At 36.8% G+C, this 115,343-nt stretch carries 118 protein-coding genes and 1 pseudogene (2 of these 119 running past the window's edge); 33 read left to right on the top strand and 86 right to left on the bottom strand.

The window, feature by feature from the left end; translation table 11 throughout:
* The 7 genes from xerD to ffh all read right to left on the bottom strand — a co-directional run.
* Nucleotides 1-511, bottom strand: partial view of a site-specific tyrosine recombinase XerD gene (gene xerD, locus NSCAC_RS02635; protein WP_232085973.1) — the 5' portion only. 413 nt of this gene lie to the left of the window's left edge; the window shows 511 of its 924 coding nt (coding positions 1-511); its start codon is at nt 509-511; the stop codon falls past the left edge of the window.
* Nucleotides 483-968 carry a methylated-DNA--[protein]-cysteine S-methyltransferase gene (locus tag NSCAC_RS02630; protein WP_197744880.1) on the bottom strand — a complete coding sequence of 162 codons (486 nt, stop codon included), beginning with the start codon at nt 966-968 and terminating at the stop codon, nt 483-485. The genes xerD and NSCAC_RS02630 overlap by 29 nt, the downstream gene beginning before the upstream one ends.
* Before the next feature lie 8 nt (nt 969-976).
* Nucleotides 977-1,342, bottom strand: a complete 366-nt coding sequence (gene rplS / locus NSCAC_RS02625) for a 50S ribosomal protein L19 (RefSeq protein ID WP_197744879.1) — start codon at nt 1,340-1,342, stop codon at nt 977-979.
* Nucleotides 1,335-2,096, bottom strand: coding sequence for a tRNA (guanosine(37)-N1)-methyltransferase TrmD (trmD, locus tag NSCAC_RS02620; protein ID WP_197745275.1), 762 nt, complete (start codon nt 2,094-2,096; stop codon nt 1,335-1,337). The genes rplS and trmD overlap by 8 nt, the downstream gene beginning before the upstream one ends.
* A gap of 31 nt (nt 2,097-2,127) precedes the next feature.
* Nucleotides 2,128-2,640, bottom strand: a complete 513-nt coding sequence (gene rimM / locus NSCAC_RS02615; protein WP_197744878.1) for a ribosome maturation factor RimM — start codon at nt 2,638-2,640, stop codon at nt 2,128-2,130.
* Between the two features lie 30 nt (nt 2,641-2,670).
* On the bottom strand, nt 2,671-2,925 hold the full coding sequence (gene rpsP, locus NSCAC_RS02610) for a 30S ribosomal protein S16 (protein WP_197744877.1): 255 nt from the start codon (nt 2,923-2,925) through the stop codon (nt 2,671-2,673).
* A 75-nt stretch (nt 2,926-3,000) separates the two neighbouring features.
* On the bottom strand, nt 3,001-4,359 hold the full coding sequence (gene ffh, locus NSCAC_RS02605) for a signal recognition particle protein (RefSeq protein WP_197744876.1): 1,359 nt from the start codon (nt 4,357-4,359) through the stop codon (nt 3,001-3,003).
* Between the two features lie 241 nt (nt 4,360-4,600).
* On the opposite strand from ffh, the gene NSCAC_RS02600 reads away from it, so the two are divergent.
* The 3 genes from NSCAC_RS02600 (at nt 4,601) to mutY (ending at nt 10,505) form a co-directional block, all read left to right on the top strand.
* Complete coding sequence (locus NSCAC_RS02600) at nt 4,601-5,383, top strand: cytochrome C assembly family protein (RefSeq protein ID WP_232085972.1); 783 nt, start codon at nt 4,601-4,603, stop codon at nt 5,381-5,383.
* Nucleotides 5,384-5,583: 200 nt separating this feature from the next.
* The gene (locus NSCAC_RS02595; RefSeq protein WP_197744874.1) at nt 5,584-9,381 is read left to right on the top strand and encodes an AsmA family protein; all 3,798 of its coding nucleotides are present in this window, start codon (nt 5,584-5,586) and stop codon (nt 9,379-9,381) included.
* A gap of 68 nt (nt 9,382-9,449) precedes the next feature.
* On the top strand, nt 9,450-10,505 hold the full coding sequence (gene mutY, locus NSCAC_RS02590; protein ID WP_197744873.1) for an A/G-specific adenine glycosylase: 1,056 nt from the start codon (nt 9,450-9,452) through the stop codon (nt 10,503-10,505).
* 1 nt (nt 10,506) lies between these two features.
* On the opposite strand, the gene thiO is transcribed toward mutY, so the two are convergent.
* From thiO to NSCAC_RS02565, 5 genes are all read right to left on the bottom strand, one after another.
* Complete coding sequence (thiO, locus tag NSCAC_RS02585; protein WP_232085971.1) at nt 10,507-11,583, bottom strand: glycine oxidase ThiO; 1,077 nt, start codon at nt 11,581-11,583, stop codon at nt 10,507-10,509.
* Nucleotides 11,584-11,659: 76 nt separating this feature from the next.
* Entirely contained in the window at nt 11,660-12,166 is a 507-nt protein-coding gene (locus tag NSCAC_RS02580; protein ID WP_197744872.1) for a type IV pilus modification PilV family protein, read from the bottom strand.
* Nucleotides 12,167-13,324, bottom strand: coding sequence for a hypothetical protein (locus NSCAC_RS02575; RefSeq protein ID WP_197744871.1), 1,158 nt, complete (start codon nt 13,322-13,324; stop codon nt 12,167-12,169).
* A gap of 23 nt (nt 13,325-13,347) precedes the next feature.
* Entirely contained in the window at nt 13,348-13,992 is a 645-nt protein-coding gene (locus NSCAC_RS02570) for a PilW family protein (RefSeq protein WP_197744870.1), read from the bottom strand.
* On the bottom strand, nt 13,986-14,552 hold the full coding sequence (locus NSCAC_RS02565) for a GspH/FimT family pseudopilin (protein WP_197744869.1): 567 nt from the start codon (nt 14,550-14,552) through the stop codon (nt 13,986-13,988). Before NSCAC_RS02565 ends, NSCAC_RS02570 begins: the two co-directional genes overlap by 7 nt.
* 136 nt (nt 14,553-14,688) lie before the next feature.
* Between NSCAC_RS02565 and NSCAC_RS02560 the strand changes: the two genes are divergently transcribed.
* The gene (locus NSCAC_RS02560; RefSeq protein ID WP_197745273.1) at nt 14,689-15,093 is read left to right on the top strand and encodes a type IV pilin protein; all 405 of its coding nucleotides are present in this window, start codon (nt 14,689-14,691) and stop codon (nt 15,091-15,093) included.
* 54 nt (nt 15,094-15,147) lie between these two features.
* Here NSCAC_RS02560 and lspA read toward each other — a convergent pair whose 3' ends face one another.
* Nucleotides 15,148-15,606 (bottom strand): signal peptidase II, encoded by a 459-nt coding sequence (gene lspA / locus NSCAC_RS02555; protein WP_197744868.1) that lies wholly within the window; start codon nt 15,604-15,606, stop codon nt 15,148-15,150.
* A gap of 16 nt (nt 15,607-15,622) precedes the next feature.
* Entirely contained in the window at nt 15,623-18,451 is a 2,829-nt protein-coding gene (ileS, locus tag NSCAC_RS02550; protein ID WP_197744867.1) for an isoleucine--tRNA ligase, read from the bottom strand.
* Nucleotides 18,452-18,551: 100 nt separating this feature from the next.
* Between ileS and NSCAC_RS02545 the strand changes: the two genes are divergently transcribed.
* Together NSCAC_RS02545 and sfsA are read left to right on the top strand one after the other, a co-directional pair.
* Nucleotides 18,552-19,010 carry a hypothetical protein gene (locus NSCAC_RS02545; protein ID WP_197744866.1) on the top strand — a complete coding sequence of 153 codons (459 nt, stop codon included), beginning with the start codon at nt 18,552-18,554 and terminating at the stop codon, nt 19,008-19,010.
* Between the two features lie 16 nt (nt 19,011-19,026).
* On the top strand, nt 19,027-19,728 hold the full coding sequence (gene sfsA, locus NSCAC_RS02540) for a DNA/RNA nuclease SfsA (RefSeq protein WP_197744865.1): 702 nt from the start codon (nt 19,027-19,029) through the stop codon (nt 19,726-19,728).
* A gap of 1 nt (nt 19,729) precedes the next feature.
* On the opposite strand, the gene NSCAC_RS02535 is transcribed toward sfsA, so the two are convergent.
* From NSCAC_RS02535 to NSCAC_RS02440, 20 genes are all read right to left on the bottom strand, one after another.
* Nucleotides 19,730-20,842 carry a glycosyltransferase family 4 protein gene (locus tag NSCAC_RS02535; RefSeq protein ID WP_197744864.1) on the bottom strand — a complete coding sequence of 371 codons (1,113 nt, stop codon included), beginning with the start codon at nt 20,840-20,842 and terminating at the stop codon, nt 19,730-19,732.
* Nucleotides 20,843-20,870: 28 nt separating this feature from the next.
* A complete protein-coding gene (locus tag NSCAC_RS02530; RefSeq protein WP_197744863.1) occupies nt 20,871-21,629 on the bottom strand; it encodes a glycosyltransferase in 759 nt (252 codons plus the stop codon).
* 6 nt (nt 21,630-21,635) lie between these two features.
* On the bottom strand, nt 21,636-22,568 hold the full coding sequence (locus NSCAC_RS02525; RefSeq protein WP_269474130.1) for a GDP-L-fucose synthase family protein: 933 nt from the start codon (nt 22,566-22,568) through the stop codon (nt 21,636-21,638).
* Nucleotides 22,561-23,406, bottom strand: a complete 846-nt coding sequence (locus NSCAC_RS02520) for a glycosyltransferase family 2 protein (RefSeq protein WP_197744861.1) — start codon at nt 23,404-23,406, stop codon at nt 22,561-22,563. Before NSCAC_RS02520 ends, NSCAC_RS02525 begins: the two co-directional genes overlap by 8 nt.
* 1 nt (nt 23,407) lies before the next feature.
* Nucleotides 23,408-26,503: a sulfotransferase gene (locus NSCAC_RS02515; protein WP_197744860.1), complete on the bottom strand. Its 3,096-nt coding sequence runs from the start codon at nt 26,501-26,503 to the stop codon at nt 23,408-23,410.
* Nucleotides 26,496-27,200, bottom strand: coding sequence for a sulfotransferase family 2 domain-containing protein (locus tag NSCAC_RS02510; protein ID WP_197744859.1), 705 nt, complete (start codon nt 27,198-27,200; stop codon nt 26,496-26,498). Before NSCAC_RS02510 ends, NSCAC_RS02515 begins: the two co-directional genes overlap by 8 nt.
* Complete coding sequence (locus NSCAC_RS02505) at nt 27,200-27,772, bottom strand: sulfotransferase family 2 domain-containing protein (RefSeq protein ID WP_232085970.1); 573 nt, start codon at nt 27,770-27,772, stop codon at nt 27,200-27,202. The genes NSCAC_RS02510 and NSCAC_RS02505 overlap by 1 nt, the downstream gene beginning before the upstream one ends.
* 26 nt (nt 27,773-27,798) lie before the next feature.
* On the bottom strand, nt 27,799-28,428 hold the full coding sequence (locus NSCAC_RS02500) for a sulfotransferase family protein (protein ID WP_197744857.1): 630 nt from the start codon (nt 28,426-28,428) through the stop codon (nt 27,799-27,801).
* Between the two features lie 3 nt (nt 28,429-28,431).
* Nucleotides 28,432-29,646: an ABC transporter ATP-binding protein gene (locus NSCAC_RS02495; protein WP_197744856.1), complete on the bottom strand. Its 1,215-nt coding sequence runs from the start codon at nt 29,644-29,646 to the stop codon at nt 28,432-28,434.
* 11 nt (nt 29,647-29,657) lie between these two features.
* Nucleotides 29,658-30,461, bottom strand: coding sequence for an ABC transporter permease (locus NSCAC_RS02490; RefSeq protein ID WP_197744855.1), 804 nt, complete (start codon nt 30,459-30,461; stop codon nt 29,658-29,660).
* 8 nt (nt 30,462-30,469) lie between these two features.
* A complete protein-coding gene (locus tag NSCAC_RS02485; protein ID WP_197744854.1) occupies nt 30,470-32,020 on the bottom strand; it encodes a fused MFS/spermidine synthase in 1,551 nt (516 codons plus the stop codon).
* A gap of 30 nt (nt 32,021-32,050) precedes the next feature.
* A complete protein-coding gene (locus NSCAC_RS02480; protein ID WP_197744853.1) occupies nt 32,051-32,995 on the bottom strand; it encodes an FAD:protein FMN transferase in 945 nt (314 codons plus the stop codon).
* Between the two features lie 12 nt (nt 32,996-33,007).
* Entirely contained in the window at nt 33,008-35,743 is a 2,736-nt protein-coding gene (locus NSCAC_RS02475; protein ID WP_197744852.1) for a DUF3570 domain-containing protein, read from the bottom strand.
* Complete coding sequence (locus NSCAC_RS02470) at nt 35,730-35,969, bottom strand: DUF4266 domain-containing protein (protein ID WP_197744851.1); 240 nt, start codon at nt 35,967-35,969, stop codon at nt 35,730-35,732. Before NSCAC_RS02470 ends, NSCAC_RS02475 begins: the two co-directional genes overlap by 14 nt.
* Before the next feature lie 46 nt (nt 35,970-36,015).
* Complete coding sequence (locus tag NSCAC_RS02465; protein WP_232085969.1) at nt 36,016-36,519, bottom strand: TlpA family protein disulfide reductase; 504 nt, start codon at nt 36,517-36,519, stop codon at nt 36,016-36,018.
* Between the two features lie 14 nt (nt 36,520-36,533).
* Nucleotides 36,534-36,974, bottom strand: coding sequence for a hypothetical protein (locus NSCAC_RS02460; RefSeq protein ID WP_197744850.1), 441 nt, complete (start codon nt 36,972-36,974; stop codon nt 36,534-36,536).
* Nucleotides 36,975-37,136: 162 nt separating this feature from the next.
* A complete protein-coding gene (locus NSCAC_RS02455) occupies nt 37,137-37,583 on the bottom strand; it encodes a hypothetical protein (RefSeq protein WP_197744849.1) in 447 nt (148 codons plus the stop codon).
* Nucleotides 37,584-37,592: 9 nt separating this feature from the next.
* A complete protein-coding gene (locus NSCAC_RS02450) occupies nt 37,593-38,399 on the bottom strand; it encodes a HEAT repeat domain-containing protein (protein ID WP_197744848.1) in 807 nt (268 codons plus the stop codon).
* Nucleotides 38,400-38,641: 242 nt separating this feature from the next.
* Nucleotides 38,642-39,430 carry a hypothetical protein gene (locus NSCAC_RS02445; protein ID WP_197744847.1) on the bottom strand — a complete coding sequence of 263 codons (789 nt, stop codon included), beginning with the start codon at nt 39,428-39,430 and terminating at the stop codon, nt 38,642-38,644.
* Between the two features lie 193 nt (nt 39,431-39,623).
* Entirely contained in the window at nt 39,624-40,379 is a 756-nt protein-coding gene (locus tag NSCAC_RS02440) for a hypothetical protein (RefSeq protein ID WP_197744846.1), read from the bottom strand.
* Nucleotides 40,380-40,702: 323 nt separating this feature from the next.
* On the opposite strand from NSCAC_RS02440, the pseudogene NSCAC_RS08800 reads away from it, so the two are divergent.
* Together NSCAC_RS08800 and NSCAC_RS02430 are read left to right on the top strand one after the other, a co-directional pair.
* Nucleotides 40,703-40,879, top strand: a pseudogene (locus NSCAC_RS08800) (DUF29 domain-containing protein).
* Between the two features lie 265 nt (nt 40,880-41,144).
* Complete coding sequence (locus NSCAC_RS02430; RefSeq protein ID WP_197744845.1) at nt 41,145-41,828, top strand: BamJ family beta-barrel-assembly machinery protein; 684 nt, start codon at nt 41,145-41,147, stop codon at nt 41,826-41,828.
* A gap of 52 nt (nt 41,829-41,880) precedes the next feature.
* Here NSCAC_RS02430 and NSCAC_RS02425 read toward each other — a convergent pair whose 3' ends face one another.
* Entirely contained in the window at nt 41,881-42,483 is a 603-nt protein-coding gene (locus tag NSCAC_RS02425) for an arylesterase (protein ID WP_232085968.1), read from the bottom strand.
* Nucleotides 42,484-42,496: 13 nt separating this feature from the next.
* Here NSCAC_RS02425 and NSCAC_RS02420 point away from each other — a divergent pair, with 13 nt between their 5' ends.
* Together NSCAC_RS02420 and NSCAC_RS02415 are read left to right on the top strand one after the other, a co-directional pair.
* Entirely contained in the window at nt 42,497-43,201 is a 705-nt protein-coding gene (locus NSCAC_RS02420) for an ABC transporter ATP-binding protein (protein WP_197744843.1), read from the top strand.
* Nucleotides 43,202-43,213: 12 nt separating this feature from the next.
* Nucleotides 43,214-45,703, top strand: a complete 2,490-nt coding sequence (locus NSCAC_RS02415; protein ID WP_197744842.1) for an ABC transporter permease — start codon at nt 43,214-43,216, stop codon at nt 45,701-45,703.
* Between the two features lie 298 nt (nt 45,704-46,001).
* Here NSCAC_RS02415 and NSCAC_RS02410 read toward each other — a convergent pair whose 3' ends face one another.
* From NSCAC_RS02410 to NSCAC_RS02395, 4 genes are all read right to left on the bottom strand, one after another.
* Nucleotides 46,002-46,604, bottom strand: a complete 603-nt coding sequence (locus tag NSCAC_RS02410; RefSeq protein ID WP_197744841.1) for a hypothetical protein — start codon at nt 46,602-46,604, stop codon at nt 46,002-46,004.
* A 148-nt stretch (nt 46,605-46,752) separates the two neighbouring features.
* Entirely contained in the window at nt 46,753-48,870 is a 2,118-nt protein-coding gene (locus NSCAC_RS02405; protein ID WP_197744840.1) for a TonB-dependent receptor, read from the bottom strand.
* Between the two features lie 73 nt (nt 48,871-48,943).
* Nucleotides 48,944-50,140, bottom strand: a complete 1,197-nt coding sequence (locus NSCAC_RS02400; RefSeq protein WP_197744839.1) for a hypothetical protein — start codon at nt 50,138-50,140, stop codon at nt 48,944-48,946.
* Nucleotides 50,141-50,158: 18 nt separating this feature from the next.
* On the bottom strand, nt 50,159-50,743 hold the full coding sequence (locus NSCAC_RS02395; RefSeq protein WP_197744838.1) for a HupE/UreJ family protein: 585 nt from the start codon (nt 50,741-50,743) through the stop codon (nt 50,159-50,161).
* 297 nt (nt 50,744-51,040) lie between these two features.
* Here NSCAC_RS02395 and NSCAC_RS08880 point away from each other — a divergent pair, with 297 nt between their 5' ends.
* A complete protein-coding gene (locus NSCAC_RS08880) occupies nt 51,041-51,166 on the top strand; it encodes a hypothetical protein (RefSeq protein WP_269474127.1) in 126 nt (41 codons plus the stop codon).
* Nucleotides 51,167-51,291: 125 nt separating this feature from the next.
* Here the strand turns inward: NSCAC_RS08880 and NSCAC_RS02390 are convergent, their stop codons facing one another.
* The 10 genes from NSCAC_RS02390 to yut form a co-directional block, all read right to left on the bottom strand.
* On the bottom strand, nt 51,292-52,197 hold the full coding sequence (locus NSCAC_RS02390; RefSeq protein WP_197744837.1) for a hypothetical protein: 906 nt from the start codon (nt 52,195-52,197) through the stop codon (nt 51,292-51,294).
* Nucleotides 52,198-52,597: 400 nt separating this feature from the next.
* A complete protein-coding gene (locus NSCAC_RS08940; RefSeq protein WP_408609568.1) occupies nt 52,598-52,705 on the bottom strand; it encodes a hypothetical protein in 108 nt (35 codons plus the stop codon).
* A gap of 47 nt (nt 52,706-52,752) precedes the next feature.
* Nucleotides 52,753-53,367, bottom strand: coding sequence for an urease accessory protein UreG (gene ureG / locus NSCAC_RS02380; protein ID WP_197744836.1), 615 nt, complete (start codon nt 53,365-53,367; stop codon nt 52,753-52,755).
* Between the two features lie 12 nt (nt 53,368-53,379).
* Complete coding sequence (locus NSCAC_RS02375) at nt 53,380-54,054, bottom strand: urease accessory protein UreF (RefSeq protein WP_197744835.1); 675 nt, start codon at nt 54,052-54,054, stop codon at nt 53,380-53,382.
* Nucleotides 54,054-54,548, bottom strand: a complete 495-nt coding sequence (gene ureE / locus NSCAC_RS02370) for an urease accessory protein UreE (protein WP_197745270.1) — start codon at nt 54,546-54,548, stop codon at nt 54,054-54,056. Before ureE ends, NSCAC_RS02375 begins: the two co-directional genes overlap by 1 nt.
* A 10-nt stretch (nt 54,549-54,558) precedes the next feature.
* Entirely contained in the window at nt 54,559-56,259 is a 1,701-nt protein-coding gene (gene ureC / locus NSCAC_RS02365; RefSeq protein ID WP_197744834.1) for an urease subunit alpha, read from the bottom strand.
* Nucleotides 56,256-56,561 (bottom strand): urease subunit beta, encoded by a 306-nt coding sequence (locus NSCAC_RS02360; RefSeq protein ID WP_197744833.1) that lies wholly within the window; start codon nt 56,559-56,561, stop codon nt 56,256-56,258. Before NSCAC_RS02360 ends, ureC begins: the two co-directional genes overlap by 4 nt.
* A 24-nt stretch (nt 56,562-56,585) precedes the next feature.
* Nucleotides 56,586-56,888, bottom strand: coding sequence for an urease subunit gamma (ureA, locus tag NSCAC_RS02355; protein WP_197744832.1), 303 nt, complete (start codon nt 56,886-56,888; stop codon nt 56,586-56,588).
* A 13-nt stretch (nt 56,889-56,901) separates the two neighbouring features.
* Nucleotides 56,902-57,747 (bottom strand): urease accessory protein UreD, encoded by an 846-nt coding sequence (locus NSCAC_RS02350; RefSeq protein WP_197744831.1) that lies wholly within the window; start codon nt 57,745-57,747, stop codon nt 56,902-56,904.
* Nucleotides 57,747-58,748, bottom strand: coding sequence for an urea transporter (yut, locus tag NSCAC_RS02345; protein WP_197744830.1), 1,002 nt, complete (start codon nt 58,746-58,748; stop codon nt 57,747-57,749). The genes NSCAC_RS02350 and yut overlap by 1 nt, the downstream gene beginning before the upstream one ends.
* Before the next feature lie 140 nt (nt 58,749-58,888).
* On the opposite strand from yut, the gene NSCAC_RS02340 reads away from it, so the two are divergent.
* Complete coding sequence (locus tag NSCAC_RS02340; RefSeq protein WP_197744829.1) at nt 58,889-59,074, top strand: hypothetical protein; 186 nt, start codon at nt 58,889-58,891, stop codon at nt 59,072-59,074.
* Between the two features lie 6 nt (nt 59,075-59,080).
* Here the strand turns inward: NSCAC_RS02340 and NSCAC_RS02335 are convergent, their stop codons facing one another.
* Together NSCAC_RS02335 and NSCAC_RS02330 are read right to left on the bottom strand one after the other, a co-directional pair.
* The gene (locus NSCAC_RS02335) at nt 59,081-60,571 is read right to left on the bottom strand and encodes a glycine betaine ABC transporter substrate-binding protein (protein WP_197744827.1); all 1,491 of its coding nucleotides are present in this window, start codon (nt 60,569-60,571) and stop codon (nt 59,081-59,083) included.
* A gap of 19 nt (nt 60,572-60,590) precedes the next feature.
* On the bottom strand, nt 60,591-61,406 hold the full coding sequence (locus tag NSCAC_RS02330) for an ATP-binding cassette domain-containing protein (RefSeq protein WP_232085967.1): 816 nt from the start codon (nt 61,404-61,406) through the stop codon (nt 60,591-60,593).
* 167 nt (nt 61,407-61,573) lie between these two features.
* Between NSCAC_RS02330 and NSCAC_RS02325 the strand changes: the two genes are divergently transcribed.
* From NSCAC_RS02325 to NSCAC_RS02310, 4 genes are all read left to right on the top strand, one after another.
* Nucleotides 61,574-62,293 carry a sulfite exporter TauE/SafE family protein gene (locus NSCAC_RS02325; RefSeq protein ID WP_197744825.1) on the top strand — a complete coding sequence of 240 codons (720 nt, stop codon included), beginning with the start codon at nt 61,574-61,576 and terminating at the stop codon, nt 62,291-62,293.
* A 232-nt stretch (nt 62,294-62,525) separates the two neighbouring features.
* The gene (locus tag NSCAC_RS02320) at nt 62,526-63,062 is read left to right on the top strand and encodes a hypothetical protein (RefSeq protein WP_197744823.1); all 537 of its coding nucleotides are present in this window, start codon (nt 62,526-62,528) and stop codon (nt 63,060-63,062) included.
* A gap of 480 nt (nt 63,063-63,542) precedes the next feature.
* Nucleotides 63,543-64,505, top strand: coding sequence for a sigma-54 interaction domain-containing protein (locus tag NSCAC_RS02315; RefSeq protein ID WP_197744822.1), 963 nt, complete (start codon nt 63,543-63,545; stop codon nt 64,503-64,505).
* A 2-nt stretch (nt 64,506-64,507) separates the two neighbouring features.
* Entirely contained in the window at nt 64,508-65,011 is a 504-nt protein-coding gene (locus NSCAC_RS02310; protein WP_232085966.1) for a DUF411 domain-containing protein, read from the top strand.
* A 3-nt stretch (nt 65,012-65,014) separates the two neighbouring features.
* Here the strand turns inward: NSCAC_RS02310 and NSCAC_RS02305 are convergent, their stop codons facing one another.
* The 7 genes from NSCAC_RS02305 to msrB all read right to left on the bottom strand — a co-directional run bounded on the left by NSCAC_RS02305 (nt 65,015) and on the right by msrB (nt 70,476).
* A complete protein-coding gene (locus NSCAC_RS02305; protein WP_197744821.1) occupies nt 65,015-65,233 on the bottom strand; it encodes a GDCCVxC domain-containing (seleno)protein in 219 nt (72 codons plus the stop codon).
* 4 nt (nt 65,234-65,237) lie between these two features.
* Nucleotides 65,238-66,104 carry a YcgL domain-containing protein gene (locus NSCAC_RS02300; protein ID WP_197744820.1) on the bottom strand — a complete coding sequence of 289 codons (867 nt, stop codon included), beginning with the start codon at nt 66,102-66,104 and terminating at the stop codon, nt 65,238-65,240.
* 52 nt (nt 66,105-66,156) lie between these two features.
* A complete protein-coding gene (locus tag NSCAC_RS02295) occupies nt 66,157-67,506 on the bottom strand; it encodes an alkaline phosphatase family protein (protein ID WP_197744819.1) in 1,350 nt (449 codons plus the stop codon).
* A 448-nt stretch (nt 67,507-67,954) separates the two neighbouring features.
* Nucleotides 67,955-68,401, bottom strand: coding sequence for an AAA family ATPase (locus tag NSCAC_RS08795; RefSeq protein WP_456298412.1), 447 nt, complete (start codon nt 68,399-68,401; stop codon nt 67,955-67,957).
* A 345-nt stretch (nt 68,402-68,746) separates the two neighbouring features.
* Nucleotides 68,747-69,016, bottom strand: coding sequence for an AAA family ATPase (locus NSCAC_RS02285; RefSeq protein ID WP_197744818.1), 270 nt, complete (start codon nt 69,014-69,016; stop codon nt 68,747-68,749).
* Between the two features lie 36 nt (nt 69,017-69,052).
* Nucleotides 69,053-70,078 (bottom strand): FAD:protein FMN transferase, encoded by a 1,026-nt coding sequence (locus NSCAC_RS02280; protein WP_232085965.1) that lies wholly within the window; start codon nt 70,076-70,078, stop codon nt 69,053-69,055.
* Nucleotides 70,075-70,476 (bottom strand): peptide-methionine (R)-S-oxide reductase MsrB, encoded by a 402-nt coding sequence (gene msrB, locus NSCAC_RS02275; RefSeq protein ID WP_197744815.1) that lies wholly within the window; start codon nt 70,474-70,476, stop codon nt 70,075-70,077. Before msrB ends, NSCAC_RS02280 begins: the two co-directional genes overlap by 4 nt.
* Nucleotides 70,477-70,580: 104 nt before the next feature.
* Here msrB and NSCAC_RS02270 point away from each other — a divergent pair, with 104 nt between their 5' ends.
* The 3 genes from NSCAC_RS02270 (at nt 70,581) to NSCAC_RS02260 (ending at nt 74,563) form a co-directional block, all read left to right on the top strand.
* Nucleotides 70,581-72,479: an ATP-binding cassette domain-containing protein gene (locus tag NSCAC_RS02270; RefSeq protein ID WP_197745265.1), complete on the top strand. Its 1,899-nt coding sequence runs from the start codon at nt 70,581-70,583 to the stop codon at nt 72,477-72,479.
* 111 nt (nt 72,480-72,590) lie between these two features.
* Nucleotides 72,591-73,040, top strand: a complete 450-nt coding sequence (locus NSCAC_RS02265) for an Hsp20/alpha crystallin family protein (protein WP_197744814.1) — start codon at nt 72,591-72,593, stop codon at nt 73,038-73,040.
* Between the two features lie 155 nt (nt 73,041-73,195).
* A complete protein-coding gene (locus NSCAC_RS02260) occupies nt 73,196-74,563 on the top strand; it encodes a DUF4139 domain-containing protein (protein WP_197744813.1) in 1,368 nt (455 codons plus the stop codon).
* 22 nt (nt 74,564-74,585) lie between these two features.
* Here the strand turns inward: NSCAC_RS02260 and NSCAC_RS02255 are convergent, their stop codons facing one another.
* Entirely contained in the window at nt 74,586-75,281 is a 696-nt protein-coding gene (locus NSCAC_RS02255; protein ID WP_197744811.1) for a hypothetical protein, read from the bottom strand.
* 216 nt (nt 75,282-75,497) lie between these two features.
* Nucleotides 75,498-76,322 (bottom strand): DNA-methyltransferase, encoded by an 825-nt coding sequence (locus NSCAC_RS02250; protein WP_197744809.1) that lies wholly within the window; start codon nt 76,320-76,322, stop codon nt 75,498-75,500.
* Between the two features lie 753 nt (nt 76,323-77,075).
* Between NSCAC_RS02250 and NSCAC_RS02245 the strand changes: the two genes are divergently transcribed.
* Complete coding sequence (locus tag NSCAC_RS02245) at nt 77,076-77,636, top strand: NADPH-dependent FMN reductase (RefSeq protein WP_197744807.1); 561 nt, start codon at nt 77,076-77,078, stop codon at nt 77,634-77,636.
* Nucleotides 77,637-77,746: 110 nt separating this feature from the next.
* On the opposite strand, the gene NSCAC_RS02240 is transcribed toward NSCAC_RS02245, so the two are convergent.
* From NSCAC_RS02240 to icd, 4 genes are all read right to left on the bottom strand, one after another.
* Complete coding sequence (locus NSCAC_RS02240; RefSeq protein ID WP_197744806.1) at nt 77,747-78,973, bottom strand: carboxylate--amine ligase; 1,227 nt, start codon at nt 78,971-78,973, stop codon at nt 77,747-77,749.
* A gap of 117 nt (nt 78,974-79,090) precedes the next feature.
* Nucleotides 79,091-79,684, bottom strand: coding sequence for an arsenate reductase/protein-tyrosine-phosphatase family protein (locus NSCAC_RS02235; RefSeq protein WP_197744805.1), 594 nt, complete (start codon nt 79,682-79,684; stop codon nt 79,091-79,093).
* A 28-nt stretch (nt 79,685-79,712) separates the two neighbouring features.
* Complete coding sequence (locus NSCAC_RS02230; RefSeq protein WP_197744804.1) at nt 79,713-80,678, bottom strand: polysaccharide deacetylase family protein; 966 nt, start codon at nt 80,676-80,678, stop codon at nt 79,713-79,715.
* 80 nt (nt 80,679-80,758) lie between these two features.
* On the bottom strand, nt 80,759-82,015 hold the full coding sequence (icd, locus tag NSCAC_RS02225; protein ID WP_197744802.1) for an NADP-dependent isocitrate dehydrogenase: 1,257 nt from the start codon (nt 82,013-82,015) through the stop codon (nt 80,759-80,761).
* A gap of 136 nt (nt 82,016-82,151) precedes the next feature.
* Between icd and NSCAC_RS02220 the strand changes: the two genes are divergently transcribed.
* From NSCAC_RS02220 to corA, 4 genes are all read left to right on the top strand, one after another.
* Nucleotides 82,152-83,546, top strand: coding sequence for a PhoH family protein (locus NSCAC_RS02220; RefSeq protein WP_197744801.1), 1,395 nt, complete (start codon nt 82,152-82,154; stop codon nt 83,544-83,546).
* 64 nt (nt 83,547-83,610) lie between these two features.
* Nucleotides 83,611-84,066, top strand: coding sequence for a hypothetical protein (locus NSCAC_RS02215; protein WP_197744800.1), 456 nt, complete (start codon nt 83,611-83,613; stop codon nt 84,064-84,066).
* 38 nt (nt 84,067-84,104) lie between these two features.
* Entirely contained in the window at nt 84,105-84,356 is a 252-nt protein-coding gene (locus NSCAC_RS02210) for a hypothetical protein (protein ID WP_197744799.1), read from the top strand.
* Between the two features lie 92 nt (nt 84,357-84,448).
* Nucleotides 84,449-85,408 (top strand): magnesium/cobalt transporter CorA, encoded by a 960-nt coding sequence (gene corA, locus NSCAC_RS02205; RefSeq protein WP_197744798.1) that lies wholly within the window; start codon nt 84,449-84,451, stop codon nt 85,406-85,408.
* A 50-nt stretch (nt 85,409-85,458) separates the two neighbouring features.
* Here the strand turns inward: corA and NSCAC_RS02200 are convergent, their stop codons facing one another.
* From NSCAC_RS02200 to NSCAC_RS02180, 5 genes are all read right to left on the bottom strand, one after another.
* Nucleotides 85,459-85,824 carry a hypothetical protein gene (locus NSCAC_RS02200; protein WP_197744797.1) on the bottom strand — a complete coding sequence of 122 codons (366 nt, stop codon included), beginning with the start codon at nt 85,822-85,824 and terminating at the stop codon, nt 85,459-85,461.
* Between the two features lie 221 nt (nt 85,825-86,045).
* Nucleotides 86,046-87,842 carry a glycoside hydrolase family 15 protein gene (locus NSCAC_RS02195; protein ID WP_197744796.1) on the bottom strand — a complete coding sequence of 599 codons (1,797 nt, stop codon included), beginning with the start codon at nt 87,840-87,842 and terminating at the stop codon, nt 86,046-86,048.
* A gap of 139 nt (nt 87,843-87,981) precedes the next feature.
* The gene (locus NSCAC_RS02190; RefSeq protein ID WP_197744795.1) at nt 87,982-88,605 is read right to left on the bottom strand and encodes a 2OG-Fe(II) oxygenase; all 624 of its coding nucleotides are present in this window, start codon (nt 88,603-88,605) and stop codon (nt 87,982-87,984) included.
* Nucleotides 88,595-89,608, bottom strand: a complete 1,014-nt coding sequence (locus NSCAC_RS02185; protein ID WP_197744794.1) for a mitochondrial fission ELM1 family protein — start codon at nt 89,606-89,608, stop codon at nt 88,595-88,597. Before NSCAC_RS02185 ends, NSCAC_RS02190 begins: the two co-directional genes overlap by 11 nt.
* A gap of 35 nt (nt 89,609-89,643) precedes the next feature.
* On the bottom strand, nt 89,644-90,780 hold the full coding sequence (locus tag NSCAC_RS02180) for an NnrS family protein (protein WP_197744793.1): 1,137 nt from the start codon (nt 90,778-90,780) through the stop codon (nt 89,644-89,646).
* A 344-nt stretch (nt 90,781-91,124) separates the two neighbouring features.
* Here NSCAC_RS02180 and NSCAC_RS02175 point away from each other — a divergent pair, with 344 nt between their 5' ends.
* From NSCAC_RS02175 to tehB, 3 genes are all read left to right on the top strand, one after another.
* The gene (locus NSCAC_RS02175; RefSeq protein ID WP_197744792.1) at nt 91,125-92,303 is read left to right on the top strand and encodes a YncE family protein; all 1,179 of its coding nucleotides are present in this window, start codon (nt 91,125-91,127) and stop codon (nt 92,301-92,303) included.
* Between the two features lie 145 nt (nt 92,304-92,448).
* Nucleotides 92,449-92,787, top strand: a complete 339-nt coding sequence (locus NSCAC_RS02170; RefSeq protein WP_197744791.1) for a DsbA family protein — start codon at nt 92,449-92,451, stop codon at nt 92,785-92,787.
* Between the two features lie 455 nt (nt 92,788-93,242).
* Nucleotides 93,243-93,848 (top strand): tellurite resistance methyltransferase TehB, encoded by a 606-nt coding sequence (gene tehB, locus NSCAC_RS02165; RefSeq protein ID WP_232085964.1) that lies wholly within the window; start codon nt 93,243-93,245, stop codon nt 93,846-93,848.
* A 228-nt stretch (nt 93,849-94,076) separates the two neighbouring features.
* On the opposite strand, the gene NSCAC_RS02160 is transcribed toward tehB, so the two are convergent.
* The 4 genes from NSCAC_RS02160 to NSCAC_RS08875 form a co-directional block, all read right to left on the bottom strand.
* Complete coding sequence (locus tag NSCAC_RS02160) at nt 94,077-96,224, bottom strand: M1 family metallopeptidase (RefSeq protein WP_232085963.1); 2,148 nt, start codon at nt 96,222-96,224, stop codon at nt 94,077-94,079.
* A gap of 86 nt (nt 96,225-96,310) precedes the next feature.
* A complete protein-coding gene (locus tag NSCAC_RS02155) occupies nt 96,311-97,930 on the bottom strand; it encodes a peptide chain release factor 3 (RefSeq protein WP_197744790.1) in 1,620 nt (539 codons plus the stop codon).
* A gap of 191 nt (nt 97,931-98,121) precedes the next feature.
* Nucleotides 98,122-98,265: a hypothetical protein gene (locus NSCAC_RS02150; protein WP_197744789.1), complete on the bottom strand. Its 144-nt coding sequence runs from the start codon at nt 98,263-98,265 to the stop codon at nt 98,122-98,124.
* A 31-nt stretch (nt 98,266-98,296) separates the two neighbouring features.
* Nucleotides 98,297-98,428: a hypothetical protein gene (locus NSCAC_RS08875; RefSeq protein WP_269474126.1), complete on the bottom strand. Its 132-nt coding sequence runs from the start codon at nt 98,426-98,428 to the stop codon at nt 98,297-98,299.
* Nucleotides 98,429-98,717: 289 nt separating this feature from the next.
* On the opposite strand from NSCAC_RS08875, the gene NSCAC_RS02145 reads away from it, so the two are divergent.
* Nucleotides 98,718-98,921, top strand: a complete 204-nt coding sequence (locus tag NSCAC_RS02145; protein WP_197744788.1) for a hypothetical protein — start codon at nt 98,718-98,720, stop codon at nt 98,919-98,921.
* 207 nt (nt 98,922-99,128) lie between these two features.
* Here the strand turns inward: NSCAC_RS02145 and NSCAC_RS02140 are convergent, their stop codons facing one another.
* The 11 genes from NSCAC_RS02140 to NSCAC_RS02090 all read right to left on the bottom strand — a co-directional run bounded on the left by NSCAC_RS02140 (nt 99,129) and on the right by NSCAC_RS02090 (nt 110,716).
* Nucleotides 99,129-100,541 (bottom strand): SEL1-like repeat protein, encoded by a 1,413-nt coding sequence (locus NSCAC_RS02140; protein ID WP_197744787.1) that lies wholly within the window; start codon nt 100,539-100,541, stop codon nt 99,129-99,131.
* Between the two features lie 115 nt (nt 100,542-100,656).
* Nucleotides 100,657-102,177: an SEL1-like repeat protein gene (locus NSCAC_RS02135; RefSeq protein ID WP_197744786.1), complete on the bottom strand. Its 1,521-nt coding sequence runs from the start codon at nt 102,175-102,177 to the stop codon at nt 100,657-100,659.
* 548 nt (nt 102,178-102,725) lie between these two features.
* Nucleotides 102,726-102,908: a hypothetical protein gene (locus NSCAC_RS02130; protein ID WP_197744785.1), complete on the bottom strand. Its 183-nt coding sequence runs from the start codon at nt 102,906-102,908 to the stop codon at nt 102,726-102,728.
* Between the two features lie 133 nt (nt 102,909-103,041).
* Nucleotides 103,042-103,620: a ribonuclease HII gene (gene rnhB, locus NSCAC_RS02125; protein WP_197745263.1), complete on the bottom strand. Its 579-nt coding sequence runs from the start codon at nt 103,618-103,620 to the stop codon at nt 103,042-103,044.
* A 64-nt stretch (nt 103,621-103,684) separates the two neighbouring features.
* Nucleotides 103,685-104,794, bottom strand: a complete 1,110-nt coding sequence (ribBA, locus tag NSCAC_RS02120) for a bifunctional 3,4-dihydroxy-2-butanone-4-phosphate synthase/GTP cyclohydrolase II (protein ID WP_197744784.1) — start codon at nt 104,792-104,794, stop codon at nt 103,685-103,687.
* 19 nt (nt 104,795-104,813) lie between these two features.
* Nucleotides 104,814-105,407 (bottom strand): riboflavin synthase, encoded by a 594-nt coding sequence (locus tag NSCAC_RS02115; RefSeq protein WP_197744783.1) that lies wholly within the window; start codon nt 105,405-105,407, stop codon nt 104,814-104,816.
* A gap of 12 nt (nt 105,408-105,419) precedes the next feature.
* On the bottom strand, nt 105,420-106,529 hold the full coding sequence (ribD, locus tag NSCAC_RS02110; protein WP_197744782.1) for a bifunctional diaminohydroxyphosphoribosylaminopyrimidine deaminase/5-amino-6-(5-phosphoribosylamino)uracil reductase RibD: 1,110 nt from the start codon (nt 106,527-106,529) through the stop codon (nt 105,420-105,422).
* Between the two features lie 26 nt (nt 106,530-106,555).
* Nucleotides 106,556-107,812, bottom strand: a complete 1,257-nt coding sequence (gene glyA, locus NSCAC_RS02105) for a serine hydroxymethyltransferase (protein WP_197744781.1) — start codon at nt 107,810-107,812, stop codon at nt 106,556-106,558.
* Between the two features lie 84 nt (nt 107,813-107,896).
* The gene (gene egtD / locus NSCAC_RS02100) at nt 107,897-108,877 is read right to left on the bottom strand and encodes an L-histidine N(alpha)-methyltransferase (RefSeq protein WP_197744780.1); all 981 of its coding nucleotides are present in this window, start codon (nt 108,875-108,877) and stop codon (nt 107,897-107,899) included.
* Entirely contained in the window at nt 108,874-110,196 is a 1,323-nt protein-coding gene (gene egtB, locus NSCAC_RS02095) for an ergothioneine biosynthesis protein EgtB (protein ID WP_197744779.1), read from the bottom strand. The genes egtD and egtB overlap by 4 nt, the downstream gene beginning before the upstream one ends.
* Before the next feature lie 181 nt (nt 110,197-110,377).
* Complete coding sequence (locus NSCAC_RS02090; protein ID WP_197744778.1) at nt 110,378-110,716, bottom strand: DUF1820 family protein; 339 nt, start codon at nt 110,714-110,716, stop codon at nt 110,378-110,380.
* Between the two features lie 114 nt (nt 110,717-110,830).
* Here NSCAC_RS02090 and NSCAC_RS02085 point away from each other — a divergent pair, with 114 nt between their 5' ends.
* Complete coding sequence (locus NSCAC_RS02085) at nt 110,831-111,793, top strand: 2-hydroxyacid dehydrogenase (protein WP_197744777.1); 963 nt, start codon at nt 110,831-110,833, stop codon at nt 111,791-111,793.
* A 14-nt stretch (nt 111,794-111,807) separates the two neighbouring features.
* Here the strand turns inward: NSCAC_RS02085 and ribF are convergent, their stop codons facing one another.
* On the bottom strand, nt 111,808-112,752 hold the full coding sequence (gene ribF / locus NSCAC_RS02080; RefSeq protein ID WP_197744776.1) for a bifunctional riboflavin kinase/FAD synthetase: 945 nt from the start codon (nt 112,750-112,752) through the stop codon (nt 111,808-111,810).
* Nucleotides 112,753-112,855: 103 nt separating this feature from the next.
* On the opposite strand from ribF, the gene xseB reads away from it, so the two are divergent.
* From xseB to folE2, 4 genes are read left to right on the top strand one after another with little or no spacing between them, the layout of a single operon-like run.
* A complete protein-coding gene (gene xseB / locus NSCAC_RS02075) occupies nt 112,856-113,092 on the top strand; it encodes an exodeoxyribonuclease VII small subunit (protein ID WP_197744775.1) in 237 nt (78 codons plus the stop codon).
* A gap of 1 nt (nt 113,093) precedes the next feature.
* On the top strand, nt 113,094-113,984 hold the full coding sequence (locus NSCAC_RS02070) for a polyprenyl synthetase family protein (RefSeq protein WP_197744774.1): 891 nt from the start codon (nt 113,094-113,096) through the stop codon (nt 113,982-113,984).
* Between the two features lie 22 nt (nt 113,985-114,006).
* Nucleotides 114,007-114,390, top strand: coding sequence for a 6-carboxytetrahydropterin synthase QueD (gene queD / locus NSCAC_RS02065; RefSeq protein WP_197744773.1), 384 nt, complete (start codon nt 114,007-114,009; stop codon nt 114,388-114,390).
* 11 nt (nt 114,391-114,401) lie between these two features.
* On the top strand, nt 114,402-115,199 hold the full coding sequence (folE2, locus tag NSCAC_RS02060; RefSeq protein ID WP_197744772.1) for a GTP cyclohydrolase FolE2: 798 nt from the start codon (nt 114,402-114,404) through the stop codon (nt 115,197-115,199).
* On the opposite strand, the gene der is transcribed toward folE2, so the two are convergent.
* A protein-coding gene (gene der / locus NSCAC_RS02055) for a ribosome biogenesis GTPase Der (protein ID WP_197744771.1) crosses the window boundary here: on the bottom strand, nt 115,196-115,343 show its 3' portion. 1,241 nt of this gene lie beyond the right edge of the window; 148 of the gene's 1,389 nt are visible here — the last part of the coding sequence; the start codon falls outside the window, past its right edge — the gene reads right to left on this strand; the stop codon is at nt 115,196-115,198. The genes folE2 and der overlap by 4 nt on opposite strands.

The raw sequence follows: 115,343 nt of genomic DNA, 5'->3' as shown, positions 1-115,343 counted from the left end.
TAATCTGCGTTAAAGTAAGATTAACCAATTCTGATACCCTTAGTCCTGTAGCATACAAGGTTTCCAGCATAGCACGATCCCGCATTCCTAATGAGCAAGATATATTAGGTGCAGTAATCAAAGATTCCACTTCTGCTTCAGTAAGCGAATTTGGTAAAGATCTCCCTAATTTAGGTGTTTGGATAAAGGAGCTAGGATCCTTATTACAAATTTCTTCTAGAACTAGGTAGCGATAAAAGCGCCGTAAACTCGCTACGGTACGAGCAATACTCCGTGGTTTATAATGGCTATCTATTTGATGAAACAGATAATTGCGTAGATCTTCTTGTTGTGCATCAAGTATTGTTTTTTTTTGCAGAAATAGCCAATTGAAAAACTGATTTAAATCATAATAATAAGCATATTGGGTATTTTCTGATAGCCCTGATTCCCAACGTAGAGAATCTAAAAAATGGGTAAGATATTTTTGATCATAGCCACAATCAGCCATACTCAATAGAATGCCCTTCATGGGTCAATAGCCAGGATTTAATATCTAAGTTAGGACCCTCTACAGAACCACTGTATCCCCCCAGCCCCTGTTGAGACACTATTCGGTGACAAGGAATAAAAATAGGTAGTGGATTAGAACGGCAAGCCCCTCCAATAGCACGAGGGCTTGTTTTAAGCTGTTGTGCTAATGCTCCATAGGTTAATGTGGTACCACTTGGTATAGTACATAAAGCTTGCCATACTTTTTTTTGAAAGAAAGTGCCTTCGGGTAGCATGGGTAACTCAAAATTCATCTGAGGATTTATGAAATATGCTTGAAGTTGTGAGAAAACTTTTTTTACTAGAGACGTAGCTGCCATAAAGTCTGGAGTTTCCGGTGGTAAAAACGATAAACCAGTTACTCCAGTCTCGCAAGTAGATATACCTAATTTACCCAATGGTGTAGTAAAAACTGCTACATATCCATCGTGGATCATGCTCGTAATTAAGTTTTAACAGTGATTTTTTCTTTAATTCGAGCCGCTTTACCTCTTAAATTACGTAAATAATAAAGCTTTGCTCGACGAACATCTCCTCGTCGCTTTACCTCAATATTAGCAATTGTAGGACTATGAGTTTGAAAGACTCGCTCTACGCCCTCTCCATAGGAAATTTTACGTACGGTAAATGCTGATCCAAGGCCACGATTTCGTTTCGCAATAACAACACCTTCAAATGCTTGAATTCGCTCCCGATCCCCTTCAATGACACGCACGTTCACTTGTACAGTATCGCCAGGGTTAAAGTCTGGTATATCCTGCCTAAGCTGTTCTGCCTCAATTGCTTCAATAATACTATTTTTATTACCCATTTTTATACTCTCTATTTTCCTGATATTCCTGAATAAATTCCCTAAGTAAGTATTCCTGCTCTTGGGTGAGCGTATATGTATTAAGTAAGTCTGGGCGCTTTACCCACGTTCTTCCTAAAGATTGTTTTAGGCGCCAGCGATAAATAGCTAGGTGATTACCACTAAGTAGCACCGCAGGTACTTGATAGTCCCCTATAATCTTAGGACGGGTATAGTGAGGATAGTCTAATAATCCATTTGTAAAGGAATCTTGATAGGCTGATTCCTCACTGCCTAAAACTCCTGGAAGGAGCCGAGTTAAACCATCGATAAGTACCATTGCAGCAAACTCTCCACCGCTTAATACATAATCCCCAATTGACCACTCCTCATCAACTTCCATCTCTATAAGTCGTTCATCTATACCTTCATAACGACCTGCTATTAGAATAAGTTTGTTATATTTTGATAATGTATTTAGTCCTGTTTGATCTAGCCTTTTTCCCTGCGGTGAGAGATAAATTACTCTACACGAATTCCCAAGTTTTAGTCGAGCCGCACAAATAGCGTCGTGGAGGGGTTGAACACTCATTACCATACCACACCCACCCCCATAGGGGCGATCATCAACCGTATTATGAGGATTAGGAGAAAAGTCTCTTGGATTCCAAAAATCTAGAGTAGAAATCCCTCGCTTTATTGCTCTTCCTACTACACCGTACTGTGTTAGTGCACAAAACATTCCTGGAAATAGGCTGATGACACCAAAGTTCATATATTCCATTTTTAAGTGAAATCAAATTTACTTAAAAATCTAAATCCCACTCTACAATGATTACCTTTTTAGTAAGATCAACTTGCTTTATTGTGGATTCAAGCAAAAAAGGAATATACCGCTCTCGCTCACCCTTTACGATTAGTACGTCATTTGCTCCCGTTTCTAGCAATTGAACTACTTGGCCTAAGATATATCCAGTAAGTGTGACAACTTCTAGTCCAATTAAATCTGTCCAGTAATACTTTCCATATTCTAGAGGAGCTAATTGATCGTGCTTTACTTCAATTGAACAATTTATCCATTGTGCTGCAAAATCCCTATCAGTTATTCCTTCTAAGCAAGCTGCAACTTTTTTTCCATGGATATGCCCATCTACTAAAGTAAATGTCTGCCAGTCATTATTTTTCTTTAAGTACCAAGGATTATAACTTAGGATATTACTTGGGGGATCGGTATAAGAATAGACTTTTACCCAACCTCGAACCCCATATAGTCCTAAGATTTTCCCAACTAGAGTATATAGACAAAAATCATCTTTCACTCTACTTGTTAAAGTAATCAGATTTAGTACTTAATTATGATTTTCCTTACTATAGAATTTTACTAATTGAGCTACTCGTTCAGAAGGTTGTGCACCTTGAGACAACCAATAATTTACACGCTCTACATCTATTTTTAATGGAATTTCTCCACCTGCAGCAATAGGATTAAAAAAACCTAATCGTTCAATGTATCGTCCATCTCGCCTGTTACGTTTATCAGTAGCCACAATAGTATAAAAAGGGCGTTTTTTTGCACCACCCCGAGCTAAGCGAATAACTACCATAGATTCATATTCCTAGTAATCTTTAAATAAATTTGTAGATTTTACGCTAACCCAACTTTTTTGAAAAGTATCTATTTAAAATGGTAGCCTAGGCATTGCCTTGCTACTCATGCCACCCATCAATTTTGCAAGTTTTCCTCCTTTAGACATTTTTTTCATCATCTTTTGCATTTGAGTAAACTGCTTTAGTAAGCGATTTACATCTTGTACCTGAGTGCCTGATCCTGTAGAAATACGCTTTTTTCGTGATCCTTTAATAATCTCTGGCTGACGACGCTCTTGGAATGTCATAGAGTTAATAATCGCCTCTAATCGGACAAACTCCTTATCATTAATTTTATTTACCGCATTGGCGGGTAGGTTCATTGTTGGAAGCTTATCCAAGAGACTAGCTATACCTCCCATTTTATTCATCTGTTGTAATTGCAAGCGAAAATCCTCTAAATCAAAGCCTTTACCTTTTTTAAGTTTCTTTGCTAATTTTTCTGCTTGCTCTTTATCAACTTGACGCTCCACCTCTTCAACAAGGCTTAGTACATCCCCCATACCAAGAATACGAGATGCAATCCGATCTGGGTGAAATAATTCAAGTGCTGTAGTTTTTTCTCCAAGACCAATAAACTTAATGGGTTTACCAGTAATATGACGGATTGAAAGTGCTGCTCCCCCTCGAGCATCTCCATCTACCTTAGTCAGTACCACGCCTGTTAAATCTAAAGCCTCATTAAAAGCACGAGCAGTGTTTGCAGCATCCTGTCCAGTCATACTATCTACAACAAATAAGGTTTCAACTGGAGAAATTGCCTGATGAAGCTCTTTAATCTCTGTCATCATCTCGTCATCAACATGGAGTCGCCCTGCTGTATCTACTATAAGTACATCCAACATTTGGATTTGTGCCTGTCTAATCGCTCCTCTAGCTATGGTAATTGGGCTTTGATTAGTTTGGCTAGGGTAGAAATGAACGCCAATCTCGTTGGCTAAAGTTTCTAATTGTTGAATTGCAGCAGGTCGGTAAATATCAGCACTGGTAATAAGTACTGATTTTTTCTTTTGTTCAGTAAGCCAACGAGCAAGTTTAGCTACTGTAGTGGTTTTTCCTGAACCTTGTAGACCAGCAACTAAAATAATTGCAGGAGGACGAGTATCTAATTTTAACCCTTGAGTAGATTCCCCCATGGTATCTACTAATTCATCATATACTACCTTAATAAAAGCTTGTCCTGGGGTAAGACTACCTACAACCTCTTGACCAACTGCTCGATCTTGCACTTTAGTAATAAAATCTCGAACAACGGGTAAAGCAACGTCTGCTTCTAATAAGGCAACACGAACTTCCCGCAGGGTATTCTTGATATTTTCATCACTAAGACGTGCTTGTCCTCGCAACTGCTTTAATGTTTGACCAAGACGGTCTGTTAAATTATCAAACATAATATATCCTCTTTAGGGTAAGTTTATGAATATTTTCAGATAATACTTAATTTTGTAGGGAAATAGAGCAATACGAAAATCCGCTAGAGTAAGTAACCACTTATTTTTAATATAAAGTTAAAAGTAATGTAGTGGTAGAATTTATATCTAGATGACTTAATACTTATTTATATTATGTATTGTTATGCAATTTATATTTTTTGAGACCATCTCAGGGGTGATATGCTATTGTACTGCGAGTATGTTGCTAGTACGTTATTTACTTAGTACGAATACAAAAAATCCAAAAAATAGCCATAAACAATTAGTCAGTATTTGTGGATTTATAGGTATTGTTTTTCATACCTTAATACTAAGAGATTTTCTTTTTACCCCAGCTGGTATAAATCTAAGCCTAACTAATGCTTTATCTACTGTAGCTTGGTTAATGGCAGTACTGCTAATTATTGCTAGCTTAAGACAGCCGGTAGAAAACATGGGGATAGGTATTTACCCTTTTGCAGCAGTTGCTTTAGGATTGCAAAATTTATTTCCAGAAAATCATATTATTATCCCCTATAGTGCTGAATTAAGCATCACAGAAAAACCGCTTGAAATCCATATTTTACTTTCTTTTTTTGCTTATAGTCTATGTGCTTTAGCAACGATGCAGGCTATTTTGCTTGCAGTTCAAGATAACTACCTTCGTAACAAACGCTTAAGAGGATTTATTCGTGTTCTCCCCCCCCTACAAACTATGGAAAGTATTTTATTTCAGCTCCTTACTTTAGGATTTATCTTACTTTCCTTAAGTTTATTTAGTGGCATTATTCCTTTAGAGAATATGTTTGCTCAGCACCTTGCTCATAAAACTGTATTTTCAATTATTGCTTGGCTTATATTTGGCAATTTGTTATGGGGTCGCTGGCGTTTTGGTTGGAGAGGACAAATTGCAATACGTTGGACTTTAAGTGGTTTCTTCTTTCTTATGCTTGCCTATTTCGGGAGCAAATTAGTTCTAGAACTCATATTTCATCGGGTATAATAGAATAATTTTACTTAATTTTAGAGCTAAGAGTAGCACCTACCTAGATAATTATGACCATTTGCACTATAGGTTATAATCGAAAAATTTATTTTAGAGAACAACATAATTGTTGTTGCAGTTACTTAGTACTATTAACTTGGTAAGTTTTTTAAAATTTTCTACAGTGATTAATCATGTAATCCAAAAAGGATAAAAAGATGAAACTGCTAAAGATACTATTTACTACAGTAGGAATACTTCTACTGCTGATTATTATAGCGGCAATCGCAGCCCCATTTATTATCAACCCCAATAACTACAAGCCTCAAATTGCCGAACAAGTCAAAAAAGCCACTGGCAGAGACCTTAGCCTTGGAGGAGATATTAACCTCAGCTTCTTTCCTTGGTTAGGGGCAAAAATAGAAGACGTTAGTCTTAGCAATCCACCAAGTTTTGGCCAAAGCTCCTTTGCAAAACTAGATGACATTCAAGTTAAGGTAAAAATCCTTCCTTTATTAAAGAAGGAAATAGAAATAGGCACTATTATTCTTGATGGATTAGATGTTAATCTCATTAAAAATGCTCAAGGCAAAACCAACTGGGAAGATTTATCTCAGCCTAAGAAAGAAGAGCAATCCTCCAAAGCACCTACAGAAGATGAAGATCAGAGTAAAGATAAAAAGTCCTCTATGGCCATTGCGGGGATAACGATTGGTGGGATTAGTATTAAAGATGCCCATATTAGCTACCGAGATGATCAAGAAAAGAAGAGCTACGATATTAATCATTTTAATATCACCAGTGATACTTTGGAGATGGGTAAGCCTGCCAATATTGCGTTAAATACAGACTTTAATGCCAATGATCCTAGCATGAGTGGGCATTTAGATTTCGGCGGTACCGTGAACGCTGATTTAGATAATCAATATTATCAAGTTCAAAATACTAACGTAAAACTTACTGCCTCTGGTAGTGACTTACCAGTACAACAAATTGCACTACAATTAGGGGCTAACATCGATGCTTTCTTAGCTAAAGAACAAATCACAATCAATAGTCTAAAATTAACTGGAGATGTGCAAGGAGATCAAGCAGTACGGTTTTCTTTAGATTCACCTAAAGCTGCTCTACTCAAAAATCGACTCCTTAAAATAGATGACTTAAAACTTGTAGGTAAAACAAAACAGCCTCAAGAAGTTTTATTTGCGTTAAAGAGTTCTATAATTGGAGACTTAGAAACTAAACGCTATGGAATTAAAAATTTAATCCTCCGAGCTCAAGCCAAAAATGAACAATCCTCTAAACCGATTAATGTTGGTGTGGGTACTGGTGGAATTAGTGTGGATCTAAATAAAGAAACCTTAGCTTTGCAAAATTTATTAGTGGATGCTTTTGGAGTAAAGCTTAAGGGGCAAGTGACTGGTACCCAAATACTAGGGGATAAAGCAATCTTTAGCGGTAATCTAGCAAGTAACCAGTTTAACCCAAAGCAAATTGCTGATTCCCTAGGGATTACATTATCACCTACCGCAGATAAAACTGCATTAACTACAGCACAGTTAGGGTTAGGATTTATTGCTTCCAAAACTAGCTTGAATGCTAATAAAGTGGTTGTAAAGCTAGATAGCAGCACTTTGCAAGGAGTTACTTCAGTAAAGGATTTTAATCAACCTGCTATTCATTATGATTTTACTTTAGATAAAATAGATACAGATCGTTATTTCCCTCCTAAAACCACAACTACTAAGGAAAAATCCCTTGTCGGGGTGCTACGTACTCTTAAAATTAAGGGAGATATCAATGCAGGTGCAGTTCCACTTACTATCGGAAAAACTACACCTGTGAAATTAGGTAGTGCTTTTAGTGCTGTTGAGCCTAAGCTTAATGGGCGATTAGATTTTAGTGGAAGTATTACCCCTACCCAGCAGAATGGCTATCAAATTCAAAACACTTATCTTAAATTAACTAGTAATAGTGCAAAATTGCCTATTAAAATGCTGGATTTACAGCTTGGAGCAAACATTACTGCTAATACGGATAAAAAATACTATCAACTTAAAAATACGGATTTAAAGCTTACTACATCAGGATCGGCACTCCCTGTAGATCAAGTAACACTCCAGCTTGGAGCAAATATCGAAGCATTTTTAGCTCAAGAGCAATACACAATTAATAATTTAAAACTCACTAGCCAAGTCAAAGGGGATAAGGAAGCAAATATTAGCTTAGATTCTCCCACTATTTCTTTAGTGAAAAATCAACTCAAAGCTGATACTTTAAAACTTGCCAGCCAAGTAAAGAAACCTCAGAATACCCAAATTAATTTAACTACTGCGTTAGAGGGAGACCTTGACAAAAAACAATATCATTTTAAAGGATTAAAATTAGATACAAAAGCACAGGATGCTAAATTTCCTAACCCTGTAAATGCAGGACTAAGTACTGGTATTGATATTGACTTAAATAAAGAAACTCTTGCTGTACAAAATTTAAATTTAGTTGCGTTAGGGATAAATCTTGCTGGGCAAATCAACGGTACTCAAATTTTAAGTGCGCCCCATATTACCGGGCAGATATCAAGTAATCAGTTTAATTTACGCCAGGTGGCACAAACACTTGCCATTGATTTACCATCAACTGCAGATAAATCAGCATTAACTTCTGCTCAAGTAAATTTAGGGTTTTTGGCTTCACCCACCAGTCTTGATGCACAACAGCTGACTTTTAAACTGGATGAAAGTACCTTACAAGGATCAGCGTCAATCTATGATTTTGTAAGTCCTAGAATTCAATCGGATCTGAGCCTAGATAAAATTAATGTTGATCGCTATTTACCTCCAGTAAATAAACAGCTAGGAGGATCTCCATCAAAAACAGCAAGTGTGAGTACATCCTCAGCTTCAAGTGAACTACCTGTTGATACCCTTCGGGCTTTAAATATAAATAGCTCATTTAAAATAGGAGAGCTTATTTTTAAAGGGCTACGCACACAAAATGTTCAAGTGGATTTAGTGGGTAAAGATGGCTTAGTCAGTATTGATCCGATGGCTGCTGATCTTTATCAAGGTTCTTTTAATGGTAATGTACATTTAGATGTAAGAGGATCAGTACCTCAACTTGCAACTCAAGAAAAACTTACTAATGTTCAAGTAGGCCCTCTACTTAAGGATTATTCTGGGAGCACAGCTATTCGAGGTACTACCCATTTTGCATCTAATTTTACTGCTGCTGGTGTGTCCTCAGATGCTATGAAACAGCATCTTAATGGCTCTGCTGAATTTTCATTCACCGATGGAGCAATTAGAGGGGTGAATATTGTTAAAATGATCCAATCTGGTATCGGTGCTATTGCGGGATTAGCATCAGGAGATTCTCTTAGTCAGTCTCTACAATCATTAGCCGCTGCCCCTACTGATAATGGAGAAGAAACTAAGTTTAGCTCATTAAAAGGCACACTTTCTGCTGTAGATGGTGTATTGAAAAACTCTGATTTAGATATTCGATCGCCTGCACTAAAAGCAACAGGATTGGGAACAGCAAATCTTGCTAATGAAAAAGTAGATTATCTACTGAAGGTAAATCTGCCTAGCTTAAAAGATACTACTGTACCGGTAAAAGTAAGTGGTACTTTAAGTCAATTAAAATATGATGTGGATATGGGTACGGTAATGCAGGGACGAGCAGGACAAGCAATCAAGGGTAAAATTGGTAATCTTTTGGGTATCCAGAAGGGAGAAGATTCAGGAGCATCAGATGGTAGCGCAAAAAACTTAGGAAAAAACCTATTAGGAGATATTTTAGGTCAGCCAAATGGTAATCAAGGAACTGCAACACCTGCAGATGCTGGAAATAATTCCAACGGAAAACAAGGCTTAGGCCAAAGTATTCTAGAAGGGATTTTAGGGCAACCTGATAATAATGAAAACTCTAATCCATCTGATTCGGGTGGTAACTCTAATTCAGGAAAAGCACTAGATAATGCGATCCAAAAGGGAATAAAAGGATTATTTAAATAGCTAGCTTACCCAAAATTTACTTTTTTCGCCCATCTTAATTATTAAGGTGGGCATTATTTTTTAAATTATTGAAACAAGAAAATCTAGCTAATTTTAGCCAATTGCTCCTCGAGTGGTTTGATTTCTATGGACGTAAACATCTTCCTTGGAAAATAAATCCTACCCCTTATCGAGTATGGGTTTCGGAGATTATGCTGCAGCAAACCCAAGTTACTACTGCAATTCCTTACTATGAGCGTTTTATAGAACGTTTCCCTGATTTGTCTTATCTTGCTCAAGCATCCGTAGATGAAGTTTTAGGGCTTTGGGCGGGATTAGGCTATTATGCAAGAGGACGTAATTTGCATCGAGCAGCTCAAATAGCTTGGCATATTTATGGAGAAATCCCTTCCCATTTTGAGGATTTAATAAAACTACCAGGTATTGGCCGTTCTACCGCAGGAGCTATTTTAGCCCTGGCATTAGATCAGTCCTACCCCATTTTAGATGGTAATGTAAAACGGATTCTCACCCGGCAATATGCTGTTAATGATTGGACTAGCCATTCTCGAGTTGAAAAACTACTATGGCAATATGCTGAAGAGCTGCTACCTACTCATCGAGTTGCTGACTATACTCAAGCATTAATGGATCTAGGTGCTACAGTTTGTACTCGACAACAACCCAAGTGTTTTATTTGCCCCATCAAAGATTCTTGTAAAGCCTATTTTTTAGGAACTCAAGGTAGTTACCCTGCACCTCGACCTCAAAAAAAATCCCTATCCTTACGAACTACTCAAATGGTGATTTTATGTAATCATCAACAAGAAATATTTCTTGAACATCGTCCTCCTGCAGGTATTTGGGGAGGATTATGGAGTTTTCCAGAATGTTCTTTGGAAGCTAATCTGGAGACTTGGTGCGATGATCAGTTTAATTATCAGATAGAGAGTATTAAAAAATTACCTTCTTTACGTCATCGCTTTACTCATTTTATTTTAGATATTTATCCTGTTTTAGTACAAGTTAGCAGTGAGCATAATAATATTGCCGAATCTAATCAGAAAATTTGGATTTCAACTAAAGAAGCGTACCAGTTAGGATTGCCAGCACCTACTTTAAAATTACTCAAGAAACTAAATTAAGCTAGCGATCTAAAGCATATGGTGTAGGATCTAAAATAGGATCTCGTTGCAAAATGATATCGGTAAGTAACCGAGCAGAAGCAGGTGCAGTTACAATACCATTACGAAAATGTCCTGCGTTAAGATAAAGTCCTTTAATACTAGGAATAGCACCAATATAGGGAATACCATGGGATGATCCAGGACGTAACCCTGCCCAATGGTATGCTATAGGTAAAGACTTTAAATAGGGCATTAAAGAATAGGCAAATTTTTGAAGCCCTTTTCGTGCTTCTTGAGTCGTTAGTTTATTAAATCCTTGATGTTCTATGGTACTGCCTACCAGAATATGCCCGTCTATCCTAGGAATTAAGTAGTGACCGTGAGCAACAACAATTTGAGAGAGTAATTGAGTGTTGCTTTTAAAGGCAATCATTTGACCTCGTACAGGAGTTATAGGAATATGCACACCTATTGATTCTAAGAGCTGACCACTCCAAGCACCTGCAGTAATAATGATCTGATGGGTGATAAATTTCTGGGTTTTTGTAACTACTTCAGCAACAGATCCATTGCGAATTACTAATTTAGTAATTTCACAATTTTCTTTGATGGTTATCCCCAATTTTCTTAAATAAAGGCGTAATCCTTGCATTAATCTTGGATTACGCACTTGGGCGATTTTTGGTAAATGGAATCCAGATTCTCCAATTAACCCTTGGGGCCATTGTTCATGGTTAAGCTGAATTAATGTAGTAGATATATTCCAGTGATTTGCCCAAGATTGAATTTGAGTTTGTTCAACTACATCTAGAGTCAGCAACCCACATTGTGCCCATTCTGAATCTACTCCGCTTTCCTCTCTAACAATTTGACAGAGGGTTTGATAGTGCTGTTGGCTCCAAGCAACAAGTTGATTAACAGAATTAGGCTCATGCCATGGATAGATAGGAGATAAAATACCGCCACCTGCCCATGAGGATTCATAGCCTAATTGTCCTTTTTCTAATAGAGTGACTTTAAAGCCATTAAAGTGGAGTTCTCGGGCGGTAAGCATACCGATGATGCCACCACCAATAATAATAATCTCTTGATCCACCCTAAAATACCCTAAAAAATTATTATAGAGTGTTTATTATATAGGATTAGGGTTAGTGAATGGATTTAAGATCTATTTAATTATTGTTATTGAAGAGAATAGGAATAACCTCAGATTCACCTGAAAAATTAGGAGCACTAATGCTATCTGCAAGTACTATAGATTGATTATCTCCCCAAGTTATAGTCACAGTCACTTGTTTAAAATCTGGATATGATCTACCTGAACAGGAGGAAGCAATTGTGGGATATGGGCAGTAATAATTATCTTCAACAACCCAGCTACGTGCATAAGATATATTATCAATAGTAATATCTGCATCTGCACCACTTTGGATATCAACAAACGAATTACTTGATCCAGTAAGTTGATTAAAAGATCCTTGTAGATCCTCTAGTTTTCCTTGGACTAGATTCAAAGCAGTAGCTCGCTCATTAGTTTCACTACTACTCTGCAACAGTATCCCTTGTAGCTTTGCGGTAGCTACCATCGTAACACTTAAAATGACAATGGTAATCATCAACTCTACTATCCCTAGCCCCTTTTCTTTAGGAAAAATCTTGTCTAATCTTAAGCGATTCACTTAATAATCTGCCCAGCTATAAGGGATAGATACTAATTTGCTAAGGCCAATATTATGATAAAGATTTTTTAAAACTTCTTCATTATAATTAGCATCACCAGATATTCCGATATTGCCATTAGCTGCGAGTGATCCTTGTATGTTAAAATTATTTCCAGATAGCTGCATATTAGAAAGGCTATACATCAATCCGTATACACTAATATTGGATCCAGAAAGGATTATATCTCCTTCAGTAACAACAAGTACTGGGTTTTTAGCACTGCCTATCGTGTTAGTTCCGGAAATAATGCATTGCCCTGTTATCCAATATAATCCAGATGAGTTTGAGCCTAAACTACTACAATTAGCTAATTGGGTAGCTTGATTCTGAATAGATTGAGATTGCGTTTGAGGTACATTAAATACATATTGAAATAAATCAGTAGGGATAGAGGGATTACCACTGTTTGGATCTGGAGTATACTCAAACCCCCCCCATCCAACAGAGCCAGGAGTTGAAACTCCGGATATATCTTGACCATTAGATATAATGGTACCACTAGCTATTAGAGTACCTCCAACAGTACCGCTGCCATTTAATTGTATAGAATCGCTAGCCCAAATAGAGACTTCTGAACCACCAACATCAATAAAACCGTTAACTGCTACATTTCCCCCTGATACCATGGGTGCATGAACTGGTCCCGGAATGGCAGAAGACAAATAAAGTCCACGCTGAACAATTGTCTGACCTCCAGTGGGAGAAAATCCCATGGTTACCGCAATTATCACTGAAGGATTAATAGTGTTTTGTAGTAAATAGGAAAGCTGATTGTTTATTCCAACATTATTATTTTGCTGATATTTCCATGAATTATAGTCTTGTGTCCTCACGCTACAAGGGAAACTTAAAGTGCAGGCACGCCATAAAGGACTGGATGGATTAGCCATATCCGAATTATTGATAATACTATCAATATCTTGATTAGCTGCTGCATTTGCTATCGAAAAATTTTTATTTGTATCTAAACTATTAGATGATATTTTTTGCCTTGTAATACCCATATTGGCAGTATGTAGCGTAGTTATTGCCGTCAATAAAGACATACCTATCGCTGCAGTTAAAGTAACTAGCCCTTTTTGCGAAAAAACAGGGATTTTTTTTCTTTTTTTCATACCTATCCTTTCAATTTTAACTATCAAAAATATTGATTATTTTTGACTTTCACAATCGTTTCTAATTTTTTAGAAATTTGAGAATCACTGTTAAGTTGCCCCTCTAAAGTAATGCGATATTTTCGTATCTGAACGGTAATACCGCTTCCTGTATTCAACGCAGGGGGACTTAGATCATCAAATTGCAAATTAGTGATATTAAGAGCACTTTCATCGGTTAAATTTTGCCATCCAGAATCACTACAACCTGCTCCTGCTTGACGTACTTCAACAGCGTTATCGCTTGTGTCTAATCGATAGCCAAATTGATTAGCGTTCGTAAGGGTTCCGCTCTTATCCGCATCATAACTAAATACAATACAAGTGCTATCTGTGCTTACCGTAATTTGAGCAAATGGGTTGGCAGGTACTGTGGTATTGTTAATTAGATTACTAATTGCACCACTCCAATAACCTGCTCGTCTTAGATCCCGGGTAATCATCGTCATTACTACATTTAACTCACTGTTTAGATAATTAATCTGAGAGGTAGTATTATTTGCCTTTAAGATAGAACTCATCATTGCCAGTGCTCCACCCATCACGATCATTCCTAAAGTTGAAGAAACCATTAGCTCAACTAAGCTAGATCCTTTCTGAGATCCCATTGCTCTAAATCTTGTTAGCATGTGGCATACCCTTTAACATTGCCTGATCCACTCGGTGAACATATACGTATTCGACCTCCAGAGGCTACTCTAGCCTGTAATATTTCATTGTATTTTGATTGAAATTGAACCCTTACTGTCCCTGCGGTGCCCCGTTGTGGCGTAAATGAAAACGATTGAGGGGAAGCATTTGTGATAGAAATTCCTTTAAAATCAGTGCTGTTTATAATGTATGGATTATCTCCATCTAGGGTACAAAAATTTGTTCCAGCACTAATAATAGTGCAATCACAAGTAGTAGTTGATATTAGTTTTTGAGCTAAACCGTAGCACCAATTAGTACTCCCATCCGATTGAACGAAAATACCAACAGATGTATTTTGATTGAAGGCAGTAGTACGAGCATACTGCATATCTGCATAAAGTTTTTCCGCTGCAGATTCTAGTCTTTTTAAGTCAGATAGCTGATTAAAAGCTGGAGCAGCTGTGCCTACAAGCACTGCTGTAACTATCATTACTGTGAGTATTTCTGGAAATGTAAACCCAGAATCTTTAATATAGTAGCTATATTGATATGTCATAAATTATTATTTATTAAAAATTTTTTATATAACTATATAATTTATATATTATTATTTTTTATATATATGTGACAATTTTTTTTTAAAAAATTTATTTTTATCAGTAAAATACAATACTTTTTAAAAGATAATTAGAATGAGAAAAAATACTGGATTTACCCTTGTTGAAATACTTATTTCAGCTATTATTTTGATGGTTCTTTCCTCAATTGGGATTTCTTCTTATCAACAAATTACTCATCAAGGCAGGCGTGCAACTGCGATTGCAGTTTTGGCTGAAAACCAGCTTAAATTAGAGATGTATAAGGCAAAAAATGGATCTTATAGCAGTGATCTTTCCCAAGTTGGTGGTATCACTAAGGATGATTACTATAATTATAGTATTGGTGTTGCAGCTAATAACTACACATTGACGGCAACTGCAATATCAGGAACATCGCAACAAAATGATAGTGAAGGTAGTGTTGCATGTACCACACTTACCCTAAATGGACCAGGTTCAGGGCCTGGAATGAAAACACCTAGTGTGTGCTGGAATTAAAAATTAGAGAATAGGAATAGAGCTTAGAAATAAAATTGAGGTTAGATTTTCTACCTATTCACGCTGTGCTAAACTGTTTATAACAAGAAATGTCACCCCTACTGTAATTGCAGAATCAGCAATATTAAAGGCAGGCCAATGCCAATTCTTATAATATAAATCTATAAAGTCAATAACATATCCGTGAATAAATCGATCAATAATATTACCTATAGCACCACCTAGAATTAGAGAAATAGGTAAGGATTCTTTTAGATTATTATTTTTTGTCTTATACAACCAAATAAACAAAATACAGCTTACCATTAGAGCAATAGCTAAGAAAAACCACCTTTGCCATCCTCCTGCATCGGCAAGAAAACTAAAGGCTGCTCCTGGATTATGGGCAAGAGTTAAATTAAAGAAAGGAAATATAGCAACCGGCTGATATAAAGATAGATTAGCTTCTGCTAAATATTTTGCAATTTGATCAGCTACTATAATAAGTAAAGATAAATTTAACCACTTAAACATTATCTAGCCTATATTCCTAAGCATAATATCTTTGCTCACCATCACCATCTATATTTTCAATGCAGCGATTACACAATTCTGGGTGAGTAAGTGAAGCACCTACATCTGCTCGATGATGCCAACAACGGATACATTTAGAATAACTTGAAGCTTTGATTATAATCCATAACTCAGGAATTTCTGTAGCAGAGGCTTGCTTAGGTTTTTCTATAAGAGGATAAATGTGAGCATAAGAAGTAATCAGGACAAATCGAAGTTCATCGCCAAGTAACGTAAGTGTTTGATATAAATTTTCATCTACATAAAGACTAACTTCTGCATCTAAGGAAGAACCAATTTTCCCTGCTACTCGAACTTGTTCTAATTGCTTCGTAATTGCTTCTCGTACTTTTAAAATTATTGCCCAAAATTCCAGATTTTGAGGACTACTTCCTTCGATAGGTGTTAATTCTTTGTACCAAGTAGCAAGAAAAACAGAAGGATTTTTTCTGCTTGGTAGATACTGCCAAATTTCATCGCTAGTAAAGCTTAAAATAGGTGCAAGCCAGCGAACAAAGGCTTCTAGTATATGATACATAGCCGTTTGTGCTGATCTACGTGCTTTATTTTCAGTGCTTATAGTATATTGGCGATCTTTAATAATATCTAAGTAAATTCCTCCCATATCCACCGTACAGAAGTTATGGATACGCTGATAAATAAGGTGAAAGTTATATTCTTCATAAGCTTGAATAATTTCTTGTTGTAATGAGTATGCCCGCTCCATTGCCCACTGATCTAAAGCAAGCATTTCTGCTGCAGGGATTTGATGAATACTAGGATCAAAACCATCTAAATTAGCTAATAGATAACGAGCCGTATTTCTAATTCGTCGATAAGAATCGGCAATCCGCTTTAAAATTTCATCCGAAACGCTCATTTCAGCTCGATAATCAGTAGCAGCCACCCAAAGTCTAAGAATGTCAGCTCCTAAACTTCCTACTACTTGCTGAGGAGCTACTACATTACCTTTAGATTTAGACATCTTCTTTCCTGCTGCGTCCACAGTAAATCCATGGGTAAGTACGGATTTATAGGGAGCTTTGCTATGGATAGCTGCTGAAGTAAGCAAGGAAGATTGAAACCAGCCCCGATGCTGATCTGAACCTTCTAAATAGAGATCAGCAGGTATACTCAGGTTCTCTCTTGTTTCTAATACACAGGAATGAGTGACTCCAGAGTCAAACCACACGTCCAAAGTGTCATTTACTTTTTCATAATCACTAGCATCATCACCTAGTAAAGTTTTAGAATTTAAGCTAAACCAAGCATCAATACCTGATTTTTCTACTAATTTGGCTACTTTCTCTATGAGTTGAGGTGTATCAGGATGTAATTTACCTGTTTGGCTATGAACAAACAAAGGAATAGGAGTTCCCCAAGTTCGTTGGCGAGAAATGCACCAATCTGGACGATTTTCTACCATTCCCTCAATACGTTGTTGTCCCCAGCCGGGTAACCAAGCTACTCCTTTAATTTGATCTAGCGCTACCCTTCGTAGGTTTTGTTGATTCATACTAATAAACCACTGAGGGGTTGCTCGAAAAATAATGGGGGTTTTATGGCGCCAACAGTGGGGATAGCTATGTTCAATAGATTGTTTGCAAATAAGCGTTTGATTTTCCTCAAGTACCTGAATAATAGCTTCATTGACTTTAAATACGGACTGCCCAGCAAAAAGAGGAATATTTGGTAAAAAACAGCCATTACTTCCCACTGGATTATCAATAGGTAACTGGTAGGATTGAGATACTACATAATCATCTTGCCCATGGGCAGGTGCAGTATGAACTGCTCCTGTCCCTGCCTCTAAATTCACATGATCGCCTAAAATAACAGGGACAATACGAGGATAAAATGGATGTTGTAACTTTATCCCTTCTAGGGTTTTACCTGAACAAAAGGCAATGATTTTTCCGCTCTCAACGCCATAGCGGGTAAGCGCTTGCTTATAGAGTTCTGCTGCGAGAATTAAATAAATTTTATTTTGCTTTGAATCAACATATTCTATTAATGCATAGTTCAAATTTGGATTTAAAGCGACTGCTTGGTTTGCAGGTAAAGTCCAAGGAGTAGTCGTCCAAATAACAACGCTAATGGGAGTTTTATTTTTAGCTCCTATTTGAAAACAACTCAGTACTGCTTCAGTATCAATAACTGGAAAACATACATCAATAGCAAGAGAAGTTTTGTCTTGATATTCTACTTCTGCTTCTGCTAAAGCAGATCCGCAATCAATACACCAATGAACTGGCTTTACCCCTTTATATAGGTGCCCATTTTTAATAATTTTACCTAAAGCTCGAATAGTATTTGCTTCAAAATCATAGGACATGGTAAGATAAGAGGAGTTCCAGTCTCCTAATACCCCTAAGCGCTTAAAATCTTCCCGTTGTGTGTTAACTTGTTCTTGAGCATAATTCCGACATCTCTGGCGAAAATCTTCTGGTGAAATTTTAATTCCAGGCTTACCTGATTTTTTCTCTACATTAAGTTCAATAGGTAATCCATGGCAATCCCAGCCAGGAACATAGGGTGCATCAAATTCGTTTAAAACTTTTGATTTGATGATAATATCTTTAATAATCTTATTAACAGCATGCCCAATGTGAATAGCACCATTAGCATAGGGAGGGCCATCATGGAGAATAAATTTTTTCTCCCGATTATGACCTATTTGCCGTAATTGGTGATAAAGATCCATATCTTGCCAGCGTTTTAGCATTTCTGGTTCTCTTTGAGCTAGACTAGCTTTCATTGGAAAATCAGTTTTAGGAAGATTTAAAGTTTCTTTATATTTCGTCACAATTGGTCTCTAATCTATTATTTTTTATTCTATCTATTATACTGGCGTTATTACTTATCGCCTATGTAAAGTATTTATATAATAAGTAAAGGAATATTTTATGCACCAAAAGCCCTTAGTTTGGCTCCTACTATTTTTTATATTAGGTATTGCACTTGAGAAAGTAAATGCAGAAGAAGCACTCACCTCTCAGGATATTGATACAGTAGTAGTAAAAGTCACTGGGATAAAGCATGATTACGAGCGGTTTGGCTTAAGAGAAGAGGCACTTATTAAAGAAATTTCACAGAATTTGGAAGATGCTGGGTTTTCCGTAGTAGACAACTATGATGATGAAGAGCTCACTGCTACTATATTAATTAATCTTAGGTTAATTTCATCTTATTTAGGGTATTCCTATGCTCTATCTGTAAAAATGTTTCTTCCTCACTATCAAGGTAGGCAAGAACCTTTAGTACTTTGGTCTGGTGGTAGCTCTGGATTTTTAAGAGATCCAGAACTTTCCCGTTTACATGACTATATTATGGAAGAAATTGACAAATTTCTTACTTCTGCTTAATTAAATATTTTTTTTCTTGGATTTCCAACAATCACTACTTTCTGGCACCCTTCATCGTCGCTACCAACGATTTCTTGCTGAAATCGAATTAACCTCTGGTGAGCTAATTACTGCCCATTGTCCTAATACAGGTTCAATGAAAGGTTTAGTTGCTGCGGGCACAAAAGTATACATTTCTAAATCTAATAATCCAAAACGAAAATTGTCCTACACTTTAGAGTTAATAGATATAGGCACCAGTTTAGTCGGTATCCATACAGGGCGAGCTAATGGGATAGTGAAAGAAGCTATTGCAAAGGAAAAAGTATCAGAACTTTTAGGCTATGAAATTATAAGGCAAGAAGTACCTTATGGGAAAAACTCACGCATTGACTTACTTTTAGAAAATCCCGCCGCTCAACAACATTGTTATGTGGAAGTAAAAAATGTAACTCTTAGAGAGGAGAATAATGCACTATTCCCAGATGCAGTAACTGTGCGAGGTGCAAAACACTTAGATGAGTTAGCTAAAATGTGTACTAAAAATTGTCGTAGCGTTATGTTTTATCTAGTACAAAGAGAGGATTGTGATTACTTCTCTCCAGCAAATCATATTGATCCAGTCTATGGAGAAAAACTACAGTTTGCCATAGTCCAAGGAGTAGAAGTGATAGCCTATAGTTGCCAGCTTACCCCTCAAGCTATTTATATCAATAAACCTTTGCCTATCAGATTATAATCTAAGAAGGGCGTAATCTCTGATAGAGATGGGCATAAGATCTCGCCATATGCTGCCCAGTGAACAGTTGCCAATAACGAGCTTCTGCTCTTTCTCCCATTTTTTTAGCAATGTCGGAATGGTTCCAAAGAAATTCCATTGCTTTTCTAAAAGCAATCGAATCACTAGGCGGTACTATTAGCCCTGTTTCATTATGGATATTAATATAACTGGTACCTGTACCAATTTCACTAGAAATCATAGGCTTTCCGTACATAGCTCCTTCAAGTAGAGAAATCCCAAAAGCTTCAGATCGAAGATGGGAAGGAAATACTATAGCTAAACTAAGCTGGATTAATGCGACTTTATCTTCATCAGAAAGGGTACCAAGAAAATAAATATTTCTTAATTTTAGAGATTTTGCATAGTGCTTTAAAGAGTGTTCAATAGGACCTGATCCTACAATCACTACAGAAAAATTAGTATCTTTAATGGCATCTAAAAGAATATGTAGTCCTTTATAATAACGGAGCATACCTACAAATAAAAAAAAACCTTCTCCTACCCAATTTCGCCAATAATTTAATTTTGATGAAGTAATTTGAGGATAAGTATTTTTATCAATACCAATTGGAATAACCTCTGTCTTGTCTCGATATCTATTAAGTACTTGACTCGTGGCTAAATAATTAGGTGAGGTAGTAACGATAACATCAACGTGGTTTAAAAAAAATTCCATTAAGGGTCGATAGATAGTAAGTAAAAATCTCTGGCGAATAATATCGGAATGATAAGTAAGCACCGTAGGTTTTTTTACTGATGAGAGAAAATGAACTATATCCATAAAGGGCCAAGGGAAATGATAATGGATAATATCTACGCGCTCTACCAATTCTATAAAATGAAATAGTGCTGCTCGGGAAAAACCAGTAGATGCCATTTGAAAGTCACGTTTAGTTTGATAGATTAAGTGATTTTCGAGAACTAAAGGTTTTTTACTAGGTTCTTGAGCTAAAGTGAGTACTTTAGTATCAATACCATAGGTTGAAACACCCCGAGCAATTTGATAGATAACTTGCTCAACCCCTCCAATGGTTTCTGGGAAATAAGTCTTATAAAAATGTAATACTTTCATTTTCAATAAAGACAAAATATTTAAACGCTTAACTATTCATTATGCTTTTAAGCCATACTCTATATGGTTGAAAAAACCACCATTTTAAAGGAACTTCTCCATAGTGTTGACGTACGATTTTTATCGCTTCTTGGTAATGTAATCTAGGCTGAGTGTTAGTTTTCGTTTCAGTGTGTACTCGATTTACTGCAATAAATTGATCTATGAAATGAGGGGATCCAAATCTTCTAAATAATCGCCACCATAGATCGTAATCCATCGCAAGTTGAAATTGCTCGCTGACACCCCTTACCTCTTCCCAAGCAAATCGTCTAATTAAAGTCGCAGGCTGGGAGATAATACAACGCAGAGCTAGTCTATTTTCATAAAAAGGCTCTACCCATACTGGACGAAAAGTATGATTTTTTTCATAAAAATTCCAAGACTGCCCATAGGCAAAAGGAGTATTTTTAAATTGAGAACTTTGCAGTGCCCTTAATAAAGTAGATAATCCTTTAGGTAAGAGCCAATCATCACTATTAAGCCAGCCAACGAAAGGTGCATTACCTTGAGCGATGCCTTCATTAATAGCTGCAGTTTGTCCCTGATCTGGATAACTACGCCATCCTGCTAAGTAGGGTTCCCATTTTTTTATAATAGAAATAGACTGATCTTGGGAGCCACCGTCTAATACAAATACTTCAATAGGTAATGACTGACTAAAAATAGATCTTAAAGCTTGTTCAAGGTAGTTCCCTTGATTATAGGAAGGAACAGCTAAAGTAATGAGTGGTTTTTGTTTTACCACTCCTGTTTAGTTAGAACAATGAGCTAAAAAATCTTGATAAGCAAGAAAAATTCCTTCTTTTAAGCCAATTTTAGCCGACCAGCCAAGAGTTTTTACTCGACTTATATCTAGTAACTTACGAGGAGTACCATCCGGTTTTGTAGTATCAAATACGATCTTTCCCTGAAAGCCAACCACTTCCATTACAACGTGCACAAGCTCTTTAATGGTTATGTCTTTACCGGTGCCAATATTAAATAATCCATCGGAAGTTTCTTGCTCCATTAAAAATACACAAGCTTCTGCCATATCATCTACATAAAGAAACTCTCGCATAGGGGTGCCTGTGCCCCATACCATAAGTTCTTTAGATCCATTTAGTTTTGCTTCGTGGGTTTTACGAATAAGTGCAGGGAGTACGTGGCTATTGTGTAAATCGTAATTATCGCTAGGACCATATAGGTTCGTAGGCATGGCTGATACATAATGAGTGCCATACTGGCTATTATAGGCCTCACACATTTTTATTCCTGCAATTTTTGCGATGGCATAAGGTTCATTAGTTATTTCTAATGGTCCAGTGAGCAAATAATCTTCTCGAATAGGTTGGAGACAATCTCTTGGATAAATACAACTAGATCCTAAAAAACATAAGTGCTGTACTCCAGCTAAGTAGGCACCATGGATTAAATTAGATTGAATAGCTATATTTTCATAAATAAATTGGGCACGATAAGTATTATTTGCATGGATTCCTCCTACTTTTGCTGCAGCAAGAAAGAGATAATCAGGTTTGGTTTCTTGAAGAAAAGTAAATACTTTATCTTGATCTTGTAGGTCTAATTCTTGGTGAGTACGAGTAATAATATTTTCATAGCTTTTATTTTTTAAATTTCTTATAATTGCTGATCCCACCATGCCTCGATGACCTGCGACATAAATTTTTTTAGTTTTATCTATCATTATTTTCTTTTCCCCATAATATGGTTATATCAAATTCTGATCCGGGAGGAAGGCCCGGAAAAGATTCTTTTAAGCGGAGAAAAACAGCAGATCGTAATTGAACCCAAAGCGGAAAAAAACGACTGGCAATGGGGGTAATTATAGGAGGAAAATAAATCTGGTGCATTTTATGTACTCGAGCTACTTCCTCTTTGCCAATGGTATCTAGCTGAGTTGCCGTTTTACTCTGTTTGTGCATCCGAAAAGCGGCTAAAAATCGATTGACTCGTTTAAACTTTCCTTTCATCATGTAACGCACAAACAATTCATAGTCCATCGCAAAATGATAGCTTGGATCAATATTGCCCTGCTTTTCAAATAAACTACGACGCCAAAAACAAGATTCTTGAGGAATTAAATCCCAGCGGCTCATTAGCCAATTACTATGAGATGGTAAGATCCAGTGACCAATCACTTGGTTTGTTTCATCAATAATACAGCGATGACCATAAATAAAATCAATTTCTGGATGTGCTAAAAAATAATCAGCAACAAAACTAAGGGTTCCAGGAAGTAGCACATCATCGCTATTTAAGTAAGCCATGATTTCCCCAGTAGCATACTCAAATCCTTTAGCTATAGCTGCACTTTGTCCCTCATCAGGTTGAGATTCAAAATGAAAAAATTGTTTTTGATAAGGAGTAATTTGTTTCAAAGTTTCATCAGTAGATCCCCCATCCATAAAAATATACTCTAATTTCGGATAGCGTTGATTGATTACTGAAGTAACTGTATCAGCGACAAACCTTCCTTGATTAAAGGAAGGGGTTACAATAGAAATAGTTGGTAACTTCATATTACCCCTCTCCTTCTTGCATAGCAAAGAAACTATAATCTCCTTTGCCTAGCTTATTCCAAAATAGCTGCTGCCAAAAATATACTCGGGCTGCTCTTTGATGTACTAAAGGATCAAACTCTATGCCATGGGAAACACTTCCTCCTAACCCTAAGCTATTCTGAATAATAGATAAAGCACTCCAGTAAGGGTGAGAAAAAGTTTTAAAACAAACAGATTTTAGTCCAACTTGTTTGGCAAGTGCGTATAATCCTTTTTTAGAGAAAATATAGCGATGATAGGGTGCATGCCAATGAGCCCAAGTAGGGCCAAACCAATTAATTTGGCGAGAATCCAAATTAGGTGTACTTAGAATTAAAACCCCACTTGGAGCAAGCAATAAACGGAGCTGCCGTAGTACTTGTACAGGATTGTTCATATGCTCTATCGCCTGTCCCATAAAGATTACGTCAAACTGATGGGATTTTGGGATAATTTCAGTGGCTTGCGAACCATGTCCTTGCCAAACTAAATGTCCTTTTTTACTTACTGCTTCTACCGCTTTAGGATTAGCTTCTAAACCAAAACCTTGCCAAGGTGTTTTTATTTTAATTTCATCTAAAAGCTGGCCTTCAAAACAGCCTACATCTAGCAGCTTAAGTGGTACTTTAATATCTACCTTAATACCTTGAAGTACCTGAGTTAGTTCAATTAAGGTCTGATCTTGCCAAGTATGAGGATGGATTTTTTCTGTAGGGAGGCGTAATAATATTTTTTCCCACCAATACTTTCCATTAAATTGGCGATAAGGGGAAGTACTTTTAGGTTCTTGAATTCCTATTGGAGGGTTTGAATAGTGCTGTTGATATAGATCATCCAACTCAGTTTCTGAAACAAGCGGATAGGTAATGGCAATATTATAACGGGTGTCTAAATAAATGTGATGAATTTTATTACCTCCAAAACGAGTATCTGGCGTACTAAATAAAAGCCTATTTGCTGGTTTATAATCAATAGGACTAATCGCTTGCCCATATTCGGTACCAATTAGGGTAACTATAGGTGGAGGTTGGTTTTGAAAATCAATCGGAAAAAATAATCTATTTTTATGAATTACTCTCTTAGTAATCCATCGAAGTAAGCGATAAAATTTTATTTGGAATTTCCAGCTTGATTTTTGTAATGAAGAGACTTGATTAAGAAAATCATTGCGAGCTTGCTCCATTTCTTGGCGATAGGATTCCATATCCTGGCTTAGTTGCCCTTGATGAACTCGAAAGGTACTCGCATGGTTAGGTTGGCGGATAAATTTAAACTTAGCAGATAATCTAAGCCAAAAATCATAATCTCCTGCATATTTTAGATCCTTCCTAATCCCTCCTACTTTTTTATAGGCGCTTCTCCTGAAAAAAATTCCATCTTGGAAAAGAATATGACGATTGAGTAGCTGAGCAGTATTTATACCTTTAGGTTGATAAGTATTTGGATATTTCCAACCATTTACTAATACACTGTCTTCATGGTAAATCACTGCTGCTTTAGGGTGGCCTGCAAAGTAACTACCTACTGCTGTAAGTGCTCCTCCTTCTAATAAATCATCTCCATTAAGATAAGCGAGTATTTCTCCAGTTGCATAAGAGAATCCTTTTGCAATGGCATCATACATTCCTTGATCAGGTTCAGAAATCACTTTGCTAATTTCATTAGGAAAATTTTTATTTTGCTGAAAATCTTCAATAATAGATAAAGTGCTATCTGTAGAACCTCCATCTACAATAATAAATTCTAAGTAAGGATAATTTTGAGTAAGCACAGAATTTAAGGTGGCTGTAAGATATTGTTGCCCATTAAGGATTGGGGTCACAATAGAAATTTTAGGTAAAGGAGGTGGTGGCGAACCTTGAACAATTCGGAAAAGCTTTCTTTTAATTAAATCTTTGATTCTTATTTTTATATAAGTAAGGTCTTCCCGTAGTCGAGTTCTTAATCCTCTATATTCGATAAGCTTAAGTTGATGATTAAGTTTTTCTTGCTCTTTTTGGAGGTGTATAACTTGAGATTTCAGAGAATCTAGCTCTCTATCTTTATCTTGTAGCTGCTGGCTAATTTGGGTATTTCGTGTTTCTACTGTTTCAATATGGATATCTAATGCTTCAAGTTGTTGGGTTAAGCCTTCAATTTGAGCACCAAAAACTCCTCTATGATCGGGATCTGACCAAGCACTACGGCGTTTTTGAACATAGCTTTCTGCCACTTCAAATAGTTTTGAAGGCTGTTGCGGATCGAGGGCAATATTGAGTTTTTTACATATTTGATCGCATTGCTCTCCATAACCCAGTTGTGCATAGATATCCTTACCTAATCCATTAATAAGAGTTCCTATTTCTTCAGGGGTAAAAACATCTTGATATGTCCCTATAGATTGAGTATGAATATAAGGTGTATCTAAAATATTTCTATCTCCAAAGAGACTCTCTTTATAAATGGATGAATCTAAATTTTGATTTATTTTTTGTTTAGGCAAAGACAGGTAATGAAATATCCGATCCATCTCTGAATCTGGGCTAGTCACTAAGTTTTCGTAAGCTATACCAAGTACTGGGTAGTTTTTAGAAAATGCTAATAAATGACTAACCCCTAAAATATAATCAAATAAAAAGGGTGTATCGTCTTGTTGGCTAATAATTTTGGGTAGATTAACTCCCCAAGATGTTTTAAAAGATGCGGCAATATCTAGTGGATTGCGTACCAGTAAGATAAATTTACTTTCGGGTAAAAAACTACTTAAAAATTCTGGAATATGATAATAGCGGGGAGTTTTATCAATAAAAACTTGCTTCCCTACATCTACTCGTTTTTTTTCATAGATAGCCAGAGCTGCTTGTTTTAAATATTGAAATCGTTGGGATTCTAAAAACTCCGTAGTTGCACCTGTAAGAAGTGGAGAATCTGCTGGGTGATCAATAGGTACTTTACCTAGTGCTTCTAACCCTAAAAGTAACCAAGGCTCTGGTGGGCAATAAATATCTGGATGTTGGTTAAGTAAACAGGAGAGTAAGGTAGTTCCCGAGCGAGGAACACCAAGCAGGAATACTATAGGTGAGGGATGATTAGCCATGGGCAAGTAATTTTAACTTTTGCTGCATAAAAATATCCATAGCTTGGTAATACAAAGCATAGTCCTGCTGATTTTGTTGCTTAAATTGCTTTGTTAATTTAGGGGAAATAGCGTAACTATTGCCTACCCTATGTGTAGGGTTAGCATTTTCCTCTTTTATTGATAAATTTTTAAATAGAGGAAAAGTGATCCTAAGCATTTTTATGCTGTCATTAAAGTGTTCTGTAAGCCCAATAAAATCAAATTGCACTAAAGGAAAACGCCAAAAGAACTTAGTCTGAAAATTTCTATGTTCTTTGGAAAGTAGAAATCGCTCTAAGTCCCAATTCTCTTGAGTAAATTGCTCCCAAACTCTATGCCCCGTCACATCTGTTCGTTTCCAGAAAAAAAAATGGGAAATAGCTCGCTGAAGTGGATCACGCAGAAAAGTAATATAGACCGTATTAGGGCGGTTTTTAAAATAAATTCCATTAAATGTAGCGTATTTTCCTACAAGAAAATGACCAAAAATTATTAGCTCAGATCTAGGCTTATTTTTGATACTCGTAAATAAACAATCCATATTTCTTCGTAAATTTCCTTTTGCTAAAGGGCGATGATAGTCAAAGTAAATATTATTGGATTCAATTTCTTCTGTAATGGCATTTTTTAATGAAGTACCAGCCACTTTAGGAATATGAACGATGACTGCCTGCATCACTTGTTAAACTCATAACTGAAAAGAGTAATATCTTCTTGAAACCGATCGGCGACTAAATCAATTAATTCTGAATCATAATATTTTATATAACTTTGATGGATTCCTTGATTGATTTTAGGTAGTTTTTCTGCAGAAAATCCAAGAAATTGACACAGATTAGAAAAATCTAGGTCAATTTGTTCGTAGCGAATAATAAAATCAAAATTAGCTTTTAGATCAGTCGTATGAGGTAATTTCATAAAATAGCTTATGGGTTGAATATTATCTAAAGTATGGATAAATTCATTTCGATCCCAGTGGTTACACTCCCGATGGGGAGAAAAATAAAAAGAAATTGCCCGATCCCAAGGATTACGAATACAAGTAATTTTTTGCTTTTCTTTAAATTTTTCAGCACTTAGTACTGTAAAATAGTTAGTAAGAGTAGCGTGCTTCTCCGTCCCATAGGAACTTACAACCCCAAATCTATGAATTCCATCTTTATCATGGCTATTTTTAACTACCCTATCTTCAGAATACTTCCTTAGTACACTTTGAATCGCATTACCTGCTGTTTTAGGAATATGCACAAAAATGAAATTATAAGTGTTGCTAATCACAATTTCTGTCTTGAACCATCAAAACAGTAACCATGAAGACTAATTTCAGTAGCAAAAATATCTTGAATTTTATGGGCCTGCTCTTCTGTTAAAATATCTTGGTAAAATCTATAATCGGTACGATATTCAGATTTTGCCCCTACACCTAGAGATCCATAAAAAGGGATATCCAATTTTTTAAATACTTCTCCTAATCCTGCAATTAAATCTTCATAATAAATAATTTGATCCACAATAATTTGTGTAGGATCTTTCGGCTCTGTATACCGAGGAAAATTAACAGGAAACACACCAGTGGCTAAAAACTCATCGAGGGTTAGATTACCATTGACCCTAAATTTAGCCATATGATAATAAGAAATCATTTTATCCCAAGGATTTCGCTCTACACAAAATTTAAAATAATTTTTCCAAGTTTGCTCCCCTATTTGATCACGAATTTCTGCACTGGTCATACGATTATAGAAACCTTCATGGTTTCGAGGAACATGAGGTGTTACAGGTGGATAAATAGGGGTGAAAATATCAGAATCAGCACAAATTTGAGAGAGAAAAACTTCAATGCTGGTGCTTGCTGTTTTTCCATTTTTTATAAAAATAAATTTATATTTATGGGAAATGACCATAAGTCATTGTATGCAAGTTAACTGTAAATTATGGAATCCAAGTAGAGTATTGTCCTTTGGAGAAAAAACATCAAAACTTAATGCACCTGGGATTTTATGCAAAATAAATGTATTTTTTTCATCTCGACGATCTTCTAATCTTAATGTAATAAAGTATTTTCCCTCATTAAAATAAGCTGGTAGCTTGATAGTTAAAGTAATAGGTTGTCGCTCTTTTATAAAAGTACTCAATGAAAACCATTGTCCACCAATACCTACTAGGTTTCCAGCTTGAATTACTACAGAGAGGGTTGGGGATTTTACAGGAGCATTTAATTGGCAAATTACTGTAAAGACAATCTCATCTCCATAGTTAAAAAAAGCCTGATTATTCCCTGTAGTGTTAAAGTGATCTGAAATAATTTCTCCTTCTTGAGTACCGTAACCTCCTTGGCTTTTTTCCTGAATTGCAGTGATCTTATTTTTTGTTGAAGTATTTTTAATCTGTTTTGCACGAACATCCATAAAATAGGATTCTGCAATTTGTTCGGCTTCTCCTTCTGTCTTTTTTTTCCCTTGTTCTAAATAGATGGCACGGCAACAAAAAGACTTAACTGCACTCATATCATGGGAAACAAATAGTAGGGTAACCCCTTTAGTAATTAATTCCTGTAAACGATTACGGCATTTAAATTGAAACACTGCATCCCCTACTGCTAGGGCTTCATCAATAATAAGAATTTCCGGTTCAAGACAAGTAGATACCGCAAAAGCAAGACGCATCGCCATACCTGATGAATAGGTTTTTACAGGTCTATCAATGAAGTCACCTATATCTGCAAAATCAGCAATTTCAGTAAATCTCTTAGAAATTTCGCTGCGGCTAAATCCTAAAATTGCACCATTCAAAAATATATTCTCTCGACCAGTAAACTCAGGATTAAAGCCACTGCCTAACTGCAATAGAGCAGCAATTCTACCACGAATAGTAATCTTCCCAGAGCTAGGAGTTAGGGTGCCTGCAATCAGTTGAAGTAAAGTACTTTTTCCTGCTCCATTTTGCCCTACAATTGCAACGGATTCCCCAGAGTATATTTCAAAAGAAATATCTTGCAATGCCCAAAATTCTTGGTAAAGCTGCTTACGATTTTTAAACCAAAGCTGTAGCAATCTATCTTGAGGTCGATGATATAAGTGATAACATTTACTTACACTATCTACCTTAATAAGTGGCATCATAGATGCAGCCCTTATAAAATATCTGCAAACCCTGGGCGAACTCTTTGAAACCAAAAGTAACCCAGCACAGCTACTAAAGAAGCAATTAGCAAATAAATTAGGTAATCCTTAAGCAAAAGCGGATCTTTACCTAAAAGGCAACTACGTATTTGCTCAATTACATAAGTAAGTGGGTTGATACTTAAAATAGTTTGAAAGGGCTGAGGAACTGCACTGGCTGGGTAAAAAATAGGAGAGAAAAATAAAAGCCCACTGCTCATAAAACTTACCAGTTGATTTATATCTCTAAAGTAGACAGCAATCGCAGCAATCAACCATCCTAACCCTAGTGCAATAAGGCTTAAAGGAAAAATGAAACAAGGAATATAAACAGCAGAGATTCCAACACCACCATGAGTCAGCACCCAAGCAGCAATGAGCAATAGAAAACTAATGCTGGTATGGAAAAGGCTAGATCCTAGAGTAACTAGAGGCAAAATTTCAAGGGGGAAAACTACCTGCTTTACATAACTTGGGTTCCCAGTAATTAGAAAAGGAGCTCTAGTAATACATTCGGTAAGTAATCCATGGAGGATAAGTCCTACAAAGAGCATTAAAGAAAAATCAAAGGTGGTTTCTGCCGCTAGTCCTTGGCGAGCTTTAAATACTATCCCAAAGACAAAAGTATACATTATGAGTGAAAACAATGGATTTAATAAAGACCATAAAAATCCAGCAAAAGAACCACGGTAACGCCCTGCAGTTTCACTCCAAATTAGCTGAATAATAAGCTCTCTATTTCTTATAAACTGCTTAAATGGAGTAATAAAAAACATAAGGCTAACTATCTTATTAAAAGATTAGTACCTAACCAGCCAATTAAGGTAGATCGATAATAATTCGCTTTCTTAGTTTGTAGGTATGCTAAGGGATGAAAATTATCTGTTAATATGATTCCCTTTGCTTTGTCTATCGTAAATAACCGTTGTTTCAACCATGCTTTTTGAATAGAATGAAGAGATTTTTTATTGAGGTTAATAAAATTATTAATTGTGGCTAAAAAAATAAAATCATTAAAATCTTTACTGGGCTCAGAAATAAAAACGGTTTGATAAGGGAAAACCTGATCTATAGTCTTTGCAACAGAAGCAAGGGCAGAGTTTTTACCCCCTTCTGCAAAGGCTACAAAATTAAGTACAAACATTCCTTGCTCTGAAAGTAAAGATCGTAATTGATTAAGAGCCTCTACAGTAAGTAAATACTCAGGCTCTGCTCCTCCAGTGAAGCAATCATGAATAATTAAGTCATAAGCACCTTTCAAATGACGGATTTTGTAGCGGGCATCACCTATTATTGTTTTTCCAGTAGGCATAAAATCAAAATAATCGGTTGCAGCTTGAGCAACGGCAGGATTAATTTCTAAGGTATCTACCATAATTCCATATTGGCTTTTCAGTACTGTTGCCATATGACCTGCTCCTTGTCCTATAAGCAAAGCATGTTTGATAGCGTGCTTAGCTAACAGAGGAAGTAAAGGGACAATATTCTGATACGCTAGCCTATTTTGGCCATTATGGATACTAGCTGCTCCAATTATAGAAGAGTCAGTAGCAAGCAAGCGAAGATCCTTTTCTGGTTCATCAATAACTCTTACCCAGCCATATAGGCTTTCTTGCGTAGATAAAATTTTAAATGAATGTCCTCCAGAGTGTATAGAGCTGTTACGATGAACATTTGTTAGCCCTAATATTCCAATAGCTACTGCGGTAATAAATATTATGGATAGGAAAAAAATATAGGTCTTTGATTTTTCCCTTTCATAAAAGATCGTAATCCCTGAAAGGATAAGTAACACTACCCCAAGTCCGATTAAGATCTGATAAGATCCAACTCTAGGAAATAAATAAAACCCTAAAAATAAAGTACCTATAACGCTCCCCAAGGTACTTATACCATAAACTGTGCCAGCACTGGTACCCACTTCCTCCAATACAAGGGAGGATAAACGAATGGCCATGGGACTGACCATACCTAAAAAAACTAAGCAAGGGGAAAACAATATCAATGCACTTAAAAAAGCACCCAGCTGTAACTCAAAAGAATCAGTAACAAGTAATACGGGACGAGTAATCCAAGGAATTAAAAAAATACATAATGCAACACATGCAATAACTAAAGATAAATGAGATTTTTTGGCTTGATCAGCCCAATAACCCCCAATAAAATATCCTCCAGCAAGTGCCAGCATAGTCACTGAAATTAAAGCAGACCAAACATAGAGACTGGCCCCATAAAAAGGGGCAATAATTCGGGTACCTAATAATTCTACAATCATCACTGCAATCCCTACCAAAAACACGGTGAGATACAATCTTATTTTTTCAGATCTAAGCATGAAAGGGATTTTTATAACCTTATTATTTAATTAAGAAACTATAGCAACAGCGGATATATTATTATTTTCAATAAGCGATAAGTTATTTAAAGTACCTCCAGTACTGTTTTTAGAATCTACCCAAAAATAAGACAGTCCTAAGTTTTTAAGCCATTGCTTCCCTTCTTCTTCTTTTAGCATAGCAATGGTTGAAGCACTACCAGCTACTACGCATAAATCATTGACTACTGTCACAGCAATTAAATTTTGTACTGGCCAGCCTGTTTTAGGATTGAGAATATGACCATAACGAACCTCGTTGAATAAAAGATAACGCTCATAGTCTCCACTACTGGCAACAGCTCCTTGATGAAGCAGCACTTTACGGATTGCTACCCCTTTTTGTTCTGGATGGCGAATTCCGATACACCAAGGATTTCCATCTACTCTTGGACCAATAATTTTAATATCACCCCCTAGATTAACTAATCCCCCTTTAATCCCTGCTTGTTGTGCTAATGCAGCTACCCTATCTGCAGTATATTCTTTGACAATCCCACCAAAATCTATCTCCATGCCTGCTAAAGGGAATATCAATACAGGAGGTTCCCATCGTAACTTTTCCCAACCAATCCTATTTAGTAATGCTTGAATATCCCTATTGCTAGGGATAATACCTGACTTAAAGTTCCAAGCCTGACGTAAAATCCCGGAGGTAATATCAAATAGACCATCACTTTGAACATAGCAGGTGGCTGCATAGTTAAGTAGCCCTTGAGTTTCGTGATCTACAGAGATATGCCCTCCAATAGCTGCAACTTGATTGATTTGAGAAAGAAAACTCTTTGGTTTATAACGAGAATAAAGATTTTCAATCCGATTTATATCTTCAATAATTTGATTGATTGCTCTTTCCGCTTTTATTTTACTTTTTGCATAGATCTGAAGCTCGCAAGGACTACCCATAGCTTTAAAGTGGTGGTGATAGAGCTTCATACGAAGATAGGGTTAAAAATCAAAGCCCCAAGTAGCAAATATAGATCCCACTTTCGAAAGCTGATAACCATTTACATTTTGATAAACTGGCTGTAACCATTCAAGACTTAGATGGTTACCTTTAAGAGTTCCCTCTTGAATTGCTGCATTTAGACCAAATCCTACATCCCAATATTGGCCCCCATAATTTGTGGGATAACGATCTGGCATGGCTCCTACTGTTTGGACTTTCTCATTAAACTGCCCATTTATAGCACCTTGCATCGTATACATACCCCGAGTTGAAAAAGAGAGCCAATTGAATATATCGTAGCTACCCCAAGTCATCGCTTCAAATCGATCTCCTAATCCATAGCCTGAGGAATTTCTGCCTGTACGTACAATTCCATTGAATTGACTACCCCAAGACCAGCGATCTATATTACCGGTATAAGTTAAACTAGGTAAAAAATCCCAAGTACCACTACCCAGTTGCATGTCATATTCATAAAACAAGGCTTGACCAAAAAATGGGCTGGTGGTGTCGGTTTCTTGATCATTTAATGTAAGCCCTGAATGCCCAGTAGGAGCACTTAGCCCAGTAGTAAGATGAATATGATGTTGTGCTCTCGGTACCATTTGATGGGGAGAATCATATAATCTCCACAGCGCTAGAAACTGGGTATCACCAATCCCTCCAGTGGCTTCTCTTAAAACACCACTGGGCATAATCATGCTGCTTTGTCCTGGAGTTACCTGAGGTGCGCCTGGTATATTTTCCATAGGCATTTGCATATCCATAAATGAAGGCATAAACATTAAAGTTGCCCAAGAAGTAGGGGCATACATGAATTCAATCATTTCCATACTCATATCCATATGCATGGGTGCCATCCCACAAGTAGCCCCATTAGAACCACATCCGTTATTCATAATATCTGTTAAGCTTGCGGGTTGAGTGCCATGGAGCATAGCACCACCGCTAGGTGGTTTCCAGCCTTCATGAGTATATCTAAGACCTACCATAAGTTGCCCAGGCTCATCAAGCATATGGGCATACATTACTCCGGCGGGGATATTATGCCCTCCGTGCCCACTATGGTTGCTACTATGATGAGCAGATAAGATACCACCAGGTCGTGCTAAAGCACCCAAATCCATATTTATGGAAGCATTAGTGGCATAATAGCTAATATCGGCAAAATTGCCGACACCACCACTTCCTAGTTTCAGGTCTCCTTGAAGGCGATAATAATTAAAACTTCCTGCAAGGGTGACTCCTTCAGTAAACTGTTTACTCACCGATAACCCTCCACTAATTACGCCATAGCCAGATAATCGATAGTCACTAGAGAAGTACTGAGGAGTAGGCAAAGTAGCTTGATTATTTAGCGCATCAGTTAGCGATATAGGGGTTTGAGAACCAATAAAATAAGGACTATAAAAACTTGCAGCACTTTGACTGTAATACCTAACATTAGGTGTCAGCGTCCAACCATAGCCTACCGGCTGTGCCCATGAGGCTCCAAAAGTACTTGCATTAATATCCCAAGTATCATGAAAAAAGCTATAGTTTAACTTTAACGCAGCTTTTGGCTTTTCAAAAAAATGAGTATAGCCAAACTTCCAAGTAAACTGATCTCGAAGATCAGGGCGATTATCATAACGACTATAGGTCCATGCAGTACCTGGGGTAGTTAAAGGAATAAGGAAAAGGGCTTCTTTATACGGATCGGAATTGTATCCAGCGTTACGAAGATAGATAAAATCTGCATCAAAATAAGAATTTTTATCTAACACTTGAGAAACACCTAAATTTAGAGAAATATCGTGCCTATCTTCATTTACATATACAGACCAATCAGGGAAATCTGGATTTGTTGGTGTTTGAGCATTTACAGGTGCTGACCCTAATCTAAAAGGGAATCGATCTGCAGTAATACTGTTGTGCGTGTAACTTACATTCCAATTAAAGGTGGTATGTTTTTGGTTAAAATCCCATATTTCACCAAAACGAAAATACTGAGAATGAAAATCCCTTTCATCTGAATCTCCCCCACCAAGATTAAAAGTAATATCATCATTCCATCGGTAAGATAAGGTGAAATCTCCCTGTTTTCTGGTTTCTGGAGAAGCCTCTGCCATTACGTTGATCACCTCGCCAGTCATTAATTGATCAAACGTATTAGGAATGGTCGCTAACCCCTGACCAGTTTGCGTATCAAAATTAACAAGCCCTTGTTGAATATTTAAAAATCCAGAAGCACCTGATTCTGCATTTGGATTCCATCGTGTTACTGCTGCAGGCGCAGAGGTAATTTCAGTTGCACCAGACCATGTATCTTGAATAAATTGTGCAACAAAAGTGAGTCTATCAGAAAGATTTACTTCAGCGGAACCATGAATACTGTCCACATGAATCGTATTTTTTTTCATTCGAAATTGGCTAGGCGTATTATTTCCTTCTCCAAAATGATTATATTGAATACTAAAATTTCCACCTTCTGGGTGAAAATTGTTTAGATCCATAAAATCATCAACAAAATTTGCACCTTGCACTGGAAAGCCTATTAGGCCAGATAAAGTTAACCCGGTTGTGGCCAGTATTCGTAAAGGAGTAGTTTCAGCCTCTACTCTTGATTCGTTTTTACTCTTATCACTTAGCGATCTTATGGATAATCCCGGTAGGGATAATGCAGCAGCTGTTAAAGCCTGCAATGTATCATCATGAGATGGTTCTATGGAATTTAATCCTTTAATAACAACCACAACCGCCTCCAGTGGTATTGCTTCCACCTGCTGCTGACTCTCTAGCACTGGTTACTTGCTGTTTTGCCGCATCTTGTAATGGATGAGGGGCTGGATTCATTTGAAACCGAGCAAGATTACCTCGCTCCCATGGAGCGACTTGGCTACAACCTGAGATAATGCTAAATAGGAATAAAAATAGTGGTATCACAAGCCATATTCGGCTTATATATTTATGTTTTTTCATAAATTACAATCCATCCAAATAATTTAGCCCCTGTCTCAGTTCATGGTTACTGCTTGAGTAATGCTTGCTTTACTGAATCTTTAATCTCTTTAATATCACTAGACATAAACCCAAGATGGGTATGATAAATCGTGCCACTCCTATCAATAATAAAAGAAGAGGGCATCCCTTTTAGAGCAAATGCTTTGGCACATTGCTGCTGTGGATCAATCATCACTTTAAAATCTACAGGCATTTGATTTAGAAATTGTTGGGCATCTTCTAAATGTTCATCTACATTGACTGCCAAAATGTGCAATCCTTGCTCGCTATATTCATGATGTAGCTCATTTAAAAATGGAAAAGATTTTAAACAAGGAATACACCAGGAAGCCCAAAAATCTAGATAAATTACCTCCCCTTCTAATTGATTTAGAGTGACCTGATCGGAATTTCCAATAGAGGTAAATGAGCAGCTGGGCACTTGCTCATTATTTGTAGCACCCAGCCCGATAAAAGGAAAAAAACTTACTAAGATATAGAGAAATCCTAGTTTCCAATATTTCATCATAATACTTAAATGAGTTATTGATCTTGAATCGTCTGCAATGCAGTCCCAGTATGACCACCCTCTGCAGATTTACAATGGTAAGTTAATTTATAATTTTTAACGCCGTTTTTTAGCTTATGAACAAATACATTATAAGCACCATTAGATCCGATAACAGCTGCTTTTGCCCCCGGTTGATCATCTAACCTATTTGGATCAGAAGCGGTGGCTACTGTTTCGTTAAACACCCCTACTGCACTTATCTTTCCTCCTCCTTGAGTAGTAGTTCCATCATATATGGAGAGCTCAAGTTTACCGGTAGCCCCTCCTTGATCAGAAGAGCATTGTACTAAAAAGTAATCACTCGCTGCTGCATCCTCACCTAAGGTACCAGTTTGATCATGAGCGATGACTTGGGTAGTCACCCCTAGAGTAAATAAAATAACAATCCTATTCCAAAACATAAATTCTTTCATTGTGTGCTCCTATTTATTTTTTTGATAATATTCAAATAGCTAAATTCTGTTGGCTTTTCTGTTTCCTTTATTTTTTAAGTTAAACGAAAAAATTCGGGATAAGCAAAGAACCTTATCCCGATACACTAGGCAGAGAGTAGCAATAAGTACTAATAAAGCTCATTACTGATCTTGAACAGTTATTATTGAGGTACCCGTATGGACACCCTCAGACGATTGGCAGTGATAAGTCACATTGTACTGTTTAACGCCTTCTTTCAGTTTGGTTACAAACATCGTATAAGTACCATCTGTTCCAGGCTGAAGGAGGCTTGCCGGACCACCAGGCATTGGAGCACCTCTAACTGGAGCAGAAGCACTTATAGCTACTTGTTGAAATTGTCCTGTTACGGTTAGTTTTCCTCCTCCTTGAGTAGTAGTTCCGTCAAATATTTGTAAATAAAGCCGTCCTGTAGTTCCACCTTCGTCAGTAGAGCATTGAACTAAATAGTAATCAGTAGCACCTACTGGATCTCCTAGGGATCCGATTTGATTATGAGCTGCTACTTGGGTAGTTAACCCTAAAGTGAGCAGCACAACGACTATATTCCAAAGGATAAGTTTTTTCATGGCTTACTCCTATTTTCCATATGCATTATTTGAAATTTGCTCTAATTTCATTTTTGCAAAGTTTTGTACTGCTACACTGGTATCTTCTAGGGCAGTTTGCAGTAGATAAGTATTCTCTGTATGGCTAACCGCCATCAGACGAACATTCATATTTTCATCATTTAGCGCCGTACTCAATATAGAATCAAGATCAGGGCTGCGATTTTTAGCTAATCCAAAAATTGCCTGTGCCCTTACTTCCGGATTAGAGTCTTGTAATGCCGTTTTCATTACCTCCCTAATAGGCTCACTTGCTTGATCAGTAAGGGCAAGGCGGGCTAAGGCGGATTTTCTTTGGCTTGGATCAGAAGAATAAGTGAGATCAGCAAGATGATTGATCTCATCCAAAGATAAATTAAGGGTTCCCTCAGAAGACAGTTGAGTTAAAGAACTTTTACTCGTGTTTTCCTCTTTATTGCAAAGAGGTAACTGATTTTCATGGGAATCTTCTGGTAGTTTTACCCCTTTTGAATTGCTGAGAATCCATATTTGGGATATTTGAGTAAGATGGGAAGGTAAATGAGTGGCTTCTTGAGGATCATATTGATAAACAAGATTAATATCCTTTCCAAGGGTACACTTCAATACGATAAGCGGCATGCCAGTACAGTTTGCACTAATAAGTTGATCGCTCTCTAAAGCACTATGGATATATACTCGAGGATTGCTTTGCTCTTCAATAATCTTGAGCACTTGCTCTAAGGGAGCTTGGGTAACTTCTAGATGTATGATATTGCCACCTACTGGAGAGGGTACTTCTTCTCCGAAGCTACTCATAGCGTAGATCAGCAATCCTATTGTAAATAGCAGTCTCAAATTCATAACCTAAATTCTATCTGGAGGTACAAAGCCTTTAAACTAAACTTTTTAGTTGAGCAAAAATTATGCCATATCTATTTTAGTAAATAAAAACAATTAATTATAAATTAATTGCTCTTTGAGCCTTAAGTGTTTTTAAGGGATTTGACATAATGCTATTACCTAAATTTCCGTGAAATAGCGTATCTTTCTTGCCTATTCTAGGGGGTAAATCCATCCATGGGTAAATAAGTATCTATGGCATCATCTGATGGTTGTATCGCAACAACTTGACCGTCTCCACAGCTGGAAGGAAGTGGGTTATTTTTTAAATCCCGCGTAATGATTAAAGTAGGCCAAAACCCTAAAGTACCGGTTGCGATTCTATCAGTTTGATTAAACGTTGGCGTAGTATTGCCAATCCAAATATTATTACGACGGTTACCTGTCTTATGAGTACACCAGTCTACAATGCCAATACGTATATTCAGCTGAGTTGCACAGGAGGTGGGCTGAAATGATACCCCTGCTAGTCTAAAAGGAATCGTACCTACTAAATCTAATTGCAGCTCACCATCTTGACCTTGAGGAGTCGTATCACTATTTGAATAATGAAATCCACGAACATTACCATTAGCATCTGTTTGTACTTCATGAATATCAAATAGATTCTTATCTTGCATCCCTGTAGGAACAATGGTTAATGCTCCACCCGTAATAACACTAGTTATATCAATAGGTTGACCTGGGGTGGTTGCAGTAAAAGCACCAACTTCGGAGCTAGGAAGGACAGTAGCCACAGCATCTGATCCATTGGGAAAAACCATAGATTCAGCAATAACTGGAAGTTTTGATTTAACCCCAGATTCACAGCCATGGTTAATGACATCGGCAGTGTATAAAGTGGTTCCTTCAACCCCAGCAGCTGTAATGGTAGTATGAGCTATGGCTATTAGGCTGATACTATATAGAATAAGTCCGCTGAAAAATAAAATTGTTTTTTTCATCATTATGTAGTGCTCCTATCCATATTTACTAGTTTTATCTTAATTGAGTACTTCTACTTAAATAATTAGTAAATACATTAAGCAACAATTATGCCAATATAATTTTATCTCATTAAATCAATAGACTTAATGAAATCAGCGGATGATTACCCTTTAGTGTATTCAGTGAAATCACGTATTTTAAAATTAGACCTTTTTAAGGGATAAACCCCGGTATAGGTAAATACTGATCTATGGATGTATCTGAAGGCTCCATAGTTATACTGTAGCCTTCTCCACAGCTTGGGGGCAATGGATTGTTATCTACATTCCGACTGATAGTTAAATTAGGCCAAAACCCATCTGGAATTTTATCTGCTTGATTAAAGGTAGTGGTAGCATGACCAAACCAAGGGTTATTTCTGCGATTACCCGGTTTTTGGGTACACCAGTCTACAATTGCAATATGTACATTAACTTTATTAGCACAAGATTCAGGGGTAAAAGTTACCCCAGTAAGTGCAAACGGTACAAGTCCTTTTGTATCTAACGGGAGATTGCCACCTGTGGCACTATTTTCAGAGTTTGTATAGTGAAATGCTCGTAATACTCCGCTACTGTCTCTAATCTGCTCAACTTGGTCAAAAATATCTTTATTTTGGATGAGGGTTGGATTAATAATCCCATGAGAATGCGCCCCTCCTGAAAGTACATCCCCTAAATTAACGGCTTCTTGATTAGGATCATCGCTACGATAAACTAAATCGTCTGGACCATTAGGAAAAACTACTGATTGAGCAATCACAGGAAGCATTTCTGGTTTAGTTCCATACTCACAGCCGTGGGAAATAGCATCGGAAGTATTTAAAGTAACCCCTTCTACCGCATTATCAGAAATTGTAGTATGTGCCATTACAGCTTGGCTAAGAGCATAAAATCCAGCACATATCATAATAAAATTATTTTTTTTCATAAATTCTCCTTGTTTTATAGAAAAACAGAACTATATTGACTATATTAGGTTTTATTTTTTTAAAATTTTTAATTTAAAAGCAACAAATGTGCCAAAAATAACAATTATTTAAAAAATAATAAGTTAGAAAAAAGTAAGTAAATATATAAAAAATAATTACGCTATTTCACGTATTTTTTATGAAAACTCAGGGAAATAACGTATTTTTAAAGATTAAATTATTTTTTAGGAAATCTTAGATAAGCACCTATGAAATCGATTTTTACGCTTAGACCCAAGAGACTGCTGCCCTTCTGAAACAGAGAAAATTTACCGAGCTAGACTTGGATGCCTTAATTGAAGAGATAGAAACTATGGGAAGAAGTGAACGGCGAGAGCTTAAAAATTGATTAGCAGTACTTCTGATGCACTTACTTAAATGGCAGTATCAACCTACCTATCGATGCAAAAGTTGGCGATCTGCTATTTTGACTCAGCGTATGGAACTAAAAACGTCCTAGATGACAATCCTAGCTTGAACCCTCAATTTACCCACTTATTAGGATGAATCCACATTTCCAGCAGCATTCAGTCAAACAGGTTGGCGTTGGGAGCAAATTCTAGATCAGGATTTTTATCCCGAAAACTAGCTGATCTCTAGTAATTTATAGTTAATTTTGCAAATTACGCTTTAGACTCTTATTTAAGGTTATGCCACTATAGAATAGTTAAAAAACAACTTATCTACTTTCAAAAAATTAATCTAATCCAAATAGACAGCCAAATATGAAAATACCAAAGCAAATACTATTATTTTTATTCCTTATTCTTTCTCTTGGCTTAGAAACTCCGTCTTTTGCAGGAGATTTAGATACCGATAACCAAAAGATGAGTTATATTATCGGCTATCAACTTGGTCATAGTATGGAGCAGCAAGGAATTACTATAGATAAAAAAGCACTCACACTTGCAATTGATGATGCAATGCAAAAAATACCTGCTAAGGTGAGTCCAGAGGAAGCACAAAAAGTGATGACGACACTTCAAAAAAAAGAAGAAGAGCAAAAAGCACAACAGGCTAAAACAAATAAAGAGCGAGGAGAAGTTTTTCTTAAAGAAAATAAAACTAAACCCGGGGTAGTCACTTTACCTAGTGGATTACAATATAAAATTTTACAAGAAGGGAAAGGGAAGATTCCTACTGCTAAGGATAAAGTAGAAGTTAATTATCGAGGTACCTTAATTGATGGCACAGAATTTGATAGCTCTTATAGTAGAAATAAACCAGTTACTTTTAAGATAGATCAGGTCATTAAAGGCTGGCAAGAGGCATTATCCCATATGCCAGTAGGTTCTAAATGGCAAATTTATGTTCCTGCGGATCTTGCCTATGGTCCACAAGGCGCAGGTCATTTTATTGGTCCAGATGAAACTTTAATTTTTGATATTGAATTACTTGGAATTAAATAAAACATATAAAAATAAGGGCAGTGATAGATTGCTACTATCACCGCCCTACTATCTAGCTATTTTTCAGTAAAGGTACCAAAGCAGGCCAAACATTATTTAACATTATTCCTTGGGCTTCAACTTTAGGATGAATTCCATCTTCTTGAATAAGCTCTGGATGAATGGCAATATCCTTTAGAATAAAAGGTGCAAGAGAAATATCATATTCTTTCTCTAATTTAGGAAAGAGTGCTTCAAATGCCTCAGTATATTTAGGTCCATAGTTAGGGGGGATTCTCATTTTTACTAAAAGTACTTGGATATTCTGTTTTTTAGATTGCTCAATAATTCGAGAAAAATTCTCTTTAACCTCTTTTAAAGAAATTCCCCGTAATCCATCATTACCACCAAGCTCTATAATTATTATCTTAGGTTGGTATTTCTCTAATAAATCATTAACACGTGTTAGTGCCCCTCGGGTAGTCTCTCCACTCACACTAGCATTGACTACTTGATGAGAATAACCTTCGTTTTGTAGTCTTTTTTGCAACTGTGTGACCCAGCCTTGATCCAAATTAATGCCATAGCCAGCACTTAAACTATCGCCTAAAACTAAAATTACGGGTTGCACCTGAGCATGAATAGCTATAGGCTGAAGCAGTAAAATAGCGATCAAACTGAATTGAAATATGAAAGATAATTTTATTATTCGCACAGAACACCTCATTAAGCGAGTAGAAACACCAGATAATTACATTTTAACTATTTTAAATGATATTAACTTTTCTCTTGCCTCTTCCCAAGCATTGGCTATTGTAGGTACTTCTGGTTCTGGAAAATCTACCCTACTTGGATTACTAGCAGGTCTTGACGTACCTAATTCAGGGCGAGTTATTTTAGATGGAATAGATTTACAAACATTATCCGAAGATGAACGGGCTAAATTACGCAATGAGCGAGTAAGCTTTGTTTTTCAAAATTTCCATCTTCTGCCTAATTTAACTGCCCTAGAAAATATTATGCTCCCCTTAGAACTAGGTCATCATACCAAGCCTAGAGAAGCTGCCTTGGCTGAAATTAAAGCAGTGGGTTTAGGTCATCGTATTGATCACTACCCTAACCAGCTCTCTGGTGGTGAACAGCAACGGGTAGCTATTGCCAGAGCCTTTGTTTCTCGACCTAAAATTTTATTTGCAGATGAACCTACAGGAAATCTAGATAATAAAACCAGCAATAAAATATCTGATTTGCTTTTTGAAATGAAGAAAACCTACGGCACGACTCTGGTTTTGGTAACTCACGATAGATCTCTTGCAAAGCGGTGTAATCGTACCCTTACTTTAGAAGAAGGTAGACTGAGTACTTTTTCTTCATGGAATCTGCTTAGGTCATAAAAAATAGTTGATATGAAATCCCTTCCCCTTTCTCTTATCACTCTAAAACGAGATTGGCATTCAGGTGAAATAAAATTAATTGCCGTAGCCTTAATTATTGCTATTAGTGCGGTGACCACGGTCAATTTTTTTGTGGATCGACTCCAGCAAGCCATTGAAATAGAATCAGGTAGTGCTATAGGCAGTGATTTACTTATCGAATCACGCACTAGCCTATCTTCAGAATTTACAGAAAAAGCAAAACAACTAGAGTTACAGACCGCAAACACTCTTTCTTTTCGCACCATGATGTTTGTGGATGATAATTTACAACTAGCAGAAGTCAAGGCTGTAGAGAAACCCTACCCCTTACGAGGACAGTTAATGATAGGAGATTCTCTTTTTGATCAAGCTGTAAAAACTAAAATAATTCCCTCTTCAGGTACTGCTTGGCTTGATCCACAGCTTGCCCAAGCCCTCAATATGGAAGTTGGTGATACTATTGAGTTAGGAGAATTAACTTTAAAAATCGAAAAAATCTTACTGCTTGAACCTGATAGGGGAAATCAAGTGTTTAACATTGCCCCTCGGTTGATGATTAATTTAGCTGATACAAAGGGTACAGGATTACTATTACCAGGCAGCCAAATCTTCTACCGTTTACTGTTCGCTGGTGCTCATCAAGATATTCTCAGTTATAAAAAATGGGCTAAAGATCATCTTCCAGAAAAATCAAAGATGATTAGTGTTGATGATCGCCGCTCAAAGTTACGATCTGCTCTTGATCGTGCGCGTCAATTTTTAACCCTTGCGGCACTTACCAGTGTATTTCTAGCTGGAATTGGGATTGCCATTGCAGCAAGACAGTATGCCCTTCGCCATCAAAGTAACAGTGCGATTATGCGCGCCTTAGGAGCTAGCCAAGGGTTAATCATTCGTATCTATACTTTAGTTATGGTATGGCTGGGGCTTATTACTGGCTTTACTGGGGGCGGCATTGCTTGGGTTGCCCAACTGGTGCTTTCCCACTACAGCAGTCAGATGTTAGGTAGTGAGCTTCCTCCAGCTTCGCTAGTACCAATTTTTACTGGAGTACTTACTGGATTAATCGCTCTTCTTGGTTTTGCTTTACCCCCTTTACTCCAGCTTAAATCAGTATCTCCTTCTCAAGTATTACGCCATGATGAAGTTGCACTTCGGCAAAATACTTATTTATCTTATCTTGGAGCAATTGTAGCTATTGGGGCATTAGTCCCTTGGCAATCTGGTCAGCAAGCATTAATTTTATATTTACTTATCGGTAGTTTCTTTATCGCTAGTATTTTAACAATCACTCTATGGCTGCTCATTAGAGGCTTAAGAAAATTCCAAGCTAAAAAAGCGGGCATTGGATGGAGCTATGGTATTGCTAATATCGCACGAAGAGCGACAAGTAGTACAATCCAAGTAGTTGCTTTAGGACTAGGAATTTTGGTGATGCTATTACTCACCATTGTTCGCACTGATTTACTCATGAGTTGGCAAGCTGAATTAGCCCCCGATACTCCTAACTACTTTATGATTAATATTCAACCTGATGAGTTAGGGAAAATAGATCATATTTTCGATCAGCACCATCTAACTAAACCTCAAATTTACCCTAATATCCAGGGTCGATTAATTGCCATTAATGATGAACCAGTACGATCAGAGCAGTACAAAAATCATCGAGCCCAACACTTAGCTGCCCATGAATTTCATTTAACCTGGACTCACTACCTACAAAAAGACAATAAAATCATTGCAGGTCGTTGGTGGTCAAAACCTGAAGAAATGTTTGATCAATTTTCGGTAGAAGAAGAATTAGCCCATACCTTACATATCCACCTAGGAGATGAGCTTACTTTTCAAATAAACAATCAAAAAGTAACAGCTCCAGTCACCAGCTTACGCTCTGTAGAATGGAATTCGTTTAATCCTAATTTTTTTGTGATTGCCTCTCCTGGATTACTTGATTCTTATCCTAGTACTTATATGACTAGCTTTTATCTACCTAAAGATAAAAAATCCCTGCTCACTGATTTTGTAAAAATATTCCCTAGCGTAACTATTTTAGATGTACAGGCCTTAATGGAGCAGCTAAGAATTATTATCAAGAAAATTACTTTAGCGGTTGAGTTTATTTTTACCTTTACAGTAGCTGCTGGATTCATTGTGTTATTTGCTACTATTCAAGCTACCCATCGAGAGCGACGTTATGAAAGCGCGGTATTTAAGGCATTAGGAGCCAGTCGGGGTACTATTTTATGTGCTTTAATGGCAGAATTTATGGCATTAGGAGCAATTGCTGGTGCCATTGCTGCTCTAGGAGCTATAGTACTAGGGCATTTTGTCTCTGTCCATGTACTTCATATGACTTATCACTTTAATGGCTGGTTACTCATCATTGGATTATTGGTAGGGAGTATTGGGGTGTGTATTGCCGGGTTAATAGGTACTCGATCTGTGATCAATACTCCACCTCTTGAAACTTTACGGCTTTAAAATAAGCTATCTATTACTTATAACTAGAAACAATTCTTACTAATTTTATCGCTTAGTTGATCTTAGAGATAGGTAGACTTTCTATGTTGGGGAAGGAAAAGAAAATCGAGTATTTAATCATATTTATGATGAGCAGATCTCAAAAAAGAAAAAAAGAGGAAGCTAGCTCAATGAAATACACTCATGACTAAGAGATTATGCTATTTAATCTTTTAAAGCTGAGAAGTACTAGGTGAGATATAGTATCTGATATAACAAATCACTCTTCGAAATAATCCTCATAAAAATGATCAATACTTTATTTATCCTTTTGATTTACCATATCATCCCACCTAGGACCTTCATATACTAAGCTAATATAGCTCGCTAGCTTCACCATTCTTTTAAGATCAAGGGTTATATGGATATTTGTATCATTAAAGGCAGTGGACCATTTATCACACCACTTACTAGGGAAACACTGGGAAGAATCATCAAAATGACTTTTTTCTAAAATAGAAATAGGGTTACCATACTTTTTTATAAGAAGATTTTTCAATTCACGATATTGACTTTCTCCTATCTCTCCTTCCTGATCATTTTTTATGATTTTTGAATACATCATTATTTTTTGCAATCCCAATTTTTTATCAAAAAGAAGTGAGTAAGAATCAGCACGAATTGCAGGAAGTTGCTCAGGTAATTTCTTTGATGAAAAAATATTAATATTTTCGTAAGTTTGAGAATGTTCTAAAGTTACTCCTAATTCTTTAACTTGCTTTTCAGTTATTCCCCACTCTAAACCAAAAGGGGTATCATCTGACATCAATGCAGGAGTATCCTCTGCCCTTAGTGGAATTACCCAGAAATTTATGACTAACTCGATGGTAAGGCAGAGTAATTTAAATTTAACTTTATTCATTTTTATACTCCTTGCATTTGGTAAGTGTTGTTATTTATAAGTAAATTAGAGTTACAACTCTAGTTTTACTTGTGTAAATAAGTAAATCACATAAAAACTCCTACTTCTTATACCAAATGAAATGGTATATAAAAACTCTGTATAGTTTTTAAAAACGATAATAAATATTACCTCGAAACGCTCGAGGGATGACCGGATGAAATACAGTGCCTGATACAGCCGCTTGCCCTTGAAGACGATAATCATAAAAATAACCAATATCCCAATCCTGGGCATTAAGTAGATTGAGCACATCTAAAGATAACCCCCATCGCTCGCTTTTATAGCCTAGCTTTAAATTCACTAAGGTAGTATCTTTTGCAAAAACATTCCCACTACTCAGTTCTGTTAGTGGAGAATCGCCGAAATGACGCAAGCGAATAGCACCGAAAATATTTGGGTTAGTCGGCCAATTTGCAGTCACCCCTGCACTAATGACTCGCCCCATGGAGTTTGGCACTGCATCTCCATTAATAAACTGGGCTTTTGAAAAGGAAAAATCTGCATCTATGGTAAGCCAATCAAGGGGGCGGTAATAATTACTCCACTCTACACCATAACGATTACTTTCCCCAGAAGGTTCATTAGTACCTTCATCTCCATCAAAAACCAATTCAGAATCCAGATTAAGGTACCATAAAGATACAGTGGTAGTAAGTTTGGGCAGCCAGCTGCTTCTTACCCCAACTTCTGCCCCTTTAGAGCGAGCAAGCGGAGTTATTTCTTCGGTATCAGGATCACTAGGTTCTACTATCTCTCGAGCGTCATTACTGTGGAAATCATAACCTGCATTTAAGAAGTATTCAGTCTTTGCCCAAGGACCAAAAATAAGACTAAACTTTGGACTAGCCATAAAGGTAGCCACATCTCCAGAATTTTCTGGATTAAGTAGACCTGTCACATCGAAATTATAAAAATCACCCCTAAGTCCTATGACTGAGCGAATTTTATTTGTCCATTTAACTAGATTCTCTCCATACCAACCTATACTACTTTGGTAGACTCGATCGTCAGCAACTGCATTTAGTCGCTGACGAGCACGAGTATGAAAAATGCCTACTTCACCAATATGATCATGACGAAATTGCATGCCAACCGTATTAGTAACTTCTCGTCCATTCCAATCTAAAAACCAGCTATGTTTTCCATTAGCACCGGCAACCCAACGTCGCCCCCTCTGATTAATCTGATCTCCATTAATAGGATCGTCTAAAAAATAGGTAAAGTTAGAATATAAATTAAGATCATAATAATAACCGTAGGCATTAATTTCTGTAGTAGTACTATCCCCATCATGAAGCCAATTTAATCCTAAGGTATAGCGATCGGTGATGCCACCATCGGTGGGATCAACACTCCCATATCGAGAGATCAACCCATCCTCTACCGCTTGAAGTGGGATTTGATCGGTAGAATTCCAATTTGCATGATAAGCATGGGCTTTTACTGAGAATTTTTGCTGATCATCTCCTATCGTATACTTAAATAGCCCTTTATAAAATCTAGCATCATTAGGGGTAACCCAAGGGCCATTTTGAAATTTAAATTCCCCTGCATAGAGAAAATCCCCACCTCCTACAGTGCTAGAATTAGCTAATACTGCACGATAGTAATCAAATTCGCCTAGTGTAAGAGAGGCAATCCCTTGTGGTAATCTATCAAAAGTACGAAATGCAGCACTACCTGCCGATGAAAAATCTCCTACTTCTGCATAGTAAGGCCCTTTTTTAAATTCAATATCTTCTACTAACTCTGGAATCATGCCATTTAGATCTAAATAACCTTGACCATGGGCATGAGAAGGTAAGTTTAAGGGGATACCATCAATACTTGCAGCAAAATCAGTGCCATGATCCAAATTAAAACCTCGAAGAAAATATTGATTAGCTTTTCCAGGCCCACTATGCTGAGTGACCATCATCCCCGGAATAACTTCTAATAGTTCTCCAGGTCTTAGTAAGGGGCGTTGCTCTAATTGGTGGTAATCCACATGGCCTTGAGAAGCTGTGTTAGCAATCCCAGTTAAATCAGCACCCCGACCCCCTGTAACTGTTATTTTTTTTAAAGACTTAGTGTTGATTTCAGTTTCAAACTCAGTTTCAGTTTCTATCTTATTTTCTTTTTTCTTAGAAGAATCTGATAAAGATTCAGCAGCACTTCCATTACTCCACCACAATAGAATTCCAAGTAATAACCAAACTGGTATATTTTTTGCGAAAAAAATCATGATTTATTTAAATAAATTTAATGAAAATTAATGTAAAAAAGAAAAGGCTGCATACAAATAATATGTATGCTAGCTAGCGGAATTGGAACTGAAATCCTAACCCAAAAGCACTCACTTTAGGACCAGTAATGCCAGATGTCCAAACTCTTCCTTTAGTATTAATATCTCCGTATTCATAAAAAAGGGAAACTCGAGCATCATGACCATCAATCACATAATTTACTCCCGCTTCAATTTCATCTCGGTTGGAGCTATTGAAAGGAATATTATCGGTCCAACGTACATAGGGTTGAAACTGGCCGATAAATACTTTTTCTGAAAAAAGATAAAGGGCAGAGGCAGTATAGGCATTACCTTCAAAAATGCAAAAACAGGTAGGATCTGCTAGAGCAGTAGGAGTAAGTCCCGGAGCAAAGTATTTATATTCTCCGTTAAAAGTAAAAACTCCTTGATTAGATAATACTTTTTCCAAGAGAATATCTACATCCATTCCTAAAAAATCTGTGGGATTTTGCGTTGTACCTGCTCCATGAGCTTGATATTGAAAAGAGCTACCTATGGTAAGAATATCTCCTTGGGTACCATAATAAGTACTGCTAAGATAATCTCCTGGATTCTGCTCTACGTTCCAAAAATTATAGCCTATTCGTGCTCCCACCAAAGGGCTAGTGGCGATATGATGAAGACCTTTAAATAGACCAAAAATATAAGTAAATCTATTTTCTGAACCTCCAGATCCCCAAATATTCATCCCATCATCTCGAGCAAATTCTCCATCTATCCGATGTTCAGTAGAAAAATCAGAAGGATAAAATGCAATTCGTTCAAACTCAAAAATATCTTGAAAAAAAGGGCCAGCTAATTCACCTCGATCAGAGGGGGTAATCATGCGTCCTAACCAGAGGTTAAAAGCATCAGTAATATCAAATTTTAAAATACCATCAAGTACCTGAATATCTGCGCTTTGTTGGCAGTTAGCACACTCTGTATTAAATTCAAATTTGATATATTTATGAAGTTGACCATTGACATAAATACGCCAGTTATTCATAGTAGCATCGGTAGACCATTGACTTTGAGGAAGATTATTTATAGCCTTAAAGCTGGTTTTCACTCCGCCGCCTATGCTGATATTTCGATACTTATCATATTCATAATGAAACCCGTCTAAGCCAGAAAATGCCCATCCAGGAGCAGAAGTACCTAGAAAAAGTGAGATAAAAAAGAATAATAAAGCACGATGGCAGCATTTGCTGCCATTAAAAAACATTGATAAAAACGGGCTATATTAGGTGGTTAATAGCCACAATCCAGCACCTACAGAAAATACACCTAAAATTCGAGTAAGTGCTGCAAAACGGGTAGGCATAAAATAGGCTAGTCCATAGCCTAAACTATGAAGTAGGGCAGTAGCTAGAACAAAACCAAAAGCAAATCCTGTTGGATTATCTAAAGTAGGAATTTCTATACCATGGGCATAACCATGATTAATGGCAAATAGCGCGGTAATTCCTATGGAGAGAAACAGAGGTAGCTGTATCGTAAGAGCAACAAATAATCCTAGAGCAAGTACAGATACGGCAATGGCATTTTCAACAAATGGTAAAGTAATATTAAAGTAAATTCCAAGCAACCCCCCCAATAGCATAACGGATATAAAAGTAACTGGGATAGCCAATCGAGTTTTTCCTTGCTGTTGTGCTGCCCAGAGACCCACGGCAAACATCGCCATGAGATGATCAAAGCCGGTAAAGGGATGTAATAGCCCGTGGAAAAATCCTATAGATTCGTGATCAACGTGTCCAGGGTGTGGCCAAATAGTACCAGAAAATAGCAATAACCCTAGAAAACTAAACAGGTGTTTAATATTCATAAAAGATTCTCCCTAGTTTATTTTTATGTCTTACAGTGCAGTCATCAGTATTTGACTAGGAGATTTCCAAGCCATGAATAGTTTATTTAAAGAAGGATAGCATAATTACTTACTTGTTCTAAATGATAACTAGTAAATCTTTATAGATTAAAGAGATAGCGTCATCAGCAAATAAGATTTCTACTGTTGCTTCCTTTTTTTCATAGGTAATTGAACCCATTAGGATTTAACTACCCTAATGTTGCCTTTGATTGTTAATTTTTAGTAAGTAAAATGCCTAGTAGGTAACGATGAACAATGGCAAAAACTAAGCACCATGAGATGGTGGTAAGCTATAGCTCTAAGCAGATGTATGTACTAGTTAAAGTACCTTTAAATCCATATCAAAGTGAAAAAGCAGCTTACTATAATGTTCTACTTTAGTGGTATAGCTAGTAATAGCTAACAATCTAATAAGATCTTAGCTAAATAAAATAGCTAGAAATTGAGAAGAAATTAAAGAGCTGTCGCTAAAAAAGAAGATAGGATTTTTTGTTGGCAGTTTTTAATCAATTCATAGTAGCGATATTCGGGTCGATATATTTAAAGAACCAATCTCTAGTTTCTGTAAATTTAGGATGATTCTTCCATATAGCAATATCTTGAACCCAAAGAAATCCGTAGCGGCAAAAATATAATGCTATTTGCTTTATTTCGGGAAAAGAGAACATATCTTCTCTACGATAACGATCAGCCAACCAATAATAGCCGAGAATTTGATCAAGGCTACTAGCTAGCATCGTATCTCTAATGGTTGTTTTAAAATCTACAAGCATATCACCAGCAATAAGATCTACATCTGCGCCTCCGACTAGCGTTGATACTTTTCCAAAATCTGGATTAAGCAATATCGTTTTGCTTTTTATTAGCAAATCAAATGGAACAATAGACAGAAGATCTAGCAAATCTTCTATATCTTCTTGGTAAATTTCTTGAAAATGAGGGCTTAGTTGCCAAGCACGATATATCGAATCAAGGTTAGCAAGGCGAATAGCGTGACTAGCTATATTTACCTGATCAACCCTAGTTGGTTCTCTAGTAGATATGTACTTAGCAACAGCGGCCTTAGCCTCAATAACAGTATTGCCAGCAATTTGGCTAACTTCCTCAGGAGGGATATAGAGATGATCGTCTACGCCTTGCAAAAGATCTAAATTAACTGTCATCCCATTTTCTCGTTCACGACATATCATATTGGCTGCTAATTCAGCAATCCATAGCCTATTGATTGAAGTAGGCACTTGTCTTTGAAGCTCAAAACGTAAAAAATAATCAAAAGCGGTACCTATAAGCGTATACCGCTTACTTCGTGGATTTACTTTAAATGATACTGGTATCTTTCGCGACATTTTAGGCCGAAGTACTTTTATCTTTGCAATGACTTCTGGGCGACTTATAAGACTGGTTAAACTCACTATAAACTTTATCGACTAATGCGATAACCTTTAAATGAAACACCACCACTTAGGATCTCACTATCGGTCAAACTACTATACAAATTAACTGTTTGATTTGAATCTCCAGTAATCTCACCGGTAATAGTATTGTCTTGAATTTGGCTTAAAGTGATATAACCTCCTTGATTTAAGCCAAACTGAGTATTCGTAGTTAAAGCAATCCAGTTATCCTTTAAATATCTGCATCCCAGTGCCTAAATTGAAATTAAGCCGCTCTATAGGTAAGGTTTATCCCTGCCAAGAAAGTGAGGCATTTTGATCCGAGGTAAATTGAATGGTTATCGGAATATTAGCACTGGTGGTGGTGGGATTGTGGTAAGAGCAAGTTAAACAAGATCCATTTTCTGATTTTTGTAAGTTAAAAGTGAAAAGAAAAACCGATAATGATCCGACTTTTTTTATGTTGCTGGTAGTTTAATTCAATATCTGTATGGTTATTAACCTGAGTAACAGTGGTGTTTAATATAGCCCTTTTAAAATAGGCTAGATCTTTATAATCTCCAAGATGAACAGCTAGTTTATTTTTAATAACCCTTGGTGTTCGATAAATTGAATAATTTCAGCTAACCCCTGTCCTGATTTTAAATTGCTAAAGATAAAAGGTCGCTCTCCACGCATTTTCTTAGCATCTCGATCCATCACTTCTAAAGAGGCACCTACTAAAGGGGCAAGATCAATTTTATTGATAACTAGTAAATCAGATTTACAAATTCCAGGTCCTCCTTTACGGGGAATTTTCTCCCCTGCAGCTACATCAATCACATAAATAGTAAGATCAGAAAGCTCTGGGCTAAACGTGGCAGCTAAATTATCCCCTCCTGATTCCACAAAAATAAGATCAAGACCGGAAAAACGCTGATTAAGCTGAGAAACTGCCTCAAGATTTGCAGAGGCATCTTCACGGATTGCTGTGTGAGGACATCCTCCTGTTTCTACTCCCATGATTCGATCTGAGCTTAGTGCATTATGATGGACTAAGAATTGAGCATCTTCCTTAGTATAAATATCATTAGTTACTACAGCGAGGCTATATTGATCATGTAAAGCACGGCATAAAGCAAGGGTGAGCGCAGTCTTTCCAGAGCCAACTGGACCGCCAATCCCTACTCGTAGTGGTTGTTTACTCACTTTTTAATTCTCCTAAGAGCGAAATAATCGGCTATATTGGATTTCATGATTCATTGAAGCAATAGCGAGTCCCCAAGTGCCATTTGCGAGCTCATCATCCGTATAAGTCATTGCTTGGTGATAGGCTTGATCAAGTACTGGTAATAACTGAGAGAGTAGGTTTTGAGAAGCTTGCTGACCTAGAGGTAGTGTTTTCATAAGTACAATTAGTTGATTTTCTAACCAACTCCATAACCAAGCAGCAAGCCCATCTTCAGGGGATAAGCTCCAAGCGTACGCTGCAACTGACCAAGCAAAAAAAAAGCTAGGATCTTTAACATTTAAAATTTTTTGATCTAGCTCTTTATTTAATTCAGGTAATTGTTTCATTAGCTGAGTTAAAGAAAAACCAAGTTGTTGAGATTCGCCATAGAGTTCAGCAGTTTCTCGACTTGCTTTATATTCTGCTTCCCATTGAGTTAATTCTTCCCATTTATGATTAGCAATAGCAGTAAGTATTCGAAATAATAATGGTGCTTCAAAATAGGAGATATTTAATACCAGCTGATCAGAAATCCAAACCTTGGCACTTTGAGTATCATGGACAATACCTTGCTCAATGGCACTTTCTAAGCCCTGAGAGTAACTATAAGCACCAATAGGAAGCTGAGGACTTGCTAACCGCAATAGGGACCAAGCCCTATTCATTAATGATCATGAAAGTGATGTAATTTAGCTTCATAGTGAAATTCACCTTGATCCCGATGGCTATGATGATGCCCTCCTCCGTAAGCACCTGATTCCGGCTGATAAGGAGCAATTACTTTGGTTACTTTTACCCCAATTTGAACCAGCATTTCCTCAAGTACATAATCGAAAGGCAATCGTAATCGCTCTTTGTCAATTTGAAGCCGAACATGACGATTACCTAGATGATAAGCTGATCTAATTAAATCAAGAGAGTCTTGAGCTTGTACTTCCATAAGTTCTTCAGGTTTAGCCTGTATTTCTAATACTAGGCCTTCAGCAGTACCTAGTTTATCTCCTACAGTAAGAGTAGTACCTCGTTCAATTTGAAAAGCTGCTTCTTGACCATCTGATAAATGAAAGCGTAATTGGCTTCGCTCTCGCTCTTCAAAGGTAAATGCCATCTCTAGGGTAGCTGGTGTTTCTGAAGAAAGCCGTCGATCGAATAGTAACATAAGCATTTTTTTAAAATAAGAAATAACGCTGTGCCATAGGCAGTACATCTACCGGTTCATACCACAGCAGTTGCCCATCGGCATGAACTTGATAGTTTTGAGGATCTACTTCAATATGAGGGGTAGCGTTGTTATGAATCATATCTTTTTTCCGTAGATTACGAGTATGGCGTACTGCAACTAAAGATTTTTTTAACCCATACCGTATTCCAATATCCTCTTCTAAAGCTGCTTGAGAGACAAAAGTAAAGCTACTAGCAGTACGACTGCCGCCATAGCTACCAAACATAGGTCGATAATGTACAGGCTGTGGAGTAGGAATTGATGCATTTGAGTCTCCTATAGGAGCAGAAACAATCACTCCACCTTTAATAATCAAGCTAGGTTTTACTCCAAAGAAAGCAGGCTTCCATAATACTAAATCTGCCCATTTTCCTTTTTCGATAGAGCCAATTTCATGGGAAACCCCCCAAGTAATGGCTGGATTAATAGTATATTTAGCAATATATCTTTTAGCCCGAAAGTTATCACTTCTAGCATTGTCTTCTGGTAATGCTCCTCGCTCATGCTTCATAACGGAAGCATTTTGCCAGGTACGTAAAATAACTTCTCCCACCCTGCCCATCGCTTGAGAATCAGAGGAGTACATACTTAATGCTCCCATATCATGGAGAATACCTTCTGCAGCAATTGTCTCTTGGCGGATTCGACTTTCTGCAAAAGCAACATCTTCTGCAATAGCAGGGTTTAAGTGATGACAAACCATCAGCATATCTAGATGCTCATCTAGAGTATTGACTGTAAAAGGTACCGTTGGGTTAGTAGAAGCAGGTAATACATTAGGTTGACTACAAGCTTTAATAATATCAGGAGCATGACCGCCACCTGCTCCTTCAGTATGATAGGTATGAATCGTGCGATCTTTAAAAGCCCCTAGCGTAGTTTCAAGAAAACCTGACTCATTTAGAGTATCAGTATGAATTGCAACTTGTACATCAAATCGATCAGCAACACTTAAACAATTATCAATGGCAGCAGGAGTGCTACCCCAATCTTCGTGTAATTTAAGTCCAAAAGCACCTGCACGGATTTGCTCTTCTATAGGAATAGGCAAGCTTACATTACCTTTAGCGGTAAAGCCTAAATTCATAGGAAACGCATCTGCTGCTTGGAGCATCCGCTTAATATGCCAAGGTCCGGGGGTACAAGTGGTAGCAAGGGTACCCGTTGCAGGGCCTGTGCCGCCACCAATCATGGTAGTTAGTCCTGAGTTAAGCGCTTCATAAATTTGATCGGGGGAAATAAAATGAATATGAGTATCAATTCCACCTGCGGTTAGGATCATACCCGTTCCAGAAATAACCTCTGTTCCTGCCCCAATGGGGAGATCTACATTGGCTTGAGTATCTGGATTTCCTGAAGCACCAATGCCTGCAATTCGTCCACCTTTAATCCCTACATCTGCTTTTATAATCCCCCAATAATCTAAAACTACTACATTGATAATAACGGTATCCATAACTTCAGCAGCAGGTAACTGACTCTGTGCCATTCCATCTCGGATGGATTTACCTCCTCCAAACTCCACCTCATCTCCATGGGTGGTAAAATCCTTTTCTATTTCAATCCATAAGTGAGTGTCTGCAAGTCGTACTCGATCCCCTACCGTTGGTCCATAGAGATCGGCATAAGCTTGGCGGGATATTTTCATAATGGTCCCATAATTTGACCGTTAAAACCATAGACATGACGCCTCCCCACAAACTCCACTAGCTCTACGGTACGACTTTGTCCTGGTTCAAACCGCACTGCATTACCTGATGGAATATTTAGTTTCATTCCTCGAGCTCGTTCCCGGTCAAAAGACAGTGCACTGTTGACTTCATAAAAATGATAGTGAGAGCCTACTTGGATAGGTCGATCTCCTGAGTTAATCACTTTAATAGTTAAGGTGCGACAACCTACATTGAGCTCTATTTCCCCTGCTTCAACTTTTATCTCTCCTGGTATCATGGATATGTAAATCCTAACTACTGATTAAACAATGGGATGATGTACAGTGACTAGCTTAGTACCGTCAGGAAACAACGCTTCTACCTGCACATCAGAAATCATCTCTGGTACACCTTCCATTACATCATCACGGGTAAGTAATGTGGTTCCATAGTGCATTAACTCCGCAACACTTGCTCCATCACGAGCTTTTTCCAATATAGCTGCAGAAATATAAGCGATTGTCTCAGGGTAATTTAGCTTCAGCCCACGAGCGTGCCGCCGTTCAGCTACTAACCCCGCAGTAAAAATAAGTAACTTATCTTTCTCTCGTGCATTTAGCTCCATCGGTATTCTTTATCTAAGTATTCCAAATTCGAGGAAAACAAACTGAACGCCCTATGAGTACTGGGCGTAATATTTCCCATAAAGCAATAAACCAGTTACGTGCTGCTTCAGATTCTTGGCCTAAAAAACGAGCTACAATAAACCCTGTAGGAAATTGAGTAATCCCTCCATAGCCTTCAATGGGCAAATTTCGGCACGCCTCTAGGAGTTTAGCACTTACTGCTCCATTTGCAAGTAAGGTACCTGCAATAGGGTAGCCTGAGAGTCCTACAGGAGAGTGAAGTAATATATTTCCTCCTAAAAATTTCATTCGCTCACTCCAAAGTAATTGATTATTCAAGTGTGATCGTATTTGGAATCGTTGATGAACTTCCCCATGGGTGAAGAGTTCATTACTACCGGGACGACCTAAAGCAAAAATATCCCAAGTAATAAGTCTCGAATCTACACCTAACTTAATAACCGTATCTAAATAAGCACGACACCCTGAAAAAAAAATAGATTCTTGAGGTAACCATTCCAAAATCGCATTGTCATCGATATATAATTTTGTATTTTGATAGGAGGGATAATAAGAGCGGTACCATCTAGTAGCTCCTGGATTAGTGATTTGTACCGAAGTATTTTTTCCCGCAGAGACATAGATGCTTAGCGTATCTCCTCCTGCAATTCCTCCAGGGGGATGGAGCAAAATATGCTGACATACTTCTGGTCCTTCTGGATAAAGGTGTCTTTGTACTCGAAGGGGACCTTGATGGCGGCGTAAAGTAGGAACAGTACGATTATTTACCCATTGATAACCTAACTCTATTTGTGCTGACCAGGAAAATGGATGAGGGGTAGTGTTTTGCCTATTCACTACAAATCATCATATCGATTTGTATTTTCTTCTGGAGTAGTAGCCTCTGAAGTAGAAATGTATTTCAAACTATTTACGCTCATAGCAACGAGCAACATAAACCATGTAGTAATCACAAAGGGGAAAGTATAAATAGGTAACTCTAAATGCTGTAAAGCAGTACTTAGAGCAAAGCTTATCCAAGTAGTTACTATGGCACCTAAAAGGGCATAAATAAAACTAAATTTGGTGACATAAATAAATAAGCCCCCTCCTAGAGCAATACTGGTTAAAATTGGATTATAGCTATATAATCCCAGCTGAATACTCTCTTCACTCACCTCAAAAGCTATTCCAGTTGCTATAGAAAGCAAAGCAGCAGCAAGGGCTGCTATTGCACTCATGCGAGAATTAATTAAAATTCCTAAGAAAATAAGATAGCCTGCGATTGCACTATCCTGTAGAAAAATCTCGCTAAATCCTTTACCTACGCCGATATACCAAGTTTTTATAGTATAGATATCTATTTCACTAATGAAATGATGAGAGAGAGTGGCCATAGGATTCGATAAATCAATGTGCTCCACTACGCCAATAAATAGCCAAGTGCACAAAATAAAAGGCATGGTAAGTGCTGGTAAATTCCATAGAGTAAAAAACTGACTTAACCCAATCATCACTAAAGTAGATAAACTAGTAGCGATAACAATATGCAGCCATAAAGTATGGTCTATTAACAAATGATGACTTACCGCATAGCTACTTACTCCAATTCCAACTAGTACTCCATTAAAGCCAAATAAACCATTTTGAATAAGTGATTTATCTACTTTGAGTAATACCGCAGTAAGAGTGCTTATTATAACTCCAACTAAAGTAGCTACTCCTGCTATTTTAGAGGCAATAAACAAGCCAACTAAAATTACTAAACCAGATACAGGGTTATTTTGTAGTACTACTTGGCTAATACCACGGAGTAAAATGTCTATAGCTTGTGTACTTAGATTAGAAGGTAAGATCATTAACAAATATACAATTTAAAAATCTAAAAGTGATAAGTTTATAACAATTCGCCTATTAAAGTAGAATAGAAGCAAATTGCTAAATAATAAACACAGAAAGTTATTTTAAATTTATTAATGTAAAGTGAGGATAAATTAAAATGAGTGCTGAAAATGCAATTGCGGCTTTATGTAGTTTAGTTGTGCCAGGACTTGGACAGTTGTTGCAAGCACGCTTGCTAATAGCAATTATTATGTTTTTACTATCTGGGATTTTATTATTTTTTATGCTCAGTTGGATTATTCATATCTGGTCTGCCATTGATGCAGCTATGTTTAAGCCATAAACTTAATCAAGATAATCCATCAGATACAATATGACGCTCGGTCCAAGTAAATAATCCCTGTACTAACAAAGCGAGAATTGCTGAGGGAATCGCCCCTTCTAGGATAAGTCCAGTGTCATCAAGGCGAATCCCGGTTAAGATAGGCTGTCCGTAACCTCCTGCCCCAATTAATGCCCCTAGGGTCGCAGTACCTACATTAATGACCGCTGATGTTTTAATCCCTGCAAGAATAGTACGAGCTGCCATGGGTAGCTCTACTAAGCGTAATCTTGCCTTAGATGGCAGACCAAGTGCTTGAGCAGATTCTATAATTTGCAATGGAATACTCTTTAGCCCTGTATGCGTATTACGTAAAATAGGTAACAGGCTATATAGAAATAAAACAATCATTGCCGGTGGGCCACCAACGCCAACTAAAGGTATCATGACAACGAGCATGGCAAGTGCTGGAATAGTTTGAATAACTCCAGCGATTCCTATAATAATATGTCCAAATTTAGGGCGATAAGCTGCAAAAATTCCTAAAGGAATAGCCACAATAATAGCAGCTCCTAAGGAAATGCCCACTAACATTAAATGCTCACACGTTCGATTATATAACCGTTGCCAAAATGTAGACTGAGTAACTTGGTAATCTCCTACACCAAAAGTATTCTTCAAAAAATTAACAGCTACTTGAGAATCAGAGATATGTCCTAGCTCTACCTGACTGTTCATATCAATCATAGCCTGCTGGCTAATTTTCCCTGTAATCTGCTCTAGGAGAGAGACGATCTCAGGTGATTGCTTAAGCAACGCTAAACGGTATAAGAAAACAGCCTTATAGTGAGGGAAATAATGTAGATCATCATTTAATACTCTTAGTTTATAGTATTGAATATCTGCATCAGTCGCATATATGTCAATTACTTGTAAGGTATTTTGTTCTAATGCTCGATAGGCAAGATCATGATCTAAACCTCGGACATTTTGCTGAGGTAATTGGTAGTAAGCTTGTAGCTTTGGCCAACCATCTGCCCGTGCCATAAATTCACTACTGAAACCTAAAGTAAGATCTGCATGTTGAATTAAATCAGAAATATTACGAATATTAAGCTCTCCTGCTACTTTATCCACCATACCTAATGCATAGGTATTATCAAATCCAAGAGGTTTAGTAATTCCCACTCCTTTTTCTGCAAGTATTTGCTGTAACTCATCTTCTTGGACATATTGTTGAGCAAAAATTTCATGGATTAAGGTACCGGTATAGTCTGGATAAATATCTATATCCCCGTTTAGTAATCCACGCCAAAGAACCTGAGATCCTCCTAGTTTTTTAAGTTGCGTATTTATTCCTTGGTTTTTTAACCATTGAGCAGCTAAATTGGCTAAAACAATAGACTCAGTGAATTTTTTTGCTCCTATTGTTACTGCTGTTTCAGCAAAACTAGCGGAAAATCCTACCCATAATATTAAAATCCACCCTAATCTAGACCATTTTTTATAGCTAATCATGGCAATCCCTTAATAGATATTACTGTGCACTAAAGTAAGAAAATGAACAGTTGTGATCTGAATGAGAGTCCAACGGGCATCGTTGTGCCTTGATAAATTGCTTTACGAAAGAATCAGCAGGATTTTCGAGGAAATCTATTACAGTACCCTCTTGGGCAATTCTTCCATCCCTTAAAAGGAGGATACGATCACTAAAGTAAGCAGCCTCTCCAATATCATGGGTGATAATAATAACTGTTTTACGCAGGGACTGAAAAATTTCTCTTAACTCAGTCTGCATTTCATAGCGATTTAAAGGATCCAATGCACCTAGAGGCTCATCTAATAACAATAAATCTGGATCTAACATTAAAGCACGCATAAGTGCGACTCGTTGGCGTTGTCCACCAGAGAGTTGGGTAGGATATCGTTTTAAAGCATCTTCAGGAAAACGGGTAAGTGCCACAAGCTCTCCTAGCCTTTGAGCTATTTTATTTTGATTCCAATTTAAATAATTTGCCATTAGTACAATGTTTTCTTGAGCCGTATAGTGAGGAAATAAGCCTCCCTCTTGAATCACATAACCCATTTTTTGCCGCTGAGTCAAGATATTCTCTGGCGTAAGTTGAATACCTTCAAAATAAATACGCCCTGAATCTGGAGTGATTAGTCCAACCAGCAGTCGTAATAGGGTAGATTTTCCACACCCGCTAGGTCCAATTAGGGCCATAATTTGCCCTTGAGGGATACTTAGAGAGGTGTGCTGTATTCCCGCTGTAGTACTATAAGCTTTAGAGACATTTTCTAAAACTACAATCGCTTTATCTTTTTTTATCCTCTTCTTTTTAGAAATCACGAATAGTTAGTATAGATCCACAGATTGTTTTAAAATAAAAAACTTATTAGCTTAACAGATAGCAAATAGCTATAGAAAAACACAAGTAATTAAATTATTAAACCCTTATATACTCTGAAAATATAAACAAAAAATTATTTATTTACCCTACTAGCTTATAAATTTCTGTGAGTTTACTTAACCCACTTTTTGGTACTTCTTTTCTTTTTGCATTTTTCTTAGGACTGCTCAGTGCCCTTCACTGTGTTGCTATGTGTGGTGCAATTATAGGTACGCTAACCTTAAGTCTTCCCAAGGAGGTACGAGAGAATAAAAGGCGTCTTATCCCTTTTATTTTTGCTTATAATCTAGGTCGTATTACTAGCTACACCACCATGGGACTCATTATGGGTTTATTGGTTCGATTTTTAGGTGCGATTAGCCACGATATGGTAGTGTTAATCGGTATCTCTGGTCATAGTGTGCTACAAGGAATTTCTTCCCTAATTATATTAGGTACAGGACTTTATATCGCTGGTTGGTTTCCACGATTTGCTAAAGTAGATCGATTAGGAGTACCCCTTTGGCGTAAATTAGAACCCTTAGGCAGGCGTTTAATTCCAGTACGTAGCCTGAAACAAGCGTTTATCTTTGGTACAATCTGGGGTTGGTTACCTTGTGGGCTTGTTTACAATGCAGTGGCAGTTGCTGCAACTACGGGTAGTGGTTCACGAAGTGCACTGACCATGCTTGCTTTTGGGATGGGAACCTTACCTACTGTCATGAGTATCGGAGTTTTTACTCTTTGGATGACCTATCTTGCCAGACTGAAACATCTACGCCATGTTGCTGGACTGTTAATTGTTGCTATGGCAGTGATCAACTTGCTTGCCATTCCTCCATCTTGAATTTTAGATAAAGCTAAAAACTTAAATCGCTTGGTTCTTAACCTTTTTTAATTTATCAGCCCTTTTATTGTATTCCTCTTTAAATTGAAATACCTTATTGCCTAACAAAGCATTATTTTTATAAAAACTTTATTTAAAATAAAATGTTATACTGATCTCTTTATATAAAAAGAGCATTCTATCTCTTATATAAATTTAATAATGATATCTATTCATGACTAGGAGTAAATAAATGAGAAAAATATTAATTAGCCTATGTTGTTTCCTAGTAAGTACTTATTGCTATGCTTGGGAAGTTAAAAATCCTACTGCTTCAACAGCTGAAGGAAGTAAGATCGCTGTATTAGGCGAAAGTGTAAATGGTGAATATCAGTTTTTATTTCACTGTAATGGCAATGATTTAGCATTAGATATTTATTTCAAACAACCTTGGAATCAAACCGAATCTGAGATAGAGCAAAAAGGATTCTTTAAATCATTAGAAATAATTCCGGGTGCAGATAAATTCCATGATGTTCATTACTTTAATTATCGAATTGATAGAGGTAATCTCGAGAGGATGATTCTTCAATTAGAGCCAGCAAAAGTAGCCCATAAAGGTAAATTAGTTGGAGGCATGGATTCCTATTGGCCTGAAGATATGTTAAGACAAATTGAAAAACAACAAGGAAAAACTCTAAAAGTAGATGGAGGTGGTATAACTGATACCTTTAATTTAGATGAAATTTACCTAGTACGTAAAACCTTGGGTAATCAATGCAGTTTTTAACTACTTAAATATAAAACATAGCTAGTGTAGAGAGAATTACTTTTAATTTTACTAGTAATCTAACTATAAAAAAATCAATAATTCACTTAGCTTCTCTAAGTTCTCTTAGAGAAGCTAAATTACAAGCTAGTACAAGAAATTTTAAGCAATATTTGTGGATTCTGAAATTAATAAAATTTTTTAACTTTAGAAATCAGTCTTCGGTATAATCAATACTACGGTGGATGCCGAATATTATTATAATCAAAACAAATATTGATCTTGGTAGTGGTCCCCCATAATTAAATAACCTTAAAGAGATAAATAAACTGTATATATCATTTATCTCTATTTTGCTGACCAAGATATATTCTACAAACTTTCAGTTTTTCCTAAAAATACTTTTATTAAACCACTCTACGCTACGCTTTTTTAAAAAAAATACTAGTATATAATTATACTGGTAAGCAGTTTAATTTTACTAGATAAAAGGGTAGTTAAATGAATGGGTTTGAGGCACTCATAGGTAGTGCGCCTGCTTTTGAAGCATTAATACGCAGCACGCAAATGGTGGCTGCTACAGATGTTACCGCCTTAATTACTGGAGAGACCGGTACTGGTAAGGAGCTAATGGCACAAGCTATTCATGTTGAAAGCCACCGATCCGATAGGGTATTTACTCCAATTAATTGTGCTGCTCTTCCAGAAGATCTGGCAGAATCTGAGCTTTTTGGTCACCGTCGTGGTGCGTTTTCTGGAGCAACTCACGATCATTTAGGGCGCTTACGTGCTAGTGAAGGAGGTACAGTCTTTCTTGATGAAGTTAATGAACTCTCTCCTGCTATCCAAGCAAAATTACTTCGTTTTTTAGAATCTGGGGAATGCCAATCAGTTGGAGAAACCTATACTCATCATTGTAATGTACGGATTATTGCGGCTACAAACTGTGACTTGCATCAATGGGTAGAAGAAAGGCGTTTTCGTAGAGATCTTTACTATCGCCTTCATGTAGTACCCTTATCTATCCCTCCTTTGCGAGAAAGAAAAGAAGATATCCCTTTACTACTTGAGCATTTTTCTAGTACTTTTTCTCAACAATATAAATTAGCTTCTCCTCAATTTAGTAAGGCGGCTTTAAGCATTTTAAATAGTTATTACTGGCCGGGTAATATTCGAGAGTTACGTAATCTTTGTGAACGGATAGTTGTATTACTACCGGGTAAAATGATTGAACCACAAAATCTACCTTTTGAAATACAAGGAAAAGATTTTTCTGTTACTACTACAGAAGCTCCAATTATCACCTTACCAGAAAATGGGCTAGCTTTAGATCAAGTAGAAATTGAACTGATTCATCAAGCTATTACTAGAGCACAGGGTAATCGGTCCAAAGCAGCAAGGTTGTTAGGAATAAGTAGAGATACCTTATGTTATCGAATGCAAAAACATGCCATTGATACTTAAAAATGAGGAATAATCTGATGGGATTGATTAATCAACTAGGTTTATGTGTTTTATTATTTGTATTTACAATCACTGCCTATGGAAAAGATAGTGTCTGGGACAACTCTAAAGTAGATTACTTTGGTCCATCTAATATTACTGTATACCGAGATCCAAGCTGTGGCTGTTGTGAAGAGTGGATAAAACATTTAGAAAAAAGCAATTTTACTGTAAAAGAAGTAAAAACCAATAATGTCCAAGCAATTAAACAAGAACAAAGTATCCCTCCAGAATTATCCTCTTGCCATACCGCAGTTATTGAAGGTTATACCGTAGAAGGTCATGTACCTGCTGATGACATTAAGAAATTGCTCATTGATAAGCCAGATATTATCGGTCTCACCGTACCTAGAATGCCTACTGGCACCCCAGGAATGGAAATGGGTAATAGGAAAGATCCTTTTAAAGTACTACAGATCAATAAAGACGGAACCACCCAAATCTTTAGTGAATATACAAAATATTAAAAATTAATCAGAATCTATATCTATTGCCCGCTTCTTTTGAATAGGCGGGCAAGGTACATCTCCATAACTGCAAAATACACAACAATTCCCTAGTTTTGGTTTTAAACTGATTTTACAATTTTCACAAATATAGAAATATAAACAAGCATTGGTTGGCATGGTCTCTATCTTCTGATAGCTACAATGGGGACAAGTAATGGTAGATCTGCTTACCGTTTTCATTTACTTAAGAAGTTCGATATTCACTTTGAGGAAGCTGTAGAAAATATCCTTTCTCTCGAATGATATTTATTATTTCTTGAGGATTGCCTTGAGCTAAGGAGATGCTAGGGTGTAACTCTAACTCCATTACAAAATTTAATTTCCCTAATATTGCTATTAATTTTTCCGGTACTTGAGAAAAATCCTCTTTATTTTTTATATATAAATAACTCCCCTCTTTCTTATAACTACGATAAATAGCACAAGATTGTAAAGCTACACCATCTTGATAAGATTTTGTATCTACTTCCATCCATGCTCTTGTATAAGGAAAAAAATGAGCTAACCCCTCAAGAATAGCCGCACTATAATTTCCATCTAATCCTAGAAAACTGCCTCGAGCAATATAGAAGTTTTCTAGTTTTTCTTCAGGTAAAGAATCTAAAATTTTTTGTTTTATCTCTGAGGCGGCATTACAAATAAGTACACCCTTAAAGCCATTTATAAATAGAGCTAAATCCTCCTCGTCTCCTCCCACAAAAACCACATAGTTTTTATCTAAACTATTCTTTTCTATTAAATAATAAATAGCAGCTAATTTAGGATCTTTTTTCATACTGCTTCCATTTTGCACAAGATGCCAGCAATGTTCTTTAATTTCATATATAGCTAATTCTTGAGTTTGAATCAAAAAATTAGGCGTAGGAATCTGGTGATCTTGGAGGACACTCTGGATTAACCCAACAGATTGATCAGTTAAATATGCCAATAAAATTTCTGGATATTGAGCTAAGTTCTGCAAATATCGATGGGCAGATTGATATTCGGTTCGATCTGCACTCAATAATAGGGTGTGATCAAAGTTAATGCAAAGTAGAATTTTTGGTTTCATTAAACGTTTTTAAAATCAATATTTGGATGAACTGCTTAAAGAATTAACTATTTTACAAATTTTTCAAATAAGAGAGCCCAGGAAATTTTTTAATCGCTCGTTGATAATCATAATCTGATAATCTTTTAGCTGCTGAGAAAAAAGTATGTTGACTATCCGTATTAGGACTCATTGTAGGTGCTATTAAAGATGATTTATGAATCGTATCTTGGGGTGGTGGCGAAATATCCACTCTCGGAGAAATAAGATCTGAAGTAAATACCTGAGATGCACTTTGTATTCCTAATTCCCTACGTCGTTTCACTTCATCATTATAGTCTGGAGAGCTTGCAAACTTTTCTGATAATAACTGCAATATGGAAGTGTGATCCATTAAACTATTACAGACTTTATGAGGTGCAATCCATGGAGAGGCAAACAGAGCTGGAACCCTAGGACCGGTACTTTCAAAAGCGTTAGCATAAAGAGATTCAGCAGGTACTGGAGAAGAAATCATATTTGGTAAAACATGATCAAAAAATCCCCCATGCTCATCGTAAACAACAATTAATAAAGATCGCTGCCATTTTTCTTGGTTGTGAACTAAAGCACTATAAACCTCCCTAAGGAAGTGCTCTCCAGGTCCTATTGGGGTAGGTGGGTGGTTATCACTAGGAATCCAACCAAAATGAATAGGCGAATCTGTATAAGATGGTTCAATAAAAACAACTTGCGGCATCTTTTCTAAAGATTCTTCTCCCCAATCTGTTGGTAAATCCTTAAAACTATGAAAATTTGGTCCGAGCACATCATCAAATCGATCAAATAAAGTAAAAAAAGAAAACCCACTATGGTAAACACGCCAACTGACATGATGTTCATCAAGCCAATCAAAAATAAAACTTCCGGGAACAATAGGAATAGGGCGAGGTTTGGTATCATCCACCGTGGCATAACCACTATAGGCCACTGATCGATTAGGCTGAGTATCTGCAGGTACGGGTGCAAACCAGTTATCACACACTGCATATTGATTAGCAAGAAAACTAGACATAGGCGTATCCATCGGAGAGAGAAACCCCATAGGGGGAGGGGTTTCAATTTTGCTTTTTGTTTGCAAATAATAAGCCTCAACAAAACCACTCATAGTAAATGTATTCCCTTTTTTTGCAAGCTGTGTAGCTACCATTGATCTACTATGAGGTAAATCATAAGGTAAAGGACCATCTTGTAAATGAAAAGGTCGATATGCTTGCTTATCTAAAAAGTTAATATAGCTAGCGTTTGTCTCAATATTGACTAAACCATTGACATCTTTTCGATTACCATATAAAGGCATACTTAAGTGCCCCAATACATTATCAAAGGAACGGTTTTCCATCATGACAATAATAATTGTTTGGATTTGATCAAGGACTTCCATAAGTATTTCCTAGCTGAGATATGAAAAATTTATATCTTCTAAAAGAAGAGAATGTTTCCTTAGTAATTTGATATTGTGTAATTAATTACATCTACCAATAAGTTTAGACTCCCCATGACCAATAAAAAAGAATTATCCGAACGAGATATTTGTACCAAATTTATTACTCCAGCACTTATTGAATCAGGCTGAGATGTACAAAAATAAATTCGAGAAGAACTCAGTTTTACTGATGGACGTACTTATGTTCGAATGTAATTTAACTACTTGTAGCAAGCAAAAAAGTGCCGATTATATTCTTTACTATAAACCCAATATTCCCGTAGCAATTAGTTAAGGAATTCAAGACGGGGATTTAGCATCTTATAAAAGGATACAAGTAGATTTAAACGGTTAGCGATCGGAGGAAGGAAAAAGGGATAAAAATCATCACTAGTAGCAAGTATATCTATTTAACGGAATATTCTTCAAGCCAAATTTTAAAATCCACTTCTTTGCATCGCTTAAATATGCTACCGTCTTTTTCTCGCTCCACCACAATCAAATCATCAATAGAGCATTCATTGATTAAAGAGACAGATTGAGTGGAAACAATAAGTTGCATTCTGGTAGCTGCTGATTTTAAAAGAGAATCCAATAATGCGATTGCATAGGGGTGCAGGCCTAATTCAGGCTCGTCAAGAATAATGGTAGCTGGAGGATTGGGTTGGAATAATGCAGTGACTAAACAAATAAAACGAATTGAGCCATCAGAGAGTTGGCTAGGATGAAATGGGTAATCACTGTTTTTTTGTTTCCAAAATAGCCAAATAAACGCTTCTCCTGTTTCTTTTTCTTCTGGCTTAAAAATAAAATTATCAAAAAAAGGAAGTGCAAGGCGGATAACTTTGCAAATCTGATCTAAAGTTTCAGGGTATTCTTTAGAAAGTCGATAAAGGTAAGCGGCAAGGTTGGCCGCATTAGAACGTAGATATTCATTATCATGTACTGCACAATCACGCCTTACCCCAGCAGTACTGCTGATATCATGAAAATGAAATACTCTCCAGTTTGAAATAGAATAATAACAATAACTAGCTACGCCAATATTTTTAGCTAATTCTTCTTTTAGTTTTGACTCTTTATGGCTAGAGCCTAATGAGTATGATTTTTTACCACTGTCACCACTAAAAAAGTATTGTTCGCTAATAAAATGGAAGCTACCTTCTGTTGTTGATTCTAGCTTAAATTGATAACTATTTCAACCAAACTTAATCAATGATTCCAATTCGCTAGTTTCTTTAATACCAAAGTTTAAAATCCGATCTGCAGATCCTTGTTTACTTATCCATACTTGTAGCCGTCCATCAATCATTTCTCTCAGCATATGAAAGTATGAAACAAAATTACTTTTCCCTGCCCCATTAGCACCAATCAGCACATTAAGATTATTTAACTTAAATTGCTCAAGGGATTTGATGGATTTAAACCCCTTAATAGTGAGATAATTTATAGGTTTACCGATACTCACAATCTTTTATTCATTAAAATATTGAGCACTTTCTTATTATTTTAATATTTTATTATAGGGAAAATAACTACTCGCTTGTTTCTGAATCCCCTGTTCTGATTGGATGATAAATAAGGCTGGAATCTGAGATTGCTCGGCAAGAGCAATGGCTTTGTCTATTCCTAAGACATAAAGCCCGGTAGCAAGTGCATCAGCTTCCATAGCGGTAGTGCTAAGCACAGTCACTGAAGCGGATTGATAAGGAGTAGGCCAACCGGTTTTAGGGTTAATAATATGCCCATAGCGATTATCTTTGTAGTCAAAATAATTTTGATAATCTCCAGAAGTTGCAATAGCCCCTGAGGTGCGTTCAAGGGTGTAAGCAGCTTTAGGTATCCCTGCTCTAGGTTGTTGAATGGCAATTTTCCAAGGCTGATCTTTGCTATTATGCCCCTTGATTCGTTCTTCTCCCCCAATATCTACCAGGTAATTATGGATATTTTTAGATGCTAATAATTCTGCAATTTGATCTACCCCATAGCCTTTGCCAATTCCTGAAAGATCAAGATACATATCTCCTTGCTCTTTTTTTAAGGCAGGAGGAGAATCCCTAATATCCAGTAGTTCAAAGTTTACTTTTTGCTTTGCAGCTTGAATTTGTGCCGGGGTAGGAATAGAGGGTTGATAAAGATGGGGACCAAATCCCCACAGATTCACTAAAACACCTACGGTAATATCAAATGCTCCTTGGGTAAGTGCGCTAATTTCTTGAGCTTTTTGAATCACAGTCACTAAGGGAGAAGATACCGAAATCCAATCTGTGCTTGGATTCTGATTAAATTGGGAGAGTTCAGAATCAGCTTGGTAAGTAGATAACAGATGATTGATTGATTTCAACTGCTGAGTAATTTCTTTAGCTAGAGTATCAGGATTAAGGTTGGAAGGTAGATCAATGATTTTTATGGTGTAGCGCGTGCCCATAGTGGATCCGTTAAACTGAATCAGATGATTCTTAGAATCTTGGGTACAGCCGATCAGTCCATTTAAAAGAACAAGTATGGCTAGGGTAGAAATAAAATTCACTTAGAATCGGCTTTAAAATCTAAGGAAGCGGAGTTAATGCAATATCTTAATCCGGTCGGATCAGGACCATCGTTAAACACATGACCTAAGTGGGAATCGCAACGGGTACAGACTACCTCTACTCGCCTCATTCCATGGCTATGATCCGTATGCTCGGTTACAGCAGTAGTATGAATAGGATCCCAAAAGCTAGGCCAACCACTACCTGATTCATATTTTTGCTCTGAGCTAAATAAGGGATTGCCACAGCAAATACAATGATAGGTTCCCTGCTTATGATGATGATAATATTTACCGGTAAATGGGGGTTCAGTAGCTTTTTCTCGGGTAATTCCATATTGTTCTGGAGTGAGCTGCGCTTGCCATTGATCCTTAGATTTAACAATTTTATCTGCCATTGATTCTCTCTTTTTTTGCTGATGGTGGTATCTTAACTCATTATATTAATAAGGCTTCCATTCATCATATTAATAAGGCTTCCATTCATCCCAATTTTATTTTTATGTTACAGCTGCAAAATATTGCTTTACGACAAGGGCAAAAGCTCCTTTTTGAACAAGTCAATTTAACCATTCATCCCGGGCAGAAAGTAGGACTCATTGGTGCCAATGGTTGTGGTAAATCTAGTCTTTTTAGTTTAATTTTAGGTCATTTACAATCTGATCAAGGTGCTCTAACTTATCCACCTCAGTGGGTATTGGCCCATGTAGCTCAAGAAACTCCTCAAGTGGCAACCCCTGCTTTGGAGTATGTATTGGAGGGAGATCAGGAACTTCAGGATTTACAGCAAAAGCTATTGGAGGCAGAAAAAAATAATGACGGTAAAGCACAAGGGCATCTACATGGGCAAATAGAATCCATTGGAGGTTATACTGCCACAGCAAGAGCAGCAAAACTCATGCACGGCTTAGGATTTACTCCAGATCAAGAATCTCAGCTTGTCTCCCATTTTTCTGGAGGTTGGCGGATGCGGCTTAATTTAGCCCAAGCATTAATGTGCCGTTCTGATTTGTTACTTTTAGATGAGCCTACTAACCATTTAGATTTGGATGCAGTGATTTGGTTAGAAGGCTGGCTTAAGGATTATTCGGGTACCTTGTTACTTATTTCTCACGACCGGGAGTTATTAGATCATAGCATCACTCATATTGCCCATATTGAGCAAAATACTATTAATTATTATCAAGGCAATTACGAGAGCTTTGAAACCCAGCGAAATGCTCAACTGATGCAACAGCAAGCAAACTATGAGAAGCAACAAAAAAATATTGCCCATATCCAAAGTTTTGTAGATAGATTTCGAGCAAAAGCGACTAAAGCTCGCCAAGCACAAAGTCGAATTAAAGCACTTGAGCGAATGGCGCAGTTAGCCCCTATTTATAGCCATTCGCCTTTTACTTTTACTTTCTATTCACCAGAAAAACTCCCTACCCCTTTACTAAACTCACGACAAATCGTTATAGGCTATGATCAAAAAGAAATTTTAGCTCAAGTTAATTTTAACCTGATACCCGGAGATCGGATTGGGTTGCTGGGTCCTAATGGAGCAGGAAAATCTACGTTAATTAAATTACTTGCTGGGGTGCTTGCCTCAAAAACGGGTACTTTAACTCAAGCACAAGATTTAAAAATCGGTTATTTTGCCCAACACCAACTAGAACAGCTTTATTTTCAGCAAAGCCCTCTACAGCACCTAAAAAAACTAGATTCTAATTTATCAGAAAAAGAGGGGCGAAATTTTTTAGGCGGCTTCAACTTCCAAGGAGATCAAGCCTTACAGCCTATTCAATCCTTCTCTGGCGGAGAAAAAGCAAGGCTCGCTTTAGCACTCATTGTCTATCAACGACCTAATCTATTACTTTTAGATGAGCCAACGAACCATTTAGATTTAGAGATGCAACAGGCATTAATTAATGCCTTGCAAGAGTTTGAGGGTGCAATGGTAATTGTTTCTCATAATCGCTATTTACTGCGAAGCACTACAGATAGGTTATGGCTGGTATCAGCTCATAGAGTGTGCCCATTTGATGGAAATTTGGAAGATTATCAAGATTGGTTAAACAGAAAATCTGTGGATTCTAATGGAAATGAATCTAAAAGCAATGTTAGCCTAATTAATCGTAAGGATCAAAGACGAGAAGAAGCTCATCAACGAATTACACTGCAACCGCTACAAAAAAAATTAAAAGCTCTGGAATTATCATTAGAAAAGCTGATGAAGGAACAGGAAGAGCTTAATCAAATACTTGCTGATCCCAATATATATCAGGATTCTGAGCAAAAGGAATATCTAAAAGGACTATTAATAACACAAGCACAACTAAATGAAAAGCATTCGGAATTGGAGGATGATTGGCTAGAAGTAAGCGAGGAAATAGAAAAAATTAAAAATAAGCTATAAAAACCCTTGAAATAATTTTAACTACCCCCATATCTGTAACTAAGAAGGGGCTGCCACCCCAAGAAGTATTTAACTTAGATAAATAACTTTAGATATGGGAGTAAGAGAAATATGTCCAGATATTATGCACCTTTTCACACCTTGAATCAATTACAACGAGAAGTAAACCGCTTGTTTGATGCTAGCCCTGCTTGGGGGCAATCCACTCAAGATGGTGCAGAACTTGCCAGCGGTGATTGGTTACCTGCAGTAGATGTAAGAGAAGATGCTGACCGTTTTGTCATTTACGCTGATATTCCTGGTGTGGATCCTCAAGATATTGAAATCACTCTAGATAATGGGGTATTGACTTTAAAAGGGCAACGTAAAACGTTCTACACTGAAAATCAACAAGGTTACCACCGCACAGAGCGTTCGAGCGGTTCATTTTTGCGCCGCTTTACCCTACCTAATACAGTAGATATAGAAAAGGTAAGTGCTCGCTCTGAAAATGGAGTACTTGAGTTGGTGATACCAAAAAATCAACAGTCTCAAGTGCGTAAAATTGCAGTCACTGCTTAAATATAAACTACCCACAACACCCATTTTTATCCTTGGTCTTTTGACCAAGGATTTTTTTATTTAGAGTTTTTTCCGTTAAACTTATAAAGATGAAAATTTCTATCAGATATTTTATTTTTTTAATTTCTTTATTTATAAGCTTAACTGGGCAGAGCGTGGAAGTCACTAAAACGGATCGGCAAAAACTCTCACTCACTATCTATAATAAGGATCTCGCTTTAATTAGGGATCAACGACAAATATCTTTAAAGAGGGGAAACAATATCCTTAATTTTGTGGATATTAGTCCAAATATTCGACCTGAATCGGCAACACTGGTGAGTATTCCTTCTCAGTCACAGAAATTTAAAGTGATTGAACAAAGTTATGAAGCAAATTTGCTTCATACGCAAAATTTATTACTTCATTATCTAGGTAAAAAGATAGGAGTGATTGGTTCTCAAAGTTCTGAAACTGAAAAGCGAGAGGCCGTCCTACTTGGAATTAGTGATAATCATGAAGAGGTCATTTTAAGTTTTGAAGATGGGCATATAGAAACAGGTATTTTCCCAAATCAATTAATCTATCCAAGAATCCCAAAAACACTAAAGAGTTATCCTACTCTTACGGTCAGTATTAATGCAAAAGAAACTGAAAAACAGCTCACGGCACTCAGTTATTTAACCCATCATTTAAACTGGAATGCAAATTACATTGCTCAGTTAAATCAAGAAGGAGATCAGCTTACGCTGATAAGTAGAGCAAATATTACTAATCAATCTGGAATGAGCTATTTAGATGCTCAAGTGCAGCTAATGGCTGGGGATATTCATCATTTACCTGCTTCAACCCAATATGAAAAACCTCAAATGCGGATATTAGCCTTGGCTAAAACAGATTCTATTTCCCCTCGAGAAGAGCCACTTTCGGATTATCATCTTTATACATTACCTCAAATAATTACCCTTAAAAATAACCAAACAAAACAGATTCCTTTATTTGATACCCAGAAAGTTTCTGGACATGTCAGTTATGAAATCCATAGTGATTCTCCTCGATTTTACGATTTTCAGTCTACCACAGCTCAAAAACTCCCTGTGACTTCCTACTTTAATTTTAAAAATAGTAAGAAATTAGGACTAGGAATACCCTTGCCTGCAGGTGCTATGCAATTTTATCAGCCAGATACTGAAGGTCATCTTCAATTTATTGGTGAAGATCAAATAAACCATACGTCAGAAAATAGTTTAGTTACCTTAAATTTAGGTCATGCTTTTGATATTACGGCTACAAAAAAACAGCGGATTGACTCTAAAGTAGAAGATTATATTTTTGAAACCACTGAAATTGTCTTGCATAATCAGAAGATCAAACCCGTTACAGTAAAAGTGGTAGAGTTTATTCCAGATTTAGATTCTCGGGAAATTCTCTCTGAGAATTATTCTCATCAGCAAGAAATAGCTAATCGTATTTCTTGGCACATTCCCGTACCTAAACAAGATGAAGTTTCACTTATCGTAAAAATGAAAATTAATAAGAAGTAGTACTTTTTGTCTAAATTAATATTTATTCTTTAGTTAATATATTCTGAAAAGTACTCGCCAGAGAGTGATTCTCTATTTTTTTTAAATTCCCTATAGGGGGAATATTTTTTAACATTTCTTTATTTTGAGTAAATTGTCTATTTCCAATCTCTCCTTTTAAGATATATAGTCGTGCTTTTTCCCATGGGATATTATAAAATCGCCCTACCCCTAGCTTAGGTAGCCCTCGCCACATAAAGTGTAAGTCCATACTCGCCCTATTTGCTTCATAAAGTGCTTTTGCTAGTTGTTCTTGTATTTCAGGGGTGAATTTAGCTCTTCGCCAATTTTCTCCATAGACAGGCTTTAAAACTCTTTCAGCAATTGAGTTTTTTTTGTCTAAATTTGATTGAATAAGCTGGTAAGCACCTACTGCTGAAGTACCTAGAGGCCTACCTTTACTATCTACTACATTAATTCTTCCCTTGGTATTAGGAATAAGTACCTCCCTACCAAACTGAGCTACTTCAGATAAAGTCATATTAGTAATGGGTTTTATTGGACTACCATATCTTCCATGGCCAAATACTACATTATACGGATTACCCCTATCAGTTCCGTGGTAAATATCTCTTTGAGCACTTCTGGTAATTTTCCCCCATTCTGGAGAAACTGGATAAGTTTGAGTAATTGAGTAAAGGTTCGTAAGCAACTCTATAGCGATAAACCCTGTGGCCATAGTCACCGCAAGAAGAGCTAATTTTCTTAGTGCGAAAAAAGTTAATTTTCTTATTAAATATTTTATAAACAGCATTAATTAAAATATTGGCTTATATAATAGATATAAGTAATTGTATTTCTAATAGATAGAGAAAGTATCTATATATTTAATGCGATACAGATAAGATAAGAATTTAGCTAATAGAAGGTTACGATTATTGAGTAGTATTAGCGACTAATCATAGAGAAACAAACGATTTAAATTATTTACTCTAAAGAGAATGCTTAGCTGCTCTATCTTGTGGCTAGCATTAAAGTTTTGCTGAATATCACGGTTAGAGCTTGATTCTTCCAATAGATATTGCTCTAGATCTTTTTTATGGTCAAATCCTACTAGTTTTTGCCGATAATCTACTGCAGTTTGTAGGCTCTCAATTTCTAGTTTCCTGTTTTTACTGATTTCTAAATAAGATTCTTCTTGATCGATCCCTATAAATTGTCTGTTGATTAAATTTGCTACAATTCCTGTGGTTGAACTTCCTGTAAAGGGATCGAGTATCCAAGCATTTGGTTTAGTAGAGGCTAAAATTAGTCTTATGAGCAAGGATAGTGGTTTTTGGGTAGGATGTTTACCACAAGATTTTTCCCAAGGGGCAATTGTCGGTAATTTCCAAACATCCTTCATTTGTTTATTCCCATTGATTTTTTTCATCAATTCATAGTTAAAATAATAGGGAATTTTTTCGTTTTTTTTTACCCAAATGACTTGCTCAGTAGAATGGGTAAAATAACGGTAGGAAAAATTAGGTGGAGGATTATTTTTCTCCCAAGTAATGATATTTAAAATTTTAAAGCCTAGCTCAATTAGAATTTGTCTTACTGAAAAAATATTATGGACTGTGCCACTAATCCAAATAGTGGCATTCTCATTTATTTTCTCCCGAACTAATGAAAGCCAAGCACGGTTAAATTCATTAATATGATTAATGCCATAGGACTTATCCCATCCTCCTTTATTAACGCTCACAATTTGTCCGCTTTGAATTGATAACCCATCCATTAGATAAAAAATAAGGGATAGACATTAATAGCAATAATTTTCTTAGCTTGCTTTTAGGGAGGATAATCTAAGAATTATACTAGAGTATTCACCCCCTCTTTTTGAAAATGGTGAACAAATTTTCGTAATGTTGTTAAATTATATACGCTTGGAATAGCATAATAGGCTTGTTCTAATTTATTCTTTGCCGATAACCAGCCTTTTTGTTGTTAAGAATTTTAATTTTTTTATCTTTACGTACTGCAATCAAAATATCTAGAACCTGACTTTCTTAAAATCAGTAAAACCACTGAGAGTTACATTTGCTTCTGTAAGTTGCGATAAAAAAGTTTTAAACTCCTCATTTTTAATCATATTCACTGAACGATTTCTTCTTTAATTTCAGAGTAGGATATTTAGATAACTCTACATTATTAGAATTTTTATCTATATTAATGGTAATATTGAGGTGGGTTATGATATTTTTGTAGCCACTGATGCTTCAGACACATTTAACTAGTAGTATAAAAAACTGCTTGGTATCGCATGACACAAGCAGGGATGCATTTAGTTCATTGGTTATCTGTTGCGATATTGCGATAGAACTTCACCGTGATTGGTGTGAGAATATTGAAGATTTTGGAGGCATCTTAGCCAGCCATTTACTGCGTTATTCTAATTAAATCCAAAGTCCGTGAGTCTACACCAAACAAGGAATAATTTTTGATCATTGTTAGATGGTGTACTTTTTAAGATGAGCTGTATAGAAAAAGTATGTTATTACATTTACAGGTAATTATCGCAAGTACACGCCCAAATCGAATAGGATCTAAAATAGCTCATTGGTTTGCCGATTATGCTAAAAAAAATAGCGATTTTGTTGTTGAACTAGTAGATTTGGCTAATTTTAAATTACCTATTTATGATGAATCCGATCACCCAAGAAACAAAAACTACAAACATAAGCATACTAAAGGTTGGAGTCAAAGTGTAAAAAAAGCCGATGCCTATGTGTTCGTTGCTCCTGAATATAATTATTCACCAACTCCTGCATTAATTAATGCTTTTAATTATGTTTATCAAGAGTGGAATTATAAGCCTTGCAGCTTTGTTAGTTATGGTGGAATTTCTGGTGGGTTACGTGCAGCACAAGCTGCACGTTTGCAAGTGACTACATTAAAAATGATGCCCATCCCTGAAGGGGTAAGCATCCCTATGGCTAACACGTTAGTTAATAGTGATGGATTTCAAACTAGTGATCGTATAGATCACTCAGCTAAAACTGTACTTGATGAATTACAACGTTGGGCTATTGCATTAAAAACACTGAGATAACCAGATTCATTGTGATCCTTGCTAAGGATTTTTAAATAAGGAATGTTTTGTATCGATGATCAAATTTATAATTGCTATCCTAAATTAGTTAATTATTGACAAGCTTGATTTTATTTTAATCGATTCCAAAACATATTAAATAAATCTTGCAAAAATGGGAGTGGATCACGCCAAGACCATACATAGTAGCGAACGTTTCTCCTGAAAAAATCACTAAAAAAGCGCGCTATCTCAGCAAGTGGTTTACGCTCAAATGCAGGATCAGTGATACGATCGGGCTGGATACAAATTCGCCAAAGACGCTTTAATTCTGTAAATACCATTCGTGCTCGTAAATTACTTTTTACTGGAGGTAGCTTAGGTAATTTCTCTCCGATCGCATCTAAATAGGTAAGTAGCGCAAAACTTGCTCCACTTTGGCTTGCCAGAGGAAAACTACCCCAGAATCGGCCATTAATTTCCATTAACCATGAACGATTTGTCAGTGGATCATAGCGGTATTCCACCATGGCAACCCCTTCCCAATCAATCAAGTTCAGTAAGGCAATTGATCGCTCTTGTAAATCAGCATGCTTATTCAGAGATAACCCAGTACAAACAGTTGAGTACCCCCCTTCTGGTGGCCATTCAGCAAGTCTCATATGCTGGAAGCGGCGTACCGTATGGTGATTTTTTATAAAAAAGAACTGGCCTAAACCATATCCAGGGCAATACTCTTGAACCATGGGCCACTGACCTAAATCTAAGTAACGCAATAATACATTACGTAAATCTGAAGTTGTAGCAACATGTTCTGACTTAAGTGTTGATAGCTGAAATTTTTCAAGCATAGATCTTGCAATATGAGGATTTTTCCACTTCAATACAGCTGGAGTTGGAAATTTCTCTACACGATCATCGATATCCGCTAAACTTATTGGTTGCCAAGTATATGGTATTTTTATACCCACTTTAGTGGCTAGCTCTAGCGTCTGCTCTTTATTAATTACAGCTTGCAATGCAGTGGCTGAAGGTAAGACAGGATGAATTAACCCTAATTCAGATGTAGGGCATTGAGCAAGCCATAATAAATGGGCTTCAGAAGTTGCGATTAAAGGGCAGCGACCATGTATATTCCCTAGTGTGCGTAGTAGTTCTAAAAGAGCTTCGCTATGTGGTTGCTGAATTACATGACCTTCTGTTAACCAGCGTGAACGTAGTCCAATATCATTAGGGTTACTTGCAATACCGATAACCCGGATTCCTGCTTGCCCAAGTTCACGAATAATATACAATCCAATTTGAAGATCAACTCCGAACACAATACATGGTGGAAAATTACTATAAGGTGTACTCATTTAAATCTCACCAGTTGCTGATATAACCAATTGCGTACAATATAGCGTTTCCTCTCAGTAATTAAACCAAGAACGAATACTGATAACATCACTGCTAGGGTCATTATTAACCATAAATTATGGTTTAGAGTTGTTTAATTGAATCGCTAAACGTTCCACTGCAGAGCGAATTAGGGTAAAACAGCTATAAAAATAGTTATCAGATAGAGTATGGGGATCATGAAGATGAATGCGCTTTGGAGCTGACCAAGCACCAAGTAATATAACTTGCTCACGAGAAATACCAAGTGATATAAGTCGATTTATATGCCGAACTTCCATAACAAGATATAAATCAAATTGGTTTTGTTCATGATCTGAAAAATCAGTAGCTATATGCTTGGTTAGGTCTATCCCCATTATAGAGGCTGTTGCTACCGCTTTTTTATAAGCAGGCATTCCAGTTTCAGTAGCTAACCCTAAGGAAGCACAGTGTAATCCTTTAGATTCTCCAACCGCTTGAGCAAATGCACTGCGGTTAATATTGCCAAGACAAACAAATACAAGTCGCTGGACTTTACACTCCGGATTTATATTTGTATATGAATCGAGCACTCCGAGTAAAAATTGAGCTGTTGTGAGTAAATGCCTCACCCATCCTCTGAAACTACCGTAATTAAAGCAAATCCATTCATACCATTGGTAAAAAGGCTTAAAAAGTGAGGCACGCATAAGTATAATTTAGAGTTATTTATCAATTTTAGAATAAGCGACGAAGGGCTTGTTCAATGTAACGCTTTGTAGTTGCCATTGTTCCTACAACAGGGAGAGGCATATTGCAGGGTTCGGGAAAAGTAGATACATCAGCAAAATTCACTGTAGGCGTAATAGAGCGGTTTGCGTTTAGGAAGCGACAAATGTGATTAAAACGGTGTTCTACAAAAAAATCCCGAGCACTACGCTTAGGTACCATTAATTCAAAATTATGTGCAAGTAATACAAAAGTATGCCATTGCTTACGTACTGCATCTTCAAGTGCTTGAGTAATTTCTTGAGCACTACAAGCACCGATCTGAGCATGTCGATGACGGCCATATCCATCACAAAAACTGCTCATTGGAATTAAGGTTAATCCATTGTGCGTAAAAACCTCATAGGGATTTGCATACATAGGTGTAATCTTACCTGGTTGAGATGCTTCCATTTGCGGATTGATACTACTGTCAAATCTCAGGCCATTCATGGCAACTGCTGAAAAAGTATCGTTATTACAAGAGAAGCTACCTGCCCGAAAAGCAGTAGGTAGTAAATCGCAACCTGCCTCTTGAAGTAGCTGAAGGCCATGTTGAATAAGAATCCGTTGCTCTTCAAAACTGTATTGTGTAAGATACTGGCACTTACCTGTAACGTTTTCAAGTAGTGCATTGTGTGCTTCATCAGCCCACTCAGGGTGTAGATGTAACTGAATCTCTTGGCCAGCATTCTGGATTAACTCAACAATAGTTGCAAGATATTCAACACCAAAATGAGCAGCAAATAGAGGTTCAACAAAAAATACACCTTTCAGATCATATTTACCAAGAGTATTGAGGATTTTTGGGAGCGCATACTCTCCTTTGGATGAACGCCCGAAAACATACCGGTCGAAGCTAGCTGGGAAATCTTGATCTAAGTGGTTCCAACTATTACACCAAACTTCAACATCAAAGGTAAAGAAGACATTCATAAGGGTAAGTAGGTATCATATATAATATAAATCGAAGATAGTTAATTAATTTGTCTAGATAGAATCTTAGCTTATTTTAGCTACATCCACCGAATAATTTCCTCACCAAATTCAGAGCAGGAAACTTGAGTAGACCCTTCTATTAAGCGAGCAAAGTCAGTAGTTACTCTTTTGCTTTGAATAGCCCCAGAAATTCCTTGAATAACCAAATCTGCTGCTTCACTCCAGCCTAAATGACGTAACATCATTTCTGCAGAGAGAATTAAGCTACCTGGATTGAGCAGGTTCTTATTAGCATACTCTGGGGCAGTACCATGAGTTGCTTCAAAAACTGCTGCCTTATCTCCTATATTGGCACCCGGTGCGATACCAATCCCACCTACTTGGGCAGCCAAAGCATCAGAGATATAATCTCCATTAAGGTTTAATGTAGCAATGACATCATAATCTGCAGGGTTAAGTAAAATTTGCTGGAGAAAATTATCGGCAATGGAATCTTTAATTACAATTTCATGACCATTTTTAGGATTTACTAAAGAATACCAAGGACCTTTCCCTAAGGTAGTAGCATTAAAGGAAGTACGAGCTAATTCATAACCCCAATCTCTAAATGCTCCTTCGGTAAACTTCATAATATTACCTTTGTGCACTAAAGTCACTGAAGATCGATCATTATCAATAGTATACTGTATTGCTTGTCTAATTAACCGCTGAGATCCTTCTTGAGAGACGGGTTTAATACCGATCCCAGAGCTTTGAGGAAAACGAACCTTATTTACTCCCATTTCTTGTTCAAGGAAAGTAATGACTTTTTGTGCTTCTGGAGAGTAAGCAGGCCATTCAATCCCAGCATAAATATCTTCTGTATTTTCTCGAAAAATAACCATATTTGTCTGAGTTGGATCGATTAAAGGGCTAGGGGTACCAGGAAAATAGCGTACTGGTCGAATACAAGAATAAAGATCCAAAGCTTGACGAATAGAAACATTTAAAGAGCGAATTCCTTTACCCACCGGTGTAGTTAAAGGTCCCTTTATGGATACAACAAAATTGCTTAGTGCAGCTAAGGTTTCTTCTGGCAACCATTGGCTTTCTCCATAGATTTGGCATGCTTTTTCCCCTGCAAAAATTTCTACCCAAGCGATTTTACGATTTTTTCCATAAGCACTTGTTACCGCAGCATCCACTACCTTGCACATCACTGGGGTAATATCCACCCCAATGCCATCACCTTCAATAAAAGGAATTAATGGGAAGTTTGGCACGTCTAAGCTTAAATCAGAGCTAATTTTTATTAATTCTCCATCACTTGGGCATGAAATTTTATCGTAGACCATGAAGTTTCCTTAAATTATTAATTTTTTGATTTTTTAGCGACTCTACTATCACACAGTTTTATAAGCTATTTACTACCTAAGCTATAATAACAAATATACATTATCTGTCAGGCTATGCCCTAACTCTTTCATTTTCATGAATAATCATATTCAACAAAAGCAGATTTTTATCATTGATACTAGTATTTTACTCTATGATCCAAGTGCAATTTTTCGCTTTGGTAATCATGATATTTACTTACCTTTAATCGTCATTAAAGATCTAGAGAGTACAGCACAAGAATTATCTGAAGCAGGTAGAAATGCAAAGCAAAGTATCTACTTTTTAAATAAATTACTTACCACTCTAGATTCTTCAAAGAAAATGATGCAAGGATTTGATCTATCTACCATAGATCAAAACTGGTATATAAAAGACAATATGCCTAAGGGACGCCTTTTTTTTCAATCCTTAGTCAAGGGCATATTTCTGCCCTCTACTATTTTAGAGTATGCAAGCGATCTTAAAAAAACACACCCTAACGATAAAATTGTTATTGTCTCTAAGAGTACTGTTCTTCGAGCGTATGCAATTTACTTAAATTTTGCAGCTAAAGACTACCATAATAATAAAGACTTAGATGATGCTAATTTACTTCACACTGGCTATCTTGAGCTACCTTATGATCTTTGGCGAAGTTGGCAAAAATCTCTCTACACTGATCCAAATACGAAACGCTCTGCTTATCAAGTTACAGGTATTTTTACTAAGGATTGGTACCCAAATCAATGCCTTCATATTCAAGGGGAAAAGAATATTGGTGCCATTGTCCGTAACAAAATAGAGGATACTACTGCGGTTGTTGAGTTAATTCAAAATTATCAAGATCCAAACCGTAGTGTGTGGGGAATCTCTGCTCGGAATCAACAGCAAAATTTTGCTCTTAATTTGCTATTAGATCCAGAAATAGATTTTGTTACTCTATTAGGTCCAGCTGGGACTGGAAAAACCTTACTTGCTCTTGCTGCTGGCCTTACTCAAACTTTGGAAACAAAGCACTATCAGGAGATCATTATGACAAGAATCACAGTACCTGTTGGAGAGGATATTGGGTTTTTACCTGGTACTGAAGAGGAAAAAATGACTCCTTGGATGGGCGCATTAATGGATAACTTGGAAGTGCTTGCACAACCAGAAGAAGGAGGCTCTTGGGGAAGATCAGTAACTCATAGTGTGTTGCTAAATCGAATTAAGATTCACTCCTTAAATTTTATGCGAGGTCGTACTTTTCATAACAAATTTATTATCATTGATGAAGCACAAAATTTAACTCCAAAACAAATGAAAACCCTAATTACTCGGACAGGTAATGGAAGTAAGGTGATTTGTCTTGGAAATATCTCTCAAATTGATTCCCCTGATCTAACTCCAGCTACTTCAGGACTTACTTATACCGTAAAATTCTTTAAATCTTGGAGGCATAGCGGTCATGTTACCCTAACAAGAGGAGAGCGTTCCCGGCTTGCTGGTTTTGCATCTAATATGCTGTAATTTATGGAGTATACTATTAAGAGCTATATTTCATAAATGCCTTAATTTACCTTGGAGGAAAGCAATGAAAACTAAAGTAGTGCTTATCCTATTAACCATATCAACTACTATCTATGCAGATAGTTTTAGTTTCTTGGCACCAAAATCAAGTAAATCTATCGATACTTTACAATCCATTCAAACTTTGCAGCCAAATAACTTCTATTATTACAATCTACGACCCATTCCTGAACCACCACCTAATCCTTATGGTCAACCTAGAACTACTAAGAAAGTACCTGTCCCTGTAGATCCTAGAACAGGTAAATTCCTCGGTAATCTAAACTCGAATTTATTTGATCCTACTACTGCTTATAATCCTTATGGCAGATTCCGTAGCGAATATAGTCCAGAATCTATTCACAACCCTTATCGAAACCCTACTGCTACTGGTCAGTATAATCCAGGTAGTGCTCGTATTCCCTATAGCGTAAATCCTCCTAGAGGAGGATCATCTGCTTTTCTAGGTAGAGGTAGGTAGCGTTTATTTTTATATTAACAAAAGGAAAAATAATAAATATGTCTATTGAAGAGTATTTAAGAAGTAGCCCTGATTTAAATCAATTTTGCAGCCAAAATGGTTGGATAGATGATGAAACACTTTGCTATGAACTGATGGAGCAAAGCCAGAGTCATGCGGTAGTCAATGTTCATTTTGAGGAGATCTTAATGGAAGGATCAGGGTGTGTTGCCGCTCGTGTCTCTTGCTATGGAAAATTAAAACTTATCCTAAATGATCTGGGTTATGTAGAAAGTGGTGAGCGTATTTAGACTTCATTATTTACTCGTTATATAGCGTAGTATCTAAGTACTAGAGTTTTTAGGAAAACACTAGGAATCTAGCCATATTAAACTAATAAAATATGCTCTATGGATTTGCTTTATATGAACATCGCTTTGAAAGGCTACCTCTTGAGGAGAGTATTGACTCCTTAGAGAAAGCGATTTGGATTGATTTATTTCGCCCTACTGAAGAGGAACGACAGCAAGTTGAGCTAATCTATCAACAAAACCTTCCTGCTCATAATGAAATTGAAGAGATTGAAGCGACTGCTCGGTTTTTTGAAGATGAAGGAGGACTTCACTTACATTCATATTTCTCTCACCGAGAAGAAGGAAAAATTGATTACTCTACCGTAGTTTTCACTTTAAGTGATACTCGATTATTTACTTTAAGAGACTATGAACTACCCGCCTTTCGTATGCTACGGTTTCGAGTACGCCGAGAACCTGGGCTAATTACTGATTCTGCATCAATTTTACTTGCCCTATTTGAAACTAAGCTTGAAGAACTTGCAGACTTACTAGAAGAAATTCATCAGGGATTAGATAAAATAGGTAAACTTATTTTAGAAAAAAGCGAAGAAGGAAGCGGTGAAAATCTTGAACATGCGTTAGATGAATTAGCACGTCACGAAGATCACAATGGTAAAGTCCGCTTATGTTTAATGGATACCCAGCGTGCTTTAACTTTTCTTTTAAGGCGCAGTCACCTAAACGACGATCAAATTAGGAGAGTTCGGGAGATTATGCGAGATGTAGACTCGCTACTACCACATAGTGCTTTCTTATTTGAAAAAATAAATTTTCTTATGGATGCCGCACTAAGCTTTATCAATATAGAACAAAACCGAATTATTAAAATATTTTCGGTAATAGCAATCGTGTTTTTTCCCCCTACTCTTATCGCCAGTATTTATGGGATGAATTTTGATATTATGCCAGAAGTCCACTGGAATTTAGGCTACCCTGTAGCACTTATTCTTATGCTACTCTCTAGTATTGCACCTTATCTTTATTTTAAGCGTAAAGGCTGGCTATAGTATAGTAGCCCAAATAAGTGGGCTACCTTAAGCTAGATAATAGGCTAATATTATTCGTGATAATGAGAAGTAGAGGTCATTAATTTACCTGCTTTTGCCTGACAGGTATAGGTAATCGCTGCATCTTCTGTCCACACTTTTGCAATATACGCTCTATCACTACTCATTACTATTTTACTAGGTAAGTGCTTTTCTTTAGCTTCACCTATGATTGTATCTACTTTAGATTTACAGGAACTAAAGATCATATTTTCACTTTCCATAGTAGCATCACTATCTTGAAGAGGAATTCTGCCACTTTCCATAATTTCATTGAGTTCATCAGCTGAATAGTGTTTATCAGCAAACCCAAAGGGAACAAATATTAAATTAGCAACTATCATATTAATAACAAAAGCTAAAGTATGCCGTCTCATTACGTTTACTCCTCTTATTACAGTTTATTGTTATAAACTCTCTATTATAGGGTACAGAGTATAAATAAAATCAATAAACACTATAGATAACTTAGCTATACTAAATAAAATAGCAGATTTTATCGTTTATAGCGATTTAATTAAGATCTCTAGTTGGCAAGAATAGAAGCATATAATTAATATTATTTTTTGGCAGTGCACACTTAATAATAAGTTATTAATTAAGGTTGTGGAATGTAGCTTTGTAATAGATGGTGTGCTGCATCAATTAAACCTACGTGAGAAAAAGCTTGAGGAAAATTGCCTAGTTGACGTTTTAAGCCGGGATGATATTCTTCCGCAAGTAATCCTAAATCATTTCGGATAGAGAGTAATCGATTAAATAATACCATTGCATCATTATGACGACCTATCAGTGCATAAGCATCTACTAGCCAAAAACTACATACCAGAAAAGCACCTTCATTACCACTTAGCCCATCGGTAGATTCTTCTGGACGATAACGCAATACAAACCCATCTTCTATCAGCTCTTTCTCTATAGCTTCAACTGTACCGATAAATCTAGGATCAGTAGGTTCCAAAAATCCGGTTTTTCCTAATAATAATAGAGAAGCATCTAGCCCCGGGTGACCGTAGGTTTGAGTAAATGTATTACGCTCTGAATCATAACCATGGGTAAGAATATCTGTTTTAATTTCTGCTCGAATTTTTTTCCATTTATCTAGTGGACCTTCTAGCCCAAATATCTCTATTGCTTTTACTGCTTGATCAAAGGCAACCCAGCACATCATTTTTGAATGGGTAAAATGCCGTTGAGAACTGCGAATCTCCCAAATCCCCTCATCAGGATAGTGCCAGCTTTCTTCTAAATTTCTCAATAAAGTACACTGAAATTGCCACGAAGTAGCGCTTCCTATTTGAGACATCCTTGCTAAATGAGTAGTATTCATGAGCTCCCCATAAACATCGAGCTGTTTTTGTCGATAGGCACCATTACCAATTCGCACAGGTCTACTATTCTCATAACCGGGTAACCAAGGAAGCTCCTCTTCTGTAAGCCTGCGTTCTCCTCGTAACCCATACATGATTTGCATTTGCTCAGGGTGACCTGCAGCAGCACGAAGTAACCACTCTCTAAACGCCTTTGCTTCATCCATATATCCAGAACTTAAAAACGTATGAAGTGCTAATGCCGAATCTCGTATCCAACAGAATCTATAATCCCATTGCCGTTCTCCTCCGATTTCTTCTGGGAGTGAAGTAGTAGGGGCAGCCACAATGCCACCCGTAGGTTGGAAGGTCATTACCTTTAGGGTAATTAGGGATCGTACAATTGCATCACGCCATTCTGGCGGAACTGAGGCATGGGCGTTATAGCAACGACTAGCCCATTCTTGCCACCAGTCTGAGGTTACTGTTAGGGCAGCTCGGCTATCGCTAATAAATCTTGGTTCTTCTTGAGAGGGATGATAAGTTAGAGTAAAGGGAACATAACTTCCCTCGGTTACAGTGAAATTAGACCGAGTTTTCATATTTTCCCCATGTAGAGGAATAGGCGTGAGTAACTCCACTGTATCAGGCCCTGAAATTGCTCGAATACCATAGTCGGTTTGCCGTACCCAAGGTACGGTTTCTCCATAGCGGAAACGAAGGACAATATCCATTTCCATATCCACTTGTCCTCGGATACCACGGACAATCCGAAGCAGTTCTACCTTCTTCTCGTTAGTAGTAAGAGGCATAAAATCGGTGATACATACTACGCCTGTTTCTGTCTCAAAAGTAGTTTCTAAAATCGGAGTGTTAGGTAGGTAGCGTCGAGTTGTATTTTTAATCTCTCCTTTTTTAGGAGCAATGAGCCAGCGGCCGTGGTCTGGAGTACCTAATAAAGCAGCAAAACATGCATCAGAATCAAAATGTGGGAGACATAACCAATCGATAGATCCATCAATACCTACAAGGGCACAAGAGACCATATTGCCAATTAGGCCGTAGTCTTCAATTAGCTTACCCATTTAGTCCTCCATTAATAGGCTGTAAAAAAAATAGTGATTTATTTATTACCTATAACAATTATAGCTAATAGGCTAAAAATTTTAATAAGAAAACTATTTAAGAATATGTATTCAAAGAAAAATTAATAATCATTATACTTTATTGCTTTATTTTCACTAAGTTTTTAAGCTTGAATGAAAGGTAGTGTTTAATTAAGGCTTTCCTTGCGATAAATTCACTACTTACCCAGTTAATCTGAACTACCCGACGGGCTCCTTCAAAAGGTAGATGCCCATGCCATGAATTTTTTGTGACCTTAAAGGCAAGCAGTGTTCCTGCTTGTGGAGGGATTTGAGTAAAATAATTCTCAATATTTTCTCCATCCCTAAGCAACCGTAGTTGCCCTTCTGATTTCTCCCAATGTTCATTAAGATAGAGTAAAACAGTAATAATTTTTGTTGCACTATCGGTGTGGATTGCCCCATCTTTAAGGGTACATTTTCCTCGTACTGTAATAAGTAAAGGGTAATTTCTTAGTGGAATTTTAAATTTTTCCTCTAGAATTTCTTCAAGAAAAGAACCTTTTAATTCTTCAATTAAAGCTGAAAATCTTTCTCTAATCTGAAGTACAGCTAGGGGGTAACTGCCCGGATAGTCAATTGTTGGATAGTCATTATAAATATCTAGTAAACTATTTTTATTGATTAAATCAGTCACAATAAAATGAGGAAAAGGATTTTCTATGACTTCCGTATTAATGAGTTTATCCTGATTAAGAAGCATAGTTTTTCTCCGAATTAATGCATAAGTATTTAAGTGCTTTTGCCGCCATAATTTTAGTTTCATTAAAAGGTTGAGCTTTTGTTGAGGATTGCTCTAGCTTACCTTCCCACCATTTAATGCGATCTAAATTTTCAAGGTTTTGATGAAAGCTTTGAAATTTTTTATCTCCCCTTCCAGGTAGGTTTAAAAGATATACAGGGCAATGGGTAGCACAGGCCTCGCTAATCATGGAGACACTCTCACAACTTACAAGAAGAAAATCAGACCAAGCAAGGATTCCGAAATAGGGATTTTCTTCTTTTTCTGCATCCCAAATATAGATCTTTGAGTTAAATTCTTTAAATACATTCTTTAACAATTGAATAATTTTTGAATCAGTACGTCGAGAAGGGGTAATAAACACTGATAGGCTTTGATATGCAATTAATATTTTAAGTTCCTGTATTAATTTTTTTATCGTATTTTGATCTAGATGGTACGCTTTGTTATCCCCTCCTAACAAAATCCCTAGGCGAGGTTGAGGATACTTAGAAAATAAATGAGCAAAGTGATTACGTGCTTGTGCTAATTTTTGTTCTGTAACTTGATGGGGTGCACCAATACTATACAATACATTTTTTCCAGTAGTTCGTGAGTCGTGGGTAGGAGCAATCACTAGATCAAAGTGTTTTGTATTAATCACTGGAGATTGTAGATAAATTATTTTAGCTTTACACTCCTCCTTGACCATAAGGGCAGGTAGAATAGATTTGCGTCCACAAGCAATAATTAAATTAGGCCAAGGTGGAATAAACTCCAGTTTTGTTTTATTTTTTAAGCAGTACCTCTTTCCTAACCGAACAAAGGGGCTTAAGTGGCTCCAAGGAAAGCAGAGATATGCTTGTTTTACAACATAAAGAATATTCATAGCTTCTGCTAAACCACGAGCTTGATTCTCCATCCCAATCTTACCATCAGTAATAACCCAAGCACAGGGAGATTGATGGGCAGTACTATCTATCATGTTACTTACAATAACTACTTAAATAAGTGTTGCTTCTAAGAAGGATTAAGATCTTTATAACTAATTTGAATAAGCTTACAGAATAGAAAAATAAAAGCAATACACCACGCTAGTGCTGAAAACCATAACAATACCATTGTATAAGAAGGTACTAAGGGTATAGCTAATCGTAATAAGGCTGCTAAACTAATAAGTAATGCTGCTTGCTTTATATCCTTAAAATCTTCTAATCTCTGTTTACTTCTTTGTAATCGAGTACGTACCATAATCGCTAGAGTTAAGGTGCCTAAAGCTCCTATAGTAACCCCGTGAATTCCATCAATAATAGGAAAAGGATTAGTTGTCATTTGGATCCATCCCTTAAGACAAAAACCCAGAGCAAGCCAAATATAACCTAGTACAGGAATCCATAAATAAGGTTCATCCACAATACCCCATACTTTCCAGCGAAAAATACGAATCATAATTGCAATAGCAGCTCCAAAAGCAAGCAACCCAGAGATTATTTCTGCTTTTGGAATAAAATCAAAAAACACCATCGTAATAATAATCACAATAGCCGTTCGCTCAATTTTAGGCTGGACCCTTGCTTCAAGAAAATATCCCTTTCGATAAAAATGCCCTGCAATAGCAGGAGCGAGAATTCTCCCCCCCATCAAAAACAGTAGTAAACTAAATAAATCCACTGTAATGAGTAAAATAAATGGGCTAATATCAGAGGGCAGAACATTAATTTCTCCTAGCTGGTAGATAAATTCACAAATTCCCATAGCAATAAATAAAGGAGCGAATACTTTATTTTCTGGTTTTTTAGCTGCCTTCATAAAGGGGGGAGCGATTAAATAAACTGCAAATCCCACAAATATTAAGCTAGGTAGAATAGAAAGAACTCCTATATTTAGTAAATTTGATGCCCCTAATCGAGCACTAATCCAGCTTAATAGCAGTATACTTAAACTTAATAAAGAAACCCGATTAACTAAATAACCACAAACTACAGCCAGTCCATAACCAAAAAGCATTTCGTGACCATGCCAGTGATGATTTGGCAGAGAAATCCAGCCTTGTAGCACCATCAGCCAAGCGGGAATAATAGTTGCGGCAAAAAAGGCAGCAAGGGGAAAGAAAAATATATCTGCTGAAAATAAGCGTTTAGGTTTTTGAATACCCATTTTATAGCGAGTGATGTAGGCTGTAATAGTTTATGATTTTATGGATTCGAGCCAAAATTAATCAGTCGCTCCTTTTTTATTCATCATACTAGAGGTTTCTTAGAGAAACCGCATTTTTATCATTTTATCTGTAATGTGTTACTTCTAAGTGAACTAGTAAGTATTTCTTAAGATCTAAAATCGCATTTGCTTAAATAACTGAATATAGATAAGTATATTATTCAAATCTTTTATCCCCTAAGCTAGCTTATATAATACTAGAAGTGATGATTCGATTTATAGCCATTAACCAACCAAGTTTTGCTATATTTAATCACATAAGATCATACAAGGAATATATTCTTATGAAACAACACTCCGTTTATTCCCTATCCTTAGTATTAGGGATTACCCTTTTAAGTAGCTTTGCCCCCTACGCTCAAGGGGAAATTCTAGCTATGCTCAACTATGAATCAAAGCCAGATAATCCGATGCGTAAAGAAGGATTAGCGATTATTGACGTGGACCCCCAATCTGCTAATTTTGGCAAAATGCTTATGGATATTCCCCTACCCCATGACTTAGTCGCTCATCATATTTTTTACAATCAAGATTTAAGTAAAGCTTATATTACTGCCCTAGGTAAAAGCACCCTTCATATTTTAGATATGAATCAATTTCCTTATCGAATGAAAACGGTAGAAACTCCTACCTGTCAAGTACAAGAAGATATGGTATTTACCAAAGATAATAAAACCTGGTATTTAAGCTGTATGGGATCAAGTACCATTGTGGTAGGCGATGCTATTACAGATAAACCACTTAAAACTATTGAAACTCCCTCTTCTGGAAAGCCTTATCTTCGCTATCCCCATGGACTAGATCTTAATGAAAAAATTGATCGAATTTTAGCCACCAATACGATTCGTCCAGATGGAAAAGAACCCGGAGAGGTAATTACTGTGATTGAAGCCAGTACGGGGAAAATTCTTTCTAACCACAAAGTTTCTCATAAGCCTTCCTCTGTAGGAGCTGCACCGGTAGAAGCTATTTTTGTGCCTAATAGCAATCCCCCGCTTGCTTATATTAACAATTGGCTAGATGGAACGACTTGGTCTGCGATCTGGAATGCAGGTAAAAAAGAATTTGATTTTCAACAGGTGATCGATTTTGCTTCGCTAAAGCAAGAGGTACCTTTAGAAATTTATCCTAACCCAGAGCAGAATCAACTCTTTATTACGACGGCAAATCCTGGTTATTTCAATATTTTTGACGTAAAAGATCCTCAAAAGCCTAAGCTAACTAAAGCGATTCCTACGGCTGGCGGAGCACACCATGTAGGCTTTTCTCCAGATGGACATTATGCCTTTGTCCAAAATAGTTTTATTAATTTACCTGAAATGCGCGATGGTTCTATTACGGTGATTGATCTCAAAGAAGGTAAAGCCATTGAGCAAATTAACATCTTAAAAAATCAAGGGTTTAACCCAAATTGCATTGTGCTTTTACCGCAATGGATGAAAGGCAATCCTTTATCGCATTAAATAATAGGTAGCATGTAATACATATCGATAGCCACTGCCCTCTATTTTTTGATAGAGGGTAGTAGATAAGTAAATTTCTACATTAAAAGAACTAGCATGATTACTATATGCATCTTTAATACCGTTATAGGCAAATCTTAGTGGGTTGGCTCCAGATACAGATGAACCTATGTCTCTTGCGTTACAAAATAAAATTCAGGGGATTTGGCAAAAAATTCAACAAGAAGTACCCCAAACTCAATTTAATTTTGATTTTTGGATAACATGCCAGCCTCGTAGATCCACTTACTCTGCCTGTCGAGCAATATTGGCTACTTTAAACCAAGGAGATCAGTTTGAAGAGAGGATGATCTTAAAAATTCAACAAGCCTATTATCTTGAGGCAAAGAATCCTTCTAATCAAGAAACTTTAATCGAATTAGCTGAAGAATTAGGATTAAATAAAAATCAATTTTTCTGTGATTTATATGTTCCAGAAACGTAGAAAGTATTAGAACAACACCTTCGATTTTGCCAAATATTAAATACTAGAACTTTTCCTAGTTTAGTTCTGCAATACAAAGATTAATACTTTCCTATTCCCCATCATTTAGATTCATCAATAGTTGTGAATACTATCGAATCTATCTTATTAGTGGCTTAATCAATTTATAGCTTAAGTTAAGGAGTTCATTTTTTATTACTGGACTCATATAAAATGATAATTGTGGACCTTTATTAGGTCCATACATCATAGTAAATTATACCTAACACAAAGATTTTAGATTTTATTTAAAGATGGATTTCCTCCTAATATTCTGTCTTTAAATCGTGTTACAGCGCAAACGAACATCTGCATCTATGTGTCTCTCCTTATTATTCCCCTAGAATTTTTCTAGGGGTTTTTTTTGTCTTTTATAATGTTAGGATATTCAATTTATAGAGCGAATAAAGGATAAAATGATGGCTTCTAACCCTCCTACTGCAGACTATTTTCAGCAAAAATATGGAATCACTAAAACCCATTCAGCTATAGTCTCTGCTGTAGAGTACGTTAAACCTTGTAAGGTTTTAGATTTGGGCTGTGGTCAAGGTCGTAATGCCTTATTTTTAGGGTTGCTTGGGTATGATGTGACTGCAAGTGATATCAATCCTAGTTCAGCTAATGTAATTCATGAAATAGCAAATGCTGAAGGCTTTAAATTAAACACTGAAGTCTATGATATGAATCAAGCGTCCATTGGAGATAATTATGATTTGATTGTGGCTACTGTGGTATATATGTTTTTACAGCCACAACAGATACCTGCCATCATTGCAGATATGCAGAACAAAACAAATCAAGGGGGCTATAATTTAATTGTCTCTGCCATGGATACTAAAGATTTTCCTTGCCATATGCCCTTTTCTTTTACGTTTACTGAAGGGGAACTAGCCCAATACTATCAGAGGTGGGATCTTCTTACTTATGAAGAGGAAGTAGGTTCTATGCATGCTAAAGATGCAGCAGGTAATCCTATTCAGCTAAAATTTGTGACTATGCTGGCAAAAAAACCAGCTGAATAAACTTGCTTTACAATTATCAAGAGATCACTTGGGTAGTTACAATATGATGTGATTTATCTCGTAAAAAAGTAATTGCGATTGAATCATTTTATGTTACCTAAAGTCATCTCTCTGTCTGTGGTATATTTCTATCCACATATTTTGCCACTTGGGCTGGGCTATCTCTGACGATCCTAAGCTCTGCTCCTCTTGTTTAGGATCAGTGAGATACTGAATATCTGCCACCATTTAATCTTGGCTAAATTGAGAAGATAAGGAAATTAAAGGTTGTTGTGGCAGTAAGGTAGATTTTATTACAGATAAATCTTGAGCAAATAGTACAGACATAGGTGATCGAATCACTGACCACTGTCCTTTAGCTGTATTTTCAGGTTCAGAGCCGATAAAGCCTAGATAGCTATATTTTCCATAATGAGGTAGCTTTCGGGTAAGTCCAGGTAGGGCAGCAACATTATTTGTAGCAATCCACGCTAGGGCTTGATGTGGGTTATTTTTAGGACGAGTAGCCACTACTACTGAATGATGCGCTTTATCAAGTATATGGTTTTTAATTTTTACACTATCTGTATTTGCTTGATAATGATAACCTTCTAAAGCTTGGTCAAATACTGATCGGAATTGATTCTCCCAGCCTAAAAGCCATACCATTTGATTATTGGGTAGCTTATCAATAGTATTATCCATAACTATTTTAATATCCCTTCCTTCCTGTTGCCAAGTTTCAATGAGTTGTTGATAACTTTCTTTTAAAGCAGAGAATGCTGAAGCAGGCAATACCGCCAATGCTTTTTTAGCTCCGAAAGCTTGACTTAAAGCAGGAGGAATCTCATTGGGATCCAACCTGCGGAACACATCAAATTGAGGATCGATTTCGAATTTTAAAGGACGATTAGAAAAAATAAGCTCAAGCTTATGTTCTCTTTTATCTAAATCAATTTGGGTTTGATAGACTTTATCCGAATTTTCTAAGTAAATAGCGATAGGAATGGTAAGTTGATAAGGCTTTCCCCCTTGGGCTTGAACAATAGTTGCAGTTAATACGTATTTCCCCCCTTTAGGAGTTACTTGGGCAGATTTAATTTTTAATAAAGGAGCTCCGGGACGAGTGATCCACTGATTGAAAAAAGAGTGTAGCAACTGTCCACTGGTTTTTTCAAAAGACTCCTCTAACTCACTAAAACCAGCTGGTGCATATTGGTATTGATGGTAAAAATCCTGTAGTGCTTTAATAAAGAGTTTATCTCCTAGTTTTTGGCGAAGCATATGAAACACCATCAAAGTTTTTCCATAACCAACTGCCTGGCTGGCTGCGCTATCTCGCCCTCGAAATTGCATTAAAGGAAAATCTTGTACTTCTTGTACATAATCTGTGTACTTTTGTAGAGTTTCTCGCCGATAAATACTCCCTTCTCCCTGCTGTTCTTTAAGTAGGTGATCAGCTAGATAAGCGGTTAATCCTTCTGTCCAATTTCCTGAGCTGTATTTTACATAAACCCCATTACCCCACCAGTTATGAAGAATTTCGTGAGGATAGGAAGAATGGAGAATAAAAGGGAACCGAATTACATTAGATCCAAGTAAAGTAAAGGAAGGCATTCCATAGCCAGTTTCCCAAAAATTTTCTACTAAAGCAAATTTACCGTAGGGATAAGGACTAATCAGAGATCGATACATTTCTAAGTATTGGCTAGTTGCCTCCAAATATTTATGAGCTAAACTTAAATCAGGGCGTTGAAGAAAAGCCATGGTAGTAACTTTCCCATTTTCGGCTTTTCCATCATATTCTGTAAACTGACCTGCAATGAGATAAATCTCTTCTTGAGGATGGTTCTCTTTCCAAATTTCTTGAGTATCTTGTTGGGTGCGAATACCTTGACTTACTGAATGCCACTTTAGCGGCAGATGGGTAGTTAAGGAAAAAGTAATCAGCCCATCATTAGCAAATTGGGGATACCAGTAGCTGCTGCCGGTTAAAAATACTCCTTCTAGTGCAATAATCCCAGAGGATGAGCTAAAACTATTGGTATATTCTTGGCTTACTGGCTTAATCGGGTGAAATATTTCACCTTCATAACTTAGGGTAAATTTGTGTACATCTTTTGGAAGAGTAAGGGTGTAATCTTCGGTAAATTCATTCTCTTTGAGTTTTTTAAATTCAATCTCTGAATTTTCTAACTGAGGATTGAGATGATTATGAAGGCGGAAAGCGATAGGAGATGAATAAGAATCAGGTAAAGTAATAGTATCTATAGCTTTAAGATGATGATTGTCTGGATCTAAATAGACTTCTAGCTGATGGTGTATTTCCTCTGCTTGTAATAATGGAGAGATTGCTAAAAACAATAAACCACTAATAATTTTCTGATAAATTTTCATTTTTAATAAATATTTTTATACAAAGCTAATGGAAAGAGCTCTTGAACGAAGATAGAAACTACTACAGTATTAGGGAAGTTTAGGCATTAGTTAGAAGAACTCTCTTCCATAGCTCCTCCATGTTCCCGAATTGCATGGAATTTAATTTCAGGCCAACGCTCCATCGTCAATTCAAGATTAACTCGAGTAGGGGCAAGGTAAGTTAAATCCCCTGCTCTATCTAAAGCTAAATTAACTTCTACTTTTGCACGAAACTCACTCAGTCGTTTTTGATCATCGCAAGTTACCCAACGAGCAGCAGTTACTTGCACATTTTCATAACCACAATCCACGTTGTATTCATATTTTAGTCGGTGGGCGACCACATCAAATTGAAGAATCCCTACTGCACCTAGAATTAAATCATTGCCTAATAATGGGCGAAATAACTGGGTGGCTCCCTCTTCGCTAAGTTGTTGTAACCCTTTAAGTAAGGCTTTCATTTTTAAGGGATCCTTAAGGCGGACTCGGCGAAAAAGCTCTGGAGCAAAGTGGGGAATACCAATAAACTGTAGATCTTCTCCTTGGGTAAAGGTATCACCAATCTGGATAGTGCCGTGATTATGTAACCCAATAATATCCCCAGGATAACCCTCTTCGGCTTGTTCCCGCTCTCCTGCCATAAAAGTTAAGGCATTAGCAATTTGCACTTCTCTACCCAATCGTACATGACGAATTTTCATTCCTTTCTGGTAATTTCCAGAGCAAATACGTAAAAATGCTACTCGATCTCGATGCTGAGGATCCATATTAGCCTGAATTTTAAAAACAAATCCACTGAATTTTTCTTCATTAGGATCTATTTCACGGGTGATAGTTGCTCTAGGTTGGGGTTCTGGTGCAGAAGCTACATAAGCATTGAGCAGTTCTTCTACCCCAAAGTTATTCATTGCTGATCCAAAAAAAACAGGCGTTAATTGACCTGCCAAAAAATCAGCTTGATGAAATACATGGCTTGCTCCTTTGACTAATTCTATTTCTTCTCGTAACTCTTGAGCTTGTGCTCCTAATATTTCATGAAGCCGTGGATTATCTAATCCTTGGATAAGTTCTCCAGTTTTTATTTTTCCTTCATGGGTACCGCTAAAAAGATGAATATTATCTTGAGCTAAATGAAAAATTCCTTTAAACTGCTTTCCCATACCAATCGGCCAAGTCACTGGGGCACAACGAATTTTTAAAATATCTTCAATTTCATCTAATAAATCAATCGGCTCTCGTCCTTCCCGATCTAGCTTATTAATAAAAGTGAGAATAGGAGTATTTCGAAGACGGCATACCTCCATGAGTTTAATGGTACGCTCTTCTACCCCTTTGGCACTATCAATCACCATCAAGGCGGAATCCACTGCGGTTAAAGTGCGATAAGTATCCTCAGAGAAATCTGCATGACCTGGTGTATCGAGTAAATTAATAATGCAATTCTTATAGGGAAATTGCATTACGGAGGAAGTAACAGAAATTCCCCGTTGTTTTTCCAACTCCATCCAATCTGAAGTGGCATGGTGAGCCGATTTTTTTGCTTTTACCGTACCAGCAAGCTGAATCGCACCGCCAAAAAGTAGCAATTTTTCGGTTAAAGTCGTTTTACCCGCATCAGGATGAGAAATAATTGCAAAGGTTCTTCTTTGTTTAATGGCTTGAGTAAGTTCAGTGGATGAAGACATAAATTATAAAAATTATTCTTTAATCTCTTCTATATATTTATTTAAAGCATTTAAAAAATTTTTAGACTGCTCCATTTGCAAGCTTTATGTTTACCCTATTTCTATATTTTTATTGCTCATATACTTAATTTCTGTATTTTCTTCAATGGCTGCAATATTGAATAGGGGATAAGCAATAATATGGTTTTTTTTCAACCCCCTTCCCCATTAAGATACATTTGATCAAGAGAAAATTGAGCATATAGGTAGCTGTCTGCAGTAGCAAGGCGATACCATCTTATTGCTTCTTGGTTACTTTGAATACCACCTGTACTACGCTCAATTATATTGAGCAAAATAATTTCCCTGTTTAGCAGCAAGTTGATACTATTTTTCTACTTCTTCATTGCTTTGTACCACGTTATCACCTTTAATATACTTAAACCCAAGGTGAAGTTGAGCTAGTGCATCTTCTGCTTCTGTTCTTCGCTTGATAGCCTCAGTTGTTTCATCATCCATAGCATTTCATCTTTACTTTTCCTTTCTGTATCATTGTTTCCATAGATATTAAGTAGAAATACCCCATAGTGCAATAATATCCATGAATCTAGTAAATTTTAAATTTACAGTGCTAGAAAAGGTAATGGCTTTGGCTTTGAGATTGTTCATCCAGATATTCATACTCATATGAGAACCATGAGTGCTCGATACTATAAAGGTGACTTGAAAATTCTTATTGATTAAAGAAAAAATAAAAATCCAAGAAGACTTACCCAAAGGGGAATTTGTAAACTCTTTGGTTTTCCTGATGACATTAACTATCTCTGCCTCTGACATCCAAGCATATCATCAATTTGGTAATAGTGTGATTGTTCCTGCTATTTACCATGCAGCCCAAGAAATCATCACTACTATCAAGGCTTGCCAAAGAAGAGGAGCAAGAATAAAGAACTATACCCAGAATATTATAGGATTAATCATGAAAAGTTATATTTTTACTCCAAAAGAGTAAGAGATAGTGCAGCAGATAGAAAATAAATACTATATATCCCCTATTCTATCTCGTTTGGATCAGCTTACTGAAGATAAAAGGCAAGATACCTATAAATAGAAACTGCAGATTCAGAAGAATCAGATTTTATGGATCAGCTCTCTTATTTGACAGATTATGCTAATGAAAAGCTAGTTGAGAGCTAAAAAAATGTAGATCTAAATTTTTTCAGCCTTTAATTTCTCTAATTTTATTTGCCCTTTTTAAAAATTGATTTAAGGCAATTAAAAAATTACCTGGCTCATCCATTTCCTTGCTTAGAATTTTGCCTGATTCTATTTCTTCAGCCATAAGGGTTTCAATCAGTGTGTCTCTTGCTTCGGCTGCTAGTCCATGTTTCACAGCTGCCCTGTTTAAGAAAGTATAAGCAATTACCTTGTTAATTAGTATACCTTTACCCTTAAGATATATTAGCCCAAGTGCAAATTGAGCCTCAATATGCTGTTGTGCAGCAGCAAGAAGATACCATGATATCCCTCTTTCATAATTTTCTCTGCTATCTTGCATCTCAGTATATATTTTCCCAAGCCGATATTGAGCCTCACTATCCCAATTCCATCCTATAGCAGCAAGGCGATACCAATAAATAGCCTCTTCATAATTTTTCTCTATTCCTTGGCCTTGGCCTTGTTCGTATATTTCACCTAGAGCAATTTGCGCCTGCATACTACCTTGTTCTGCTGCTTGTTTAAGCCAGTAAATTGCTTCATTAATATCTTGGCTAACTTCTTTACCTTTGGTGTAAAGCATACCAAGTGCAGCTTGTGCTTCTACGTTTTTCTGTTCTGCTGCAAGGCGATACCATTTTAGTGCTTGCTGGTTATCTTGTGCCACTCCTTGGCCATTAGAGTACATAGAACCAGTAATTCTCTGGGCTTCTTTATCTCCTTTTTCCGCTGCTTGACTATACCAAATAAAAGCTTGTTGGTAATTTTGCTCTATTCCTTTACCCTCCAAATACATAGCACCAAGGGTTTTTTGAGCTTCTAAATCTCCTTGTTCAGCAGCTTTTTGAAACCACTCTGCTGCTTTTTCATGATTTTGGCTAACTCCAAGACCTTCTTTATATATACGCCCAAAATTCTTTTGAGCCTCTAAGTGGTCTTGTTTTGCTGCAAGCTCATACCAGTTAATTGCTTTTTCTATACTTCTAGGAACACCTACTCCCCATTCATAACTTTCACCAAGGCTATTTTGAGCTTCTGCATATCCTTGCTCTGCAGATTTTTGGAGCCACTTAATAGATTCTTCATAATCAATAAGCGGAGTTACTCCCATATATCCTGTTCCAGAGTAGAGTACTCCTAAAGCATATTGAGCTTCTTGGCTACCTTGTTTTGCAGCAAATCCAAACCACTTAATTGCTTCTTCATAATCTTGGGTTACTCCTTGACCCTGTCCATACATCCATCCTAAAAGATATTGCGCTTCTAAGTGTCCCTGTTTTGCTGCTTTAGTGTACCAAGTAATTGCCTGATCATAGTCTTGAGTTACCCCTTGACCTTTAGCATATCGTTGTCCAAGTTTAAACTGAGCCTTTTTATTGCCCCGCTTTGCCATAAACTCGGTGTAATTAAACACTGTATTCCTTGCTAATCCTAAAATTTTATTTTCTAACTTTAATTAAAGTTAAGATAAGTTCTGTAAAATTATTTAATAGATAGTATCTATTTTTTAAGCTAACTGTAAGTCGTTTTTAGTCTGAAATTTTCCTTTTCTCAGTATATTGATCTAAAGCTTTAAGTAGATTCCCACTCTGACCCATAGCCTTACTCAACATATTACCTTCCCTTATTTCATCTTCTGTCATATTCTCTTTAAGAACACTAAGTGTATCTTCCAACTCTTTCTTTTTATCCTTAGCTATGTTTAATAAACCATAGGCAACTATTCTATTTTGTTGAACACCTTGGCCATTTAAGTATATTTCTCCAAGGTAGGATTGGGCTTTTGAATATCCTTGATCCGCCGCAAGACGAAACCATTTGATTGCTTTTTTATAATCTTGAGCTACCCCTTGTCCTTGTTCATAGAGGATTCCAAGTCGATATTGAGCATCTTTATTTAATTCCCAGCCCGTTGCAGCAAGCCGATACCAGTGAATAGCTTCTTCATAATTTTGTTCCATTCCTTGTCCTAGCTCGTGCATTAATCCCAAATGATATTGAGCTTCAGCAAATCCTTGTTTTGCAGCTAAATAAAACCACTTAGCTCCTTCCTCATAATTTCGATCTACTCCTTGACCACTAAGATACATGACACCCAAGTTAAATTGTGCCTCTGTTTCCCCTTGTTCTGCTGCACTACGACTCCATTTAGCTGCTTCTTCATCATCTCTAATAACACCATGACCTTTCGCATACATCACGCCAAGATTGCTTTGAGCTTTTAAATTTCCTTGTTTCGCTGCTTTGAGAAGCCACTTAACTGCTTCTTCATAATCTTGACCAATACCTATACCATTTGCATATAAAATACCTAAATTATATTCTGCTTCAGGTAGTGATTGTTCTGCAGCTCTACGAGTCCACTTAGCAGCTTCTCCATCACTTTGTGTTACTCCTTGTCCATTGGCATATAAAACCCCAAGAAGATATTGAGCCTTACTGTAACTTTGATCAGCTGCAAGCTGTAACCAATTTGCAGCTTCTTCATAGTTTTGCTCTACTCCTTGACCTTGCTGATACATAGTACCCAGATTATATTGAGCGTCTGGATCACCTTGATCTGCTGCAAGCCGAAACCACTTAGTTGCTTCCTCATAATCTTGTTGAACTCCCTGACCTTGTTCATACATTTTTCCAAGGTTTTTTTGAGCATCTAGGCTTCGCCGGTTAGCTGCTCTGCGAGTCCATTTTGTAGCTTCTTCTTTATTTTGCCCTACCCCTAAGCCTTCAGCATATATGACACCAAGATTATTTTGAGCTTCTAAATGTCCCTGATAGGCTGCAAGCCGAAACCATTTAAAGGCTTTTTCATAGTTTTGTTCTACCCCTTGACCTTTTTGATACATTACCCCTAAAGTGTTTTGAGCATCTACATTTCCTTGTTCTGCTAAAACTTGAAATTTATGAAATGCTTGATCGTAGTCTTTAGATTTATAAGCTGCTTTTGCTTCTTCAAAACTAATTTCCAACTTTTTTTCAATGGCTGCCCGTCCATTTATTCCATAAACTACTATAGAAATACATATTAATATTTTAATTATATTAAACATTCTTGTATTCCATAAAAATGGTACTGATCTTTATACTAAGTTCTATAGATACTATGATTGTGTTTAAGCACTTAGCGCTCAAAGTGGTATCCTAGCATAGGCCATGCTGTCGGTTCATTTACTGCTAGCTTAGCACGGACATATAGCGATATGTCACATAGAAACATAGCCCTCAATTGATAAGCTGCCTCTATAAATTAGAGTTGAAAACCTTGAGATGTGCTGATACCTGATTGAGCTTTTCAGTTGTGTCAGTATCCAATACTATTAAATCTTGATTGGATACATCGTTATCTTTGAAGCTAGTCATTTTCATACTAATACCTCAATCCTAATACGCACCGCATTTTATACTTTCCTTGAAATCGGAGACTAGCGAGCGTTTACGTACTGCTTGAGCTTGATCCATTAAGAATATCTATTACCCGAGGCAGCTCCTATAAGCCACGCATTCTTGTTTTACAGACATTTGTTGTTGCGCAGAATTTCTGTATAGGTATAGCAATGGTTTCTGAAAAATTATTCACACTCCTCTCCGAGAATTATAGCTATCGCCAACGACTAGCTAGAACACTAAGTAAAATAGAACTGCTCGAGACATTAGTGATATGATCAAGATAGCCAAACAAGCCAGCACCATTGAGCTGCCAAAGTGATCCAAATCCAAATAATGTTGCTCGGTAGCCACCATCAGAGAGCGATAACCCTATAGTTTTTCCATTAGGTATCATTTACAATCCTCCTTTGGGCAAGCAAAATAGCAAATACAGAAATTTTTGTGAAATTTACCAAAAATATAGATGTTACTATGAATTCTATCAATCTTATTTTAAGATTAATACAAAAAGAGGGTTTAATGAATCCTTAATCTATAAGGCAATTTTTTACGGGACGAAAAGAACGCCGATGAATAGGGCAAGGACCAAGATTTTCTAAGGCAGTTAAATGATCTTTTGTAGGATATCCTTTATGAGATTTAAACCCATAGCTTGGATAAATTTGGTCAAAATAAACCATCTCCTGATCCCTAGCTACTTTAGCAATAATAGAAGCTGCAGCAATAGGAGTAAACTTTTGATCTCCTTGAATGATCCCTTGAATAGGATAAGGGCTAGTTGGACAGTATTTACCATCTACAAGGACTAACTTAGGTTTAACCGGTAAAGTCGCAATCGCTCGACTCATGGCTAATAGGGTTGCCTGAAAGATATTTAGTCGATCAATTTCTTCTAGATCTGCACGACCTAAAGTCCAAGCTATCGCTTTATTTTGAATTTCAATAGATAGCGTCTCACGACGTATTGCACTTATTTTTTTTGAGTCCCATAATCCTGTAATTTTCACGCTCGGGTTTAAAATAACTGCACTTGCTATCACAGGACCTGCTAAAGGTCCACGCCCCACTTCATCTACACCAGCAATCCAACCTTGAGTTTGGATAATATCTTGTAAGGATTGGTAATCTTCATTATTTAAGGTTGCTTTGTCGCAAATAAGATAAGATTTTTTAAGTAACGTAATCAACTACTTCTAACCCAAATCCTACTAATCCGTGCATTTTCCGAGGAGCACTCATCACTCGCATTTTTTTAACGCCAAGATCGGTAAGAATTTGAGCTCCAATCCCGTAGGTTCTTAAGCCTTCCTTTTTAGACATATGAGAGACTAACTGGATGCCTTCATCTTCCATTTGATAGTTCTTAAGTCGACGAATTAGATCAGGGGCAGATTCTGGTTGATGCAAAATCACAACTACTCCTGATTCTGCTTGATTTATTCGTGTCATTGCATCTCGCAGAGGCCAACCACAATCGTTACGCTGAATTTGCAAACAATCACTTAGCGTATCTGCCATATGAACTCGTACTAAAGTGGGTTCTTCTTTATGAATTTCCCCTTTAACTAGAGCAAAATGAAGCTGTTGAGTAACTAAGTCCTGATAAGAAAAAAGCTGAAACGTGCCTTGATCAGTGGATAGGTTACAAATTGCAATTCTTGTTATTGAACGCTCATGCTTCAAACGATAATGAATTAAATCTGCTACTGTACCTAGTTTTAAACCATGTTGTTGAGCAAAAATTTCCAAATCAGGGCGACGTGCCATAGTACCATCTTCATTTAGGATCTCTACAATAACTGCTGCAGGCTCAAATCCTGCTAATCGAGCAAGATCGCAACCAGCTTCCGTATGACCTGCCCGAGTAAGCACGCCTCCAGAGCGAGCCATAAGCGGGAAAATATGCCCAGGTTGTACTAAATCTTCTGGCTTTGCTTGGGGAGCAACTGCCATTTGTATCGTATGAGCCCGATCAGCTGCAGAAATTCCTGTAGTTACGCCACTGGCTGCTTCTATAGAAAGAGTAAAATTAGTACTATATTGCGTACCATTCTCTGTTACCATTAAAGGTAAATTTAATTGACGACAACGATTTTCGGTTAAAGTCAGGCAAATTAAACCTCGCCCATAACGAGCCATAAAATTAATATCCTGTGCCTGTACCTTAGCTGCTGCCATAATCAAATCCCCTTCATTTTCCCTACCTTCATCATCCATAAGGATAACCATCTTGCCTTGCTGGAGTTCTTGAATAATAGTTTCAATGTTACTAAGGGACATAACAGGTAATAAATGATATTTAAGTACGATGGAATAGGGATTCTATATAACGAGCAATGAGATCTACTTCTAAATTGACTTGCTGGTCTATCTTAAATTGGCTAAAAGTAGTTGCCTGTAAAGTATGAGGAATAAGATTAATTTCAAAACTGTTTTTATATATATAGTTTACGGTTAAACTTACTCCATCCACACAAATAGAGCCTTTTTTTGCGATATATCGCATCAATTCTAGAGGAGCTTCAATTTTAATAGATGAGCTTTCCCCAAATGAAATAATACTTCTAATGGTACCTATCCCGTCACAATGACCACTGACTAAGTGCCCTCCTAAGGAATCTTTTAAAGTAAGTGCAGACTCTAAATTACTTAGGTCACCTAGAGTTAAATTCCCTAATGTTGTACAAGCAAGTGTTTCTGGTGAAAGTTCAAAAAATAAAGACTGAATACTTTTTTGAACTACCGTTAAACACACCCCACTAACGGCAATACTATCTCCAAGCTTAATAGATGTAAGATCCAACTGATGAGTATCAATACCTAAATATAGTCCTTCTTTCTTTTTCTCATGGGTAATTACCGTACCTACTGATTTTATAATCCCAGTAAACATTAAGGTTTCTACTCAGCTCTTATTAAAATGTACTATAAATCGCCAATCGTTTCCTATAGCCCGAACTTCCTTGATAACCACATCAATAGTATCTTTCATAGTATTAATTCCAAGCAAATGAAATAAACCTAGAGAATTATCTCCCATCAGTTTTGGAGCAATGTACAATATAAGTTCATCAATCAGCCCTGCTTGAAGCAGCGATCCAGCTAATTTGGCACCACACTCTACATGAAGCTCGTTCATTTCTCGTTGTGCTAATACAGTCATTAATAGAGCAAGATCTAGTTTTTGCCCAAGTAGTGGAATATTTATTACTTCAACTCCTAAATTACGTAAAATTTCTGCTTTAGGATAGGACGAATCCTCACAAACGACTAAAACTGATCTGGGTAACGAAAGGATTTTAGCATGCTCTGGTAGGGTGAGTTTTTGATCTAGAATAATACACAAGGGCTGGCGTTGAAGTAACTCAGGAATTTGTTCCTTTAGTTCATGATAGCGTACATTTAAAGAGGGGTTGTCATGGAGTATAGTGCCAATACCTGTTAGAATTCCAGAGCTTCTAGCCCGCCATTTCTGTACATCATGGCGAGCAGCAGGAGAGGTAATCCAACGGCTTTCCCCAGAAGCAAGCGCGGTTGCTCCATCTAAACTCATCGCTAGTTTACAACGCACCCAAGGGCGATTTAAAGTAAATCGTTGGATAAATCCTAAATTAAGAGCTTTAGCCTCTTCAGTGAGTAACCCATGGGTTACTTCGATGCCTGCAGCTCTAAGTTGAGCTAACCCCTTACCTGCTACTTTTGGATTAGGATCTTTGATTGCAACGACAACTCGGTTTATTCCTGCTTGAATGAGCACCCCGGTACAAGGAGCAGTTCGTCCATGGTGGCAGCAAGGTTCCAAAGTAACATAACAGGTTGCTCCTTGTGCATTATTTCCTGCTTGAGCTAAAGCATTAATTTCTGCATGAGGACCTCCGACTTGTTGGTGCCATCCTTCTCCAACAATTTGACCAGATTTTACAACAACACAGCCAACCCGTGGGTTAGGATCAGTTGTATATAGCCCTTGTTTGGCAAGGGCTATAGCTCGTGCTAAATAAACACTATCATTCAATTGGCATCAGCAGGATAAATTTTTAGCTAGCTGCCATAGACTGGAAAACGCTTACACAATGTAAGAACTTTTTCTTTTGTCTCAGCAATAACTTTTTCGTTTTCAATATCATCTAGCACATCACATACCCAGTTTGCAATCTCTTGGGCTTCTATTTCTTTAAACCCTCGGGTAGTTGTAGCAGCACTACCAATACGAATCCCGCTGGTCACAAAAGGCGATTGGGGATCATTAGGTACTGCATTTTTATTTACAGTAATATTTGCTCTTCCTAAAACTGCATCTGCCGCTTTTCCAGTAATTCCTTTAGCAACTAAATCAATTAAGAATAAATGACTATCTGTGCCTCCAGAAACTACTTTGTAACCCCGATCCTGTACAGTTTTTGCCATAATATGAGCGTTGCGTACTACTTGATGCTGATAATCCACAAATTCTGGGCTCATAGCCTCTTTAAATGCAACTGCCTTAGCTGCAATAATATGCATTAAAGGACCGCCTTGCATTCCTGGAAACACCATAGAGTTTAGTTTTTTCTCAATTTCAGGATTAGCTTTTGCGAGAATTAATCCAGATCTGGGACCTCGCAGGGTTTTATGGGTAGTACTTGTAGTAATATCTGCAATTTGCACAGGATTAGGATAAATTCCAGCTGCAATCATTCCAGAAGTGTGAGCAATATCAGCAAGGAGGTAAGCCCCTATAGAATCGGCAATTTCCCTAAAACGCACCCAATTAACTACTCGAGAATAAGCAGTAAATCCAGCAATAATCATTTTAGGGCGATGGGTTTTTGCTAGTTCTGCTACTTCATCATAATCAATTAATCCAGTTTCTGGATTAACCCCAAATTGAACTGCATGAAATATTTTTCCAGAAAAATTTACTTTTGCTCCATGGGTTAAATGCCCACCATGGGCAAGGCTTAACCCCATAATAGTATCATGAGGTGCAAGCAAAGCGAGCATCGCCTCAGCATTAGCTTGAGATCCAGAGTGGGGTTGGACATTCGCATAATCTGCACCAAAGAGCTCTTTAGCCCGATCAATAGCTAGTTGCTCTACCACATCTATATATTCACAGCCGCCATAGTATCGTTTGCCTGGGTAGCCTTCAGCATATTTATTAGTGAGTACAGAACCTTGTGCTTCAAGTACTCGAGGGCTGACATAGTTTTCGGAAGCGATTAATTCAAGGTGTTCTTCTTGACGTCTTAATTCTCCAACAAGAGCTGCACTTAGTTCATCATCATAGCCTGCAATATCCATTTCTTTATGGTACATGGTTATCCTATTGTAATCTTTTGTAAAGATACTATCTTAATTGATTTTTTAGATTTAAATAATAGTAATTTTTATATTTTAATTTTAAAGACATAAATAATGGACGCTGAATAATGCTTCTTCACCAACCCACACTTGCTTTGGGTAAAATCCTGCAGCTTGTGCCAGTTTTTGAAAATCATCAACGCTATATTTATAGGAACTCTCTGTATGCATTGTTTCTCCAGCTTGAAATTCAAAAATATATTCACCTATGGAAACTGTTTGTTTTTTTTGACTCACTAAGTGCATTTCTACCCGTCCCTTAGAATCATTATAAAAAGCATTGTGTTTAAAACTATCTAAGTCAAAATTCCCTTGAAGCTCTCGATTAATCCTCTTTAAGAGATTTAAGTTAAAAGCAGCGGTAATACCCTGAGAATCATTATAGGCTGCATTTAATATATCAGCGTCTTTTTTTAAATCTACCCCAATAAGTAATCCACTTCCTTTACCTAACAAAAGTGCAATTTGTTTTAGAAATTGGAGTGCTTCTTTAGGTTCAAAGTTACCGATGCTTGATCCTGGAAAAAAACCAGATTTTACACCTTCTTTAAAATTTTTAGGAAGTATAAGAGGATGAGTATAGTCCGCACAGATGGCGTGGATAGCTACTTGTGGATAATCTTTAGCTAAAATTTTTGCTGATTTAAATAAGTGAGCTTTAGAGATATCAATAGGAAGATAAGCATCAGGTTGTAGGTTATCTAATAACAGTCTAATTTTTAGACTACTACCGCTACCAAATTCTACTAATATGTCGTTTACTCCCATGCATTGGGCTATCTCCTCTCCATATTTTTCAAGTAATTCAATTTCAGTACGAGTTGGGTAGTATTCAGGCAATTGGCAGATTACATCAAAAAGCTGTGATCCTACTTCATCATAGAAATATTTAGGTGGAATTTGCCGTTGGGGTTTTCTAAGCCCAACTAATATGTCTTCTTGAAATCGTGCTGGGGCTGGATGATAATCATGAAGAACTGGTTTATTAGAATCTCTTTTAGAAACTGTGGTATAACTCATCTATCCTCCGCCAATCTAAATCCTGTAAATTGCCAGCGGGCATCAGGAGGAAAAAAATTACGATAAGAAGCACGTAAATGATTCTTAGAACTGATACAGGATCCACCTCGTAATACCATTTGATTGCACATAAACTTACCGTTATATTCGCCTATAGCTCCAGCTGGAGGTCGATACCCGGGGTAAGAACTATAAGGACTACTTGTCCACTCCCACACATCGCCAAACATTTGATTAGGCTCCTGAAGATTTTTCGGAGAGGAAATAGGGTATAAAAAACCGGAATCTAAAAAGTTGCCTTGGCAAGGTAATGTTTTTGCAACTACTTCCCATTCTATTTCTGTAGGTAATCGATGTTTTGCCCACCGAGCATAAGCATCGGCTTCGTAGTAACTTACATGGCATACTGGATCATCTAGTGAAATAGGCTGTAGCCCGATTAAAGTCATATGCCACCAGCTATTATCTTCCTTTTGTTCCCAATATAAAGGGGATTGCCACCTCTGCTCTTTAATAATACGCCAACCATCAGAAAGCCAATGTTGAGGTTGTTTATACCCCCCTGCTTCAATAAAAGCTAAGTAATCCCCATTAGTAACAAGTGTTGAAGCAAAACGAAAAGGTTGTAAGTACATTTGGTGGTTTGGCTTTTCGTTGTCATAATAAAAACCGTCACCTTCATGACCTACCGTATATAACCCTCCTTCATAGGAGTGCCATTGGAGTGTCTGCTGTATGGTTGTTTGTTTAATCTCAACAGAATTACTATCAGTTCGATAAGCAGGGCGTAAAGGATTATTAGCAAAAATATGTTTTATATCAGTGAGTAATAACTCTTGGTGCTGTTGTTCATGATGAGTACCTAATTCTATTAAGGGAGTAATTTCTGTTTCCCATTGAGGAGCACTACCCATGCTCTCTTCCAAGAATTTTATCTTCTCATCTACATAGTGGCGATATTCATAAATCTCAGCCACTGTAGGGCGAGATAATAACCCCCGTTTAGGTCGTGACCACATTTGACCAGCAGTCTCATAGTAAGAATTAAAAAGATAGTGATAACTAGAATGAAAAGGCTGGTAACCTTTAAGATAGGGAATTAAAATAAACTGCTCAAAAAACCAACTAGTGTGGGCCAAATGCCACTTCGGTGGACTAACATCTGGCATGGTTTGAATAATATAATCCTCAATTTCTAGAGGTTGGCAGAGCGATTCACTCAGCTGACGTACTTTTGAGTAATGAGATATTATTCTTTCATTTCCATCTTTCCTACTGGCTTGGTTATCCGGTAAATCAGCCGTATTTAGACCAAGCATATAACCCTCCCTATATAACTATTTATTTACTTACTCTTTTTCAGTCTAACTCATAGCGTTATGAGTCGCAAAAAAGCTAAGTATGTAGAAACAAGGATGGATCCTATAAAAATATAATTAAAGCTATATTTTTATATAAGATTTTGGAAAATTAAGATATAAAATTTTTAGAAAATAAAAATTATTTTTTAGTTTTTCCAGGGGTGTGAATTGGAGAAGGAAACATGGCTACATTACCCTCTGATAAAGAAACCTCGGTAATTTTATTTATACCTCCTTTTTCCACCTCATCTACCCGCACAATAGTATGCATGGGGATATAAGTACGATTTACTCCTGAAAATTCAGATTTTAAGTGCTCCTCGGTAGGATCTACAACCAGGACAGATTTTTCTCCAAAGATAATCTCTCCTATTTCTATAAATCCATATATAGAACTTTGAGATACTTCACGAGCAAATAATTCATAAAGCTTACCTTGGCTGATAAATTTGATTTTATAGATACGCTTTTTAGTCACTAATGAGAAACCTCTACTTAAAAATTTTCTTAATCCCTATCTTAACGTAAGATACATAAGGTTCCTACAGAATAAAAAATGTTCTTCTTATATTAAGGAATTAGGGATTTTTTTATGATTGGTGTATTCTTAGATCAAGCTACTGTGCATCCAGAGGATATTGATTTTTCCCCATTAGAAAATGTGCTTTCTCAATGGTCATACTACCCTATCACTGCCTCTGATAAAGAGGTGATTGATAGGATAAAACACGCAGATGTTGTAATTACTAATAAAGTTGTTTTAACTGATTTTATTCTCTCTCAGGCAAAGCATTTAAAATTGATTTGTATTGCTGCAACAGGTACTAATAATATTGCATTAGAAACAGCTTATAATCTTGGTATTCCAGTATGCAATGTACCCAATTATTGTACTGCATCAGTTACCGAGCATGTATTTACTTTAATTTTAGCTTTAACTAAGCGATTAAATCCCCTTATTCAAGCTGTAGTTCATGGTGCGTGGCAAAAAAGCCCTCACTTTACCTTGCTTGATTTTCCGTGTCGAGAATTGAAAGGAAAAACTTTAGGTATTATAGGTTATGGGGAGCTTGGTAAATCGGTAGCTCGAGTTGCACAAGCTTTTGGTATGAATATCCTTATTGCTCAACGAGCTAATAGTCCAGTTCAACGTGATCGAATCCCCTTAAAAAATCTCCTTCCTCAAGTGGATATATTAAGCCTACATTGTCCCTTAACTCCAGATACACAAGGATTAATTAACAAAGAAACCTTAGGGTTGATGCGATCTAATGCTTTACTCATTAATACTGCTCGAGGGGGTATTGTAGATGAAGCAGCCTTAGTTCATGCGTTGCGAAATGGGAAATTAGGTGGTGCAGGGATTGACGTGCTTAGTCAAGAACCACCTAAAGATAATCATCCATTGCTTGCTCCAGATATTCCTAATTTAATTCTAACCCCCCATGTGGCTTGGAATAGTAGAGAGGCACGACAAAATTTAATTTATCAAGTAGCAGATAATATACAGAATTTTTTAATGAGAGCTCCTAAAAATATTGTAAACAAGTATTGATAGAAACATAGCTTTTAAAATTTCACGTTATAGAGTAGAAATAGCCTTTTTGCTGCCTCACAATCCTTATTAATCTGCACCTGTAATTCAGCTAAAGAACAAAATTTTACCTCTTCTCTAATTTGTTGAAGGAAAGTGATTTGAATATACTGTCCATAAATATTTTGATCAAAATCAAAAATATGCACTTCTAATAGAGGTTGAGAATCATTAATAGTAGGTCGAATACCAATATTGGCTATTGCTGGTAAAGGATATTTACTTAATCCAGTGACTATCACTGTAAATACCCCCTTAAGTGGTGGATTACCCTGAGGAAGTGCAATATTTGCAGTTGGACATCCTAGAGTTCTGCCTAGTTGTTGGCCATGTCTTACTCGTCCACTAATTTGATAAATACGACCTAAGAATTTTTTTACTTTCTCTAGATCTGCTTTTGCAAGGGCTTGACGAATCTGAGTACTACTTACGCGCTGATTATCTACAGTAAGGGTAGGTGTACAGATTACATCAAAACGATAGCGTCTTCCTAGTTTTTCTAATAAATTTAGATCTCCTTGACGTTGATAACCAAAGCGAAAATCTTGACCTACAGCTAAATAACATACTTTGAGTTTTTCTATAATAATTTCATGTACAAATGCTTGGGCATTTATGGTAGCTAATTGATGATTAAAGTGAAGTACAAGTAGCCAATCTATTGGAAGGTTTTTTAATACTTGTACTTTATCTCTAAAAGAAGTAATCCTTGCAGGTGCTCGTTGAAGATTTAAGAAATTACCAGGAGGGGGCTCAAAGGTTATAATCATAGAGGGGACACGGCGTAACTTTGCTTGCATTGCAAGCTGCTTTACAATTGCCTGATGTCCTAAATGAACCCCATCAAAATTACCAATAGTTGCTACACTACCTAAGTGAGCAGCTTTAATGTTATGTAATCCTCTAATAATCTTAGCCATAGTTGTGAGTAGTTTCTATGCTTAAAATATGCTATATTTCAGGTTTTTTAGCTAGTCCCAGCATTTAGGTAATATGCTCTACCCTTTAATAGTGAAACATTAAATGCCAGCTAAAGAAAATAAATTAAATTTTGAATCTGCACTACAAGAGCTTGAATCTATTGCCCCTCAAATGGAACAAGAAAAAAATTGCTTAGGCAAATCCATAAAACTATATGGACAAAGAATAAAATTATCTCGATTTTGCCAAGAAAAACCCTATAATACAGAGCAAAAGGTGCAGATCTTACAAGAAAAACAAGGAAAATATTATATCGTGGATTTTCCAAGGGAAGGATAATATGCAACATATTAAAGAAAAAATGGGGGTATTCCAAGAACGATCTGCTCAAGCTCTAGATCAAATTTTACCTTCAATTGAAATTTTACCAAATCGACTTCATGAAGCTATACGCTATGCGGTTCTAGGGAAAGGGAAAAAAATTCGCCCTTTACTAGTCTATAGTGCAGGAGCTATCTTTGGAGCACCTGATGAAATTTTAGATACTCCTGCTTGTGCAGTAGAGCTAATTCATACCTATTCTTTAGTTCATGATGATTTACCTAGCATGGACAATGATGATCTTCGCCGCGGTCGGCCTACATGCCATAAAATGTTTGACGAAGCTACTGCTTTGTTAGTAGGAGATTCTCTACAAACACTTGCTTTTCAAGTCTTAGCCAATCCAAGCTTGGCAGTACCCTCAGATCATCAGATTCGAATGATCGAATTGCTTTCCATTGCTTCAGGATCGCTAGGCATGGCAGGAGGGCAAGCCGTTGATCTAGAATCGGTAGGTAAACAACTTACTCTTTCAGAATTAGAGACTATTCATACTTTAAAAACCGGTGCTCTAATTCGTGCAAGTGTATTGCTAGGTGCATGGTGTTATCCTAAAATTGATACATCTACTTTAGAGAAATTGGATCAATTTGCACTCCGCATTGGACTTGCTTTTCAAATTCAAGATGATGTATTAGATGTGGAAAGTGATACAGATACATTAGGGAAACCTCAAGGATCAGATATGGTCAAGGATAAACCCACTTATCCTGCATTACTTGGGCTTGATCAAGCAAAACAAAAAGCACAGATATTGCTCCATGAGGCAACGGAAATTCTAAAATCTATTGATGGCACTACTGAGTACTTAGAGTGGCTTGCTCGTTTTATTGTTACCCGTAACTACTAATCATGCTGTATAGCATTTATTAATGGCAGCAACTTATATTCTTAAAGTTATTACTGATTTTTCCTCCGCTCATACCTTAAGAGGCTACCCTGGAGCATGCCAGAGAATGCATGGTCATAATTGGAAATTAGAGATAGAAGTGACTGCTAAAATGCTTAATTCCTTAGGAATTGCAATTGATTTTAAAGAAATTAAGCATTACGCACGCACCTTATGTGCTGAATTAGATCATCAGTATCTCAATGAAATTCCTCCCTTTAATGAAATTAATCCAACTGCAGAAAACATAGCTGCATTTTTTTATCATCGACTAGGAACACAGATCAATAGTGAACATATATGGGTGAGCAGTATCACGTTGTGGGAAACTGATCGGGCTTGTGTTCGCTATACTGAAGAGCCTTAAAAATAAGGATCATGAATAAAAATCAATCTATTGTTAAGGACATCCACTCTGAGTTAGATAAAAGAAATATTACTATCCATCAAGTGGGCATTAAAGACATTCGCTATCCTTTACAAGTTAAAAACCGTAGTGGTGAAATACAGCATACAGTTGCTCAAGTGAATATGTATGTGGGGTTAGCTCAACACTTAAAGGGAGCACATATGTCTCGTTTTGTAACGGTGCTTAATCAATATCAGGATCCAATTACCCTTAATTCTTTTCAGAATATGCCTCAGGAGATGAAAAAACATCTTCAAGCCGATTCTGGTTATATAGAAATGGAATTCCCCTACTTTATCAATAAACAATCGCCTATTTCTACACAACAAAGCTTATTAGACTATCAGGTTTCTCTTATTGGGGAGTCCTACCCAGATCAAGAGCGTACTATAGTTAAAGTAGTGATACCAATAACTAGCCTTTGTCCTTGTTCGAAAGAAATTTCAGACTATGGTGCTCATAATCAGCGATCTTACGTGACAGTACAAGTACAGATAAAAGAACCGTTTTGGATTGAAGATATTGTTGAGATAGTTGAACAAGAAGCTTCTTGTGAAATCTATAGTTTATTAAAACGGTCAGATGAAAAGTATATTACTGAACGAGCTTATAATAATCCTAAATTTGTAGAAGATATTGTGCGAGATATTGCCGCTCAATTTAATTTACATGAGAAGATTTCTGCTTATACGGTAGAGGTGGAAAATATTGAATCTATCCACAATCATTCTGCCTATGCAAAAATTGATAGATTAAGCCCCATCTAGTAATTAGATTTTCTATCTTTAATTATCCGTTTGCGTTTTTTTAACTGATGTTGAGTCAGTATATTTACTCGATCTTTATAGGGATTTTGTGTAGTTTTAAATTCTAGTTTGATAGGTGTTCCTACTAGAGAAAACTGATCTCGA

Origin of the sequence: Candidatus Nitrosacidococcus tergens (assembly GCF_902810445.1) — a bacterium.
In the GTDB taxonomy this organism is placed as follows: domain Bacteria; phylum Pseudomonadota; class Gammaproteobacteria; order Nitrosococcales; family Nitrosococcaceae; genus Nitrosacidococcus; species Nitrosacidococcus tergens.
The sequence above is the reverse complement of the archived record's forward strand: the minus strand, read 5'-3'. Positions and strand labels throughout refer to the sequence as shown.

Excerpts from the sequence above, each read along its gene's own strand:
- NSCAC_RS02630 (WP_197744880.1), bottom strand. The coding sequence starts at position 968 with ATGATCCACGATGGATATGTAGCAGTTTTTACTACACCATTGGGTAAA.
- rplS (WP_197744879.1), bottom strand. The coding sequence starts at position 1,342 with ATGGGTAATAAAAATAGTATTATTGAAGCAATTGAGGCAGAACAGCTT.
- trmD (WP_197745275.1), bottom strand. The coding sequence starts at position 2,096 with ATGAACTTTGGTGTCATCAGCCTATTTCCAGGAATGTTTTGTGCACTA.
- rpsP (WP_197744877.1), bottom strand. The coding sequence starts at position 2,925 with ATGGTAGTTATTCGCTTAGCTCGGGGTGGTGCAAAAAAACGCCCTTTT.
- ffh (WP_197744876.1), bottom strand. The coding sequence starts at position 4,359 with ATGTTTGATAATTTAACAGACCGTCTTGGTCAAACATTAAAGCAGTTG.
- NSCAC_RS02600 (WP_232085972.1), top strand. The coding sequence starts at position 4,601 with ATGTTGCTAGTACGTTATTTACTTAGTACGAATACAAAAAATCCAAAA.
- NSCAC_RS02595 (WP_197744874.1), top strand. The coding sequence starts at position 5,584 with ATGAAACTGCTAAAGATACTATTTACTACAGTAGGAATACTTCTACTG.
- NSCAC_RS02575 (WP_197744871.1), bottom strand. The coding sequence starts at position 13,324 with ATGAAAAAAAGAAAAAAAATCCCTGTTTTTTCGCAAAAAGGGCTAGTT.
- NSCAC_RS02570 (WP_197744870.1), bottom strand. The coding sequence starts at position 13,992 with ATGCTAACAAGATTTAGAGCAATGGGATCTCAGAAAGGATCTAGCTTA.
- NSCAC_RS02565 (WP_197744869.1), bottom strand. The coding sequence starts at position 14,552 with ATGACATATCAATATAGCTACTATATTAAAGATTCTGGGTTTACATTT.
- NSCAC_RS02560 (WP_197745273.1), top strand. The coding sequence starts at position 14,689 with ATGAGAAAAAATACTGGATTTACCCTTGTTGAAATACTTATTTCAGCT.
- lspA (WP_197744868.1), bottom strand. The coding sequence starts at position 15,606 with ATGTTTAAGTGGTTAAATTTATCTTTACTTATTATAGTAGCTGATCAA.
- NSCAC_RS02545 (WP_197744866.1), top strand. The coding sequence starts at position 18,552 with ATGCACCAAAAGCCCTTAGTTTGGCTCCTACTATTTTTTATATTAGGT.
- NSCAC_RS02535 (WP_197744864.1), bottom strand. The coding sequence starts at position 20,842 with ATGAAAGTATTACATTTTTATAAGACTTATTTCCCAGAAACCATTGGA.
- NSCAC_RS02520 (WP_197744861.1), bottom strand. The coding sequence starts at position 23,406 with ATGAAGTTACCAACTATTTCTATTGTAACCCCTTCCTTTAATCAAGGA.
- NSCAC_RS02515 (WP_197744860.1), bottom strand. The coding sequence starts at position 26,503 with ATGGCTAATCATCCCTCACCTATAGTATTCCTGCTTGGTGTTCCTCGC.
- NSCAC_RS02510 (WP_197744859.1), bottom strand. The coding sequence starts at position 27,200 with ATGCAGGCAGTCATCGTTCATATTCCTAAAGTGGCTGGTACTTCATTA.
- NSCAC_RS02500 (WP_197744857.1), bottom strand. The coding sequence starts at position 28,428 with ATGGTCATTTCCCATAAATATAAATTTATTTTTATAAAAAATGGAAAA.
- NSCAC_RS02495 (WP_197744856.1), bottom strand. The coding sequence starts at position 29,646 with ATGATGCCACTTATTAAGGTAGATAGTGTAAGTAAATGTTATCACTTA.
- NSCAC_RS02490 (WP_197744855.1), bottom strand. The coding sequence starts at position 30,461 with ATGTTTTTTATTACTCCATTTAAGCAGTTTATAAGAAATAGAGAGCTT.
- NSCAC_RS02485 (WP_197744854.1), bottom strand. The coding sequence starts at position 32,020 with ATGCTTAGATCTGAAAAAATAAGATTGTATCTCACCGTGTTTTTGGTA.
- NSCAC_RS02480 (WP_197744853.1), bottom strand. The coding sequence starts at position 32,995 with ATGAAGCTCTATCACCACCACTTTAAAGCTATGGGTAGTCCTTGCGAG.
- NSCAC_RS02470 (WP_197744851.1), bottom strand. The coding sequence starts at position 35,969 with ATGAAAAAACATAAATATATAAGCCGAATATGGCTTGTGATACCACTA.
- NSCAC_RS02465 (WP_232085969.1), bottom strand. The coding sequence starts at position 36,519 with ATGATGAAATATTGGAAACTAGGATTTCTCTATATCTTAGTAAGTTTT.
- NSCAC_RS02460 (WP_197744850.1), bottom strand. The coding sequence starts at position 36,974 with ATGAAAGAATTTATGTTTTGGAATAGGATTGTTATTTTATTTACTCTA.
- NSCAC_RS02455 (WP_197744849.1), bottom strand. The coding sequence starts at position 37,583 with ATGAAAAAACTTATCCTTTGGAATATAGTCGTTGTGCTGCTCACTTTA.
- NSCAC_RS02450 (WP_197744848.1), bottom strand. The coding sequence starts at position 38,399 with ATGAGTAGCTTCGGAGAAGAAGTACCCTCTCCAGTAGGTGGCAATATC.
- NSCAC_RS02445 (WP_197744847.1), bottom strand. The coding sequence starts at position 39,430 with ATGATGAAAAAAACAATTTTATTTTTCAGCGGACTTATTCTATATAGT.
- NSCAC_RS02440 (WP_197744846.1), bottom strand. The coding sequence starts at position 40,379 with ATGAAAAAAAATAATTTTATTATGATATGTGCTGGATTTTATGCTCTT.
- NSCAC_RS02430 (WP_197744845.1), top strand. The coding sequence starts at position 41,145 with ATGAAAATACCAAAGCAAATACTATTATTTTTATTCCTTATTCTTTCT.
- NSCAC_RS02420 (WP_197744843.1), top strand. The coding sequence starts at position 42,497 with ATGAAAGATAATTTTATTATTCGCACAGAACACCTCATTAAGCGAGTA.
- NSCAC_RS02415 (WP_197744842.1), top strand. The coding sequence starts at position 43,214 with ATGAAATCCCTTCCCCTTTCTCTTATCACTCTAAAACGAGATTGGCAT.
- NSCAC_RS02410 (WP_197744841.1), bottom strand. The coding sequence starts at position 46,604 with ATGAATAAAGTTAAATTTAAATTACTCTGCCTTACCATCGAGTTAGTC.
- NSCAC_RS02405 (WP_197744840.1), bottom strand. The coding sequence starts at position 48,870 with ATGATTTTTTTCGCAAAAAATATACCAGTTTGGTTATTACTTGGAATT.
- NSCAC_RS02400 (WP_197744839.1), bottom strand. The coding sequence starts at position 50,140 with ATGTTTTTTAATGGCAGCAAATGCTGCCATCGTGCTTTATTATTCTTT.
- NSCAC_RS02395 (WP_197744838.1), bottom strand. The coding sequence starts at position 50,743 with ATGAATATTAAACACCTGTTTAGTTTTCTAGGGTTATTGCTATTTTCT.
- NSCAC_RS08880 (WP_269474127.1), top strand. The coding sequence starts at position 51,041 with ATGGCAAAAACTAAGCACCATGAGATGGTGGTAAGCTATAGCTCTAAG.
- NSCAC_RS02375 (WP_197744835.1), bottom strand. The coding sequence starts at position 54,054 with ATGAATAGGGCTTGGTCCCTATTGCGGTTAGCAAGTCCTCAGCTTCCT.
- ureE (WP_197745270.1), bottom strand. The coding sequence starts at position 54,548 with ATGTTACTATTCGATCGACGGCTTTCTTCAGAAACACCAGCTACCCTA.
- ureC (WP_197744834.1), bottom strand. The coding sequence starts at position 56,259 with ATGAAAATATCCCGCCAAGCTTATGCCGATCTCTATGGACCAACGGTA.
- NSCAC_RS02360 (WP_197744833.1), bottom strand. The coding sequence starts at position 56,561 with ATGATACCAGGAGAGATAAAAGTTGAAGCAGGGGAAATAGAGCTCAAT.
- ureA (WP_197744832.1), bottom strand. The coding sequence starts at position 56,888 with ATGGAGCTAAATGCACGAGAGAAAGATAAGTTACTTATTTTTACTGCG.
- yut (WP_197744830.1), bottom strand. The coding sequence starts at position 58,748 with ATGATCTTACCTTCTAATCTAAGTACACAAGCTATAGACATTTTACTC.
- NSCAC_RS02340 (WP_197744829.1), top strand. The coding sequence starts at position 58,889 with ATGAGTGCTGAAAATGCAATTGCGGCTTTATGTAGTTTAGTTGTGCCA.
- NSCAC_RS02335 (WP_197744827.1), bottom strand. The coding sequence starts at position 60,571 with ATGATTAGCTATAAAAAATGGTCTAGATTAGGGTGGATTTTAATATTA.
- NSCAC_RS02320 (WP_197744823.1), top strand. The coding sequence starts at position 62,526 with ATGAGAAAAATATTAATTAGCCTATGTTGTTTCCTAGTAAGTACTTAT.
- NSCAC_RS02315 (WP_197744822.1), top strand. The coding sequence starts at position 63,543 with ATGAATGGGTTTGAGGCACTCATAGGTAGTGCGCCTGCTTTTGAAGCA.
- NSCAC_RS02310 (WP_232085966.1), top strand. The coding sequence starts at position 64,508 with ATGAGGAATAATCTGATGGGATTGATTAATCAACTAGGTTTATGTGTT.
- NSCAC_RS02305 (WP_197744821.1), bottom strand. The coding sequence starts at position 65,233 with ATGAAAACGGTAAGCAGATCTACCATTACTTGTCCCCATTGTAGCTAT.
- NSCAC_RS02300 (WP_197744820.1), bottom strand. The coding sequence starts at position 66,104 with ATGAAACCAAAAATTCTACTTTGCATTAACTTTGATCACACCCTATTA.
- NSCAC_RS02295 (WP_197744819.1), bottom strand. The coding sequence starts at position 67,506 with ATGGAAGTCCTTGATCAAATCCAAACAATTATTATTGTCATGATGGAA.
- msrB (WP_197744815.1), bottom strand. The coding sequence starts at position 70,476 with ATGGCAGATAAAATTGTTAAATCTAAGGATCAATGGCAAGCGCAGCTC.
- NSCAC_RS02270 (WP_197745265.1), top strand. The coding sequence starts at position 70,581 with ATGTTACAGCTGCAAAATATTGCTTTACGACAAGGGCAAAAGCTCCTT.
- NSCAC_RS02265 (WP_197744814.1), top strand. The coding sequence starts at position 72,591 with ATGTCCAGATATTATGCACCTTTTCACACCTTGAATCAATTACAACGA.
- NSCAC_RS02255 (WP_197744811.1), bottom strand. The coding sequence starts at position 75,281 with ATGGCCACAGGGTTTATCGCTATAGAGTTGCTTACGAACCTTTACTCA.
- NSCAC_RS02250 (WP_197744809.1), bottom strand. The coding sequence starts at position 76,322 with ATGGATGGGTTATCAATTCAAAGCGGACAAATTGTGAGCGTTAATAAA.
- NSCAC_RS02245 (WP_197744807.1), top strand. The coding sequence starts at position 77,076 with ATGTTATTACATTTACAGGTAATTATCGCAAGTACACGCCCAAATCGA.
- NSCAC_RS02240 (WP_197744806.1), bottom strand. The coding sequence starts at position 78,973 with ATGAGTACACCTTATAGTAATTTTCCACCATGTATTGTGTTCGGAGTT.
- NSCAC_RS02235 (WP_197744805.1), bottom strand. The coding sequence starts at position 79,684 with ATGCGTGCCTCACTTTTTAAGCCTTTTTACCAATGGTATGAATGGATT.
- NSCAC_RS02230 (WP_197744804.1), bottom strand. The coding sequence starts at position 80,678 with ATGAATGTCTTCTTTACCTTTGATGTTGAAGTTTGGTGTAATAGTTGG.
- icd (WP_197744802.1), bottom strand. The coding sequence starts at position 82,015 with ATGGTCTACGATAAAATTTCATGCCCAAGTGATGGAGAATTAATAAAA.
- NSCAC_RS02220 (WP_197744801.1), top strand. The coding sequence starts at position 82,152 with ATGAATAATCATATTCAACAAAAGCAGATTTTTATCATTGATACTAGT.
- NSCAC_RS02215 (WP_197744800.1), top strand. The coding sequence starts at position 83,611 with ATGAAAACTAAAGTAGTGCTTATCCTATTAACCATATCAACTACTATC.
- NSCAC_RS02210 (WP_197744799.1), top strand. The coding sequence starts at position 84,105 with ATGTCTATTGAAGAGTATTTAAGAAGTAGCCCTGATTTAAATCAATTT.
- corA (WP_197744798.1), top strand. The coding sequence starts at position 84,449 with ATGCTCTATGGATTTGCTTTATATGAACATCGCTTTGAAAGGCTACCT.
- NSCAC_RS02200 (WP_197744797.1), bottom strand. The coding sequence starts at position 85,824 with ATGAGACGGCATACTTTAGCTTTTGTTATTAATATGATAGTTGCTAAT.
- NSCAC_RS02195 (WP_197744796.1), bottom strand. The coding sequence starts at position 87,842 with ATGGGTAAGCTAATTGAAGACTACGGCCTAATTGGCAATATGGTCTCT.
- NSCAC_RS02190 (WP_197744795.1), bottom strand. The coding sequence starts at position 88,605 with ATGCTTCTTAATCAGGATAAACTCATTAATACGGAAGTCATAGAAAAT.
- NSCAC_RS02185 (WP_197744794.1), bottom strand. The coding sequence starts at position 89,608 with ATGATAGATAGTACTGCCCATCAATCTCCCTGTGCTTGGGTTATTACT.
- NSCAC_RS02180 (WP_197744793.1), bottom strand. The coding sequence starts at position 90,780 with ATGGGTATTCAAAAACCTAAACGCTTATTTTCAGCAGATATATTTTTC.
- NSCAC_RS02175 (WP_197744792.1), top strand. The coding sequence starts at position 91,125 with ATGAAACAACACTCCGTTTATTCCCTATCCTTAGTATTAGGGATTACC.
- tehB (WP_232085964.1), top strand. The coding sequence starts at position 93,243 with ATGATGGCTTCTAACCCTCCTACTGCAGACTATTTTCAGCAAAAATAT.
- NSCAC_RS02160 (WP_232085963.1), bottom strand. The coding sequence starts at position 96,224 with ATGAAAATTTATCAGAAAATTATTAGTGGTTTATTGTTTTTAGCAATC.
- NSCAC_RS02155 (WP_197744790.1), bottom strand. The coding sequence starts at position 97,930 with ATGTCTTCATCCACTGAACTTACTCAAGCCATTAAACAAAGAAGAACC.
- NSCAC_RS08875 (WP_269474126.1), bottom strand. The coding sequence starts at position 98,428 with ATGGATGATGAAACAACTGAGGCTATCAAGCGAAGAACAGAAGCAGAA.
- NSCAC_RS02145 (WP_197744788.1), top strand. The coding sequence starts at position 98,718 with ATGACATTAACTATCTCTGCCTCTGACATCCAAGCATATCATCAATTT.
- NSCAC_RS02135 (WP_197744786.1), bottom strand. The coding sequence starts at position 102,177 with ATGTTTAATATAATTAAAATATTAATATGTATTTCTATAGTAGTTTAT.
- NSCAC_RS02130 (WP_197744785.1), bottom strand. The coding sequence starts at position 102,908 with ATGATACCTAATGGAAAAACTATAGGGTTATCGCTCTCTGATGGTGGC.
- ribBA (WP_197744784.1), bottom strand. The coding sequence starts at position 104,794 with ATGTCCCTTAGTAACATTGAAACTATTATTCAAGAACTCCAGCAAGGC.
- NSCAC_RS02115 (WP_197744783.1), bottom strand. The coding sequence starts at position 105,407 with ATGTTTACTGGGATTATAAAATCAGTAGGTACGGTAATTACCCATGAG.
- glyA (WP_197744781.1), bottom strand. The coding sequence starts at position 107,812 with ATGTACCATAAAGAAATGGATATTGCAGGCTATGATGATGAACTAAGT.
- egtD (WP_197744780.1), bottom strand. The coding sequence starts at position 108,877 with ATGAGTTATACCACAGTTTCTAAAAGAGATTCTAATAAACCAGTTCTT.
- egtB (WP_197744779.1), bottom strand. The coding sequence starts at position 110,196 with ATGCTTGGTCTAAATACGGCTGATTTACCGGATAACCAAGCCAGTAGG.
- NSCAC_RS02085 (WP_197744777.1), top strand. The coding sequence starts at position 110,831 with ATGATTGGTGTATTCTTAGATCAAGCTACTGTGCATCCAGAGGATATT.
- ribF (WP_197744776.1), bottom strand. The coding sequence starts at position 112,752 with ATGGCTAAGATTATTAGAGGATTACATAACATTAAAGCTGCTCACTTA.
- xseB (WP_197744775.1), top strand. The coding sequence starts at position 112,856 with ATGCCAGCTAAAGAAAATAAATTAAATTTTGAATCTGCACTACAAGAG.
- NSCAC_RS02070 (WP_197744774.1), top strand. The coding sequence starts at position 113,094 with ATGCAACATATTAAAGAAAAAATGGGGGTATTCCAAGAACGATCTGCT.
- queD (WP_197744773.1), top strand. The coding sequence starts at position 114,007 with ATGGCAGCAACTTATATTCTTAAAGTTATTACTGATTTTTCCTCCGCT.
- folE2 (WP_197744772.1), top strand. The coding sequence starts at position 114,402 with ATGAATAAAAATCAATCTATTGTTAAGGACATCCACTCTGAGTTAGAT.